Below are 113,438 nucleotides of genomic sequence, written 5' to 3'. Positions count from 1 at the left end.
AGCGGTTCCGTTCGGGAAGCCGCCACGTGCAGGTCGGCGGCGACTGGTACGACGCGTTCGTGCTCCAGGACGGCCGGGTCGCGGCGGTGGTCGGCGACGTCATGGGCAAGGGCGTCAAGGCCGCGGCCGGGATGGGCCGTATCCGCAACGCCATGCGGGCCCTGGCGCTGACCAACCCGCCGCCCGCGGCGGTGCTCACCGGCCTCGACAGGGTCTTCGAGGCCACCGAGGAGGAGGAGCAGGTCACGACCCTCGCCTACATGGTCGTCGAGCCGGGAACCGGAGAGGGCACGCTGGCGCTCGCCGGCCACCCGCCGCCCCTGCTGGTCTCCCCGCAGGGCGTGCCGGCCGTTGCTGTGCGACGGTGAGCCCGGCACCCCGCTGGGCTGGCCCACGAGCCGCCGGCAGTTCAGGTTCTGCGTCCCGCCGGGCCACACCGCTGTCCTGTATTCGGACGGTCTGGTGGAGAACCGGAAGCGTGGGCTCGATGCCGGACTTGCCGATCTTTGCTCTGTTGTGACCGAAGCGCCGGCCGAAGTGGTGGGAAGCCCCCACATGTTGCTAGATTTTCTTGTCGATCGCATGCTGTCCGGGTATGAGCAGGATGACGACGTCACGGTGCTCGCGATCCACGTTCCCCTCGCCACGAAGAGTGACTGAATGAAACAGTCATAACGGTTGCTTTCGGGTATCGGTGCCTCGCTTCCGTACGCACTACTCTCTTGGTCGGCCTAGGGTGGAGGGCAACCGCCAGGAGGCGGCCGTATGGATCACGGTGTCATGCCACAATGCTGGACAGGTACGTCGCGGTTCGCGCGGCCTCGTTAATCACAACTAGAGGTAAAACTGCCCCTAGTTGGGCATCTGGGTCCATTCTCGTCACGCTTTCCTTCGAGAGGTGTTCGTGTCGCCTGCAAGTTCGACTCGCTCGAAGCCATCCGAGCTGAACGAGCCCGTCATTCAGCAGCTGATGGAGCGGGGGCGCTCGCAGGGGTTCCTCGAGTCCGAGGATGTCCGCAAGGCCGTCGAGGAAGCGGACATTCCGATGGCGCAGGTCGCTGGAATCCTGCGAAGCCTCAGCAAAGAGGGCATCACAGTACGGCTGACCGCCGAGGACTCCGCGGCTCCCAAGAAGCCCCGCACTCCCGCCAAGCGCCGCACTGCCCCGGCCGCGCCCGCCGCCGTCAAGAAGACCAAGACCGCCGCGGCGGCCAAGGAGCAGCCGGAGACCGTCACCGCGGTCGTCAGCGGCTCCGAGTCCGCCGCGACCGCGGCCAAGAAGCCGGCGGCCCCTGCCAAGGCGGCCCCGGCCAAGAAGGTCGCCCCGGCCGCCAAGAAGCCGGTTCCCGCCCCGCCGCCGAAGAAGGCCGGGTCCGAGGCCGGAGGCCCTGCTCCGGCGTCCGCGCCGAAGCCGGTCACCGGTGACGACGACGAGGTCATCGACCTCGAGGACGTCGAGATCGAGGACTTCGACCTGGAGACCGTGGCCGAGGTCGAGGTGGAGGTGGAGGTCGAAGCCGAGGTCGAGGTGGAGGCCGAGGCCGAGGAGGAGCCCAAGGTCGAGGCCGTCGAGGTGAACGAGGACGAGGTCCTCATCCTCACCGACGACGACGATGACGCCCCGGTTCCCCAGGTCGCCGCCGCCGGTGCCACCGCGGACCCGGTCAAGGACTACCTCAAGCAGATCGGCAAGGTTCCGCTGCTCAACGCCGAGCAGGAGGTCGAGCTCGCCAAGCGCATCGAGGCCGGCCTGTTCGCCGAGGAGCAGCTCGGCACCGACGGCGAGAAGCTCCCGGTCGACGTCCGCGCCGAGCTGGAGTGGATCGCCGAGGACGGCCGCCGGGCCAAGAACCACCTGCTGGAGGCCAACCTCCGCCTCGTGGTCTCGCTGGCCAAGCGCTACACGGGGCGTGGCATGCTCTTCCTGGACCTGATCCAGGAGGGCAACCTGGGCCTGATCCGCGCGGTCGAGAAGTTCGACTACACCAAGGGCTACAAGTTCTCCACCTACGCCACGTGGTGGATCCGGCAGGCGATCACCCGTGCCATGGCCGACCAGGCGCGGACCATCCGCATCCCGGTCCACATGGTCGAAGTGATCAACAAGCTGGCCCGCGTCCAGCGGCAGATGCTCCAGGACCTGGGCCGCGAGCCCACCCCGGAGGAGCTGGCGCGCGAGCTCGACATGACCCCCGAGAAGGTCGTCGAGGTCCAGAAGTACGGTCGCGAGCCGATCTCCCTGCACACCCCGCTGGGTGAGGAGGGGGACAGCGAGTTCGGTGACCTCATCGAGGACTCCGAGGCCATCGTTCCCGCGGACGCGGTCAGTTTCACGCTTCTGCAGGAGCAGCTCCACTCCGTTCTGGACACGCTGTCCGAGCGCGAGGCGGGCGTGGTCTCGATGCGTTTCGGCCTGACCGACGGTCAGCCGAAGACGCTGGACGAGATCGGCAAGGTCTACGGGGTGACGCGCGAGCGCATCCGGCAGATCGAGTCCAAGACGATGTCCAAGCTCCGCCACCCGTCCCGGTCGCAGGTGCTGCGCGACTATCTCGACTGAGCCTTCCTGGCGACGGGTCCGCACCGTACGGTGCGGACCCGTTGTCGTTAACGCCGGTGTAACGGGTCGGTAGCACGTCGGGTGAAACGGGCTTCTAGGCTGCCGCCTCATGGGTGTGGCCGAGGCTGACAGGATTCGCGCCCGGGGGCTGCGGGTGATCGTCGATCGTCCGTGGGCGGACGCGATGCTCGACGACGCGGTCGCCGCGGTCCGCCGGAAGGCGTTCGAGGCCGGTCCGATCACGATCGGCGCGGCCCGCGGCGATCCGGAGAGGCGCGCGCTCAGGGTCGAGGCGCTGGCCAGGGCGGCCGTCGGCCACAGCCGTGCCATAGAGGCGCTGGCGGCCCGCGACCGGGCCAATCCCGACCTCTGGCTCTGGCTCGGGCGCACCCGCATCGAGGAAGCCTGGACGATCAAGCCGGATGTCAGGGCGCGGGCCGTGCAGGCGCGGCGTGTGCAGGCGTTCCAGGAGGCGATGGAGTCGGCCAGGGGGCCGCTTTTCACCGCGGCGTCGCTCGAGCCGTCCGATCCGGTGCCCTGGGAGTCGATCATGTGGCTCTACCTCGGTCTCGACCGGCCGCGCCAGGAGAAGGACGCGGTCTGGTACGAGGCCGTTCGCCGTTATCCGACGCTGTTCCCGGCCAACGTGGCCCGGCTCATGATGCTGTCCCCCGCCTGGGGCGGCAGTGCCCAGGAGATGCTGGCGTTCGCCAGGCAGGCCGTCTCGCGGGCGCCGGACGGGGATCCGATGGCGTCCCTGATGCCGTTGGCCCACTTCGAGCGGGTGGCCGCCGAGCGGTCGCCGATGTCGCGCGGCGGCTGGTTCTCCGACGAGGCGCTGCGCGAGGTCGTCTCGCACTCGGGTCGCTGGCCGGGCCGGGACGGCCATCCCCGGTCGGTCGAGGCGCACAACCTGTTCGGGGCCGCCTTCTACCTAGCCGACCTGCGGCGGCCCGCGCGCGGGCACCTGATGCGGACGGGAGGCAGGGTCAGCCGGTTGCCGTGGTCCTACCTCGGAGATCCCGCCCAGCAGTTCCAGCGGGCCTGCGGGCGGCTCCACCTCGTCGCGGCGTGAACCCGGCCGGGGTCCTCAGGCGCGGCGGGACACGCCGGATCCCGTCCCCGGCGCGTCCCCGGCGCGCCCGCGGAGGATCACACCATGACGTCGAGTGTCCACGGCCGTTTCCCCGCGGGCGGCGCGCCGAGGGTGACGGAGTGGCCCAGGTGATCCAGAACCTTGGCGAGCTCCTCGGGGCTCCCCGGATCGAGGCCCCCCTCGAGCAGGGAGCGGGCGATCACACCGCGGGTGGCCTTGGCCATGTGGCTGACCACCTTCCCGTCCCTGAGCACCCGTACCGCCACCGCCCGCCCGCCCGGCTGCCACGCCGCCGCGTACGTGCTGGAGCGCAGGTCCACGACCAGGCCCGGCTCGGCGTCGAGCAGCGGCGTGACCGACCGGCGCCAGAAGGCGCCCAGGCCGCCGAGCGGCGGCAGCCGCACCCCCATCGACAGCCGGTACGGCGGCACGCGGTCGCCGATCCGCAGCAGGCCCCAGAGGCCGGAGAAGATCAGCAGGCTCTCCGAGGCCCGCGCCGCCGCCTCGGGGGACAGCGAGGCCAGGCCGAGGTTGTCGTAGAGCACGCCGGTGTACAGGTCGGCCGCGGCCAGCGTCGGCGCGGTCCGCAGGAGCAGGTTCCTGCCGACCTCACCGGCCTGTCCCGGCGACAGGCCGAGGGTGTCCCGCGCGGCAGGGTCCCGGCACAGCTCGGTGAGCGCGTCCAGGACGGTCTCCCTGGGCGAGCCGAGAGCGGGAAAGCTCAGCCCGGGCAGGTCGAGGGCCGGGCCGTCGCCCCGCGCGGCCTTCCCCTCGGACGGAGGCAGCAGAATCAGCACAGTCGCCGAGCGTAGTGGGGCGATCGGGGAGTTAGGATCCTTCAGCATGATCGATGAGGTCTTCGACCGGCTGGTCGACCAGGCCTGGCCGGCGATCCAGCGGGTGGACGCCGGAGGCTGGACGCTGCGCGCCGCGGACGGGGTGACCAAGCGGGCCAACTCCGTGCTGCCGCTGGGCGAGCCGGAGGATCTTCGAACGGGCATCGAGAGAGCCGAGAAGTTCTACGCCGACCGGGGCCTGCCCTGTGTCTTCTCGGTGGGGCGCGGCGCCACGCCCGGCCTGGACGCGTCGCTGCGGGCGCGCGGCTACCGGGTGGTGGACCCCACACTGATCATGACGGCGCGCCTCGCGCCCGGGGACGGGCCGCCTGAGGAGCCCGGAGGCTCGTGGGAGGCCGGAGAGCACGAAGGGACCGGGGAGAGGGTCGAGCTCGCTGAGGCGCCCTCGCAGGCGTGGCTGGACGCCTGGTGGAGCGTGGACGGGAGGTTCGGTGGCGACGGCCTGGTGACGGCCGCGCGGATCCTCACCGGCGTGCCCGCCGTATACGCCTCGCTCGGCCGTGAGGCCGTGGGACGGGGCGTGGTCCAGGGGGAGTGGTTCGGGATCTACTCCATGGCCGTACTGCCGCACGCGCGGCGCCGGGGTCATGGACGGAAGATGTTGCGTGCCCTGCTCTCGCATGCGCGGGCGCAGGGCACACAGCGGGCATATTTAGTCGTGGTGGAGTCGAACACCGCTGCCAGGGCGCTCTACGAGCGGCAGGGCTTCACGGTGGCGGGCCGATATCACTATCGGGTCCGATGATGGCTCCATTCGTCTGGTTATCGTTCGTCGTTGCCTGCCGTTGCCGGGGCGTCGCTGAGACGAGCGGACTCGTCCTGGATGTTGGCGCCCTTGTCTCTCAGCACGGCCACGTGCTGCCGCCCGTGGTGGGCGCAGAACAGCAGCTCCCCACCTACGGGCAGGGTCGCGCGGATGTAAGCCTGGGCGCCGCACCGGTCACAGCGGTCAGCAGCTGTGAGCTGCTTGGCGGGGGCGAGGGTTCCAGTCACGTATCGCCTTTCAGGTCATCCCCTGAGGTGGAGGATCTGGCGTCAGTCACTTGAGAGAACATCTAACCCGATACGAACGTTCCCAACCGACCCCCTGCTACGCCCAGAGCGGAAAGTGTCCGAAAGTAACGATGATCACGCCGGATGTAACACCTGTGCCCACCGGATGGCAAGCTTGTACGCGTCGTGGTGGGAAGAACGGTAAGCTGCGCACACGTGTTCGACAGAGTGGGAGTGGGCGTGACCGCAGTTAGCGCGGAGACGGGTTATACGGCCCGCCACCTGTCGGTGCTGGAGGGTCTGGAAGCCGTCCGCAAGCGTCCAGGCATGTACATCGGGTCGACCGACAGCCGCGGTCTCATGCACTGCCTGTGGGAGATCGTGGACAACGGGGTCGACGAGGCCCTGGCCGGTTACTGCAGCCGCATCGAGGTCGAGCTTCACCCCGACGGCTCCATCGAGGTCCGCGACGACGGCCGGGGCATCCCGGTCGACGTCGAGCCCAAGAGCGGTCTGGCGGGCGTGGAGCTCGTCTACACCAAGCTCCACGCGGGCGGGAAGTTCGGCGGCGGCTCCTACGGCGCCTCGGGCGGCCTGCACGGCGTCGGCGCCTCCGTCGTCAACGCCCTGTCCTCGCGGCTGGACGTCGAGGTCGACCGCGACGGCCGGATCCACGAGATCAGCTTCCGCAGGGGCGTTCCCGGTGTCTTCGACGGCGACGGCCCCAAGGCCAAGTTCAAGAAGAAGTCCGGGCTGCGCGACGGCGGCGCCGTGGCGAAGAACGTCACCGGCACCCGCGTGCGCTTCTGGGTCGACCACCAGATCTTCCTTCCCGAGGCCGAGGTCTCCCTCGACGAGATCCACGTCCGCCTCCGCCAGACCGCGTTCCTGGTCCCCGGCCTGACCCTGGCCGTGCGCGACAGCCGCGGCGAGGAGGCCGTCGAGGAGGAGTTCCACTTCGACGGCGGCATCTCGGAGTTCACCGAGTTCCTCGCCCGCGACGAGGCCGTCTGCGACGTGCTGCGCCTGCAGGGCGTCGGCCACTTCCACGAGACCGTCCCGGTCCTCGACGACCTGGGGCACATGACCCCGACCGAGGTCCAGCGGGAGCTCACCGTCGACGTGGCGGTGCGCTGGGGCAAGGGCTACGACAGCACCGTCCGCTCCTTCGTCAACGTGATCGCCACCCCCAAGGGCGGCACCCACGTCAACGGTTTCGAGCGCGCCCTCGTCCGCACCCTGAACGAGCAGTTGCGCGAGACCCGCCTGCTCAAGAACGGCGACGCCCCGGTGACCCGCGAGGACATCATGGAGGGTCTCACCGCCGTGGTGACCGTCCGGGTGCCCGAGCCGCAGTTCGAGGGCCAGACGAAGGAGGTCCTGGGCACCTCTGCGGCCTCCAGGATCGTCGCCCACGTCGTCTCGCGGGAGCTCAAGGAGCTGCTCGCCAACCCGCCGCGCAACGCCAAGGCGCAGCTCCGCGCGGTCCTGGAGAAGATCGTCGCGGCGGCCAAGGCCCGCATCGCCGCCCGGGAGCACCGCGACAACCAGCGTCGCAAGACCGCCCTGGAGAACTCGGCGCTCCCCGCCAAGCTGGTCGACTGCCGCAGCGACGAGGTCGACCGCAGCGAGCTGTTCATCGTCGAGGGCGACTCGGCGCTGGGCACCGCCCGCGCGGCCCGCAACTCGGAGTTCCAGGCGCTGCTGCCGATCCGGGGCAAGATCCTGAACGTGCAGAAGGCGTCCGTCGCCGACATGCTCAAGAACGCCGAGTGCGCCGCGATCATCCAGGTCATCGGCGCGGGTTCCGGCCGCTCCTTCGACATCGAGGCCGCCCGCTACGGCAAGGTCATCCTGATGGCCGACGCCGACGTCGACGGGGCGCACATCCGCTGCCTCCTGCTGACCCTGTTCCACCGCTACATGAAGCCGATGGTCGAGGCCGGACGGGTCTTCGCCGCCGTGCCGCCGCTGCACCGCATCGAGGTCATCAACCCCACGCGCGGTCACGGAAAGTACGTCTACTGCTACTCCGACGCCGAGCTGCAGCGGGTGCTGCGCGACCTGGAGCGCCGGGGCAAGCGCTGGAAGGACCCGATCCAGCGCTACAAGGGCCTGGGTGAGATGGACGCCGACCAGCTGGCCGAGACGACCATGGAGCCTCGGCACCGCACCCTGCGCCGGGTTCGCATCGAGGACATCGAGGAGGCCGAGCGCATCTTCGCCCTCCTGATGGGCAGCGACGTGGCCCCTCGCCGGGAGTTCATCGTGAGCAGCGCGGCCGAGATCGACCGCGACCACATCGACGCGTGACCGTGACCGTCCCCGCCGGGTGATTCCCCGGCGGGGACGGCTGACGGCGAGCTCCGCGGCACCGATCGGCCGATCGGGCGTGCCCGTGAGTCGTTCGCCCCGCCCGGCGCCTTCGAACGCCGGCGAGCACGGCCGATCGTGAAACCGTGATCCGGCCCCTGCCGGGACCGGATCACGAGGACCGGATCACAAGGTTCAGGTCACGAGGTTCAGATCTCGACCGGCACCAGCTTGCCGGTGCGCACGTCGTAGATGGCCCCGCCGACCGGCATGCCGACGGGCAGGAACGGGCTCGTCCTGATCCGTACGAGATCATGGCGGAGCGCCGCGTCCTGGTCGGGGACGGTGTGGAAGTCCAGGCTGCGGGTGTCGACGCCGCGCCGGGCGGCGATCGCGTGCACCTCGTCGTCGGTGACCTTGGTCATGCCGCAGTCGGTGTGCGGCATGACCAGCACCCGCTCCACGCCCAGCAGGTTGACCGCCAGGACGAGCGTGCGCAGGACGTCGTCGGTGACCCGGGCCCCGGCGTTCCGGAGGATCTTGGCGTCGCCCGGCTTCAGGCCGAAGAGCCCCAGCGGATCGATCCGCGAGTCCATGCAGGTGACCAGGGCGAGGCCGCGGGCGGCCCTGCCGGTCAGTCCGGCGTTGGTGAACGTGGCGGAGAACTCCTCGTTGGCGGTCAGCAGGTCGTCAAAAGCACTCACGTGCGCACCCTTCGGTCGGCGCAATCAACGGACTAATGATGCTTCATGCCCGTTTCCGGAACGTTGCCGGGGGCGCACCTGGTGACGACTTCACCAAGATCCCGTCGTCGCCTCTCACTCTCGGTCATGATGTCGTCACCCAACGTCCGGAAGTGTGGAGAGGCTGATGAGCAGGACCGAATCGCTGGCCGACTATCTTCGTGACCAGGGCAGGCGGAAGCTGGACCGGGTCGAGGTCAGGGACGGGGGCCGCAACGCGCGCTCGGCGCTGGCCCTGCTCGACGCGGCGGTCTACACGCGGTCGCTCAGGGACGACGACCCGTTCGTGGCCGTTCTCGCTGAGGCGGGGTGTTTCGGCCCCCAGGGGACCGGTGAGTTCGAGCCGACGGACCGGGTCGCCCGGGTCGTCCGCTTCTGGGAGTCGGGTGAGCCCTGGCAACTGCTGATGGCGATCCGGTTCGCGCTCCAGGGCGTGCTCACCTGAGAGCCCGGGTTTCAGTCCGTCCGCCGGGGAAAGGCGGACCTGGACCGTGGCCATGGCACCGGGCCGGGGCGCCCCGCGTGCCCCTGGCTGATCGGTACGGCGGCCGTTGAGGCTCCCGGTGACACCGCCATAGGATCTTCGTCGGTGCCGAGTCTGGGAGGAAGCATGGGAATCGCGCAGCTGAGGTCGATCGTTCTCGATTGTCCGGACCCCAAGCAACTGGCCGACTTCTACAGCGCGCTCCTGGGCTGGCAGATCGCCAGCGTCGAGGACGAATGGGTGGTGGTCACCGGGGGCAGGCCCGGACGCCTCTGCTTCCAGCTGGTCCACGACTACCGGCCGCCGGAGTGGCCCACCACCGAGCGGTCCCAGCAGTTCCACCTCGATCTGACGGTCGAGAACCTCGACGAGGCCGAGAAGGAGGCGCTGGCGCTGGGCGCGTCCAAACACCCGTACCAGCCGGGCGAGAACGAGGGTTTCCGGGTCTTTCTCGACCCCGCCGGGCACCCGTTCTGCCTGTGCGTCGACTGACCCTCCTGAGTGATCTCAGGGCCTCCGGGCCGATCCGGGCGTCCGGCGCGCTCCCGGCGTCGCGGCCGACCGGCCGTCCCCGTGCATGTCGCTCCGCGTGCGCGGGGGCCTCAGGGCCGGAAGCCTCACGGAGGCCCTCACGGCCCGCCTGCCGTCTTCCGTGATCTCGGAGCCCGCGAGGGTTCGCCGCGCGAGGCCCCGGGAGTCTCCGCCGTTCTGGCGGGGCTCCCGGGGCCTCGTCGCGGGCGGGTGGTCACTCCTCGGGGGCGGGAGCCGCCGCTGAGCCCTCCTCGCCGCCTCCGGCGCCGAGGGCGCCGCCCACGGCCGCGACGGTGTGGGTGAGCCGTACGCCGGAGCCGTCACGGCGGCCCAGCTCCTCGGGCAGGGGCACGGGCTTGCCGACGGCAGAGACCGCGCGGGCCGGTCCGGGACCCGCCCAGGCGAGCAGCAGGACGTCCTCGCCCTTGAGGAACCGCTGGACGCGGACCCCGCCGGTGCCCCGGCCCTTCGGCGGATATTCGGCGAAGTCGGAGATCTTGGCGCCGCCGATCTGGGTGCCGGGCAGTGCCGTCGAGGAACCGGCGATGGTCACGACCTGCGACTCGCGGGCCGGATCGACCGCGCCGAACCAGATCACCACGGCATCGCCGTCCAGCCGTACACCGGCCATGCCGCCCGCGGGACGGCCCTGCGGGCGGACGACGGAGGCGGAGTAGCGCAGCAGCTGGGCCTCGGAGGTGATGAAGACGAGATCGTGGTCCTCGCTCTCCAGCTCCACCGCGCCCACCACCGTGTCGCCGTCCTTGAGGGTGATCACCTCGAAGTCGTCGCGGTTGGCCGGGTAGTCGGGAACGACCCGCTTGACCACCCCCTGCGCCGTGCCCAGCGCCAGGCCAGGCCCGTCGGGATCGAGCGAGCCGATGCCGACGACCGTCTCGCCCGGGTTGAAGGTGACGTACTCCGCGACCGGGTGGCCCCCGGACAGCGACGGCGGGTTGGCCGAGCGGGGCAGTGTGGGCAGGTCGACCACCTGGACCCGGATCATCCGCCCCTGGTTGGTGACCACGCCCACCTCGCCCCTGACCGTGCTCCGCACGGCGGAGACCAGCACGTCGTGGGACGAGCGGTCACCGTCGCCGGCCAGCGGCGAGGCATCGAAGGTGCGGGCCAGCAGGCCGGTGGAGGAGAACAGCACCAGGCAGGGGTCGTCGGCCACCTCCAGGGGGGCCGAGACGTTCCTCGTGACCCCCGAGGACTCCAGCAGCACCGTGCGGCGCGGGGTGCCGAAGGTCTTGGAGACCTGGGCGAGCTCGTCGGAGACGACCTTGCGGAGCCTGTCGTCGGAGGACAGGATCGCGGTCAGCTCGGCGATCTCGTCGCGCAGGGTCTGGCTCTCGCGGTCGAGCTCCAGCTTGTCGTAGCGGGTCAGGCGGCGCAGCGGGGTGTCGAGGATGTAGTTGGCCTGGGTCTCCGACAGCTCGAAGACCTCCGTCAGGCGCTCGCGGGCCTGGGCGGAGTTGTCGGAGGAGCGGATGACCTGGATGACCTCGTCGATGTTGAGCAGGGCGACGATGAGGCCCTCGACGAGGTGCAGCCGCTCCTCGCGCCTGCGCCGGCGGTACAGGGAGCGGCGGCGGACCACGTCGATGCGGTGGTCGACGTAGACCTGGAGCAGCTCGCGCAGGCCCAGCGTGCGCGGCTCGCCGTCGACCAGGGCGACGTTGTTGATGCCGAAGGTCTCCTCCATCGGCGTGAGCCGGTAGAGCTCCTCCAGCACGGCCTCGGGGATGAAGCCGTTCTTGATCTCGATGACCAGGCTCAGGCCCTTGTGCCGGTCGCTGAGGTCCTTGAGGTCGGAGATGCCCTGGAGCTTCTTGGCGGTGACCAGCTCCCTGATCTTGGTGACCACGCGCTCGGGACCGACGTTGAAGGGCAGCTCGGTGACGACGATGCCCTTGCGGCGGGGGCTGACCTGCTCGACGGCGCACTTGGCGCGCATCCGGAAGGTGCCCCGGCCCTTGGCGTACGCGTCGCGGATGCCGTCGAGGCCGATGATCGTGCCGCCGGTGGGCAGGTCGGGGCCGGGGACGAACCGCATCAGGTCGTCGAGCGTCGCGTCGGGCTTCTTGATCAGATGACGGGCGGCGGCGACGACCTCGACGAGGTTGTGCGGCGCCATGTTGGTGGCCATCCCGACCGCGATGCCGGTGGCACCGTTGACCAGCAGGTTGGGGAAGGCCGACGGCATGACCGTGGGCTCGGTCTCCTGGCCGTCGTAGTTGGGCTTGAAGTCGACCGTGTCCTCGTCGATCGACTGGACCACGGCCATGGCCGCCGAGGCCAGCCGGGCCTCGGTGTAGCGCATCGCGGCGGGCAGGTCGTCGGGGGAGCCGAAGTTGCCGTGCCCGTCGATGAGCGGCAGGCGCATCGAGAACGGCTGGGCCATGCGGACCAGCGCGTCGTAAATAGCGGTGTCGCCGTGCGGGTGGAGCTTGCCCATCACGTCGCCGACGACGCGCGACGACTTGACGTGGCCCCGGTCGGGCCGCAGGCCCATCTCGCTCATCGAGTAGAGGATGCGGCGCTGGACCGGCTTGAGGCCGTCCCTGGCGTCCGGCAGCGCACGCTGGTAGATCACCGAATATGCGTATTCGAGGAAGCTGGTGCGCATCTCGGTGGAAACGTCGATGTCGACGATCCGCTCCTCGAAGCCCTCGTCGGTCGGGGGTGTGGTCGTCCGTCGAGCCATCTGATTTCCTGCGCGCGCGCCCCGGCCGTCAGGCCGAGGGGAGGCGCATCCTCCTTCTGTCTTCGTGGTCCAACCGTTGGTGCCGGCTCCCCGGGGAGCCTTGGCCGGGATGTCCGGTGGGAGGCCGGTGACGGGGGCGACCGGGCATCATACCGAGACTCGATACCATACCCAGCCCATCCGACACTTCCGGGCCTTCCCCGGCCTGCCCGTGGATGCCGCCGCCGCTACGGCGCCGTGCCCGGGGCGGCCGATGTGCCGGGGAGGTCTCGGGTCCTGGGGCCCGCGCCCGGCCAGGGGCCGGGGGTCTCACCCTCGTACTCGTCGCCGGGGACGTTCACCCTGGTGTCGTAGACCCTGAAGCCGCGCGCCTTGTAGTTGGCGAGCGCCACCGGGCTGTCGAGGGAGCAGGTGTGCAGCCACACCCGCCGGGTCGCCTCCCGCTCCGGCTGCCGGTCGGCCAGGTCCCAGGCCCTGGCCGCGCCGATCTCGAGGAGGTGGCCGCCGATACCCTTGCCGATCGCCCACGCCAGGAGACCGAAGGAGGCGATCTCGACGGTCCCGCCGTCCTGGGGGACGAGCTCGACATAGCCCGCGGGGGTGCCGCGGTGGTAGGCCACCCAGGTCTCCACGCCGCCGGCCAGCCAGTCCGCCCACTCGTTCCAGGTCCACGGCAGCTTGTTGGTCCAGTGCCAGTCTCCGCCGACGGCCGTGAGGAGGAACCGGTTGAACTCGGGCGAGGGCAGCTCGGCGCGCACGACGTCGACCTCGACCGACGGCGGCTTGGCGGGCAGCAGGTCCGAGCGTGAGGTCTGTTCGAGGTACCAGGTGGTGACGTCCATAGTGGATGCATCAAATCACGGCTCGGAGCCCGTCAGGTCCCCAGCTCCCGGCGTCGCGGGTGCCGGTGGCGCCGGTGGAACGGGCCGCGGCCCCCCGGCGGCGCCTCACGGAGTCCCGCCGCGCACCCGCCGGGCACTCATCGGGCACCCGTGGGGCACTCATCGGGCGCCCGTCGGGCGCCTGGAGGCCCGCCGACCACTCCTCTCGGCTCCCGTCCGGTACGGCCCGCGCCGGGCGCCGTTCCCCTCCCGGGTACGGCAAGTGCCGCCCGTGTATGCCGTACCGGGGAAAAACAGTCGGCGAGACCTGGTACCAATGACCGGGTGAGCGAAGAGCTGATGCTGCGCGAAGAGGCCGAGGAGCGGCTGCGGGCGCTCGCCGGGGAGCACGCCCGGCTGCGCGAGGACCAGTGGGCGGCGATCAAGGCGCTGGTCATGGACCGGCGCCGGGTGCTCGTGGTGCAGCGCACCGGCTGGGGCAAGTCGGCGGTCTACTTCATCGCCACCGCGCTCCTGCGCGAGCTGGGCGAGGGGCCGACCGTCATCGTGTCGCCGCTGCTGGCCCTGATGCGCAACCAGATCGCCGCCGCCGAGCGCGCCGGGATCACCGCGGTCACGGTCAACTCGGCCAATCCCGAGGAGTGGGAGCGGGTCTACAACCAGGTCGCCGAGGGCGAGGTCGACGTGCTGCTCGTCAGCCCCGAGCGGCTCAACAACCCCGACTTCCGCGACCACGTGCTGCCCGAGCTGGCCGAGAGCGCGGGCCTGATCGTGGTCGACGAGGCACACTGCATCTCCGACTGGGGCCACGACTTCCGCCCCGACTACCGGCGGCTGCGCACGCTGTTCGAGGAGCTCACCGAGGGTGTGCCGATCCTCGCGACCACCGCCACGGCCAACGCCAGGGTGACCCGCGACGTCGCCGAGCAGATGGGCGAGGAGACGCTCGTGCTGCGCGGCGCGCTGGAGCGCGACAGCCTCCATCTCGGGGTCGTGCGCCTGCGCGGCGCCGAGCAGCGCCTGGCCTGGCTCGCCCGCACGCTGCACGAGCTCCCCGGCTCCGGCATCGTCTACACGCTCACCGTGGCCGCCGCCCAGGAGATCGCCGCCTACCTGCGCGAGCAGGGCCACGAGGTGATCGCCTACTCCGGGCAGACCGAGCAGGCCGAGCGGCTCGCCGCCGAGCAGGCACTGCTCGACAACAAGATCAAGGCACTGGTCGCGACCTCCGCCCTCGGCATGGGCTACGACAAGCCCGACCTCGGCTTCGTGGTGCACGTCGGCGCGCCCCAGTCCCCGGTGGCCTACTACCAGCAGGTCGGCCGTGCGGGCCGAGGGGTCGAGCGGGCCGAGGTGATCCTGCTGCCCGGCGCGGAGGACCGCGACATCTGGGCCTACTTCGCCTCGCTCGCCTTCCCTCCCGAGCCCGTCGTGCGCTCCGTGCTGGCCGCGCTGGAGGAGGGCGGCGTGATGTCCACGGCCGCCCTGGAGAACCGGGTGGACCTCAGCCGCAGCCGCCTGGAGACCATGCTGAAGGTCCTCGACGTCGACGGCGCGGTGCGCCGGGTCAAGGGCGGCTGGGAGTCCACCGGCGAGCCCTGGGGCTACGACGCCCCGCGCTACGCCAGGGTCGCCGCCGAGCGCGAGGCCGAGCAGCGGGCCATGCTCGAATACCTCGACACCACCGGCTGCCGGGAGGAGTTCCTGCGCCGCCGCCTCGACGACGACACCGCCTCCCCCTGCGGCCGCTGTGACAACTGCACCGGCCTCCATCGCTCGCCCGAGGTGGACGAGCAGGCCGTACGGTCGGCCGCCGACCGGCTCCAGCGGCCCGGGGTGGACGTCGAGGCGCGTAAGCAGTGGCCGACCGGGCTGGCCGACCTCAAGGGACGGATCAGGCCGGAGCTGGGCGCCGAGCCCGGCCGGGCGCTGGGCAGGCTCACCGACATCGGCTGGGGCAACCGCCTGCGCGGCCTCCTCGCCGACGGCGCCGCCGACGGGCCGGTCCCCGACGACGTCTTCGCCGCCGTGATCAAGGTGCTGTCGTCCTGGGAGTGGGCCCAGCGCCCGGTCGGCGTCGTCGCGGTGCCCTCGGGCAGCCGCCCCCAGCTCGTCCGAAGCCTCGCCGAGCGGCTGGCCCAGGTGGGGCGCCTGTCCTACCTGGGCGATCTCGGTTACCGGTCGGGACCGCCCGGACGGCAGTTCAACAGCGCGCAGCGCGTCCAGGCGATCAGGGGCACCCTGGCCATGCCCGCCGCCCTGGGCCCGGCCGTCGCCGGGGCCGGAGGCCCGGTCCTGCTCGTCGACGACCTGGTCGACACCGGCTGGACGATGACGCTGGGAGCCGCCATGCTCCGCCACGCCGGGGCCCCCGCCGTGCTGCCCCTCGCCCTCGCGGTCACCAGCTAGAAGCCGGTCGGGAGCCCGCCGGGAATCGCCTGGAAGGGGGCGGCGGGCTCCCGGGAAGGCGCGGCCCAACGAAAGGCGCGGCCCTCAAGAAGGCCTCAAGGCCTCAAGAAGGTACGTCCCCCAGGAAAGGCGCGTCCCTCAGGAAAGGCCGAGATCGACGTAGTCGTAGTCGGAGAAGGCGTGGCTGACGTGCACGTTCGTCAGGCGCTTGCCGCGGAGCAGGACGCGGGTGTCCCACTGGACGGGCAGCACGACTGCCTGCTCCATGACCGTGCGGTCGACCCGCGCCCACAGCTCCTCGCGCCGGCCGGTGTCGAGCTCGGCGCCGGCCTGGTCGATGAGGTGGTCGGCCTCGGGCAGGCGCACGCTCACGTTGAACGACAGGCCGTCCTCCAGGATCTCCCGGCTGTCGGTCAGGTACGGCAGGTAGCTGGCGCCCTCCGGCCAGTCGGCGGTCCAGGCCCGGATGGAGAGGCCGATCTTCTCCTTCCGCAGATAGGAGGGGCTGCCGCCGTGCTGGGCGGTGTGCTCGGCCTGGGACATGCCCCTGAGCGTGAGCCGGATCCCGACGCGTCCCAGGGCCGCCTTCAGGGCCTCGGCGGCCTTCCGCTCGGCGGGCTGTCCGGCCCGGAAGACGATCGTGGCCGCGAAGCCGCCGGGCCGCCCGCACGCGGCCAGCTGCCCGCGAGCCGCGGCCACGTCGCCCTTGCCGGTCTGGTACAGGTTCAGCGGGCGGTGCCCGGAGATGGTCGGCGGGAGCAGCCCGGTGGCGATCGTGCCCGCGCGCAGGCCGCGGCCGTAGGCGTCGCGCAGGGCCTCCCGGTCCGCCGCGGCGAACACGGCCCTGCGGCAGGCCACGTTGTCGAAGGGCAGCACCTGCGGGTTGATCGCGACGTACCGCAGCCAGCCGATCGTGGGCGCGTCGGCCCGCGCCCTGAGCGCGGGATCGGCCGCGATCCGCTCCGGCAGCTTCGCGCTCGCGCCCGAGTCGAGGTCCAGGTCGAGGTCGCCGGAGACGAGGCCCTTGTCGACGGCGTCCTGGTCCATGTCGAAGGTGATCTCGTAGCGGTCGGGGAGCGCCCGGCGGTTCGGGTCGGTCGCCGGTGACCAGTGCGGGTTGCGGACCAGGACGAGCCGCTTGCCCCGCTCCGCGCTCTCGAACATGTAGGGGCCCGAGGAGAGCACGTGCTTCTCGTACGCCGCGCCGGTGTCCTTCGCCTCGGGGACCGGCATGGTTTGGGGGACCTGGGCGACGTGGTCGAACGCCCCGTGTGGCTTTCTGAGGTGGAACACGACGGTCCGGTCGTCCGGGGTCCGGATCGCCCCGTCGGTGTCGGCCTTCGGCGACGCGAAGTAGCCCCGGTAGCCCGAGGGCAGGTTCAGCAGCTCCTCGAAGTGGTACGGGCCCCGGCTGAGCGTGTCCTTGCCGATCGCGCGGAGCACGGCGTGCTTGACGTCCGCGGCGACGATCGGCGTGCCGTTCTCGTACTTCAGGCCCTCCCTGAGCCGGTACGTCCACGTCCTGCCCCCGTCGCTGGGCACGCCGGGGCCCTCCGCCAGGTCGCCCACGAGTTCCCGGCTCCCGGCGCCGGGAACGGGCCGGTACATCGTCAGCGAGCGTCCGTAGAGCCGCGCGACGTTCCACAGCGACGGGTAGTAGGTGTTGCCCGGATCGAAGGAGTCGGCGACGAAGCCGGCGCCGAACCGCATCGTCCCGCCCCTGCGTGCCGAGGGGTTGACGACCGAGGCCGAGGCCGCGTCGAAGCCGGTCGGCGCCGGCTTCGGCGTCACCCGCGAGACGGCTTCGGGCTCGCCGGACGGCAGGACCAGCCAGGTGGTGACGCCCAGCACGCAGGCGGTCGCCAGGGCCGAGGCGGCGAGCAGGATCCGCCGGCGCCCCACCGTGCAGGCGAGCCGGGCGAGCCGGCCCGGTGACGGCGAGGAGAACCCGGTGGAAGGCGTCGCGGGAGAAGGCGCCCGAGACAGCGCCCCCGACGGAGCCCCCGACGGTACCGGGGACGGGACGGAGGACCGGGCCGGGACCGGCGCGCGGCCCGGCAGGGGAGCCGGTGCCGGGAACGCGGAGGAGGAGCGGGCCGTTCCCGGCGCGCGGGGTGGCGGGGGAGACGCGGGGGGCGGGAACGTTCCGGAGACCGGCTCGGGACCACCGGCCGCGTTCAGCAGCATGTCCAGCACGTCGGCCGAGCCGGGCCGGGAGCGGGGGTCCTTGGTGAGGGCCGCGCCCAGCAGCGGGCGCAGCGACTCCGGCACGCCGGACAGGTCCGGTTCCGCGATGAGGATGCGGCGCATCACCACGGCCAGGTTGCCCAGCCCGAACGGGGGCTGCCCGGTCGCCGCGAACACCATGGTCCCGGCCCAGGCGAACACGTCGCCCGCCGGTCCGACCTCCTGCTCGTGGAACTGCTCGGGCGCCATGTAGGCGGGCGTGCCGACCAGGTCCGTGGTCAGGCTGTACGCGGCGTCCAGGGCTCTGGCGATGCCGAAGTCGATGACGCGGGGGCCGTCGGGGCCGAGCAGGACGTTGCTGGGCTTGAGGTCGCGGTGCACGATCCCGGCACGGTGGATCGCGGCCAGCGCGGTGGCGGTGGCGACGGCCAGCCTGACCAGCGCGTACTCCTCGCGTGGCCCCTCCCTGGACACCACCTGCTGCAGCGACTCGCCGTCGACGTACTCGCTCAGAATGTACGGCCGGTCGCCGGTGGCGTCGGCCTGCAGCACCCGGGCGGTGCAGAACGGGGCGACCCGCCGGGCGGCGTCGGCCTCCCGCTGGAAGCGCCGCTTGGCATGCGCGTCGTCGGAGAGCCTGGCGTGCAGCACCTTGAGCGCGACGCGCTCTCCCTCGGGGGTGCGCGCCAGGTAGACCACGCCCTGGCCGCCCTCACCGAGGAATCCGACCAGCCGGTGCGGGCCGATCAGCTCCGGGTCACCCGGCCGCAGGGGGCGGGGCTCCGGCATGCGTCACTCCAGGGGGTCGCCGCGAACATGGTCCCACCACATTATTGGATCACCGTGGAGAGCGGGGAAAACCCCGGGACCGCACCCGGCGCGGACCGGTGGCCTGCAGTGGTACGGGCGGCCAGCGGCGCGGGCGGTCAGGCGGGGACGGTCAGAGGCGGGGGCGGGCGCCCAGGTGCGAGATGGCCCGGGAGGCCAGGTGGCAGCCGGAGGCGAGAGCCTCGGCAGGGGGCTTGCCGCCGAGCCAGGCGGGCAGGAAGCCGGCGGTGAAGGCGTCACCGGCACCGGTGCCGTCGACCACGCGCTCCACGGACTCGGCGGGAACCCTGATCGGGTCGGGGCGGTTGTTGGCGTACCAGAGCGCGCCCTCGTCGCGGAGCTTCACGACGACCTGGGGGAACCAGGCGGTGAGGACCTTGGCGGCGGCGGCGGGGTCGTCGCGGCCGGTGAGGACCTTGGCCTGGTCGGCGTTGGCGAACAGCAGCTTGGCGCTCTGCGTCCACTCGAGGAAGGGCTCGGCGCCGGTGCGCTCCAGGGGGGCGGAGGAGGAGCAGTCGACCGAGACGGTCATCCCCGCGCGGCGGGCCATCTCCAGGGCGGCCATGCCGGCGTCGCGGGAACCCTCGTTGATCAGGGTGTAGCCGGACAGGTGCAGGTGCCCGCCCTGGGAGAACAGGTCACGGGGCAGGTCCTCGGGGGACAGGGCCGCGTTCGCGCCCGGGTCGGACAGCATGGTGCGCTCGCCCTTGTGGGTGACGAGCACCACGCAGGTGCCGGTCGGGCGCTCGGGATCCATGACGAGGCGGGCGTCGACGCCGTAGCCCATCAGCTCCATGTCGCGGTTACGGCCCGTGATGTCGGCGCCGCGCCGCCCGATGAAGGCGACCTCGGTGCCCTCGACGGCGAGCCAGGAGGCGATGTTGGCACCCGAACCACCGCCGTGCATGGTGACGATCGCCGGTGTGTCGCTGGCCCTGGCCAGCGGGTAGCGAGCCCGCGCGACCGCGTCGGTCATGAGATCGCCCACCACGACCACCCGCGTCATGATGTCACCACCTTGCTGCCTTCGATGCCGACGTGCCTCTAGACATGCTTCAAGCCATACCTCTGGTCGTGCCTCTAACCGCGAAAAACTTAACAGCTTCCGGCCAGCGTATGGGGTCTTGACCGGACACCGGACCACAGTCGATGCACAAGCGTTGCGTGAATCCGTCCGGGTGGTCTGCCATATGAGATTCGCGTCTACTCTCGGGACTGTGGAGGCTGCTCAGTATCCCGCTCACTGGGAGGCGGACGTCGTTCTCTCGGACGGCGGCACCGCCCACGTACGCCCGATTCGGCCCGCCGACGCCGACCGGTTGCGTTCCTTCTACGGCCGGCTGTCCGACGAGTCGATCTACTTCCGCTTCTTCGGTCCCCGGCCGCGGCTGTCGGAGCGGGAGATCACCTGGTTCACCAACGTCGACTACGAGAGCCGCGTGGCGTTGATCGCCACGATCGGCACCGAGATGGTGGCGGTCATCCGCTACGACCGGATCGAGCCCGGTGAGGCCGAGGTCGCCTTCCTCGTCGAGGACGCCCACCAGGGCCGGGGGGTCGCCTCGGTGCTCCTCGAACACCTGGCCGCCACCGCCAGGGAGCAGGGGATCGCGCGTTTCGTCGCCGACGTCCTGCCCGCCAACCAGAAGATGATGGCGGTGCTCAAGCAGGTCGGCTACACCGCGCAGAGCCGCTTCGCCGACGGCGTGGTCAGGATGACCCTCGACCTCACCCCGACCGAGACCGCCCAGGAGGTGACCACCGCCCGCGAGCACCGCGCCGAGTCCCGCTCCATCGAACGGCTGCTCTCCCCGGGTTCGGTGGCGGTCGTGGGAGCGGGCCGCGAGCCGGGCGGCGTCGGCCAGACCGTGCTGCGCAACCTGCTCGGCGCCGACTTCGCCGGTCCGGTCTACCCCGTGCACCGCGAGGCGCGGGCCGTCGCGGGGGTGCGGGCCTACCCGAGCGTGACGGCCATCGACGGCGAGGTGGACCTCGCCGTGCTCGCCGTACCCGCCGACGGGGTGATCGAGGTGGTCAAGGAGTGCGCGGAGAAGGGCGTACGCGGGCTGATCGTGGTCTCCTCGGGGTTCGGCGAGACCGGACCCGAGGGCCGGGCCAGGCAGGACGAGCTGGCGCGCATCGCCCGCGCGTACGGCCTGCGGGTCGTCGGTCCCAACTGCCTCGGCATCGCCAACACCGACCCCGCGGTACGGCTGAACGCCACCCTCGCCGCGACCCTCCCGGGGCTCGGCCGGGTCGGCTTCTTCAGCCAGTCGGGCGCCCTGGGCACCGCGCTGCTGCAGCGGGTGGCCCAGCGCGGCATGGGCATCTCCTCGTTCGTCTCGGCGGGCAACCGCGCCGACGTGTCGGGCAACGACCTGCTCCAGTACTGGGAGGAGGACCCGCGGACCGACGTGATCCTGCTCTACCTGGAGTCGCTGGGAAACCCCCGCAAGTTCGCCCGCCTCGCGCGGCGCATCTCGCGCCGCAAGCCGATCGTGGTCGTCAAGAGCGGCGGCACCACCCAGGACGTGCCCACCGGCCACGCCGCGCCCGTGCTCGGCCTGCCCGACACCGCGCTCAGCGCGCTGTTCGAGCAGGCGGGGGTGATCAGGGTCGACGACCTGATCCAGCAGTTCGACGTGGCGCAGCTGCTGGCCTACCAGCCGCTGCCGGCCGGGTCCAGGGTCGGGCTGGTCAGCAACTCCGACGCGATGGCGCTCCTCGCGGCCGACGCCTGCGTGCGGGTGGGCCTGGAGCCGAGCCCGCCGGTCAACCTCGGCGCGCGGGCCTGCGCGGAGGAGTTCGGCGCGGCCCTGACCTCGGTGATCCCGGACGTGGACGCCGTGGTCGCGATCTACATGCCGCCCATCCCCGGCGACGGCGCGAAGGTCGCCGCCGAGCTGCTGCGCGCCTCCCGCGACTGCGGCAAGCCGGTGCTGGCCACCTTCGAGGGCAGGATCGGCATGCTCGACGAGCTGCGGGTCGGCGCCGTACCCGGGCGGGGCTCCATCCCCTCGTACGCGGCGCCCGAGGAGGCGGTCCGCGCGCTCGCCCACGTCGTGCGGCACGCGCGCTGGCTGGAGCGGCCCGCGGGACTGCCCGAGGAGATCGAGGGCGTCGACGCCGGCGCCGCGCGCGACCTCGTGCTCGCGACGCTCGGAGACGCCCCGGCCGAGATCGACGCCTCGGAACTGCTCGCCCGCTACGGGGTGGAGGTATGGCCGTCGGAGACGGTGGAGTCGCCGGAGGAGGCCGTCGAGGCGGCGTCGAGGCTCGGCTGGCCGGTCGTGCTGAAGGCGGCGGGCCCCGAGGCGGCCATGCGCGCCGGGACCGTGCGCCTGGGGCTGTCCGGGCCCGACGGGGTGCGCGACGCCTACGCCGACCTGACGCGCCAGCTCGGACCGGAGGCCGTGCTCGCGGTGCAGCGCATGGCCCCGCAGCCCGCGGTGCCGACCGTGGCCGGGGTGATGGACGACCCGGCCTTCGGCGCGGTGGTCTCCTTCGGGCTCGGCGAGATCACCGCGAGGCTGCTGCGCGACGAGGCGTACCGGCTGGCCCCGCTGACCTGTGAGGACGCCGCCGCGCTGGTGAGGTCGCCGCGCGCCGCGCCCCTCCTCCTCGGCGAGTACGGCTACCCGCCGGTCGCCGTCGAGGCCCTGGAGGATCTGCTGATCCGGCTCGGGCGGCTGGCGGACGACCTCCCCGAGGTGGCGCGGCTCACCCTCGACCCGGTGCTGGTGGGGGAGTCGGGGGTGATCGTGCTGGGCGCCCGCGCCGTGCTCCGCAGCCACGAGGGCCCGCGCCCCGACGGCGGCCCCCGGCGCCTCGGCTAGAGGACTTACCCGTTCTGGCCCGTCCGCCGGGCCGCGGGGACGATCTGGACCGTGCTGGCGACGGTGGCCGGCGCGGGACCGGTCTCCATCGCGGCCTCCGTGCCGGTCGTCGTGCCCGTCTCCGCGCTGGGGTCGACCATGTCCTCCATGTCCTCCACGCCGTCCCGGACGGTATGGACGGCCCTGCCGGACGCGGTCAGCGTCCCCGAGGCGTTCCGCGACACGGCCACGCCGACCGTGATCCGGGGAAGCTGGAACCCGGGGGCGACCAGGCCGCGCGTGCCGCAGCCGACGATCCTGGCCGTGATCCGGCACCTCCAGCCCGTGCCCGAGGCGCTCACCGGGGTCAGGCCGGAGGGGAAGTGGTAGGCGACCTCGGTCGGACGGGTGATCCCGGCGGAGCCGGGGGCCGCGGTGACGTCGATGGAGAACGTGCCGGCGCCGCCCGCCTGGAACGGGCCGTCGTGAACCGTGGTGAGGATCAGGTCGCCGGGGAGCTCCGCCCCCGAGGTGGGCGGGCCCACGGCGGTCGCCGCCGCGGCCGTCATGGCGGCCGTGACGACGGTCACCGGGACGGTCGCCGCGAGGCGCGAGAGGCCGGTCCGCCACGCGGGCCGGGCCCGTTGTGACGAATCCGGCTGTGCCCCTCCGGCCATCCCGGCCCGTCCGGCTGAATCCGGACCTTCACCGGCCATATTCCTCGCCCCCGATTCCGGTAGGAATGCACCGCTTCCGATTTCGGCGCGGTGAAAAGCATTCCCAGATATGTAAAGCAAGGCGGAGAATGCGGAGAATCGCCCGTTACCGCTCCTCGGACGTACGCGCACGCCACCGCTATCGCTCCCGATAACCCCGACGGGATCACGCCAAACCGATCGGAGGGTAAAGCCGCGGGCGGGAACGGGCTCCCGGCGGCTCCCGGATCGCCCCGACGACGCCTTTCCGGCCGGAGAAGCCGATGGCGGGCCGCATCACGATTTGCACCGTGGGCCGAAGCTCACGTGCTCCCGGTGAAAGCGCTGCCCCGGACAGGGCAGGATGGACCCATGAGGGAAACCCGACTCTCGTCCGCCGGCCTGCGCGACGCCATCGACCGCAGTGGCTACTATCCCGACCTGGTCGCCGACGCGGTCGAGTCCGCGCTCGGCAAGGAGCAGGTGGACGCCTACGTCGTGCACCACGAGGCCACCTTCGACCCGGCCATGGAGGTGCGCAGGCACGTCACCGTGCTGGTGCTCTCCCCCACCCGGCTGCTCGTCTGCCACACCGACGAGCACCCGCCGGTGGAGGGGGTGTCGGCGTCCCACGCCTCCACGACCACCGAGGCCGTGCGCCTCAGCCGGATCCAGTCGGTCGCGGTCACCCGGGTCGTCCCCGACCCCGCCTCCTACGTGCCGGGAGTGCCGCCCACGGAGGTCACGCTCACCATCGGCTGGGGGGCCATCTCCCACGTCGACCTGGAGCCGGCCACCTGCGGCGACGAGAACTGCGAGGCCGACCACGGATACACCGGCGCCATCACGGCCGACGACCTCTCCCTGCGGGTGAGCGAGGCGGCCGACGGGCCGGAGGCCGTCTCCCACGTGCTGGCCTTCGCCAAGGCACTGTCGGAGGCCACCGCCCGCACCGCCTCATGAACCCCCTGGTCCCCGCGTACGGGACGGCCTCGCTCGCGGACCTGTCCTCCTCGCTGCTCGCCGCGGTCGGGGTGGACGGCGGCAACCCGCTGGATCTCGCCCCGGCGGGGCGGGTCCTGCTGTTCCTCGTCGACGGCATGGGCGCCGAGCTGCTCCGCGCCCACCCCGACGTCGCGCCGTTCCTGTCCTCCCTGTCCGGCGGGGTGTCCGGCGGGGTGCTCACCGCGGGCTTCCCCGCCACGACCGTGACCAGCCTGGGCACCCTCGGCACCGGCATGCCGCCGGGCGGGCACGGCATGCTCGGCTACCAGCTCGCCGTGCCCGGCGCCGGATACATGCTCAACTGCCTGCGCTGGACCGCCCCGGGGCCCCTCGTCGAGCCCGGGGAGTGGCAGCCGGCCCCGACCGTCTACGAGCGCGCGGCGGCGGCCGACGTCACGGTCAGCTACGTCGGCCCTGCCAAGTTCGAGACCACCGGTTTCAACAGGGCCGTCTACCGGGGCGTGCGCTTCGTCGGGGCCGACGAGGTCGACGACCGGATCGCCGGGGTCCGCCACGCGCTGGCCGAGCCCCGGGCCCACGTCTCGGTCTACTACGGCGACCTCGACTCCGCCGGCCACATCAACGGCTGGGGCTCCCCGGCCTGGCTCGACCAGCTCGCCTCGGTCGACCGGATGGCCGAGCGGCTGGCGGAGACGCTCCCGCCGAACTCGGCGATGTACGTCACCGCCGACCACGGCATGATCAACGTCACCGATCGCGTCGACGTCGACGCCCTCCCCGAGCTGCGCGAGGGCGTCACCCTGCTCGGCGGGGAGGCCAGGGCCCGCCACCTCTACACCGCCCCCGGCGCCTCGGCGGCGGTCCTCGACACCTGGCGCGACGTCCTCGCGGGAAAGGCGTGGGTGGTGTCCCGGGAGGAGGCGGTCGAGTCCGGCTGGTTCGGGCCGGAGATCCGCCCGGAATGGCTGCCCAGGATCGGTGACGTCCTCGCGGTGCCGTACACCGACTGCGCCGTCGTCGCCTCGGTCGCCGAGCCGCACGAGGCGGGGTTCCTCGGCTGCCACGGCTCGCTGACACCCGCCGAGCAGTACGTTCCCCTTCTGGAGGTAAGCACCCGATGAGCCCGCTGATCACCCCCGCCGAGCTGGAGGGCATGACCGGGGTGAGCGTCCTCGACGTGCGCTGGAAGCTCGCCGTCCTGCCCACGGGACCGGCCGGGATCGACTCCTACCGCGAGGGGCACATCCCCGGCGCGGTCTTCTGCGACCTGGAGACCGACCTCGCGGCCCACGCCGGGCCGGGGGGCGAGGGCGGCCGCCACCCGCTGCCCTCCGCCGAGGCGTTCCAGGAGGCGATGCGCCGGCTCGGCGTGTCCGGCTCCCGGACCGTCGTCGTCTACGACGGGGCCGACTCCACCGCGGCCGCCGCCCGCGCCTGGTGGCTCCTTCGCTACTTCGGCCACCCCGACGTGCGGGTCCTCGACGGCGGCCTGCGCGCCTGGGTCTCGGAGAACCTGCCGGTCTCCGTCGAGGAGCACCGCCCCGAGCCCGGCGACTTCGAGGCGCGGCCGGGAGGGATGCCGGTGCTCGACGCCGCACGGGCCGGCGAGCTCGCCGCCGACGGGGTGCTGCTCGACGCCCGCGCGGCCGAGCGCTACCGGGGCGAGGTCGAGCCGATCGACCCGGTCGCCGGGCACATCCCGGGCGCGGTCAGCGCCCCCACCGGCGAGAACGTCGACCCCTCCGGCCGCTTCCACCTGCCCGACTTCCTGCGCGAACGCTTCAACACCCTGGGCGTCGTCCCCGGCGTGGAGGTCGGCGCCTACTGCGGATCCGGCGTGACGGCCGCGCACGAGGTGCTGGCCCTGGAGGTGGCCGGCATCCCGGCCGCGCTCTACGTCGGGTCGTGGTCCGACTGGGTGACCGACTCCTCCCGGCCGGTCGCCACCGGCTGACCGCCCCGGACGATCAGCTCCTCCCGGCCGGTCGTCACCGGCCGACCGCCCCGGGTGACCGGCTCCCGCGGGCCGGTCGCCACCGGCCGGTCCCCGCACCCGAAGCAGACGAAGCCCGCCACGCCGGTCTTTCCGCTCGCGATGGCCAGCGCCCGCGCGGGCGGGTCACCGGCGGCCAGCGCCCCGTGGAAGGCGGTCATCAGCGTCAGCGTCTCCTCGTCGCGCACCGGCACCAGGCTGGCCACCACGCATCGCGTCCCCAGCGACAGGAACGTGCCCGCCAGCCCCAGGGGCGCCCCGTCCGCGGGGGCGTGCGCCATCCCCGCGTCGCACGCCGACAGCACCACCAGCGCGGGCGGGGTGCGCAGCCGCAGCAGGTCGTACGCCATCAGCGGGCCGTCGTCGAGATCGATGCTCGACAGCAGCGGGCTGCGCGGGGAGAACATCCCGTGCGCGGCCAGGTGGGCCACGTCGGCCCGCTCCAGCGCCGCCATCACCTCCGCCCGCCGCGCCGCCACCCGCCCGGTCCCCGGATGGCACTCGCCGACCATGCGGGCCTCGGCCTCCGCGTACCGCAGCCCCGGTCCCGCCACCACCACCGGCACCGCCGCCTCCCGCCCGTCCCGTACGGCCGGCACCCGCCACCCGGCCAGCCAGGCGGCGGCGCTGGCCGCCACGGTCACCGGCCGGTCGGCGTTCATCGGCAGCAGCGGCCAGGGCAGGGTGTGCAGCGTCCCCGTCGGCACGATCACCAGCGGCCGGCCGCCCAGCCGGTCACGCAGCGAGCCGAAGAGGAGCCGCTCCAGCTCCGCGGCCTCCGCGCCGGGCTCGGGGGCGCTCCCGTCGAGCAGGTGCGTCCTGCGCAGCCCGTACCGGAGGCGGACGGTGGCCTCGGCGACGGCGGCGAACGGTCCGAGGCGGCGCAGCGTCACGCGGTCCCGGGCGACCACGACGGCCGCCAGATCACCCTCGTGGCGGACGAACTCCACCAGGATCGACTCCCCGAGCGCCGCCCGCAGCGCGGCCAGGCCGGGCGCGAGCGGCCGGCCGGCACCCCCGGTGACCGCCCGCCACCGCTCGGCCCAGGCCAGGACCGCGCGGCCCCGCCCGGTCCGCATCGCCAGGGCCAGCCCGAACCCGGCCAGCGGCTCACCGGCCCTGGCGGCGTGCGCGCGCACCACCGGATCCTCGAACGTCCTCGTCCCGGCGCCCACCTCCGCCAGCCCGGCCAGCACCGCGGCGAACGCCCCTCTCCGGTCTCCCGCCAGGGACCGTCGCAGCGCCGTCGCCTGAAGGGCGACCACCCCTCGGCCCGATCGGGCCAGGAGGGCCAGCTGGTCCTCGGCGGACGGCCGGTCGCCCAGCCCGAGCGAGACCTCGGCGGCGGTGAGCCTGAGCGCCGCCGAGGTGTCCCCGTGCCCGGCGGCGTCGAGGGCGTCGGCGCACGAGAGCATCGCCGCGGGCAGCTCCGCCGAGGGCGGGTCCAGCGCGAGCCGGGCCCGCAGGATGATCTCGTCGGCCACCGGAGCCAGCACCGTCCGCCCCTGCGCGGCCAGCTCGCGGGCGGCCAGTTCGGCGCTCTCCCGGGCGCGGCGCGGATCACCGGTGCGCAGCTCGACCCTGGCGAGCAGGAGGAGGGCCTCGGCCAGCGCCGTCCCGGCGCCCGCCGCCGCCAGCTCGGGAACCGCCATCTCCAGCAGCACCCGCGCCTCGCCGGGCAGATGGGCGCCGACCAGGGCCTCGGCCAGGTCGCAGCGCACCGTCGCCAGCCGTTCCGGGTAGCCGACCAGGATGCTTTCCGCGCGCCGGTAGGCGCTGAACGCGGCGGGCAGGTCACCGCGCCGCGCGGCGAGGAACGGCAGGTTCCCCTCGGCGAGCGCGAGAACGTGTTCCAGGCCCGCGTCCCTCGCCAGCTCCGCGCACCGGTTCAGATCGGCCTCCGCCGCTTCGAACTCCCCCAGGAACACCCGGGCGAGCCCGCGGTTCAGCATCGCCCCGGCGAGGAACCTGACGTCGCCGCCGAGGACGGGCACGGCCCGGTCGCAGTGGTCGACGGCCTCGCGGTAGCGGCCGAGCCGCGCCAGGGCCACGGCCCGGTGCACGCCGAGCTTGCCGACCTCGGCCGGGGTCAGGCCGGGCTCGGCGTCGGCGGCGACGGCCAGCGCCTGCTCGGGGTGCCCCAGCTCCGTGCGGACGTGGACCAGCGACAGCCGCGCCTGGGCCGCCCGGTGCGGCAGCCCCGCCGAGAGCGCGATCCGCACCGCCCGGCCCAGCCGCTCCTCGGCGAACGGCAGGTCGCCCAGCTCGCGCGCCGCCACCGCCAGCGCCCGGTGCGCCACCGCCTCGGCCTCGCAGTGCCCGCACCCCGCGACCCGGCCCGTGACCGCGCCGCCGTCGGGACCGCTCTCCGGATCAGGTTCCGGGGTGCCGCTGTTCGAAGCGCCACCCGGGCCGGGCCGATCGGCCACCTCCCGGCAGGACGCGGGAAGCGCGGCAAGCACGGTACGGGCGAGCGCGAGGGCGCGGGCCGGGTCGCTGCCCGAGAGCTCGACCGCGTGCTCGGCGGCGGCGAGCGCCTCGTCGGAGGTCACCTACGGGCGGATCCGGGTCCAGCTGGTGACCACAGGGCAGCCCTCGGGCCGGTGGCACACCACGCTGAACCAGCCCGGCGGCAGGCCGGTGACGGCGAACTGGCCCGTCGCGGACAGCGCGCGTGACTCGGTGAGATGCAGGGTGCGGACCTCGACCAGCGTGCCCGCCTCGGGGCAGGGGGAGATCTGGCCCGCCAGGTCGACCAGGCCGTCCACGGAGGTGATCTCCAGCTCCACCGTGAGCTCGCCGGCGGTGAACCTCAGCAGCCGGGGCTCCTCTGCGGACCGGACGCCTCGCGGCACGGGCGTGGCCACGGGGCGGGCCGTGGTGGCGTCGGGCAGCCGCAGGCCGAAGGCCGCGCGGGCGGCGGCCGTCACCCGCGCGGGCACCGGGTCGTTCCCCGAGGCCAGGCGCAGCGCGGCTATCAGGGACTCGTCGTCGATCGCCGTCGAATGTCGCGTCACGGTGTCGCCTCCCGGGCGGTGAGCAGGGTGCGGAGCCGGTTCAGGCAGCGGCCCCGGGTGGGGCCGTAACTGCCGCTGGGCATGCCCAGACGCCCGGCCAGCTGGTGGACGCCCGCGTCGGGGGCCGTGGCCATCAGCCGGAACAGCGAGCGGCACGGCTCTTGCATCTCGTCGACGGCCTGCCACAGGCGGCGGCCCTCGTCGGCGCTCAGCACGGCCAGCGCGGGATCGGCGTGGGCGTGCCCGGCGCCGGCCGGGGCGAGGTGCGCGTGCTCGGCGTCCGCCGGGTCGGCGACCAGCCGCTCGCCCCGGTGCCGCCGGCTCAGCAGGGACGCCTCGCGCTTGGCCGTGGTGAACAGCCAGGGACCGATCCTGTCCGGATCGCGGATGGTGTGCAGGCTCTCCAGCAGCCGCAGCCAGGTGCCCTGCACCGCGTCGGCGGCGTCGGCCGGGCTCAGGTCGTAGGCGCGCACGGCCGACCACAGCAACCCTTCGAAACGGGTGACCAGCTCGTCCCAGGCAGCCTGGTCGTCCACCAGGATGGCGTCGATCGTGTGCTGATCGCCCACCGGCACCTCCATGGCCGCGTAGAACACTTTGAGTGTTCACGTGAGTACTTTGGGTGAGACTTTAGCCGGGCATGGGCACGACGACTCCCAAATCGGGGATCCGCCTGGTCCCGGACGGGTCGAGGACGTGCTTCACGGCCTCCGGGGAGGGCCGTTCCGCGCACGCCGCGGCGATCGCCCCGCTCACCAGGGCGGTGGCGAAGGAGGTCCCGCTCCAGCGCGCGTAGCCCTGGAACGCGCCGTGCTCGAGGAAGGTGCTGGACAGCCACTCGCCGGGGGCGCACGCGTCCACCCACGGGCCGTACGCAGAGAACGGGGCCCTCGCCTCCCCCCGGGCGTCCAGCGCTCCGACGGCGATCACTCCGGGTGACGCGGCGGGCCAGAAGGGGCGGTCGGAGGCGGTGTTGCCCGCGCAGGCCACCGTGACCGTACCGGCCAGCCCTTCCAGGGCGGCCTCCACGAGCGGGGAGGGCCGGTCGTCGAAGGTGTGCCCGCCGAAGGACAGGTTGAGCACCCGCGGCGGTTCGGCCCGCAGCCGTCCCAGGACGCGCAGCAGCCCGGCCTCGTCCCCGATCCCGTGGCCGTCCAGCACCCGGATCGGCTGCAGCCGTGCCAGCGGGGCCGCTCGCAGGACCAGTCCGGCGACGAACGTGCCGTGCCCCGCCTGGAGGTCCAGCTCGCCGTCGCCGTCCGAGTCGGGTATCTCGGCGGACTCCCGTCCCCGTTCCAGGAACCACGGCCTCTCCTGCCACCAGGGGTGCTCCGCCAGGCCGGTGTCGGCCAGCGCCACCGTCACGGCGCTCGCCGAGGGCCCGGCCGCGGCGGGCTCGGGCGCCGGGAGGGCCGCGCGGGGGAAGGGGCGGGAGGCCGGGCCCCCGAAGTAGAGCGGCTGGCCCGTCAGGACGTGGTTGGGGGAGGCGCGGACGCCCCGTGCCCGCACCGACGCCACCAGGTCGCAGACGTCCACGCCCGGTGAGAGCCGCACCCGGTAGATTCCCCCGGTCTCGGTGACGGCGTCGGCCCAGCGGGCGGTGGCCGCGAGGCCGGAGGCGTCGGTGAGCATCTGGCCTTTCCTGATCAGGGCGGGCGAACCGGGGATGGGTTCGACCCGTTCGATACCGGTATTCATCTGGTCCTCCGGGGGGGCGATCACCAGTTCGTGGGGTTTCCCTCATTCCCGAGGATGCCCCGGCCAAGTGCCCGCGCCGCAACATCTCGGTATGACCCCCCTCTGGTGCGACGTCACAACCGACGGTAGTCTCTCCTTCAGTCACTTGTGATCATCCTGGTATGAGGCCGTTGGGGAAGGCGCACCTCGTACGAAACGGGAGGTCCGGTGTCTGCTCGTGGCGTGCTTTACGTCCACTCGGCTCAGCCTGCGCTGTGCCCTCATATTGAATGGGCGGTCGCAGGTGTCCTTGGCGTGCCCGTAGACCTGACCTGGACGCCACAGCCCGCCGCGCCCGGTCACGTGCGCGCGCAGGCCGAGTGGGAGGCCCGTGTCGGTACCGCGGCGGCCATCACCTCGTCACTGATGGGCTGGCAGCGGATCCGCTTCGAGATCACCGAGGACGCCTCACCGGGCGCCGACGGCACCCGGCACGCCTACACCCCCTCCCTCGGCGCCTTCACGGCCGTGGTCGGGGCCACCGGCGACATCCTGATCCCGGAGGACCGGCTGCGCTCCGCCATGCTGATGGCCCGCCAGGGCCGCGTGGTGCTCGAGGAGGAGCTCGACCGCCTGCTGGGCAAGCAGTGGGACGCCGAGCTGGAGTCGTTCCGCTACGCGGGCGAGGGCGCTCCGGTCCGCTGGCTGCACGCCGCCGTCTGACCGGGCATGTCCCTGCCGGTGCCTTCCGCCCTCTCGCGGGGGACGGCCGCCGCGGACACGGGTTTGGAACGTGCCCGGCGGCCGTTCCGCCGGGACGGAGGCGGCCCGCGGCGACACCCTCGCGGCCTCGCGGCCCGTTTCGATCCCTCGCGCGGACGGCTCCCGCGGGCCGCCCGGCCACGATCGTCCCGCTCCGGGGAACGGTGTCATCGCGCGAAGGCCTCTCCCGCCGCGGGGGAAGGGCGGCGGGAGAACGGGTGAGCCCCCGCCGGCGGGACCGGCGGGGGCTCGTCGGACGACCGCGAGAAGGGGATCAGAGAGGGATGTTGCCGTGGGCGCCCCTGGCGGGGGTCGCCTGGGCCAGGACCCTGGCGATGGCGCCCCGGGTCTCCTCGGGCTTGACGACCTCGTCGATCACGCCGAGCTCGACGGCCCGGTCGAGGCCGCCGGCGAGGATCTCGTGCTCCTCGGCGAGCCTGGTCTCCAGGGCGGCGCGCTCCTCCTCGGGAGCGGCCGCGAGCTCGCGGCGCTTGAGGACGCGGACCGCGGCGACCGCGCCCATGACCGCGATCTGGGTCGTCGGCCAGCCGAACACCTTGGTCGCGCCCAGCGAGCGGGAGTTCATCGCGATGTAGGCGCCGCCGTACGCCTTCCTGGTCACCAGGGTGATCCGCGGTACGGAGGCCTCGGCGAAGGCGTGCAGGAGCTTGGCGCCGCGGCGGACCACGCCGTCGTGCTCCTGGCCGACACCAGGCAGGTAGCCGGGGACGTCCACCAGGACGACCAACGGCACCCCGAAGGCATCGCACATCCGGACGAACCGCGCGGCCTTCTCCGCCGAGGCGGAGTCGAGGCAGCCGCCCAGCCGCAGCGGGTTGTTGGCCACCACGCCCACGGTCCGGCCCCCGAGGCGGCCCAGGGCGGTGACGATGTTGGGCGCCCACTTGGCGTGCAGCTCCACACCCGGTTCGTCGAGCAGGCCCGTGACGAGCGGCTTCACATCGTAGGCGCGGCGCACGTTGTCGGGCAGCAGGCCGGAGAAGTCGACCTCCTCGACCTCGGTGCGCGCCCGGCCCTGATGACCGAGGAGCACCGCCAGGCGGCGGGCCTGCACGTAGGCGTCCGTCTCGGTCCCGGTGACCACGTGGACGACGCCGCTTCGCCTGCTGTGCGGCTCGGGACCGCCCAGGGCGGCCATGTCGATCTGCTCGCCGGTGACGCTGCGGACCACGTCGGGGCCGGTGACGAAGATGCGCCCCTCGTCGGCCATGATCACGATGTCGGTCAGCGCCGGGCCGTACGCGGCACCGCCGGCGGCGGGGCCCACGACCACGGACAGCTGCGGGACCACGCCGGAGGCGCGGGTCATCGCGGCGAAGACGCGGCCGACCGCGTGCAGCGACTCCACACCCTCGGCGAGGCGGGCGCCGCCGGAGTGCCAGACGCCGATGACGGGAACCCGCTCGCGGACCGCGACGTCGTAGGCGTGCACGATGTGCTCGCAGCCCTCGCCGCCCATCGCACCGCCCTGGACGCGGGCGTCGCTGACGAACGCGACGACCGGCACACCCTCCACGCGGCCCGTCGCGGCGAGGATGCCGCTGCGGTCGACCGGCGAGATCAGGCGCACCGAGCCCTCGTCGAGCAGGGCGGAGAGACGCACCTGGGGGTCACGGGGATCGAGAGGGTCCTGTCCGGACTCCTCGCTCACCACCCTGTTGCCGAGCACGGTCATCAGCTACCTCCAGCGTGGAGACCCCGGAGCTCAGTCCTGGGCGGGGAACGCGGCGCGTCGCCGTACGGTGTTGGCGGACTTCCGGCCGTCCGGCGGCGAGAACCGGGCCGCCGGACCTACCGCCGGGCCGGCGAGACGTGCGGCCGGTGAAGGCCGCCGGACGGTTTCCCGTCCCTCGCCTCGACCGGGACGGCGACCGCCCGCGAAGCGGGGAGGCCCGGCCCGTGAGGGCTGGAGCTCCCCGGCTCGCGTCGCGGGAGGGAGGCCGGCACGGGCTTCCTGTCAGAGGCTGGTGAAGACCACGGCTCAGAGGCTGGTGAAGGCCACGGCGACGTCGTGTCCGCCGAACCCGAAGGAGTTGTTGATCGCGGCGATCTGGCCGTCGGGCAGGGCGCGCGGCTCGTCGCGCACGATGTCGACCTCCACGCCGTCGTCGAGGTCGTCCACGTTGATCGTCGCAGGCGCGCGACGCTCGTGCAGCGCGAGGACGGTGAAGACGGACTCGATGCCGCCGGCGCCGCCGAGCAGGTGACCGGTCATCGACTTGGTGCCGCTGACCAGGGGGTGGTCGCCGATGACCTCCTTGATCGCCATCGTCTCCACCACGTCACCCGCGGGGGTGGAGGTGGCGTGCGCGTTCACGTGCTTGATGTCCTGGCCCGTGAGGCCGGCGTTCTCCAGGACGCGGCGCATGGCCAGCATGATCCCGGCGCCGGTGGGCTCGGGCTGCGCGATGTGGTGGGCGTCGGCCGAGTAGCCGACGCCGGCGGCCACGGCGTAGATCGTGGCGCCGCGCGCGCGGGCGTGCTCCTCGGACTCCAGCACCAGGATGCCCGCGCCCTCGCCGAGGACGAAGCCGTCGCGGCCCTTGTCCCACGGCCTGGAGGCGCGCTGCGGCTCGTCGTTGCGGGTGGACATGGCGCGCATGGCGGCGAAGGAGCCGATGTTCAGCGGGTGGATGGCCGCCTCGGTGCCGCCGGCCACGACCACGTCGGCCCGGCCGGAGCGGATCATCTCGATGGCGTACCCGATCGACTCGGCGCCGGTGGCGCAGGCGCTCACCGTGGCGTGGACGCCGGCGCGCGCGCCGACCTCGATGCCGATCCAGCCCGCCGCGCCGTTCGGCATCAGCATGGGGACGGTGAACGGTGAGAGCCGCTGCCAGCCCTTCTCCTTGAAGGTGTCGTAGGCGGCGAGGATCGTGGTGATGCCCCCGATACCGCTGCCCACGACGACGCCGAGCCGCTCGGGGTCGACCTTGTCGATCGCGGCGTGTGCCCACGCCTCGCGGGCCGCGACCAGGGCGAACTGCTCGGTCCGGTCCAGCCGCCGTGACTCCGGCCGGGGCAGGACCTCGGTCGGGTCCACGGCGGAGAGGCCGGCGAACTTCACCGGGACGGAGTCGACCCAGTCGGCCGTGATGGTGCTTATCCCCGACTGACCGGCGAGGAGCGCCGACCAGGTCGAGGCGACGTCTCCACCGAGGGGCGTGGTCGCGCCGAGCCCGGTGACGACGACACGTACCTGGTCTGTACTCACTGCTGCGCTCCTTGTGAATCGCTGGTCAAATCGGTCGGGGGAGAAAGCCTGGACGTCTCAGTTCTGGATGAAGTTGATGACGTCCTTGACGGTCTTGAGGTGCTTGAGCTGGTCGTCCGGGATCTCGACGCCGAACTCGTCCTGAGCGGCGACGGCGATCTCGACCATGGACAGCGAGTCGATGTCGAGGTCGTCGACGAAGCTCTTCTCCGGGGTGACCTCGGTGGCCGGGATCCCGGTGATCTCATTGATGATCTTGCCGATACCGGCGAGGATCTCCTGCTCGGTCAGAGCCATGTCGCGTGTTCTCCTTGCGATCGGTTTTCTTCTTTGTTTCCCGTGCGGCGGGGCCGCGCGGAAGCTCTAGGGGATCTCGATGACCTGGCCCGCGTAGGTCAGGCCCGCGCCGAAGCCCAGCAGCAGGGCGAGCCCGCCCGACCGCACCTCGCCGCGCTCGATCATCCGGGACAGGGCCAGCGGGATCGAGGCGGCGGAGGTGTTGCCCGCCAGGACGATGTCCTTGGCGACGACGGCGTTGTCCGCGCCGAGCCTGCGGGCGATCGCCTCGATGATGCGGAGGTTGGCCTGGTGGGGCACGAAGGCCGCGAGATCGGCCGGGTCCACCCCGGCGCGGTCGCAGATCTCCTTGGCGATGGGGTGGAGTGCGGTGGTCGCCCAGCGGAACACGGTCTGGCCCTCCTGGTGCAGGAAGGAGTCGCGGTCCTTGATGATGATCGCGTCGAACTTGTCGCCGGCGCTGCCCCACACGACGGGGCCGATGCCCGGGGTGTCGGAGGGACCGACGACCGCGGCGCCCGCGCCGTCGGCGAAGATCACCGCGGTGGCCCGGTCGGTCCAGTCGATCCACTGGGAGAGCTTCTCGGTGCCGACGACGAGCACGTGGGTGGCCGAGCCCGCGCGGATCGCGTCGTTGGCGACCGCGAGCGCGTAGCAGAAGCCCGAGCAGGCGGTGTTGACGTCGAACGCGCCGGGGGCGTCGATGCCGAGCCGCGTGGCCACCCGGCCGGCGGCGTTGGGGATCTGCGTCTCCAGCGTGCAGGTGGCGACGATCACCAGGTCGATGTCGGAGGCCGCCAGGCCGCTCGCGGCGAGGGCCTTGCCGCCCGCCTGTACGGCCAGGTCGATCTCGGACTCGCTGTCCGGGGCGATCCGGCGTTCCTTGATGCCGACGCGGCTCTGGATCCAGGCGTCGTCGGTCTCCATGGTCGCCGACAGGTCGTCGTTGGTGACCACGTTGGAAGGCTGGTAGTGACCGAAGGCCAGGATTCTCGCGCCCGGCGCGCCCTGTGAGATCTTCATTCGTCGATCACCGTTCCTCATGCGACCCGAGGGCGGCTCGCGCGGCCTCCAGGTCGTCGGGGGTCTTCAGGGCGACGGTCGTCACCCCGCGCAGAGCACGCTTGGCCAGGCCGGTGAGCGTGCCGCCGGGGACAAGTTCGATCATCGTGGTGACACCGCGCTCGGCCATCGTGGCCATGCAGGCGTCCCAGCGCACCGGGTTGGCGACCTGGGTGACCAGGCGCTCCATGAACTCGGCGCCGCTCGTGACCGCCGCGCCGTCGCTGTTGGACAGCAGCGTGACGGAGGGGTCGGCCGGCGTGAGACCCGCGGTGGCCTCGCGCAGGTGGCTCGCCGCGGAGGCCATGTGCTCGGTGTGGAACGCGCCGGCGACCGACAGCGCGATCACCCGGGCCCGCGCGGGCGGCTCGGCCTTGAACGCGGCCAGCTGCTCCAGCGTGCCGCCGATCACGATCTGCCCGGCGCCGTTGATGTTGGCGGGGGTGAGCCCCTTGTCGGCGATGGCCGCGAGGACCTCCTCCTCGACGCCGCCGAGAACGGCGGACATGCCGGTCTCGGTGATCGTCGCGGCCTTGGCCATGGCCTGGCCGCGCTCGCGGACGAGGCCGACGGCCTGCTCGGGGGTGATCACTCCGGCCAGGGCGGCGGCGGTGAACTCGCCCACGCTGTGCCCGGCGACGATGTCGGGAGAGGCCCCGAGAACCTCGGCGACCGCCAGGCCGGCGGCCACGAGCAGTGGCTGCGCGACGGCGGTGTCACGGATCTCGTCCGCGTCGGCGGTGGTTCCGTAGGCGATCAGATCGAGGCCGGCCAGCTCCGACCAAGCGGTCAGCCGATCGGCCACGCCCGGGAGTTCGAGCCATGGACTGAGAAAGCCTGGAGTCTGGGCACCCTGGCCCGGAGCGACGATGACGAGCACAAAATCCAGCCTGCCCTGTAGGGGTTCACTACATGGATAGAGATCCAGACGAAGTTTGTCCCTACTTCTTTGTAGGGAAGCTACAGCGAGAGTTTCGCAAAGGTTGAGTAAAGAGCTCTAAGCCAACGGCGTTTCGGACAGACGCCCGAGAATCAGCCCCACCTGGAGGGTGAAGGCGGATCGCCCCTCGGTCGGCTGGTAGCCGGTCAACTCCGTGATCTTACGAAGACGGTAGCGCACCGTGTTCGGATGGACGAACAACAGCCGGGCCGTCGCCTCCAGGGAGGTGCCCTGCTCCAGATAGGTCGCGAGGGTGTCGAGGAGCGGCGTGCCGATCAGCGGCAGGTAGACGTTCTCGATCAGCTGCGCCCTGGCGTCGCCGTCGCCGTCGATGGCCCGCTCGGCCAGCAGGTCCTCGGCGTGGACCGGCCTGGGCGCGTCCGGCCACCCCGCGGCGGCCCGCAGCCCGGCCATCGCCGCCCGCGCCGAGCTGGCGGCCGAGTGCAGGTCGGCCACCTCCGGCCCGATCACGATCGGGCCGGGGCCGAAGCGCGGCACCACGTGCCTGGCCGCCGCGGCGACGCTGTCCGCCCCGCCCACGATCACGATCAGCCGGTCCCCCTGCACCCCGGCCAGCATGTCCAGGCCCGACCTGCGGCCCCGGTCGCGCAGCGCGTCGATCACCGCCTGCGGGTCGTCGTCCGGGGTCTGCCCGGCCAGCACCACGACGGGGGCGGAGGTCCAGCCGAGCGCGGCGGCCCACGAGTGCAGGCCGTCGTCGACCTCGCCCCTGACCAGGGCGTCCACGATCAGCGCCTCCAGCCGCGCGTCCCAGGCCCCGCGGGCCTCGGCCTCCCGGGCGTACACCTGCGCGGCGGCGAACGCGACGTCGCGGGTGTAGCGGAGCATCGCCTGCTGGAGCTGGTCCTCCCCGCCGGGCGCGGCCAGGTCCCCGGTCTGCGCCTCGACCACCTCGACCACGACCCGCACGATGTCGACGGTCTGCTGCAGCGAGATGGACCGCTTCAGCTCCCTGGGCGCGGTGCCGAAGAACTCGATGCTGGGCGTCGGGCGGCCCTCGCCGGCGTGCTGGAACCACTCCACGAACGCGGCGATCCCGGCCTGGGCCACCAGCCCGACCCAGGATCTGTCCTCGGCCGACAGGGCACGGAACCACATGAGCCGGTCGTCCATCCGGGACATGGCGGCCGTGCCCAGCGTGCCCATGGCCCGCTCCAACCGGCGGGTGGTGTCCTCCCGGATCCGGTCGGAGTCGAGATCACTCCCGTCTTCCCCGGTCACGACGTCGCTGTTGCTGAACCCTCGCTCGTTCCGCTCCCTCACGCCACTAAGAGTGCCAGGTCGCGCGAGATGCGCCAGCCGCGGCCACGGACAGCGCGCGCTCCCCGGTCTTGTACGTCCCGCACGAACCGGTCTCGTACGTCCGCCGGGGCGCGGACGTACGGAACGGGGTGGGCGCGGCCGGACGGCCGGTACGGGGGCTCAGATGACCGCGACGGCGGTGATCAGACCGATCGCCAGGTGGGTGACCGCGAGCAGCCGGGCGCCCGGCTGGAGCTCCGGCTCCGTGACCAGCTCGCGCACCGAGATGCCGGCCACCTTGTCGAACGCGAGCATCGCCACGGTCTGCACGGCGATGCCGACCAGGCCGAAGACCAGCGTCGCGAGCAGGCCCTCGTGCAGGGCGCCGCCCGAGGACCAGATGGAGGCCGCCACGATCAGCCCGACGGCCGCCAGCCCCGAGCCGGTGAGCAGGGTCGCGTTGGGGTTGCGCTCCTCCTTGATGAGCTTGCTGAGCTTGCCGGGGGTGACCAGGTCGATCACGTAGAAGCCGACGATCAGCAGGATCACGCCGAGCGCGGCGTACGAGGCGATCGCGAGCGCGCCGCGCCCGAGGGTCTCGGCGAGCGAGATCGTCACGTCGGACAGCGCGGGCGGCGTGGGCGGCGCGGGGGTGGGACTCATGTGTCGTTTCTCTTTCCGGGACTCAGAGCTCGATGCGGTGCGGGACGAATGACGACGTGTCGTCGGTGATGAACCCCGAGGTCTCGCGGATGCCGGCACCCGCCGCCTCGTCGTGGACGACCCAGGCGCCGAGCACGGGGCGCCAGCCCTCGAAGACGGGCAGCGCCTGGAACTCCTGGTAGACGTATCCCTCGGCGCCGTAGCCGCCGGGGGTCTCGACGTGCTCGCCGGGGGTGACGATCCGCATGCCGGCGCCCTCGCGGCCGAGCAGCGGCTTGACGATGTACGAGGACATGTCGCGGGGACCGTCGAGGTAGGCGGGCAGCAGGTTCGGATGCTGCGGGTACAGCTCCCAGAGCACCGCGAGCAGCGCCTTGTTGGACAGCAGCATCTTCCACAGCGGCTCGATCCAGGTCGTCGAGGCCTGCTGGCGCACCGCCCGCGTCCCGAACGGGTCGGCGACGGCCCACTCCCACGGGTACAGCTTGCAGAGCGAGCGGATCACCCTGCGCTCCATGTCGACGAAGCGGAGGTTGAGGTCGTCCCAGCCGATGTCCTCCATGGCCACCGCGACGGTCTTGAGCCCCGCCTGGTCGGCGGTCTCCTGCAGGTAGGCGAGGGTCATCACCTCCTCGCCCGACTCGTCCATGTTGGTCCAGGCGAAGTGCGTGGGCCCGGTGGGCAGGCCGGTCGAGATCTGCTGCCACCTGGCGATCAGCCGCTCGTGGATGGAATTCCACTGGTCGTCGTCCGGGTAGCGGTCGCGCAGCCAGAACCACTGCACCACCGAGCTCTCCAGGAGGCTGGTGGGGGTGTCGGCGTTGTACTCCAGCAACTTGGCGGGGCCGGTCCCGTCGTAGCGCAGGTCGAAACGGCCGAACAGGTGCGGGTCGTTCCGCTCCCAGGAGGCGGCGATCTCCGGGGCCAGCCACTCGGGGATCGCGAAGTCGGCGTAGCGGCCCTTGGCGACGACGTGCTCCACGGCGTGCAGGCACATCCGGTGCAGTTCCTCGACCTGGTTCTCCAGATCGAGGACCTCGTCCATGGAGAAGACGTACTGGACGGTCTCGTCCCAGTACGGGCGGTCGAGGCCTGCCGGATGGGCCGAACGGTGGTAGGCGAGGCCGTGGCCCTCGATGACGCTCTCCCAGTCGTCGCGGGGGAGCGAGGTCTCGCGTCTCATCTCCTGCTCACCTGCTGCTCATCGGGCCGGATCAGCTTCCGCCGCCCGATCCGCCGCGCCCGCCGAAGCCGCCCCGCTGGATCACCGTGCCCTTACGGGTGGTGATGTGGACGTCCGAGGGACGCACGGTGGTGCCCTTCCGGATGTGGGCTCCTGACCTGATGCCACCGTAGTACCAGCCGTAGGCGCCCCGTGACCCGTAGTAGTGCCTGTCGTCGTCGCAGTGGTCCTCGTCCACGACCGCGTAGGTGCCGTCCGGCTGGCGGCTGTTGAGGTCGACGCACTCGGCGCCCACCTCCTCGTAGTCCTCCTGCGCGGAGCAGTAGCCGATCAGGAGCAGGGAGACGACACCGATCCCGGTGATGGTGACCGCCTTGGAGGCCTTGAAACCCGAGGACTTGGGAGGCGTTTTCCCCGAAGGGTTCCGCGGTGCGGCCATTGGGTGTTGTGGTCGTGCGGCCATCGAGCTCCAATGAGATACGTCGCCACAGGTTATCGAGGTGGTTTTGTCTGTTCAACCGTCATCCGGATCTTTCGCGGGAAATCGCCGGGGCCCGGGCTCACAGCCGTACGGTGACCACCAGCCCTCCGCCGGGACGGGGACGGGCCTCGGCGGAGCCGCGGTGGGCCTGGGCGATCGCGCGGACGATGGACAGGCCGAGACCGGCGCCCCCGGCCGAGCCGGTGCGGTCGTGGTCGAGGCGGCGAAACGGCTCGAAGAGGTCCTCGACCCGGCCCGAGGGGACGACGCGGCCGGTGTTCTCCACGGTGACGACGCTTCCCCAGCGGTCGCCGCGGGTGCGCAGGACGACCAGGGCGCGCTCGTCGTTGTACTTCACGGCGTTGTCCAGCAGGTTGCCGATCATCCGCTCCAGGAGCACCGGGTCGCCCTCCGCCGGGGCCGGGCACAGGTCGGCGGTCGTCTCGGGAACCGAGGCCATCGCGCTCGCCGCGAGCTCGGCGAGGTCCACGGGCAGGCGTTCCACCGGCTCGCGCTCGCTCTGCGCCAGCAGGAGCAGACCCTCGATCAGCCGCTCCTGGCGGGCGTTGGCGTTCAGCAGTTCGGTACCGACCGTCCTGACCTGCCGGGGCAGCTCGGGGTCGGTCATGGAGACCTGGAGCAGCGCCCGGTTGATCGCCAGGGGGGTGCGCAGCTCGTGGGAGGCGTTGGCGACGAACCTGCGCTGGCTGTCGAAGGCGCGGCTGAGGCGTTCCAGCATGGAGTCGAAGGTGTCGGCCAGGTCCCGGATCTCGTCGCGGGGGCCTCCCAGGGCGATCCGCTCGTGCAGGGTGCTCTCCGACAGGCGGCGGGCCGCCTCGGTCATCGTCTGCAGCGGGGCCATCGCCCGGCGGGCCACGACCCAGCCGATCCCCAGCCCGGCCACCCCGACGATGGCGACCGCCAGCAGGGACCACTGGAGCATCGATCCCATCACGTCCTCGCGGTACTGGGCCCGCGCGTCGCTGACGGCCCGCAGGAAGAGCGTGTCCTTGGGCACCGACATCATCACGGACGGCTGCGCCGACGGTTTCAGGGCCGCCAGCGCCTCCGGGACCCCCTGGATGGTCATCTTCGCGGGCCGGGAGAGCACGTCCCGCACGAACAGGTAGTTGACCCCGACGAGCACGACCCCCACCCCGAAGAACAGGCTGCCGTAGACCAGGGTCAGGCGCAGCCGCACCGAGACGCGCCGCGAGGTCAAAGCCGGTATCCCGACCCGGTCACCGTCTCCACCACCGGCGGGGCGCCGAGCTTCTTGCGCAGGGTCATCACGGTGACCCTGACCGAGTTGGTGAAGTAGCTGATGTTCTCGTCCCATGCCTTCTCCAGGAGGTCCTCGGCGCTGACCAGGCCGCCGTCGGCGCGCATCAGGATTTCCAGTACCGCGAACTCCTTGGGGCTCAGCGCCACGTACCGGCCGTCGCGGAAGACCTCGCGGCGGCCGGGGTCCAGGGTGATGCCCGCCCTGCTCAGCACCGGCGGCACCGACTGGGGAGACCGGCGGGCCAGCGCGCGCAGCCGGGCGACCAGTTCGGGGAAGTCGAAGGGTTTGGTGAGGTAGTCGTCGGCGCCGATCGACAGGCCCTCGACCTTCGAGCGCAGGTCACCGGCGGCGGTCAGCATGATGATCCTGGCGGGGATCCGGTCGGCCACGAGGCGGCGGCAGACCTCGTCCCCGTGCAGCACCGGCAGGTCCCGGTCCAGCACGATCACGTCGTAGTCGTTGACCGCCGCCCGCTCCAGCGCCGCGTCGCCGTCGTAGACGACGTCCACGGCCATGGTCTCCCGGCGCAGGCCGGTCGCCACGATGTCGGCGAGCACCCGCTCGTCCTCCGCAATGAGCACTCGCATGGGTGTCATCCTGCTTTTCCGTGGCTAAACACCGGATAAAGGGTCCCCGGCCCGCGCCGTTCAGGCGGTGCTGAGGGCGAGGGTCGGCGACATGCGCGCCGCGCGCATCGCGGGGTAGATCCCCGCGACGGTCCCGACCAGCAAGGTCGCCCCGGCACCGCCCGCCAGGGCCCAGAGGGGAACCACGGCGGGCAGGCCGCCCACGGCCGCGTACCCGACCGTCACCAGCGTCCCCAGCACCGCTCCCGCGGCGCCGCCCGCGCCGGACAGCAGCAGCGACTCAGCCAGGAACTGGGCGCGCACCTGGCCCCTGGTGGCGCCGAGCGAACGCCGCAGGCCGATCTCCCCCCGGCGCTCCAGTACCGAGATGACCATGGTGTTGGCCACCCCCACCCCCCCGACCAGCAGCGCCACCCCGCCGAGGCCGAGCAGCAGGCCGGTGAGAGCCCCGTCGGCCGCCGCCTTGGCCACCAGCGCGTCGGACGGCCGGCTGACCTCCACCTCCTCGGGGTTCTCCGGGTTGACGGTCCTGGGCAGCACCTCCCGTACGTCGCCGACGGCCTCGTCGGCCGAGCGGGTGTAGAGCGTGGTCGGGTGGCCGTCGAAGCCCAGGTGGGTACGGGCGGCCTCGAAACCGGTCAGTACGGACCGGTCGATCTCCGGGGCGAGCGGCGAGGGGGCCAGCACGCCGACGACCGTCCACCACTGCCTGCCGATCCAGACCTGGTCGCCCACGTCCCGCAGGCCCAGCCGCGAGGCCGCCACCGCTCCGAGCACCACCGCCCGCTGCTCCGCCGTCGCCCGGTTGAGCCAGGCGCCTCGCTCGACCCGGGTCTGGAGCGTGGCCGGCAGGTCCAGCGAGGCCGCCCGGACGGCGATCCCGCCGGTGTGCTCCCGGGGGATCGCGGCGGTCCGCCGTACGCTCTCGCCGGTGTCGCCCGTGGCGCTCGCGCTCGTCACAGGGCCGATCCCGGCGGCCATGGCGACCGACCTCTCGGGCAGCGTGGCCGTGTCGCCGAAGAGGGTCCGGCCGGGGGTGACGGTGAGCAGGTTCGTACCGAGCCGGTCGAGCTCGTCGAGGAGCCTGGCCTTGCTGGAGGAGGAGATCCCGACGACCGAGACCATGGTGGCGACGCCGAGCGCGATGCCGAGCGCCGACAGCACTACCCGTCCCGGCCGGGTCCGCAGCCCGGACGCCCCCACCCGCAGCAGGTCCGCCCAGCCGAGCCGCCCCGGTACCAGGTCACGCCCGGTCCCGGCGCTCATGCCGTACCCCCCGTGCTCCCGGTGCTCCCCGCGAGGGTCACACCGGGAGACCGCTCGTCGGCGACGATCGAACCGTCGCGCAGCCTGACGCGGCGCGGGGCGGCGGCGGCCACCTCCTCGTCGTGGGTGATGATCGCCACGGTGGTGCCGGAGGCGTTGAGCTCGCGCAGGATCGCCAGCACGTCCTGGCCGGAGGAGGTGTCGAGGTTTCCCGTCGGCTCGTCGGCCAGCAGCAGCGACGGTCCTCCGGCCACCGCCCTGGCCACCGCGACCCGCTGGCACTCGCCACCGGACAGCTCGTGCGGCCGGTGGGCCAGCCGGTGCCCGAGACCGACGCGCCCGAGCGCTTCGGCGGCCCGTTCCCGCCGTTCCCGGCGCGGGGTGCCGCCGTACAGCATCCCGTCGGCGACGTTGTCGAGCGCGCTGACCCCGGCGGCCAGGTGGAACCGCTGGAAGACGAAGCCGATGTGCCGGGCGCGCAGCGCGGACAGCTCCCTGTCGGGAAGCGTTCCGGCGTCGTGCCCGGCGATGCGGACGGTCCCGGCCGAGGGGCGGTCGAGAGTGCCGATCAGGTGGAGCATGGTGGACTTCCCCGATCCCGAGGGGCCGACGATGGCGACGAGCTCGCCCGCGTCCACGCGCAGGTCCACACCCCGCAGGGCGCGCACCCCGCCCGGGTAGCTCTTCTCCGCCCCCGACAGCTCGATCACCGGCCGTCGCCCGGCCCGCGCGGCGGGGTCCTGGGAGATGGGGTCCTGTGCGGCCGGTTCCTGTGCGGCCCGGTCCTTTACGGCGGGGTTCCGGGAGGCCGGGTCCTGCGCGGCGGGGAGAGACGGTCGTTCGAGGTTCCGGCTCATGACCGCGGGACCTCGGCCTTCATGCCCTCGGCGAGACCGCTCCCCGAGACCTCGACGCGGCCCGCCGCGAACAGGCCGGTCTCGACCGGGACGATCCGGCCACCCGCCAGGCGCAGGCCGTACCCGCCCTCGCGCAGGGCGAGCAGGGCCTCGACCGGTACCGACAGCACGTCCGCGCGCCGCTCGCTGCGGAGGTTCACCGTCACGGGGGCCTGGTCGAGGCGGCCGAGGTCGCCGGGGTCGTCCAGGGTGACGTCGAGGTCGACGGTGGACTCGCCGGTCGGCTGCCCGTTCTGTTGCACGGGCTCGGCGACCGTGCCGACCGAGGTGATCCTGCCCCTGCCCTCGCCGCCGCCCGGCAGGTCCACCGTCACCCGGGCGCCGATCCTGGCGAGCCGCTGGTCGTCGGAGTCGAGGTCGACGTGGACGACCCTGCGGGTGCTCGTCGTGGTCACCACGGACCGGCCGGCCGCGGTCCCGGCCTCCGCGACCACCTCGGCGATCCTGACCGGGCCCGAGGCGACCGCGACCTGCGCCGCGCCGACCGTGCCGGTCTCGGCCAGGCCCGCCTCCTCCTGCCACTCCCGTACGGCCTGCTCGGTCCGCCAGGAGAAGTCGCCGTCGACGGTCCCGGGGTCGTGGCCGAGGGCTTTGAGGTTGCGTTCCAACTGCTCGACGTCCTTGCCGCCGGTCCCGGAGGACAAGGTGCGGTATATCGGTATGTCGCCGTACATGAGGATCACCGGTCTGCCGTCCACCCGGTAGAGCCAGCCGCCCCGGCGCACGACGGCGCCCGCCTTCCTGACCCGGGTCACCGTTCCGGGGGCGTGGTTGGGCAGCTCTCTGCGGCCCGCGTAGCCGAGCATGCCGTCCACCGCCTTGGTGTCCACCAGATCCGAGCGGGTGATCTCGGCCACCGGCGCCGGGGCCGCCGAGGCGGCGGCCGGGGCTCCGTCCTGGCCGGTCAGCGCGACCGCGGTCACGCCTCCCGCGCCGAGGAGGACCGCCGCGGCCGTCCCGGCGAGGACCCCGCCCCGCCTCACGGCCGCCTCCCGAGACCGCCGCCGGGCAGGTGCTCCTGGCAGGCGTCGATCGCCTTCCTCGTCCGCGGCGACTGCGGGTCCATCCCCTCGCCCCCCATGCGGACCGGCCCCCCCGAGAAGTCGGGGTCCTTCATGTCGACCCCGTTCTCCCGCATGCACCGGGCGAACCTCAGGAGGGCGTCCTGGGTCTTCGGGTCGTTCAGCATTTTCTTTCCGGAACCGATCGGATTGTATTTCCGGCAGGCATCCGACGCCTTTTTCAGGGTCGCTTCGTCGGTTTTTCCGCGCAGCATCACGTTGCCGCCGCCCGGTTCCGGATCGGGCATGTCGACCCCGTTCTCCCGCATGCACTGGGCGAATTTCAGCCCGTCGGCCTGCGACGACGCGGAAGACGACGCGGAGGGGGCGGCCGAGGCGGCCGTTTCCCCGGCGGAGGCGACCTTCGCGCCCTCCGCCTGCCCGCACCCGGCCAGCGTCGCCAAAGAGATGAGCGCCGCCGCTGTCACGTATTTGTTCATCGCCATTCCCTTCGTATGGGAACAGGTATAGCGAAGACCCTGTTAAACATTCCTTAAGCGAATTCGCTTAACTCGCCTTTACGTCCGCCGTCCGGTGGAGGAGGGTGATCGCCGCCGTCCGGGTGTGTAATGTTCTGGCAAAGCGCAGGGGGCGAGGGGTTCGCGGTGCCGGAGATCAGACCGTTGCGGCCGGGGGACCCGCCGCGACTGGGGAAGTACGAGCTCAGGGGCAGGCTGGGGGAGGGCGGGCAGGGGGTCGTCTACCTCGGGGAGTCCGAGGACGGCGAGCGCGCCGCCGTCAAGCTGCTGCACGTGCGCTTCACCGAGGAGACCCACGCGCGCTCCCGCTTCGCCCGCGAGCTGGCGGCGGCCCGCAGGGTGGCCGCCTTCTGCACCGCCCGGGTGCTCGCCGCCGACCTCGACGGCGAGGCGCCCTACATCGCGAGCGAGCTGATCGAGGGCCCCTCGCTGCGCGAGATCGTCGAACGCGACGGGCCACTGGCCGGGGAGGCGCTCGAACGCCTCGCCGTCGGCACGGCCACCGCCCTGACCGCGATCCACCACGCGGGCATCGCGCACCGCGACTTCAAGCCCGACAACGTCATGCTCGCCACGGACGGCCCCCGCGTCGTCGACTTCGGCATCGCGAAGATCATCGACGAGAGCGGGACGATCACCACCCGCGCGGTCGGCACCCCCGCCTACATGGCGCCCGAGCAGATCGCCGGAGAGCGGGTGGGGTTCCCCGCCGACGTGTTCGCCTGGGGCTCGACCATCCTCTTCACCGCCACCGGCAGGGCTCCCTTCGGGAGCGACACGATCGTGGCGACACTCAACCGGGTCATCAACCACGAGGCCGACCTGAGCGGCCTGCCCGACGGGCTGCGCGAGGTCGTCGCCGCCTGCCTGCACAAGGACCAGAGGCTCCGGCCCACCTCGGACGTGCTGCTGAAACGCCTGCTCGGCCACCCGGTGGACGAGGAGGAGACCCCTCAGGCCTCGCAGGAGGAGCTGGCCGAGGGAGCGAAGGCCGCCACCGGGGACCTGACCCGGCAGGAGGAGCCGGCCGGGTCGGGTCCCCGGTGGCGGCGCCGGTCCGCGGCCGTCGCCGCGATCGCCGGCGGGGTCGTGGTCCTCGGCGTGGCGGGTGTCCTGCTGGCCGTCGAGCTCGGCATCGCGCAGGGCGACCGGATCGAGCCCACCCGCCCACCGGCCGCCCAGCCGTCGGCGTCCCCCTCGCCGACGCCGGCTCCGGAGGTCTCCACCGGCTCGCCGCTCCTCGACCGGATCAGGGACACCGGCAGGCTCCGGGTGGGGTTCAGGAAGGGCCTGCCGGGGATCTCGCTGGGCGAGGACCCGCCCCGGGGGTTCGAGGCCGACGTGGCCGCCCACCTCGCCACGGCCCTGGGGGTGCCCGGCGGCGGGCTCGAATTCCTGCCCGTGGGGTTCGGCGACCGCGAGAGGGACGTGGAGAGGGGCAGGGTCGACCTCGTGATCGCCAACTTCTCGATCGACGGCGCCGACCGCGGCCGCGTCGCCTTCGCCGGGCCGTACTACATCGCCCACCGCGACGTGCTCGCCCGCGCCAGCGAGAGGATCGACACGCTGAAGGACCTGCGCGGCAAGAGGATCTGCCTGTCACCGGGCCAGACCACGGGCACGATGATCCGCGAGAGGGGCGTCGACTTCGTCGACGTACGGGGGCTCGACCCCGCGCAGTGCGCGTCTCAGGTGGCCGACGGCAGCGCCGACGCCATGGTCGGCGACGACCTGCTGATCGCCGGCTTCGGCGCCCGGCTGCGCGACGTCAAGGTCGAGATCGCCGGTCTCAGGCTCACCACCGAGAGGTACGGCGTCGCGCTCAGGTCCGGAGACCCCGTGGCGTGCCGGAAGATCAACGAGGTGATCACCTCGATGTACGCGGACGGGACCGTGGAGCGCCTGCTCGAAGAGCACCTGGGCAGGGTCGGCTTCCGCTTCGAGACCGCGCGGCCGCGCCTGGAGACCTGCTGAGGTACGCCCGCTTCGAGACCGCGTGACCCCGCCTGGAGATCTGCTGAGTCCGCCCGTCTCGAGACCGGGCCGTTCCGCATGGAGACCCGCCGAGGCCCGGCGGGGATCCGCCGGGCGCCTCCCGGGAAGTCGCGTCACGAGCCGGTGCAGACGACCCCCCTGTTCGGGACCTTCCCGTCGATCAGGTAGGCGTCGATCGCCTTCTTGACGCACGTGTCACCGGACAGATAGGCGCCGTGTCCCTCGCCCTTGTAGGTCACCAGCACGCCCGTCCTGAGCTCCGCCGTCAGCTTCGGCGCCCACTCGTACGGCGTGGCGGGGTCGCCGGTGCCGCCCACCACCAGGATCGGCGCCGAGCCCGTGGCGTTGATCCGCCTGGCCTCGTCGCTGCCGGGGACCGGCCACATCGAGCAGATCAGGCCCATTCCCGCGCCGCCGAACAGCGGGGAGACCTTCAGCGTCTCGTCCTCCAGCGCGTTCAGCTGCTCGGGGGTGGGCCGCTCCGCGGTGTCCGCGCAGCTGATCGAGGGGAAGCTGCTCATGAGCGTCGTGTAGCTCCCGTCGGGCTGGCGGCCGCTGTAGCTGTCGGACAGCGCCAGCAGGATCCGCCCGTCGCCCTTCGCCGCCTGGTTCAGCGCCTGGTCCAGCAGCGGCCAGGTCATCTTCGAGTACAACGCGGCGGCGATGCCGGTGCCCGCCAGTCCCTGCGTCAGGAGACGCTTGCCGACCTTGAGCGGCTTGTCGTTCAGCTCGTCCATGAGCTTCATGACGTTCTTGTCGGCGATGGTCGCGTCACTGCCGATCTCGCACTCGCGGGGCTGCTTCACGCAGTCCTTCAGGAAGGCCTCGTAGGCGTGCTGGAACCCCTTCGTCTGGACCATCGTGCGCGTCTCCAGGGTGACGCTCGGGTCCAGCGGGGCGTCCAGCACGAACCGGCCCACGTTCTTCGGGAACCTGGTCGCGTAGACCGCGCCGAGCTGCGTCCCGTACGAGATGCCGAAGTAGTCCAGCTGCTGCTCGCCCAGGGCCGCGCGGAGGCGGTCCATGTCCGCGGCGGCGTTCACGGTGCCGATGTAGGGCAGCAGCCTGCCCGAGGTCTGCCGGCAGGCCGTCACGAACTCCTTGGTGGTCTCCCGGCTCTTGGCGCGCTCGGCCTCGTTGGCGGGCAGGGTGTCCATCGCGGTGAAGCGCTCTATCACCGCGCTGTCCCCGCACCTGACACCGGCGCTGCGGCCGACCCCGCGCGGGTCGAAGCTGACCAGGTCGTAGCGGCTGTTCAGGGTGGTGAAGGCCTTGGCGGCCTGGCTCATGGTGTCGACGCCCGAGGCGCCGGGGCCGCCGAAGTTGAAGACCAGCGAGCCGATCCGCCTGCCGGGGTCCGTGGCCTTGACGCGGATGACGGCGATCTCGATGGACTCGCCGCCCGGTCTGGCGTAGTCGAGCGGGACCTTGAGCTTCCCGCACTGCTGGGCGATGTCCTGCTTCGAGGGGGTCGCACCGCCGGGCCGCTTGATGTCGGTGCACCGGCCCCAGGCGATCGTCTCCGCGGGGGTGGCCGTCGTCGGAGTGGCGACCGGTCCGGAGGTGTCCGAGACGGTCCCGCCCTCGACGGTCCCGCCTCCGCCGGCCCCGTCCCCGCCGGAACCGCCACCGCAGGCGGAGAGCACGGTCGACAGGGCCGTGACCGTCGCGGCCACTCTAAGGATTCTTGCCATGGAACAGCTCTCCCCTGGAATCGTTCGCCGGGGGGAGCGATTAACACTAACCGGGCGGGCCCTCCATGGAAAAGGAGAACCCGCCCGGGGACGATCAAACTCCCATGGACTGGGTGTCGTTGCTCTCGGCGCCCGCGGCCTCGGTCACGCCGTTCTTCAGGTGGTACATGGAGATGGCGTCGCCCAGCACCTCCTGGTCGAGCTCGCCCCGGTTGACCAGCTGGGTGAGCACCGCCAGGGTGATCGAGGCCGCGTCCACGTGGAAGTGGCGGCGCAGCGCCGACCGGGTGTCCGACAGGCCGAAGCCGTCGGTGCCGAGCGAGCTCCAGTCACCGGGAACCCACTGGGCGATCTGGTCCTGGACCGCCCGCATGTAGTCGCTCACGCCCACGAACGGCCCCTGGGCCCCCGACAGCGCCTGCGTGACGTACGGCACGCGCTTCTCGGCGTCGGGGTTGAGCATGTTGTGCTCCTCGGCGGCGAGCGCGTCGCGGCGCAGCTCCGCCCAGGAGGTGGCCGACCACACCTCGGCCGCCACGCCCCAGTCCTCGGCCAGCATCCGCTGGGCCTCCATGGCCCACGGCCCGGCCACGCCGGACGCGAGGATGTTGGCCTTCGGCCCGGACACGGACGGAGCAGGGGCGAACCTGTACAGGCCCTTGAGCAGGCCCGCCACGTCCAGGTCCGCGGGCTCGGCGGGCTGGAGGTAGGGCTCGTTGTAGACGGTCAGGTAGTAGAAGACGTTCTCCGGCTCCTCGCCGTACATCCTCCGCAGGCCGTCCTTGACGATGTGGGCCACCTCGAACCCCCACGACGGGTCGTAGGAGATCGCCGCCGGGTTCGTCGAGGCGATCAGCGGGGTGTGGCCGTCCTCGTGCTGCAGGCCCTCGCCGTTCAGCGTGGTGCGGCCGGCGGTGGCGCCGAGCAGGAAGCCCCGGCCCATCTGGTCGGCGAGCTGCCACATCTGGTCGGCGGTGCGCTGCCAGCCGAACATCGAGTAGAAGATGTAGATCGGGATCATGTGCTCGCCGTGCGTGGCGTACGACGAGCCGACCGCGATCGTGGAGGCCATCGAGCCCGACTCGCTGATGCCCTCGTGCAGGATCTGACCCTCGGTCGACTCCTTGTACGACAGCAGCAGCTCGCGGTCGACCGCCTCGTACGTCTGACCGTGCGGCGAGTAGATCTTCGCCGTCGGGAAGATCGCGTCGAGACCGAAGGTGCGCGCCTCGTCCGGGATGATCGGCACGAACCGGTGGCCGATCTCCTTGTCGCGCATGAGGTCCTTGAGCAGGCGGACGAACGCCATGGTGGTGGCGACGTTCTGCTTGCCGGAGCCCTTCTTCAGCTGCGCGTAGGCGGCGTCGCCGGGAAGCGTGACCGGCTTGGCGCGCATCACGCGCTTGGGCAGGAAACCGCCCAGAGCCGCGCGCCGCTCCTTCATGTACTGGATCTCGGGGTCGTTCTCGCCCGGGTGGAAGTACGGGGGGAGGTCGCCCTCGAGGGCGGAGTCGGGGATCGGCAGGTAGAGCCGGTCGCGGAACTCCTTCAGGTCGGCCTTCGACATCTTCTTCATCTGGTGCGTCGCGTTGCGCGCCTCGAAGTCCTTGCCGAGGGTCCAGCCCTTGATGGTCTGGGCGAGGATGACCGTCGGCTGGCCGACGTGCTCGCGGGCCGCCTTGTAGGCCGCGTACACCTTGCGGTAGTCGTGGCCGCCGCGCGACAGCTTGCGGATGTCCTCGTCCGACAGGTGCTCGACCATCTTGCGCAGGCGCGGGTCGTCACCGAAGAAGTTCTCGCGGATGTATCCGCCGGTCTCGACGGAGTACGTCTGGAACTGGCCGTCGGGGACGGTGTTCATCTTGTTGACCAGCACGCCGTCGACGTCGGCCGCCAGCAGCGGGTCCCAGTCGCGGCCCCAGACGACCTTGATGACGTTCCAGCCGGCGCCCCTGAAGTAGGACTCCAGCTCCTGGATGATCTTGCCGTTGCCGCGCACCGGGCCGTCGAGGCGCTGCAGGTTGCAGTTGATGACGAAGGTGAGGTTGTCGAGCTCCTCACGGGCCGCCAGGCCGATCGCGCCGAGCGACTCGGGCTCGTCCATCTCGCCGTCGCCGAGGTAGCACCAGACGTGGCTGCGGCTGGTGTCCTTGATCTTCCGGTTCAGCAGGTAGCGGTTGAACCGGGCCTGGTAGATCGCCCCGATCGGGCCGAGACCCATGGAGACCGTGGGGAACTCCCAGAAGTCGGGCATCAGGCGCGGGTGGGGGTAGGAGGGCAGGCCCTTGAACCCGTGCGAGAGCTCCTGCCGGAAGGCGTCGAGCTGCCCCTCGTTGAGGCGGCCCTCCAGGAAGGCGCGGGCGTAGATGCCCGGCGCGGCGTGGCCCTGGAAGAAGACCTGGTCGCCGGACTCGCCGTGATCCTTGCCGCGGAAGAAGTGGTTGAAACCCACCTCGTAGAGGGACGCGGCGGAGGCGTAGGTGGCGATGTGCCCACCGACGTTGGTGCGGGCGTTGGCCCGGGTCACCATCACGGCCGCGTTCCAGCGCGTGTAGGCGCGGATCCGGCGTTCGACGTACTCGTCGCCGGGGAACCAGGGCTCGCGCTCCGGCGGGATGGTGTTGATGTAGTCGGTGCTGCGCAGGCCGGGCACCCCGACCTGGTGTTCGCGGGCGCGCTCCAAGAGCCGGAGCATCAGATAACGGGCCCGAGTGCGACCTTCCGTCTTTATGACGTTGTCGAGCGACTCGAGCCACTCCTGGGTCTCGCTGGGGTCGACATCAGGAAGCTGGCTGGGTAGGCCGTCGCTGATGATCGAGAAACGCTGGCGTCCGGAAGCCACTGGGTCTCGCCTTCCGAGGATGGACTTTTGTCTGGTGTAGGTCGTCTTCCATCCTGGTCGCTTACCCCGGAAAGTGCATCTCTACTTACCGGTAACCAGGAGATCCCTGCTGGCAGTGATACGAAAGTGGCCTAGACCACCGATGGTAGGACGAATCACCACCAAAGGTTACATCGAGGTTCCCCCTTTTTTACAGGTTCCCGTACCCCTGGGAATCCGGGACCCGCCGTCTCGTCTGTCCTGCCGCCCGTTCTGTAAGGTCCTCCGGGGTTCCAGAGAGCTCCGTGAGGTCCTCCGGGAAGCATTGCGAGGCCCTCCCGGGAGCCGGGTGAGGTCCTCTCGGAAACTCCGTGAGGCCCTCCGCGGAGCGGAGAGTGCCCTCCCGCCGCGCGATGTGCTCGGACATCGTGGTCGAGACCCTCACTTGTACGCAACGTACGATCCTCTCCTGAAGTGCCCTTCCGGGCGCCTTCCGCACCGGCTTTCGCCCTGTTTCCCGCTACTTTCCCGTTACCTCTTCCGGTCGAAGGCCGGCCGCGGCTCCCGGTGAGGATTCGGCCGCGGCGGGATCGGGCTCGCCGTCCCGTGGCTCTCCCCTTGGTTTTCTCATGGTTTTCCTCGTGGGGGGAGTGCGGAGGAGGCAAGGAGGGGGCGGGGATGAGGGCAGGGGTGGGCACCCGGACCGCGGTGCCGCGTGCCGAACTGGTAACGATTCGTCCACCGGCCGGGAGCGGTCCGCGGCCGGCATCCGGGAGGGGAAGGGCGCGGACCACTCCCCGGGTCGCCCTCGACCGCGGCGAGACCCCTGTCCGGCGAGTCCTCGCCGGCCGGAGCCGACCGGAGCCGACCGGGACCGGATGGGGCCGGTTGGGACCGGATGGGGCCGGTGCCGCGCGATGCGAGACCGGCGGATCGGTGGCGCCGGCCCGCCCGAAGAGGGAGATCCCGATCGAGGCCGCGCCGGGTATCCGCGCGCCGCGACCGCCCTGTTCCCGTAATCGATCCACCTGATCCGCCCCGGTGAACGCCGGGCCGGCGGAGACGGCCGCCACGACCGTCACGGCATCTGCGGCGGCCGGCGCGCGAGGCCGTCGTCGGACCCCGTGGCCCGGACCCGCCACATCCGGCCGGGACATCCCGAAACCGCACCCGGCTTCTCCTGTCGGCTTCTCCTGCCGGGGGAACGGTCCATGCGCGGGCATTCCGGGAACCGGACACGGCGATCTTGCCGCCGTGCCGGCAGGGCATCGGGCGGCGGCGGGGACCACCCGTCGCCCCCGGGACAGGGTGCGGTCGTCATCGCAGCTCACGATGGATCGTAGGATCGGTATGTGAGATCTCAGACGATCGAGGTGGTAACGGGTTCCCGGGAACGGGTGCACGACATCACCTCCGAGTGCGAGAGCTTCGTCCGGTCATGTGGGGGCGACGGCCTGTTGAACGTCTTCGTGCCCCACGCGACCGCGGGGGTCGCGCTGCTGGAGCTGGGCTCAGGCAGCGACGACGATCTGCTCGCGGCCCTGGAGGGTCTGCTTCCGGCCGACGACAGATGGAGGCATGCGCACGGATCACGAGGGCATGGACGGTCGCATGTCATGCCCGCCCTCATTCCGCCGTACGCCACCGTCCCGGTTCTCTCCGGGCGGCTCGCGCTGGGAACCTGGCAGTCCATCGCCGTGGTGGATCTCAACGTCGACAATCTGGAACGCCAGGTCCGTTTGTCATTTTTGTCGGACTAATTCATACGTAGCCCAGTCGTTGCCGTGGCGACCGTTGACGACTGAGGGTCACAGCGTGTGGACTGTGCCGAAGCACTCTGAGCACCGTGTGATTGCGGGGCCATTCAAGCAGGAGGGACAAACGTGAGCGCGACCGCGGGTCAGGCGCAGGGCGAACGCGGCCTGGCCGAACGACTCGGCCTCAAGCCGGGTCAGGTGGTGCAGGAGGTCGGATGGGATGAGGACACCGACGACGATCTGCGCGACTCCATCGAGGAGCTGACCGGTAACGAGCTGGTCGATGAAGACTTCGAGGACGTCGTCGACGTCGTGCTGCTCTGGTGGCGTGACGGTGACGGCGATCTGTTCGACGCCCTGAGCAGCGTGGTGACCAACCTCACCGACGGCGGCCAGATCTGGCTGCTCACTCCCAAAGCCGGCCGGGACGGGCACGTGGAGCCGAGCGACATCGGGGAAGACGCGACCACTGCGGGTCTTTCGCAGACCAGCAGCATCAGTGCCGCTCCCGACTGGTCGGGGACGCGTCTGGCGACGCCCAAGGCGCGCCGCTAAGGGTCCGCCCTGCCGTACGGCTCACGCGGGCCGTACGGCAGGATGATGACGCCTGCCGTCAGCCGAGGAAAGGAGCCCCGATCATGGCGATCGAGGTGGGTGGCCAGGCTCCCGACTTCGAGCTGAGGGACCAGCACGGCACCCCGGTCAAGCTTTCCGAACATCGGGGCAAAAAGATCGTGCTGATCTTCTACCCTCTCGCCTTCAGCGGCGTCTGCGGCAACGAACTTGACGCCGTCCGCGACGAGTTCGGCGCCGACATGCCGGAAGACATTAAAATTCTTACGATTTCAGTTGATTCAATCTTCGCTCACCGCGCGTGGGCGGATCAGCGGGGCTACGCCTTCTCACTGCTCTCCGACTTCTGGCCGCACGGACAGGTCGCGCGGGCATACGGTGTATTCGACGACGAGAAGGGCTGCGCGGGACGCGGGACCTTCATCATCGACGGCGAGGGTGTGGTCCGCTGGCGTGTCGTGAACCCGGTTTCGCGGGCCCGCGACGTCGCCGAGTACCGCAAGGCGCTCGCCGAACTTCCCTAAGCGGTGATCCGGCGGACGCCCGCTCGCGAGGTGCCTGCCGGTCCGACCTCTCGGAGGCGATCATGCCCTGCTTCTCCTGCGGGGCCAGGCAGACCGACCCGATCCGTGGTGCCAGTCCGTGGACGCGCGGGGTGCGCGACGAGACACAGGTGCTGATCTGCCCGGACTGCCGGCGCACCCACGAAGCCGACCTCGACACGTGCTCCTCGTGCGGCTCCGTCGCACTCATCTGCCGGTTGGGCGAGGTGGAGTGCCGCTCCTGCGGCTCGGTGCGTCCGGCGCGAGGCGACGGCAGCCTGGCCGCCTCCTACGCGCCCGGCCTGGCCGACGAGGTGGAGGCCGCCCTGGCCAGGGTCCTGCGCCGGGTCCCCTGAGGACCCACCCGGCCCCGGCCGTTCCCGGAGCCGTCCGGGCGCGCATCGGACGCGGGCGTGTCCCTGCCAGACGGGGGCGGATCCCCGGGCGGCGGGCGGCCCGCCGGTACCGCTCGCCTGCCCGCCCGTACGGGGGAGATCCCTCCGTTCCGACGTGCCGGGCGTGCGCTAGTGTCGGGCTCGGTCCCGCCCCTTCGACCCGCTGGACAGGTGCATGAGCTCCTTCGTTGTTGCCCTTGACGTCGGTGGAACGTCGATGAAGGGCGGCCTCGTCACCCGTTCCGGCGAGATCCTCCGCACCGACCGGCGCGCCACCCCGCGCGACAGGGGGCCGGCGGCCGTCATCGCGACGATCCGGTCCTTCATCGACGACCTCGCCGCCGCGGGGGGCGGCACTCCCGAGGGGGTCGGTCTCGCCGTGCCCGGCCTGGTCACCGCCGAGGCGGCTCTCTACTCCGCCAACATCGGCTGGCGCGACGTCCCGGCGACGGACCTCGTCCCGCTGGACGTCCCCGTCATGCTCGGGCACGACGTCCGCACCGGTGGTCTCGCCGAGAGCGTCCTCGGTGCGGGCCGAGAGCTCTCCGACTTCCTGTTCCTGCCCATCGGCACCGGTATCGCGGGTGCCGCGATCCTGCACGGCGAGCCGTACGGCGGGAGCGCGGGATGGGGTGGCGAGATCGGCCACATCCCGGTCTTCCCGGAGGGCGAACCGTGCGCCTGCGGCCAGATCGGCTGCCTCGAGACCTACGCCTCCGCCTCCGCCGTGGCCCGTCGCTACTCCACCCGCGCCGCCTCTTCCCCCGCCCTTCCCTCCTCCACCGGTACCTCACCCGTCGCCGTTCCGGTAACCGCTGAGCGGGTCGCCGCCCTGACCGCCTCCGGTGACCCGCTCGCCACGGAGATCTGGGGAGACGCGGTCGAGGCGCTCTCCCTGGCCCTGGCCACCTACACGCTTCTCCTCGACCCCTCCGCCATCGTTCTCGGCGGCGGCCTCGCCGAAGCGGGCACCCTCCTCTCCGCCCCCTTGGCCGAACGGCTCCGGCAACGCCTCGCCTTCCGTCAGGCCCCACCCCTGCGCCACGCCGCCCTCGGCGTGTCCGCCGGCATGCTCGGTGCCGCCCTCCTCGGCTGGCGCGCCGCCGGCTTCACCGACGCGGGAACCACGTGGTCTCTCGATGTACTGAAGTCCCCCCGGGTGGCGTAAAGTGTTATCCCGTCTGTCCAACGGGATTCCCCGGGCGCTTAGCTCAGCGGTAGAGCGCTCGCCTTACAAGCGAGATGTCACTGGTTCGAACCCAGTAGTGCCCACCAGCCAAAACGCCCCGTATCCGATCTTCGGAACGGGGCGTGAGTGACTAACTGGGTGACTAACTCCCGAAGATGTCGTCCATGGCCTCCGCCCCCTGCATGAGCACCGGCCGGATCTGCTTCCGATAGACGGTCTCGGTGACCACCGTGTTCCGGTGCCCGACGAGCCGGGAGATGTCCTCGATCGGGACGCCGGAGTCCGACAGCAGCGAGACGAAGCTGTGCCGCATCTCGCGGGGAGTCCAGTCGGTGCCACGGAGTCCCGCCTTCTCAATGATCTTCCGTACGTCGCGCCGCACGTTGCCCGCGCTCATGGCGGTGCCCTTCGAGGTGGAGAAGACGAGATCCGTCTCCGTCCCCGCCTTCTCCTGCTCTTCCCGGAGCGTCCGCAGCGCGTCCACGCACCGCCGGGGGAGCTTGAGGGAACGGCGCGACTTGACGGTCTTGGTGTCTCCCTTCTGCCGCACGGACCGCCACACGTAGATCGCGAACTGCTCGTTCTCCCACCCTGTCTCGGTGACGGGACTGTACGGTTTTCGGTGTAACTCCTGATCAAGGAGATACACCTGATGAGTACTGTGATTCAGGCATCCGCAGACACGGACCTGGAGGAAGCCGCGGTGACGCGGAAAGACGAGACCTCGGACCGAGAGCTGGTCGGCCGACTGGTCGACCAGGCCCGTGCCGAGGGGCTGGAACTGGTGGGCGAGAACGGACTGCTGGGCCGGCTGACCAAACTGGTGCTGGAATCGGCGCTGGAAGGTGAGATCACCGACCATCTCGGCTACGACAAGCATGATCGGGCCGGTCGCGGTGCAGGCAGCTCCCGCAACGGCGCCCGCTCCAAGACGGTGCTGACCGATGTCGGCCCAGTGGAGATCACTGTGCCGCGGGATCGGGACGCCAGCTTCGAGCCGAAGATCGTGCGCAAGCGCCAACGGCGGCTGTCGGGCGTTGATGAGATGGTCATCTCCCTGTCGGCCAAGGGGCTGACCACCGGGGAGATCTCCGCGCACCTGGCCGAGGTCTACGGCGCGGAGGTCTCCAAGCAGACCATTTCCACCATCACCGACAAGGTGCTGGAGAGGATGGCCGAGTGGCAGAACCGGCCGTTGGATCCGGTTTACCCGGTGATCTTCATCGATGCCATCCATGTCAAAATCCGCGATGGTCAGGTCGCCAACCGGCCCATCTACGTGGCGTTGGCGGTCACCGTCGACGGCGAGCGCGACATCCTGGGACTGTGGGCCGGCGATGGCGCAGAGGGCGCGAAGTTCTGGCTGCACGTGCTGACCGAGATCAAGAGCCGAGGCGTGGCCGATGCGCTGATGGTGGTCTGTGACGGGCTCAAGGGCTTGCCGCAGGCGATCGAGACCGTCTGGCCCTTGGCCGTCGTGCAGACCTGCGTGGTGCACCTGCTGCGCGCCTCCTTCCGCTACGCCGCCCGCCAGCACTGGGACGCCATCGCCAAAGCGATGCGGCCGATCTACACCGCGCCAACCGAGGCTGCCGCGCTGGAGCGGTTTTATGAGTTCGCCGAGCTCTGGGGCGGCAAATACCCGGCGATCGTGAAGTTGTGGGAGGACGCCTGGGCTGAGTTCGTGCCCTTCCTCAACTTCGATGCCGAGATCCGCCGGGTGATCTGCTCGACCAACGCGATCGAGTCGGTCAACGCCCGCATCCGTCGGGCGGTCAAGGCTCGTGGCCACTTTCCGAACGAGCAGGCCGCGCTCAAGTGCGTCTACATGGCGATCATGAGCCTGGATCCCACCGGCAAGGGCCGCAAACGCTGGGTCACCCGGTGGAAGACCGCGCTGAACGCCTTCGCGATCACCTTTGAAGGTCGCCTGTCCCCGGCTTCCCGATAGAACCAATCAAAACCGAGATACACCGTTAACTGGACAGACCCTAGCACCGGGTGCTGGCGACCGAACCGGCCAGCGATGCCACCGAGGTCCCTCTGGACTCTCAGATCAAAGTAACGTTCACCGAAGAAGTCAGCGAACCCGTGATCGCGGTGAAGACCGTGCAGGGCGCCGATGTCCAGGGCGCCGTCGCTACCGACAGCACCGGAAAGATCGCGACCTTCACCCCTGCACAGCTGCTCCACCCCGGCATGGGGTACACCGTTGATGTGTCGGAAGCGATCGACGCGTCGGAAAACGTCATGGAACCGTATACGTGGTCGTTCACCACCAGCGGGCCGGACACGACGGCACCGACGGTGACTGCGACGAACCCTGCCACGGGAGCGGCGGACGTTTCGGTCACTACGGCGGTTAGCGCGACCTTTGGGGAGCCGATCTCTGAGGCTCAGATCACTCTGGAGGATCCGGCGGGAGCAGCGATCCCGGGGACATCGGCGATGGACGGCACCGCCAGGATCCTGACCTTCATTCCCAGCCAGCCGCTGGCTCCGAACACCGCGTACTCCGTTGAAGTAAGCGGTGCCAAGGACGCCGCTGGTAACGTGATGGCGGCCCCGTATAGCTGGTCGTTCACGACGGCACCGCCGGACACGACGGCGCCGACGGTGACCGAGACCGTTCCGGGTCTGGACGCCTCTGGGGTGGCGGTCACGACCGCCGTGAAGGTCACGTTCAGCGAACCAGTGTCGGCGGCGCAGGCTGCGGTGAAGGACCCGGCGGATGCGCCGGTTGCGGGTAACGCCGTGATGGACGCCGAGAACAAGGTGCTGACCTTCACCCCCGCGCAGGCATGGACCCCGGCCACCAAGTACACGGTGGCCGTGAGCGCGGCCAAGGACGCCGCAGGCAACACTATGGCCCCGCACAGCTGGTCGTTCACCACCGTCGGCAATCCCACCGGCACCAATGGGACCGACTATTCCATCACCGACAATGCCACGGTGGAATCCCCCATCACAATGTCGGGCTACTCCGGTAACGCCTCGACCACCTCCACTGTGGAGGTGCATATCGCCCACACCTACATCGGTGACCTCCAAGTCGACCTGGTCGCACCCGACGGCAGCACCTACCCCCTGCACAGCCACACCGGCGGCGACACGGACAACATCGATCAGACCTACACCGTCAACCTGTCCAGTGAGCCGATCAACGGCACCTGGAAACTCCGCGTCAACGACAACGCCAGCGGCGACACCGGAAAAATCGACTCCTGGAAACTCACCCTGGGCGGTCCTGCACCGGCCGGGCTACAGGCCCAGACGGAACCGGAGCAAAGGGCAGCTGCGTCGACATTGTCCCGGGCACCGGCCGAAAACTCCCAGCCCTCCCAGGTCGGAGCGGCCGCGGATCGGACTGCGGCCGCGACTACCAGCGGCACCTTTGACTATGAGCACTCCAGCTTAGAGGACTGCAGGGTCAGCCCGCGCGGAACTGACTATGCCGAATATGACGCTCGCATCGAGGAGCTACCCTACAGCTCATGCTGGTCCGCCTACCTCTATCTCCAGGACTACGAATACGACCCTGAGACAGGCAAGATGAGGAAAGCGAACACGAGGAGCAACGTCTTTAAGATATTTGCTGATCATGTAAAGGAGGACGTTACGGAGCTATTCGATGACGACGACGCTTTTCGCTTCCGCGCCACATGGGTTATTCATAGCTACCTAGGCGACAAGACCGGCACCAGCGTAGTCAACGGCGCGGGAAGCGGACTGAAGCCAACCAACATAAAAATGTTCCTCCGTCTCGATGACTTCGCAGTTGTCGATGATAGTGACGGCGGAGAGGTTAAGTTCTCAGGGAATAGAATGGGCGGCCTGCCCATCACTGCAGGGCTGCTGGCCGGCGCCCGGAGTGGTAGTAATGGCGAGTGTGCCCCTGATGACGAAACAAAGCACAAGGATGTTTCGGAATGGTATTCCAGGCCTGACGAGACGTTCCTCATCAGCGCATCAGTTCCCTCCGCCAGCACAATGATCTGTTCATTCACGCCAAGCCTTCTGCTTCATACAGATGACGGAATAACGGTCCTCAATCTCTGGAGCCAAGAGGTCAAGGACGAGCACGGCCTGACGATTGGCGTGCGGCGCCACGGCAGCGAAGAACCCCATAATTTCAAATGGGTGCCAAATTTCCGGTGCGATAGGAAGACTTTCGGTGCCGGTAATGATGATGTCCCGGACCACACCGGCGGCTGTGTCAACACTCGATCCAAGCGTGTGTTCATTATGTCCAAGTCCAGGGACAAGAGATTCATCGAGGTCATCGAGCATATTGAGGAAGCGCTGAACTCTAGCAACTCTCAGACTTTTCCGCCGCTTCGGCCGGGCCATAATTGGGGTAATGCAAGTTATCCGCCCAGCCGATATCTCCCAGTAGGCGGGCAGAACAAGGCGATCCCCGGCAACTGGGGGGCTCCTGGTGCCAACAACCCGGCAGGGAAGCCGCTGACCCGTGGCATAACCAAGACCGAGGCCGACGCTGAAGGCACAATCCCGACCTATGACCACAACAGAAATTATTTCTCTAAGAGAGAGCTGCATATGGATGTGGGGACGGAAAGGGAAATGCACTGGCTTCTCCCGCCGTCCCTATCGGTCCCGCCGGCGACCGAGGCTGAATACGAGAGTCGCGAGAAAGAGCGTGCTCGCCACGCCTGGACCATAAACTACTGCAAATACTACATGCCGGAAAAGTATCGTGCGCCGAACACGCCAGATAAACTACCCAGGGGAATGGGCAACTCCTGCGACGAGTACCCGTTCGCGTCAACCCTCCAAGGAGCCGCTTATGCTCAAGGGAATTTTTCCTTGAAAGCTGTAAATGCCGTGCAAAACGGCTTGCACGGGACGGAGCTCGAAAAGTTCTATACACAATTTCGAGTAGGACGAGGCACTAAATTCTGGGTTCTCATCGAATCTTAAGATTCGCCAGATGAACCTGTCCTAGGAGGCGGGCGAGGAGTGGCGTTGCTAAACTTCTCGCCCGCCTTCCTCTCGCCGTCGTCGTACAGAATCTGGATATCTTCTATGAATGCCCTTCCTACCGAAAATCAACATAGTCTCCTGCGTGAACATGGACTCCATGACTTCTTTATGGCCCAATGGGTCAGCATCGAAGACATCGGCGAGGTGGCCCGGCGGCTGCACATCGAAGCGGAGACGACAGTCGTGTGCGACTTTCAGGATGCTATGGAATTCTACGGTTCTACGTCCGAGGGGTCGCATCGGGCTTGGATTACCCGCCTTGCTCCCGGCTGGTCCCTAGTTCTTTATCTCAATGGATTTAGGTCATCTCCGGAGGCCCTCAGCCTAGGCGGCCAGCGCGTTTTCGATGTCTCATGCATCTACGGTATTGGAGAAATCGATGAACTCTCCTACATCCACGATGGTGTATGGGATGGAACCATCTATGATGAGGAAGAATATCGCATTTACTGGGAGGATCTGAGATATGACATTAATTCACTAGAAGGGCAGCTAGAGGAGTATCTATGTGTTTTGGGAAGAGTCAGTGGGCGGTTTCTCGACCGCGATTGGTTTTCATCGCAGGGGCTGCTGGGCATCATTCCCGAGTAAATGCGCATGTCTCATTTGCGAGCAAAGGATGTGTAAATCTCTTTGTGAGGGATGTGAGACTCTCTGGCCTTGATAGCCCGTGTCGCATCGAACTGTTCAGGCGACGCAGCCGTGGCGTGAATCAATCTTGTGGATTTCGGAAACAACCTGGCCGTAATGCCAGGTCAGAGTAAGCGTTGGTAGGGATCAACAGCGGTCTTGAAAGCCGCTAGAAGATCAATGAAGATCTTGGGTTCTGGCTCCGCTACGTGATCGGCGGGGCCAGACTCATGTCTCGTGGTGATGGGGCAATGGGCCGGGGAGACAATTGGGCCGGATGTGTGGCAGACCTGCCGGGAGCTGATCCCGCCCGGGAGCGTGTTCGCGTTCCTGGCCGAGCACCGTGATCGGCTGTTTCCCGCGTCGATGTTCGCCGACATGTACCCCTCGGCCAACGGTCGCCCCAGCATGCCGCCTCAGGTCTTGGCGGCCGCGATCACGTTACAGGCCCTGCATGGCTTATCGGACTTCGAGACCGTCCAGGAACTGCGTTGTGACCTGCGATGGAAGGCCGCTTGCGGGCTCGGGTTGCACGACACCGCCTTCGACCCCTCGCTCCTGGCCTACTTCCGCCGCCGGCTGGCCCGCACCACGCGCCCGGACCGCTTCAATGCGTCGGTCTACCCGCCTCGGAGAATTATCGGCAATAAGTAAAGATCAGTAGACATGAGCACGTCCATAAGTTCACGCCCTACCTGTGCTGTAGAACGCGGTCGGCCATGCCGGAAGTGAGCTGGACGGATCCACGCTAAGAGGTTTCCTGGGTGACCAACTGAGTGACAACGACCATGGACGAGGCTGGACGTCGGTAGACCACCGTGGACTGTATCCGCAGGTGAGGGCGGGTATCAGGCATGGTCTCGCCCCCTCCTGGGTTGCCTTACAAGCGAGATGTCACTGGTTCGAACCCAATAGTGCCCACCACAAGCCCTTGACCTGCGTTAATAGGTCAAGGGCTTATCTTTCGATCCAGCCTTCTCTGCCGCATCGTTCAGTCACACCTCGCTTAGGTGATCGAGCCGTGTGAGCGCGCACCTGTGCCATTCCGCTGTCATCCGGCTCATCCGGCGTGCAGGAATCTCACCCAGGTAGTGCCGGGTCTCGTACGACGGCCGTCGTGCCGCAGGCGGGGCTTCTGTCGTGGAGAGATGGCCCGGCGACGCCGGGAGGGAGGGGGCGGTGGCATCTGACGGCTGGTGGCCACGGCGTGCCGGACGGGTGTCACGGGCGGCTGCTGCAGGTGAGGGAGGGGGTCGACGGAGTACCGCCGGCCAGGAAGCCGAAGGTGGTCGTGCCGGACGCCGGGATCGAGCCGTTGTAAGAGGCGTTCGTCACCGTTACCGCGAGGCCGTCGGCGGCCAGCGTGCCGTTCCACACCTGGCTGACCGTCTGGCCGTTGCCCGGCGTCCATCTGACGGTCCATCCGCTGACCGCCGAGCCGCCTGCCCGCACCGTGACCTCGCCCTGATAGCCGCCCGGCCACGAGTTCGTGGTGCGGTAGCTCGCGGTGCAGGCGCCCGCAGACGGGGAGGGCGAGGGGGTGACCGAAGGCGAAGGTGACGGGGTGACCGAAGGCGAGGGCGACGGGTCGCCTGGCGGCACGTATGGGCACTTGCTGCGGTACATCGAGATGCCGGTGGAGTCCATCAACGGGCACAGGAACTGGGTGTACCGGGTGTCGTTGTCAACGAAGATCTTCAGCCACGGGATCAGCGTCCGCATCTCGGTCGTGTTCGCCCTCGTCGCGAACAGGTGGTCCACGCCGGTTATCTCCACCCAGGCGCTCTGTGCCGTGGCCGGGAGAGTGCTGTACAACCCGTTGAGGTAGGACGGCGTGACCACCGTGTCCCTCTGCCCGGAGATGAACATCGTGGGCACCTGGTCACCGGCCAGGTTCAAGTTCCCCGTGGGCGAGCCGGGTGCGAGCCCGACCGCGGCCTTCAGCGAGGGGCGCCGGAGCGCCGCGATGAGGGCGCCGGCGCCACCCGCGGAGTGGCCGACCACCGACAACCGGCTGGAGTCGACGCGGTCGCGTACCGGACTCCGCTGGGTGAGATAGTCCAGCGCGGCGAGCAACTGGGTCGCTCGGGGGTCGGCGCCGTCGGTGCGGCTGTTGGTCTCGATTCCGATGACGACGAAGCCGAAGGAGGCGAGCCAGGGGCCCATCCAGGCCTCTTCGTCGGCGAACAGGGCGGAATAGCCGGGCACGATCGCGACCGCGCCGAAAGTCCCCTGGCCGGTGTCCGTCGGATAATAGATCACCCCGCCGCCGAAGCCGTTCCCGGGCGGCACGCTGATCTGCGCGGTGGCGAAGCTCCCCCTGGTGGCGGCCACACTGGCCAAAGTAGGGTCGGGACCTCGCTGATAGGGATTGTCGGCGGCCGATGCCGGCCGAGTCGCGACGGTCACCGCGAGCAGCCCAAGGACGACGAGCGCCGCGGCCATCGCACGCTTCACCCACCCGTCCCGCGGCCCGGGCACTGATCGGACTCTCCTGGCGGCACGAGGCGCCGGAGTCTCACTCACACGTCGTCGCACTGTGGTGTTCCTTCTCTTCGGGTGAGCCCCTCATCGGGATCAGCACGTGACGGCCATCTCCGAGTGGTCTTCGGTACGGCGGCTCCGCACCGCACCGCTCGCCTCCTCGTCCCGGCACCGGAACGCGTACCACGAGGGCGTCGTGATCGGCGGCCCCTGCATCACCACCCGGCAGTGGAAACCGCTCCGGGGACTTAGTGTGGAAACATCTCCGAAACGTGTCAAGATCCGTGTAAAACTTTCGGCGACTCGCTCCGGGCATATACGCGTCCTATGGTGTGTCGGCGCAGAATGCCGACGATAAAAGCACCTGAAACTTTCATCACGATCTTGGAGCCGGCCGAATGTGGATCGCTGCCTGCCAAGGGCGCGCATGGTGACCGGAGTTCCGTGAACCACGGACCGACACTGCCACTTCACCCTCACCGGAGCTGACGTGATGTTCCCGGGCCGCGTGAAAAGGGGGCCGAGCCTGGCGGGCCATGGTCGGATCACCTGGAAGGGCCGGTCTGGTCACGCGCGTGCTTCCGCGGCTCTCGGTAGTGTGGACATCAGGATCTTTGAGCGGCGATGTCGCTTGTGATCCGGATATTTCTGGTGCGAAGTCGGAGGTGATCACGGTGCATCCGGTCTTGTGACAGCCCCAGCCCGGGGCGTCACGGAGCCGAAAGGTGACCGTATGAGCAAGACCGACAAGACCCGGCCCTGGTGGGTGCGAATCGCCGACGCGCCGATGGTGACCTGTCGTGCCGTGCATGATCATCGGTTCGGGCCGTGCACCCTGCCCGACGAGATCACCGCCGACAGCGTGGATTTGGATCACCGTACGGGCGGCTGTCACTGGCGCGCCAGTATCTACTTCTGGTGCTGTTACGGCGGCAGTGACGGGAGCCGGGAGTGGAACTACTTCCGCCGCGAGGAGCGCCGCCGCAGCCGTCGCCAGGCACGCCGCGAGCTGCGCGCCTATTACGGCGAAGACTGAGCGAACGCGGGGGGCCGGGGTCCGCGATCTCCTCCGAGGGCTTCGTCCAACGCCTCCGTGCCTGTAGGTGCGCTGGGCGGATCCTGAAGCCAGACGCAAGATCGGTCTACGGCAGGAGGATGTCGCTCAGGAGATGGGCGTGTCACAGGCCCGCGTCTCACAGATCGAGAGCGGAGTGATCAGCGAAGTGGCCACCCTGGCCGCTTACGTGACGGCGCTCGGGGAGCAGCTCAAGATCGTGGCTGACTTCGGCGACTCGGCCATGGTGCTCGATACGCCTCGCGGTCGACGTACGGGGTGATCGTGCCCACGATGGATGCCGCAGGTCCGGTGTTCTTCTCTCCCTTGCGGGCTTTCGCGTTGCCGCCGCGCCGTCTGGCCGCGTTTCATATCTGAGTGACCAACTGGGTGACAACGACCCCGGACGGGGGCGGACGCCGGTGGACGGTCGTGGATTGTACGCCCAGGCCAGGGTCGGTATCCGCCCTGGTCACGCCCCTGCTCGGATCGCCTTGAAGGCGAGATGTCACTGGTTCGAACCCAGTAGTGCCCACCGGCCGGAACGCCCCGTATCCGATCTTCGGAATGGGGCGTGAGTGATTAACCCCCGAAGATGACATTCACGGCCTCCGCCTCAAGCCACCACTGACGCGGTGGAGGTGCCGTCTCAGGCCGGAGGAGCGAGGGAAGCGGTACGGCGGAGGGAAGAAAGGCGCTCTGCGCCGGACGATGACGATGAAGCAGGACGGGGTTCGCAGCAGGGAAGCGGGAATACCTGCCGGGCGGAGGGAGGGGGTGGCGGAGACGGCGAAGGGCGAGAAAAAGGGGAAGGGAGGCTATCAACCGGGCCGGAAACCGAGTTCTCTCTGCTCAGAGCAGATCTGCCCCAGGCGGATCGTGTCGACGCTGATCCGGATCGCCCCACATGATGGACGCATGGGCGAAGAATCGAAACTTCCACTGTTCAACGCGCGGGTGAGACATCAGCTTTACGAGCGGCGTGTTCTCGTTCTCGACGGCCCTCTCGATGATGACAACGGGACGTTGCTCGCCACGCAATTGATAGCACTCGCCACGCAGGATGCGTCGACCGATATCGCATTGTGGATTCACTCCCCGGGCGGCTCGGTTCCATCGATGCTTGCGATCCGTGACATCATTCGACTCATTCCCTGTGACGTATCGACCCTCGTGCTGGGCATCGCCTACAGCGCCGGGCAGTTCTTGCTGTCATCGGGTGCCCGAGGGAAGCGCCGCGCCCTGCCGCACGCACGTGTCCTGATGCACCAAGGCTCCGCCGGAATCGGCGGCACCGCGGTCGACATCGAACTGCAGGCCGACGATCTTCGGCATACTCGCGACACGGTGCTCGGTCTTATCGCCGAGGACACGGGTCAGTCCGTAGAGCGCATATTCGAGGACTCTCTGCATGACCGCTGGTACACGGCGCAAGAGGCACTGGACTACGGCTTCATAGACGCAATCGTCCAGAGCTTCACCGAAATCGCGCCACACGATCGCCCGCGGCCCGGATTCGGCGTCACCGAAGGAGTCGGCCAGTGACCACATACACGATCCCCAATGTCATCGCCCGGAATCCTCGTGGCGAGCGGATCATGGATGTCTACTCGCACCTGCTCACCGAGCGAATCGTCTATCTGGGAACCGCAATTGATGCGGGCGTCGCGAACGCGCTCGTCGCACAGCTTATTTTCCTGGAGTCAGACAACCCCGATGGTGCCATACAGTTCTATATCAACTGTGAAGGCGGGGATCCGAGCGCAATGCTCGCGATATACGACACCATGCGCTATATCCGCCCGCGGGTTGAGACAACCTGCGTTGGACAGGCCATCGCGGTGGGTGCCGTCCTTCTCGCCGCGGGCGCCGAAGGAAAACGTGCCGCTCTCCCGCACGCACGAGTGATCCTGCACCAACCGGCTGCTCAGGGGCGCGGAACGATCCCCGATCTCATCTTGCAAGCCGACGAGGTCGTACGTGTCCGAGCGGACATCGAGCGCATACTGTCACGGCACACGGGCCAGACCATCGAGACCCTACGCGCCGACACCGATCACGATCGCGTGTTCACCGCGACCGCGGCCTTGGAGTACGGGCTCCTCGACGAGATCATCGAGGAGCGTTCATAGGCTCGCGGATGATCCCGGCAGGCCACGCTACGCGGCCAGAGCATATGCCGCCGAGCAGGTGGCCCCTCTGGACGTGCTGCTCTGAGCAGGCCGCAAGCTCTCGGCAACGGCAAGGGTCAGATCGACCAGGGTGACATCCAGCGCGCCGGCGACCGCAGCGATCATTTCGCTCGACGGCTCTTTGAGGCCTCGTTCCATCTCGGAGAGATACTGCGGCGAGACGCCGGCGCGCCGCGCCGTCTCACTCAACTTCTCGCCCCGCTCGTGACGAAGACCTCTGAGACACTCACCGAGCGCGTGCCGCCACAGCGGCTCGCGAGCCGAGGACGGCTTGGGATCGGTCCGATCGATCGCCGGACGCAGCGGCGGGACAGAGGAGGCCATGCCTCACCATAGGTAGACGGCGCGTTCGAGTTCTGCCGGCTTCGCGCAGAGCAGAACCCTCCCCGGCTCCTCCGTCCCGCCCCGCGGGGTCGGTGAGGATCGCACATCGAACTCTGGTGTGCGATCCGAACCGATATCGCCGGAGGGCGAGCAGCACGTCTCGGGTGGCGTACCGATGTGCTCCGGATAGGACGATCGTGTTGCTCACGGTTTTCCGTAAGACGAAGCAGCATGATCAGCGACAGATCGGCAGGGCGGGGTCACCGAGGCCGGTTGCCCTTCCTCTTACGGCCGGCCGGCACGGCCCGGCGGCCGGAGCCGTTCTGCGCGGGTTTTTGCGCTTGCCGCTGTGCCGGTTTCCGCACAGGGATCGCAGGGGTCGCAGGGGTCGCGGGGGCGGCGGGGGTACGACCCCGCGAGCTGTTCACCGTCCGGCCGCGGACGATGCCGATGAAATCTTCCACCAGGTCAGTGGTCGCGTCCGTGGGCCAGGTCAGCGCGATCTGAGACTGCGGCGCGTCCGGCACCGGCCGGTAGGTGAGGTCCCTGCGGTGGTGGAGGCGCGCCAGCGACAGCGGGACCAGGAGAATCCCGGTGCCGGCCGCCACCAGCTCGACCGCGTCCTCCGTCGTGGCCGGGCGGGTGAACGCGGGCAGTCCGGGCCGGACCGTCCACTCGATGCTGTCGTCCAGAGGATGGAACACCTCTTCGTCGGCAAGGTCGGCGACGGACACCTCGTCGGCGGCGGTCACCGCGTGGTCCTTGGGAACCACGACCACCGTGGTCTCCAGGTAGAGAGGAATCACGCTGAGCCCGTCCCGGTCGACCGGCAGCCTGACGAATCCGGCGTCGGCGCCGCCGTTCCGCAGGAGCCCCACCGCCTCGGCGGCGGGAACCGCGACCAGGGTAACCGGCACGCCGGGCATTCTCTCGGTCCAGACGTTGACCCATTTCGCGGGTGTCACCCCGGGCACGTAAGCCAGTCGGAACGTCCTGCCGGTCTCTGCATCAGTCACTTCCTCAGGGTACCGATGACGAGGGAACCTGTTCCGGCTGACTATTCTTGACGCCATGACCTCGTCCAAACCGAAGACCATCCAGACGATGAAGCCCGCGACCGCGGCCAAGAAGCTGGGTGTCCCCCTCTCGGCCACTCCCGCCGAGTTCCAGGCGGGTGTCGTCTCCAGGGACGAGCTGAACGAGTTGCAGTCGACGCCACCCGCCTGGCTCGTCGACCTGCGCCGCAACGGCCCGCACTCCAAGCAGGTCATCGCCGCGAAGCTCAGGGTCTCCGTTGCGGGCCTGCTCAGAGGTGGGATCACCGGACCGCTCACCACCGCTGAGATCGATGCGCTGAAAGCGGAGAACCCGGCGTGGCTGGAGCGTGAGCAGGCCCTCCAGGTCGAGGTCCGCAAAGAGGCACTCCGCCTCAAGCAACGCTAGACAGCTGAGACCCGCACGTCTCCGATCCCGGACGCGTCTTTGAGCACTGGCCGGATCGGCTTCCCGCGGACGGTCTCGGTGGCCACCGTGTTCCGGTGGCCGACCAGGCGTGAGACGTCCTCTTGGACCCTGCCGGTGAACGACCTCCCTCATGAAGATCCGGAACATACACGGAACGATCCCTGCTCGCCATGTCCGGTGAGGCGGAAGAGCCCAGATCACCGCACCACGCGACGCACGAGACGCCTTTGACCTTTAAACCGCCGGCTCAGCCCCGACCGCCGGGGCTGTTTGCGCGCCCGGTCAGGGTCGCCGGGAGGCGCGCCGCCCGGTGAGGAACCGGCCCCGTTCCCTACGGGATGATGATCTCCAGGTTGGTCTGCCAGTTCAGGGGGAGTCGCCTGATGGACAGCGCCTGCTCGCCGGGCCTCCAGGTGGCGATCATGCTGGTGTGGTCGCTCTCCTGCGGATAGGCGGCCGTGGTCGTGACGAAGGCGCCCGCGAGCACCAGCCGCCCGTTCGGTGTCCAGCGCATCCTGCGGGTCTTGACGTCGACGGGCACGGGCGTCGACGGCAGGTGCGCCCATCGCAGGGTCTTCGTGTCCAGCACCCAGACGTCGAGATGTTCGTGGGCCCCCGTGGTGGGGGAGAGGAACGGGACGGCGATGTACCTGCCGTCGGGGCTGACCTCGCCGTCCTTGATCTCGCCCGCTCCGGTCGGCCTGCCGACCGGCCGCTCCTCCTCGGTGCCGGGGGTCACCAGGGCGAGGTTCCCGTCTCGCTGCTTCACCAGCAATTCCTGGGACGTCGCCGCGATGATCTGGGGGTATCTGCCGGTCTTCCGCAGGCTGTCATGGGTCAGGAGGATCGACTCGTCCCTGTGTTTGGCGTGCAGGCCGTACGGGGTGTCAAGGAAAGGTAACGCACCGCAGTGGCTCCAGCGGGGACGGCGTAGGACCTTCCCGTCCTCGGCCTGCTTCCGCACGGTGCACGGACCGTCGTGGACCGGCCGGTCCGTGATCCAGAAGCCGGAGTCGTCGAAGGTGGGGAACGCGTACCAGCCGGTGGCCAGCTTGCGCGCCTCGGCGCCCTTGAGCAGGTACAGCCGTCCTTGGTCGACCGCCGGTCCGCTCACCACGATCACGGTGTGCCTGCCGTGGACGAAGGTCGAGAGGGTGAGGCGCGGGTCCGGATCCGGCAGGCCCGTGACGGGCGTCGAGGCGCCGGTGTCGACGCTCAGTATCGCCGGGACCAGGCCGGCCGGGCCGTCGCCGCCGACGAGCAGACGAATCCCGCTACCGGGGCCGAGCGGCTGTCCGGAGAAGGGGCCATAGCGGCTTTGTGCGGCGCTCGCCGTGACCTGCGGGGTCGCCGCGGTGGGCCACACGGCTCGAGGTGTGGAGGTGCAGCCCACCAAGCACGCCAGGACCAACACCGGAAATTTCCTGATCCCGGACAAGCTCCGCGTCATGGGCAGAAACTACATCCTCCTTCCAGGAGGCCAGGGAAGACCACGTACGGCCGGCGAGCCGTCACCGCCGGACGCGTTTCATGGATATCGCGTTGACCCGATGCCTGCGCAGGGCGATCGGTTGGATCCGCCCTGCTCATGGAGGCGTGCCGGCCCGCACTCGCAGCTGTGAGAGCCAGGCGTGAGGGAGCGCGTCCCCGGCGGGCCGGCTGAACCGCGCCGTGTTCGTGGCCGGGCACACCGGGGCCCCCATCGGTCCCGGCGCGGTTCAGTGTGTTCCACGGCGCCATCTGGACTGGTCACGACCCTTGGCGGCGTTGGAGGGCCGGCGTGGTGTCAGCGGCCGGGGGCCCGCTTCTTGACCTCCTGGAGCACCCAGCCATTGCCGTCCGGGTCGCTGAAGGTGGCGTAGGAACCGTAGTCGGCATGGTCGGGGTGCGGGCCGGCCATCGGCCCCTGGCCCTCGATCTGGTGGGCGACCTCTCCGCCGTCGTGGCCGTGGTAGAAGAGCCCTCCGGCATCGTGGAAGATCTCGCTCACCTCGATGCCGCGGCCGACGAGCTCGGTGCGGGCCTCCTGGATGTCGGAGACGACGAGGTAGAGGCCCTGGACCGAGCCGGGCGCGGCGGAGGTGATCCCCTCGCCGAATATGATCGAGCACTCGGAGCCCGGCGGTGTGAAGTGCACCGCGCGCCAGTTCTCACTGACGGCCTTGTCGAGATCCAGACGGAATCCCGCCGCCTCGTAGAAGGCCTTGGCCCGGTCGACGTCGGATACGGGCAGCACGATGAGTTCGAGTTTCAGGTCCATCTGGGGTCCATCTTTCTTGACGTCGGTGAATCGCACGCCGTGCGTCACCGGTTCGACAGGTGATTGCGATCGGCGGCGCGGCACATGCCGCCGCCGTGCGGTTTCTCTCTTGATTCACAGCCGTGTCCTGTGCGCGGCTGTGGTGCTGATTGCCGGACAGGGCCCGGCCCGATGCGCCGTCCCCTGCTGCGAGCGACGGTTCTTGCCGGTCATCTGCGTCACGGCGGCCACTTCGGCCTCCGCTCCGCCGGCTGATCACGGCTCTGGCGCGCGCCGCCGGCAGTCAGGGATGTCGTTGAGGGATATGTCACCGGTGTCGGACGGCGATATCTTCAAAGGCTGGACGGTTTTTCCAGAGAGGCGGCGATCGGCCGGAGTCCTCGACGTAAGTGCTGACCCGCGCCCTTCTGCTCGCCCAGGGTCGGCGACATGTTCCTTGATGGCGTCGCACGCCGGCGAATCCACCGTCAACAATCTAGATATATTTTATCCAGATCAACCTCCGAAAAGATCGCGCGATCACGTCGCGTGGGAAAAGGGTCAGTCGTGCCCGAGCGCCTGGCGAACATGTGCCCCCACGGTGGGAGCGTGTTCTTCGGCCGCGGCCTGCACGTCGGCGAGACTCTGCTCGGCCAGTGTCTGCCGCCAGGCTGCTTCGGCTCGCCCCATGGCGGTCTTCACCGCACACGGCTGGGCAAATCCGGCCTCGGGGCATCGCTCACCGATGGTGCCGCACCGGCGGATCTCGGTGCAGCGGAAGAGCGGCGCATCCCCCTCAACGGCGAGGACCACATCCAGCACCGACACCGCCGCCAGGGGGCGGGCCAGGCGAAAGCCGCCCCGCGCACCTGGAACGGACTCCAGCAGGCCCCCCTTGACCAGTTGCTGAAGCTGCTTGTTCAGGTAGGACGCCGACAGGTTGTGACCGGCGGCCAGCTGCGCGGTCGCCACCGGCTCGCCGTCCCCCAGCCATGCCAGATTGAGCAGCGTATGCATCGCCCACTCGACACCCTTGCCCGTTCGCACAACCTGGACATTAGACATCCAGTTTCAATCTGTCAAAAAATGCCTGCTCATCGGCCACGGCATGCCGCCCGGGCGTTGTGGATGGCCTCGAGGTGCTTGTCGGTCCAGCGCGCGACCCGGCCGATGATGGCCGGCAGCTTCCCGCCCGGCGTCGGTGAGGTCGTACTCGACCTGGGGCGGGACGGTGGGGTGGCCCACCCCGAGCAGGAGGAGACCTTCTACATGCTCGACGGCGAGCTGGAGTTCCTGGACGGCGACCACCGGTTCACCGCCGTCGCGGGCGACTGCGTCCACGTTCCGCGGGGCCTCCGCCACAGCTTCCAGAACAAGCGCATGCACGCCGTGAGGATGCTCTTCATGTTCACTCCGCCCGGGCCCGAGCAGGTCTTCGTCGACCATGCGACGCCTGCCAGGGACGGCGAGACGCCGCCGCCCCTGGACGATGAGCAGCTCGCCCGGCTCGAGACGATGGCCAGGTTGATCAAGCCGATCAGGCTGTGGATTCCGGGGCGATCCGGTAGCCGAGAGCCTCGAGCCGGCGGACGTGGTTGCGTTTCCCGCGTCCGGGGCCAAGGCGATTGTCGCAACGGCCGGGGCCGAGGTCGATGGGGCGGGCGCCGGGGTGGAGAGAAGCCACCCGCCGAGGGAGCGGGTGGCGGAGTGGAGAGAGGCCGCCAGCCGATGGAGCGGCCGCCGGCGGCGACGGCTCGTTGCTCGCGGCGTCGGCGGGTGACGCGTCGACACCGATCAGCTGATCAGGCGCGGAGCCCACAAGAGCGTCGAAGCCCTGGAAAAGGACGTCCGCGCCTGGATCAGCCAGTGGAATGACAACCCTCGGCCGTTCGCGTGGGAGACCGCCGAAGGGATCCTCGAATCACTGGCCCGACATCGCCGGTGAGTTTCCGGCGCAGGACACTAGGCGTCGACGCAGACCCGGTCCACCTTGTTGTTGCTGGCCGAGCCCAGGTTTCTTGTCGAGCCCCTGGGGACCGACTCCAGATAGTCCCAGTAGCCCAGCCAGTTGTAGAGATGGACCGCTCCGTTGCCCCTGTTGTAAACGGAGGAGACCCGGTCGTTGAGGCCCATCGTCCCCAGGTCGAAGCACTTGCCGCCGCTGGGCGCGATCCAGATCCTGTTCACTCCGTTGGCGCTGTCGTAGTAGCAGGAATATCCCGACGCGCATTCCCACGCGAGGGCGTTGGCTTGGGCCGGGGTGGCAATGCTCATCGCCGCGGCCGCGGCCGTCGCCAGCAGCACGCTGATCGTACGTCGTTTCGTCACCAAGATCGCTTCCCTTTGGGGTTCGGTGATGGGTGGTGAATGGCCATTCCGCACCGGCGGGCTTCGGTTCGTCATTCCTTCGGCCCGTTCGTTTCTTCCGGGTGCAGGGACATCCTGTGACGAGGGTCCGTATTCCGTAACCTGTAAGGTTATAGGGCGGGGACGAAGCGTTTTCACATCGTGAGACCGAGTGGTGGCGGCCGGTGAGTCGCCTGCGGGCTCGCCGGCGCGGGCCGGGTGCCGAGTCGGCGTACCTGCTGTCGTCTCCCGCGACCGCGGCGGTCCTGGCGTTCCATATGGTCGCGGCACCGGGGGCGGGAGGACTCTGCCTCTCACGTCGCGAGGCGTGATTCACCCCTTCCCGGACGGGATATGCGGATGCCGGAAACCCGGTCGCCTCCGTGGAGTGCGGGCGTCGCCCAGGTGAGGCTCGGCAGGTCGGCTTCTCGGACTCGTGCCCGGCCAGGCGCGCAGAACATTCGTGAGAGACGGCTGAGGGGGATCTGCACCGTATCCTCACATTCCCTGCGCTCAACGAGCATGGGCGTCTGTTTTGATTGCGCCGTGACTGAGCGAGACGCCCCGGGGGCGAGTGATGTGCTCTGGGCCACGGGCTGTGGGATATCGGCGTTTATCGCGTTGGCGTGCGCGACATCGGGAACCTGTCTGGACATCGCGCTGGTGGCCAGGACGCAAGGTTACTGTCTTGGTGATTCAAGTGCCGGAGAGAGTTTGGCCGGCTTGATGTGGGCGGCGAGCCGGTTCGTTGTCTTTCCCGTCCTTTCCGGTGTCTTCCTGCTCGCCTCGCTGCCGGTCATTCTGCTCGCCCGCCTGCCCTGGTTCGCGAAACACGACCGGCTGAAGGCGACTCTGATGCTTCTGGCCGCCATGGTCTCGATCGTCGGGCCAACGGTTATGATCGTTTACGACGTGGCCACCGAAGGGATCACAGGTGACTGCGAACCGCCCTGGTGGCCGTCCTGGCTCCCTTCTTAATATGACTTCCTTCTTGATGCGACTTCGGCGATTTCGCACCCTGAGGGTTTTCTTCACGCTTTCTGGATCCTGTGACAACCCCGGGTCTTCGCGCTTATCGCGATCCGTGCGTGCATGAGCCCGCGCCCGCGCGGTTCCGCCCTCGGCGACTCGGACAGGACGGGACGGGTTTCACAGCCGTCACCGGGCAGTCGTCGGGTCCCGTAGATCAAGATCTTTCAAAGCGTCTTCGTCATGAACACGCTGTACGGGTCGGGCCGGTAATCCGCGAACGGTTCGCAGTAATCGAACCCGAACTTCTCGTACAGCTTCCGGGCGGGCAGGAAGAACTCGGTCGCGCCGGTCTCGAGGCTCAGCCGGGTGAACCCCATGCGTCTCGCCTCGATGATGATGTGCTCCAGCAGCAGGGACGCGGTCCCGCTCCGCTTGCGCGCCGGCGCGGTGCGCATCGACTTCACCTCGGCGTGGTCCGTGTCCAGCCTCTTGATCGCACCGCAGCCCACCAGGCTGTCACCGTCCATGACCGACCAGAACGTGATCTCGGGCCTGCGAAGCCCGTCCAGGTCAAGGGCGTGCTTGCTCTCCAGGGGCGTGGTGGATCGCATCTCCTGGACGTGCTCGTCGAGAAACCCGGCGATCTCCGGACCGGAGAGGTCGTCGAGGACGATTTTCATGTGCCGGCCTTTCCTCGGGCTGTGGAACCGATGGACATGTCGTCACGGGCCGACACGGGAAGGAGGGCCTTCCGGGTACCTGTCAGATCACCGAGCGGACCGTACCACCGTCCACGCGGAGCGTGGCACCGCTGACGTAGTCGGCGTACGGGCCGGCCAGGTACGCGACGGCGTTGTTGACCAGGATGTCGACCTCGCCGGCGGTGGCGGCCACCGCGTCGGCGCCCTCGTCCGTGGCGAGGTCGCCGATCGTCACGGCGATGCTGGTCAACCGCTACTTCGGTTCCAAGGAAGGGCTCTTCGCCGAGGTGGTGGAGGCGTCCATGGCCGACCGCACCGTCCTCACCGACGATCCGGCCACCCTCGCCCGCGACGTGGCCGCCGCCCTGGTCCGCCGCACCGCCCCGCACGCCGAGGGCCTCGACCCGTTCCTGCTCATGCTGCGCTCGGCGCCCAACCCCCGCGCCGCGAAGATCCTGCGGGCCGGCATCGAGAACCACGTCGAGGCCCACCTGCTCGACCTCGCCCCGGAACTGCGCGGCACGGACCGCGCGGCCATGGTCCTCTCGGTCGTCGCGGGCTTCTGGCTGATGCGTACGGTGATCGGCAGCACCGCTCTGGACGGCGCCGACGAGAGAACGCTGGCTCGGACGCTGGAGCAGCTGTTCGCGCTGCTCATGCGTCCCGGATAGCCGCTCGTGCGTCTTGTGCCGCTTCTCGCCGCCGGCCGCCGGGACCCGGACGGCCGGACCGGAGGTCAGCCGGGGATCACCCCGGTGGTGACGAGATCGCGGTACCAGAGGGCGCTGTCCTTCGGCAGGCGCCGTTGGGTGGTGAAGTCGACGTGGACGATGCCGAAGCGCTTGTGGTAGCCCTCGGCCCATTCGAAGTTGTCGAGGATGGACCAGACGAGATAGCCGCGCAGGTCCACGCCCTCGGCCAGCGCGGCGTGGGCCGCCCTGAGGTGGGAGTCGAGGTAGGCGACGCGGTCCGGGTCGGCGACCCGGTCACCCGAGGGGGCGTCGTCGTCGAAGGCCGCGCCGTTCTCGGTGATGAGCAGGCCCACGGAGGGGTGGTCGCGGGACAGGCGGGTCAGCAGGGTGGTGAGGCCCGCCGGGTCGATGGGCCAGCCCATCGCGGTGCTGGGGCCGCCGGGGTGGACGAAGGAGACGTCCTCGCTGCCCGGCCAGGCGGGGTCGGCGGGGGTGCCGGGGGCGTCGGCGACGTACTGGGGGCAGTAGTAGTTGATGCCGAGCAGGTCGATCGGCTGGTGGATCAGTGTGAGATCGCCGTCGCGCAGGTGGTCGAGGCCCGCGTGCCGATCGATGATCTTCAGGAGGTCCTCGGGCATCTCCCCGCACAGGGCCGGGTCGAGGAACTGGCGGTTGAGCAGCAGGTCGACGCGTTCGGCCGCGGCCGGATCGCCGATGACGGGCGAGAGATTGAGCGTCAGGGCCAGCTCGCCGGCACCGGCCTCGCGCAGCGCCCGGGCGCCGAGGCCGTGCGCGAGCAGCAGGTGGTGGGCGGCGCGGAAGGCGTCGCCCGCGTCGGTCCTGCCGGGGGCGTGGACGCCGCTGCCGTACCCGAGGAAGGCCGCGACCCAGGGTTCGTTGAGCGTCGTCCAGGTGCGGACGCGGTCGCCGAGCCGGGCGTGCACGGCCGTGGCGTAGTCGGCGAAGCGGTACGCGGTGTCGCGGGCCGCCCAGCCGCCCCGGTCCTCCAGCGCCTGGGGCAGGTCCCAGTGGTAGAGCGTCACGTACGGGTCGATGCCCGCGGCGAGCAGGGAGTCGACGAGGCGGTCGTAGAAGTCGAGACCGCGCGGGTTGACCGGGCCCGAGCCGTCCGGCTGGATCCGCGGCCAGGCGACGGAGAACCGGTAGGCGGCCAGGCCGAGCGACTTCATGAGCTCGACGTCGTCCACGTGACGGTGGTAGTGGTCGCAGGCGACGTCGCCGGTGTGCCCGGAGACCACCCGTCCCGGCGTCCGGGAGAAGGTGTCCCAGATCGACGGCCCGCGCCCGTCCTCACGGGCGGCGCCCTCGATCTGGTAGGCGGCGGAGGCGGCGCCCCAGACGAACCCGGCGGGAAAGGCCGGGCCGGTCGCTGCGGTCATGTCAGTCCTCCACGAGCTGGGGTACGGCGGGCTGGCGGCCGCACGGGGTGGTCCTGATCTCCTGCGACCAGGCGAGGGTGACGCCGAGGGTGCCGGTGAGCGTCCGCTGGAAGTCGGCGAGCCGGGCCGGATCGGCGCGGATCTTGCGCGGCGGCAGGTCGGCGGCGAGGGCCTGGACGGCGAGCGCGCCCACGGCCTCGCCGATGCTCCACTCGACGGGGTGGAGCCGGTAGCAGCCGTTGGTGACGTGGGTGGTGCCGATGTTCTTGTTGGCGGGCAGCAGGTTGTCGACGCGCTGGGGCAGCAGCGCGCCGAGCGGGATCTGGAAGGGGTAGCAGTCGACGTCCACGTAGGTGCGGCCGGACGTGCTGGGGTGCAGGTCGATCCGGTAGGAGCCGATACCGACCGAGTCGGCGAACACCTCGGACCCGGTGAGCGGGCCGCGCGCCTCCACCCCGACGTGCTGCTCCAGCACGGTGAACTCGGCCTTGATCCGCCGCGACTCCCGGACGTACACCGCCTTGGCCAGGCCGTCCTCGGTCCCGACGAGGTCGGGACGTAGTCGCAGGCCCGGGTATCCGGCCTCGGTCTGCATCCAGTACAGGAACGACAGTGACAGGTCGCGGGCACCCGCCAGCGCGCCCTCCCGGTCCGCCCCGGGACCGATCAGCGGCTGGTCCCAGTAGTCGATCTGCGGCCAGTTGACCAGGGTGACGTCGTGCGAGATGGTGCCGGGCTCGTACTGCTCCGCGGCCACGATCCGGCGGAAGTGCCACAGGTCATGCTTTCCAGGGATGTGCCCGTTGTCGTGGAACAGGCCGCGCGAACGCACCGACAGGTCGATCGGCTCCACGTCCGTCCACGACAGCTGGGGTCCCGGCCAGAACGGGGCCCGGTGGGTGCTCCAGTGGTCGTAGCCCGCCGGGCGGTCGATCGTGTGGTCCTCGCCCGGCCGGTACTCCAGCGGGAAGCACCAGCTGACGGCCTGCTGGTCGAGGGGGTTCGCCACGGGAGCGGCGTGCGGCTCCCCGGTGTCGGCGACGCCCTCCGCGCCCACCACGTGCTCGACCCCGGCCATGGGGAACAGGTCGCCGAGCTCGGTGGCGTCCACGACGTAGTCGGCCGCCACGACCAGCTCGGTCCCGTCGGGCCGGGTGAAGGTGACCGCCTCGACCCGGTCGCCCGTCACCTCGACCGCCACGGGCGTGTGCCGCAGCAGGACGGTGACCAGCCCGGCGGTCCGGTACGGCGCGAGCATCTCGTCGATCACGGCCAGCGCCGCCCGCGGCTCGTGGCACAGCCCGCTGACCACGCCGAGCCCCGGATTGAGCAGGCGCTGCGCGGCCACCGAGGCGCGGAGCGGGTAGTTGCGGCGGTAGTGATCGCGGATGCCCTGTCGCAGCCTGCGGTAGCTCGACGAGGCGTACCGCGACTCGATCCACGGGTTCTCGTCCGGCGGGACCGCCTGGCTGGTCAGCTGGCCGCCCAGCCAGTCGGTCTCCTCGGTGAGCACCACCCGCCGGCCGAGCCTCGCGGCGGTCAGCGTCGCGGCGACACCGCCGAGGCCCCCTCCGACCACCAGCACCGGCGTGTGCGTCTCCTGCATGATCATCCCTTCACGCCGCCCTCGGACAGGCCGGCGACGAAACTGCGTTGGTTGAGGACGAAGACGGCCAGGATCGGCAGCAGCACCAGCACCGAGCCGGCCATGGCGGGCCCGTAGGCGACGTTTCCGCCGGTCAGGAACTTGCTCAGCGCCAGCTGGACGGTCTGCGTCCCGGGCGAGCTCGTCACGACGAGCGGCCAGAGGAAGTCGTCCCAGACGGCGGTGAAGGCGAACACCGCGACGGTCGCGACCAGGGGCCTCGCCAGCGGCAGATAGATCTTCCAGAAGAGCCTGAACTCGCTCGCGCCGTCGACCCGGGCGGCCTCGCCCAGCTCGTCGGGGAGCCCGAGGAAGTACTGCCGGGCGAGGAAGACGTTGAGCGGCCCGATCAGGTGCGGCAGGGTCAGCCCGGCCAGCGAGTCGAGCAGCCCGGAACCGCCCTGCCCGGTGATGTCGTTCCCGCCCGCCAGCGGGATCCCCTTCGCGATCAGGAACAGCGGGATGAGGGTCACCGCCACCGGCACCATCGTGGTCGCGACGATCGTCATGAAGATCGCGTTGCTTCCCCGGTAGGGGAGTTTGGCGAAGGCGTACCCGGCCGACAGCGCGAACACGCAGTTGGCGAGGACGACCAGCAGGGCGACGATCAGCGAGTTCGTCATCGCCGTGCCGAGGTTGCCCGCGTCCAGGGCGGTCGAGAAGTTGTCGAGGACCGGGTTCTGCGGCAGCAGCCGCGGCTCGGCCGAGAACACCTCGGACTCGGGCTTGAAGGCGATCGAGACCATCCACCAGAACGGCACGAGCACCAGCAGCGTGGCGATGACCAGCGCGAGGACGGATCCTGGTCTCCGCATCACTTCCGCCCGTTCCCGCGCATCGCGACGAGCGCGAAGGCGAAGATCGCCGCGAACAGCACGAAGGCCATGGCGCTGGCGGAGCCGAACCGGTTGTTCTGGAACGCCTCCTGGTAGATCAGGTAGTTGGTGGTCGTCGTCGAGCCGAGCGGCCCGCCGCCGGTGAGGATGAAGATCTCGGCGAACGACTGCGACAGGTAGACGATGTTGATCGTGATCACGTAGACCATGACCGGCCGCAGGCCGGGCAGCGTCACGTGCCGGAACCTGGCCCAGGCGCCCGCGCCGTCCATCTTCGCGGCCTCGTACAGGGTGGCCGGGATCGCCTGGAGCCCGGCAAGGAACAGCACCATGTTGCCGCCGAGGGCCTTCCACACCCGCATGGCCGCGACCGAGTGCAGGGCGGTGTCCTCGTCGAGGAGCCAGTCGCGCGGATCGAGGCCGAGCGAGCCCGCGAGGTCGTTGAACCAGCCGTCGGGGGAGTACATCCACAGCCACACCAGGCTGACGGCCGTCAGCGGGACGATGCGGGGCAGGAACAGCCCGGCCCGGAACAGCCCGATGCCGGGCATCTTCCGGTTGGCCAGCAACGCCAGACCGAGCGCGATGCCGACCGCGAACGGCAGCACCTCCGCGACGAACTGGGCGGTCACCCGCAGGGACTTCAGGAAGTCCGCCGAGCCGAGCAGCGCCGTGTAGTTGTCGGTGCCGACCAGGCGGGGCGCGCCCCGGTCGAGCGGGCTGTAGCCGGTGAAGCTCAGGTAGAACCCGTACAGCACGGGGAACAGCTGGAAGACCGCCATGTAGGCGAGGACCGGGGCGGTGAAGGCGAGTCCGACGAGCTTGCGGCGGCCGGTCGGGCCTCTCCCGCGGGACCCGGCCCGCGGCGGCGGCGCCGCGGGCCGGGTCTTGCCGTGTTTGGTGAGGAGCGCCATCACTGGGTCACCGTCACTGGGCCGCGAGCAGCGGCCCGGCCTCGGCCGCCGCGTCGTCCAGCGCCTGCTTCGCGGTCGCCTTCCCGGCGAGCGCCTCCTCCAGGTGCTTGTCGAGCACGTCACGGACCTGCACCCAGGCCGGGACGTTGGGGCTGCCCACGTAGGCGGGGGCGGCGTCGATGAACGGCTTCAGCAGCGGCTGCCCGGTGACGTAGGCGCCCTGGGCGGCCGAGGCGCGCACCGGCAGCCCGCCGACGGCCTCGGCGTAGCGCTCGTTCACGCCCTTGGAGACCATGAACTCGACGAACTTCCAGGCGAGGTCCTTCTTCGCCGAGTCGGCGTTGACGAACAGGCCGGTGGTCGCCCCGCCGAAGGTCTTGGCGTCGACGGCCTTCAGCGGGGGCAGCACCCCGATCTTCGAGGCGAGGTCGGGCACGGCCTTGACCATCTGGAGTATCTGCCCGGTGGTCGCGGTGACCATCGCCGCCTTGCCGGTGGCGAGCGGGTTCTGCCCGGCGGGCTGGTTGGCGAAGTCGAGGCCGAGCTGGTCGCTGACCTTGCCGTCGCCGCCGTAGAGCCCGGCGAAGTACTCCAGCGCCTTCACTCCCTCGGGCGAGTTCCAGGTGACCTCCTTGCCGTCGGCCGACAGCAGCTCGCCGCCCTCCGACCCGATCAGCCCCTGGAAGCTCTGCACCCGCTGGATCTTGGCGGACTGAAGCATCAGGCCCGCCTGCTGGATCGCTCCACCGTCGCGTACGGTCAGCTTCCTCGCCGCCTCGGCGGCCTCCGTCCAGGTGGCCGGCTCGGTGACACCGGCCTTGCCGAGCAGGTCCTTGCGGTAGGCGACGAGGACGCCGCTGCCGCCCAGCGGGATCAGGTACTGCCCGCCGGCCACCTGGCCGCTCGCCAGATAGGGCGCGAGGTCGGTCCTGTCCGCCTCGGGCAGGGCGGCGATCCGGGCGTCGAGCGGCTCGATCCGCTTGGCCGCGGCGAAGCCCGCGGCGGCGGCCGGACCGTGGCCGAACACGTCGGGGGCGTTGTTGCCGGCGAAACCGGCGTTGAGCTTGGGCGACATCTGGGCCCAGTCGACGAAGGTCACCTGGACCCTCGTCTTGTTGGCGGACTCGAACTCGGGCACCAGCTTCTTGGTGACGAGCTCGATCTCCGGGGCGGAGTTGCCGGGGAACCAGACGGTCAGCGTGCCGGCCGTGTCCCCGCCGCCGCCGCTCCCGCTGCCGCCGCCCGTCCCGCAGGCCGTCGCGGCGAGAAGAACGCCCGCGCCGACCGCGACGGCGAGGAATCCGCGTCTGCCGACGGCTGTCCACCGGTTGGTGATCATGATTTTCTCCTGTTTCGGAGTATGGGGGGTTTCGAGGTGTGGGAGGCCGGCTCCCGGCGCTGGATCGCCGGGAGCTGGGAATGTTCGATTGTGGTCAGGCTCCGGGGGGAATGATCATGTGATCTGTGGTCAGGCTCTGGGCGGGCCGATCATGTGATCGTCGGGGAGGCCGCAGGGCAGCAACCGCTGGTGGTCGCCGGGGGCGTCGGAACCGGCCAGGATCCGGGTGAGCATCTTCACCGCGCCCCGGCCCATCTCGTTGCGGGGGATCCGCAGGCTGCTCCAGCCGCTCTCGGTCATCGTCACCAGGACGACCACCGACATGTCCGCGGGAGCGGCCAGGCCGCGCTCGCCCAGCGCGGCGACGAGCTGCCTGGCCAGGGGCTCGTTCTCGGCCAGGACGGCGGTGACGCCGCCGGCGTGCGCGGCGTCGACCCAGGCGGGGTCGAGCTGCGACGTGACGTACATCAGCTCGGGCAGCCCCGCGTCGGCGCAGCCGGCCCGGTAGCCGGCCTCCTTGTCGAGGAAGACCTCCATCCGGTCCGGTCCCGTGACGTAGGCGATGCGCCGGTGGCCCAGCGCGGCGAGCCTGCCGACGGTGTCCCTGGTGGCGCTGGCGTAGTCGGCGCCGACCCAGGCTATCTCGGTGCCGGGCACGGTCCTGCGCCCTATGTGAACGAAGGGGTATCCCTCGGCGGCGAGTCTGGCCAGCTCGGTGGAGCCGGGCTCGACGCCGAGCAGCACGCTGCCGTCGGCGAGCGCGAGCCGGTTCACCCCGTCGCTGTAGACCCGGCGGCGGCCGTCGAGATCCTCGGTGGAGGCGAACAGCACCAGGTCGTAGCCGTCCGCGACGGCCTGCTGCTCGATGCCGACCAGGAACTCGTGGTAGAAGTCCAGCTGGTCGAGCGGGAAGATCGACTCGAAGGTGTAGACCCCGAGCAGCCGGTTGCGCTTCCCGCGCAGGCTGCGGGCCGCCGGGTTGGCGACGTAGCCGAGCTGGCGCACCGCCTCCAGGACGCGCTGGACGGTCTGCTCCGGGATCCCGGTCTCCGGACCCCGGCCGTTGATGACCGCGGAGACCGTCGCCTGGGAGACGCCCGCGAGCTTGGCCACGTCGGCCTGACGGGCCCGGCGCCGCACTCCGTCCATCGCGATCTCCTGATTCGTATCAGTTGAGGGGGAACAGCCAGGAGAGGGTGGCTGGCTGATTCGTATTGGCGAAACCGTTGCAAGTCGGACGGGGCGCTGTCAACACTCTCGGCGAAAGAATCTTGAAATGTGCCGGAAATCTGCTCTTGACGATCGTGAAGGCTGCGGATTATCTTCCCGTTACGAATCGGGGGAGCTCATGTTTCTGCAGGTCAAGTATTACTAATACGAATCAGAGGTATCAGCGTGGGGCTCCCCGAAGCCGCAGTCGTCCTGGCGCTCGCCGCCGCCCTGCTCCTGCCCCGGCCCGCCCACGCGGCCGGGACCGTCCACCACGCCGGCGCCGGCACGGCCGGGACCGTCCACGGCGCCGTCGTCGACGTGACCGGGAACGTCCACGGCACCGGCACCGGCACCGGCACCGGCACCGGCACCGGCACCGGCACCGGCACCGGCACCGGCACCGGCACCGGGACCACCTACTACGTCGACGCGACCGGCGGCTCCGACGGCGCGGCCGGGACCTCGCCCTCGGCCGCCTGGAAGACGCTCGGCAAGGTCAACGCCCAGACCTTCGGTCCGGGCGACAGCGTCCTGCTCAGGTCCGGCGGCGTCTGGACCGGCCAGTACCTCGACCTGCACGGCTCGGGTGCGGCCGGGGCGCCGATCGTCCTCGGCCAGTACGGCACCGGCGCGAAGCCCCGCATCGACTTCGCCGACACGGCCGTCGACGGAGAGGGCTTCGGGGTGCGGCTGAAGAACGTCTCGCACTGGGAGATCGGCGGGCTCGAGATCACCAGCGGACAGCAGCCCACCGACCGGCGGCGCAGCGGGGTCCTCGTCGTCGGCGAGGGCGCCGGCGCGGGGGACTTCACCCACATCCACGTCAAGAACACCTACATCCACGACGTGTTCGGCACCGACCGGCGGACCGGCGGGATCAACTTCCACGCCCGCGGGACCTCCACCGGGCCCGAGAGCACCTGGACGGACGTGCTCATCGAGGGCAACACCGTCGACAACGTCGCCGACACCGGCATCCAGACCATGACCGACGCGCTGCTCAACACCACGTGGGCGCACGACCTCGACGCCTTCCGCGACCTGGTGATCCGCGGCAACACCGTCACCCGGATCCACCGCGACGGGATCCTCGTCCGGTCCGGGCTGGCCCCGCTCGTCGAGCGCAACACCACCGACCGGATCGGCGAGTCCACCACCTCGACCCTGCCCTACCTCGACGACATCGCGGTCGTCGCCGCGCAGTGGATGTACGCCACGACCGACGCGGTCTTCCAGTTCAACCAGGCCTTCCGCACCCGCAGGCTCGACGGCGACGGCCAGCCCTGGGACTTCGACCAGCGGGTCTACCGCAGCGTCTACCAGTACAACTACAGCCAGGACAACGAGGGCGGCACGCTGCTCGTCATGGACCAGACCGACGACAACGTGTTCCGCTACAACATCTCCCAGAACGACCTGGACCGCAGCGTCGGAGTGTTCCACCTGGTCAGCGGGTCGGGCGACCTGAAGGTCCACAACAACGTCTTCTACCGCTCGGCCGGGCAGACGGGCCAGATGACCGGGACGTCGACCGGCAAGGTGGCCTACACGAACAACATCTTCGTCAACCAGGGGAGCGGGGCCTACAGCATCAGCGGCAACGTCACCTACGACCACAACCTCTACTCGGGCACCAACGCCGCCCAGCCCAACGACCCATACAAGATCATCGCCAGCCCGCGGTTCGTCGCGGCGGGCGGCGCGTCGGGACTGGCCTCCGCGGGCGCCTACAAACTCCAGCCGGGCTCGCCCGGGATCGACAGCGGTGTCGCGGTCTCCTCACCCGGCGCTCAGGACTTCTTCGGAACCGCGCTCTACCAGGGCTCTCCCGACCGGGGCGCGCACGAGTCGGCCGCGGCGCCCGCCACCACCCTGCTGTCGGACGACTTCGGCGACGGCGACGCGGCGGGCTGGACGAGCACCGGCGGTTCGTGGTCGGTCGCGAACGGCGCGTACTCCCAGACCTCCACCGCCGCCGCGGAGAGCCTCTCCGTCACCGGCTCCGCCGGCTGGACCGACTACACCGTCCAGGGACGGGTCCGGCTGGACAACGCGAGCGCCAACGCGGGCCTGGTCCTCCGGTACGCCGACGCCGCCAACTTCTACCTGTTCCGCCTCAACGACGGAACCGACACCGCCGACCTGTACAGGAAGGTCGGCGGTACCCTGACACAGGTCGCCGGCGCCTCCGTCCCGATCACTCCCGGCGTGTTCCGCACGCTCAAGGCGACCGTGTCCGGCTCGACCGTCACCGGCTTCGTCGACGGGAACCAGGTGCTCACCTGGACCGCCCCCGCCACCGAGCTGACGACCGGCAAGGTCGGTCTCCGCATGCACTCGAGCACCGCGACCCTCGACGACCTGCGGGTCACGGCGCCCTAGGACTCCCGGCGAAGCGCGTGCGTGACCATCCGGACGTACGTCGCCGGGAGTTCCCGGGGCGCCGCGGCGATCGGCCGGGCGCGCGGGCAGATGCTCGCCTTGAAACGCCACTGGACGATCGGTTCCAGGGGTTGGTGGTCGTAGGCGGTCGGCGAGCGCAGCACGGGCTGTCCGTTCTGGTCGTCGTGCGGGAAACGGCGGGAACCACCTCTCCGGTGAGATCGCCCGCGCTTTCGGCGACCACCGATCGTCCGCGCGCCCGTACCGGAGTTCCGCGCCCGTACCGGAGTCTCACCTCTCCGATCGGCCTGACAACTTGCCGTGCCTATCGAATATCGATACATTCCCATCGTTAGTCGATTGAAGGGGAGACGATGGGAAAGTTGACAGTGCTCGCGCTGCGCGCCGTGCTCGTGGTGCTGCTCGCCGGCTCGGTGTTCGTACAGGCGGTGATGGTGCCGTTGCTGGCCATCGACATGGAGCAGCTCAACCCGGACTACGCGTACCTGCGCACCCCGTTTCTCGTGATCACGGTCCTGGGTGTCGTGACGGTCCAGGTCGTCCTGGTCTGCGTGTGGCGGCTCGTGACGATGGTGCGACGCGGAACCGTGTTCTCCCACGCCGCCTTCCGGTACGTGCACATCGTGATCGGCGCGCTCGTGGCGGCCGCCCTCGTGGTGTTCGCGTACGCGGTCCTCCTGGCGCCCGGCGAACCCGTCGCCCCGGGGGTGGTCCTCCTGATATGCGGGGTCGTCGTGGCGATCCTGGGGGTCGCGCTCATCGTGCTCGTGCTGCGGATGCTGCTCGCCCAGGCCGTCGCGCGCGACGTCGAGGCGGCGCGGATGCGGGCCGAGCTGGAAGAGGTGATCTGATGCCGATCACCGTCGACATCGACGTGATGCTGGCCAAGCGGAAGATGTCCGTGGGCGAGCTCGCGGACCGCGTCGGTATCACGCCCGCCAACCTGGCGGTGCTCAAGAACGGCCGTGCCAAGGCGGTGCGCTTCACGACGCTCGCCGCGCTCTGCGAGGTGCTGGAGTGCCAGCCGGGCGACCTGCTGCGCTGGGAGGTCAGGGAGGACGGTGACGCGGCGGACGGGTGACGCCGGCCGTCGGCGACGGTGGTCATGACCGGTGCGTCGTCACCGCTTCGGGCGAGACCTGTTCGAAGACGGACCCTGATAAAGGCTCTGACCTGTGTCGACAGGTCAGGGCCTCTTGCGTTTCCGGGAACGGTGTCGGGTGGCTCCGGGCCCGGGCGCCGGGTCCGCGGTGCCTCGCCGAGCCGGCCGGCGGGCGGCGCGTGCCGTCGGTGGTCATTCCCCGCTCGATCCCTCCTGCCAGGCCGAGGGCGCCGCTGAGCCCGGCGAGGAGGAGCGGCGGGCTCGCGATGGAACGACCGGTGGAACCGGATGGAACACCTTAGGGGTGTCCGGCTCGTCAGCCCTTCTCCCGAGGGGAGATCGGCGCGTTCCACGGGCGCCGAGGTGATCCGGGCCGAGACGCGAGCCGGGGAACACCTCGCAGGCTGCCCGGTCCGGGGCCTTCGCCGGCCTCTCTCCGCACGGAGAGCGGGCCGTACGGCAGGTGATCCACACAAGACCATCGAAAGGAACACAAGTGAGTGAGCACATTCCCACCGCACGCCAGATGGCGGGCGGCACCGCGTACGAACCCCGCAGGCCGGGGACGCTGCTGGCCGCGACCCTGGCCACCGCGGTGGCCGCGGCGTCCATGCTGTCGTCGGCGGCGGTCTCCCTGATCGCGGGCAGAAGCCTGCTGCGGAGCTACGTGCACGACGAACTCGGCGTCGAGGTCGGCTCGGATGCCGTGGGCTCCGTCGTGGACGCCGCGGTGGAGGCCGCCTTCGGCTCCCTCCAGGCTCGGGCGTACGTCTGGCTCTTCTTCGCGGTGATCTTCGTCCTGCTCCTGCTGCCCGTCCGCGACGGCAGGACGTGGGCCCGGGTCGCGCTGAGCGTCCTCACCCCCGTCGCCGTCCTTCTCGGACTGCGGGACCTCACGGACATGGTGTCCCCGATCACCGGATTCCTGGCCGCCCTGGCCACCCTGGGCGCGCTGCTGGCCGTCGTGGCGTGCTGGCTTCCCGCGACCAACCGCTACGTCAGGACGCGCAAGCAGTCGCGTCGGTCCCAGCCCCGATGAACAACGGAGGAACGATGATGTCCGCAGTCAAGAGAGTCGCCCGCCTGGCCGCCGCGCTGGGCGCCGCCACGGCGCTGACCGTGGGTCTCGCGGCCGCGCCCGCCCAGGCCGCCGACGTACCCGGCGCCCTGACCGCCCGGCTGACGATCACCAAGGAGGCGGCCGGCTGCAGGGTCCTCACCTTCGGCAAGGTCGGCATGACGCAGGCCCAGGCGCAGTACCTGGTCGACAACGGCGCGACGGCTCAGGTCGAGATCTGGGGCGAGGACGCCGTCTACGACAACCGGCTGTACAAGGCGGGCAACGCGCAGTTGAGCGCGGGATCGGATCGGAACGGGGGAGGGCTGATCATCATCTCCGCCCCCACGATCCGGTGCTCTCTCCTCGACGAGGACGATTCCTCGCTGGAGGGAGCCGGTGACGAGATCTACGCCAAGGTCGTCTTCAACGCCCCCGGATACTCCCGCATGACGAAGAGGACGAACACGGTGCACGGCCGTTACTGATCCCGGATCCCGGGCCGGGGGCGCGGGGCCACCCTCTGGTGAGCGGCCGGAAGGCCACGGGGGCGGGGCCGGTGGTGGCCGCCCCGCGGGCCCGGGCGGCCGGAGCCCGTGAGGCGGTCGCGGCGGGGCGTCGCCGAGACCGCGAAACCGGGCCGGGGGTGGGTGCCACGGGGGGTCGGACCCCGGTGAGGTCATGCGGCGGGTACGGCGATTCGCACGCAAGGATGTTGCAAGACGAGTGCAACCGCCCGGCGGCAGCCTGATCGCACACCGATCCGAGGAGTCCCGACATGCCCGCCGCTGTGGAGATCGCCACGGACGCCGTCGACCGTGCGGCCCCCGCCTCGCCCGCCGGCCCGGCGGGGCATGCGTCCTGCCTCACCGAGAGCTGACGCCCGTCGTGGATCGCCGGCCACCGGTCCTGGTCCATGACCCGGCCCACGACAAAACGGACAGGGGGTGGCGAGGCCCCGTGTCCCGCCGGTCCCGTACCGGCGGCTGCCTGCCGTACCACGGGATGACGCCGGCGCCGGCGGAGGGCGACAGCGGGTCGCTGCTTCTCGCCGGGGCACACGCCCGGTGCGTCGAGGGTGACCTGAGGTCCAGCCGGGAGTGCTTCGACGCGGCGTACCGCGCGGCCGAGAGCGAGGGCGACGGTCAGGCGATGGCCCTCGCGGCGTTGGGACTGTCCGGCCTGTGGGTGCACGAACACCGTGGTGTCATGGCCGCCGCGTCGATCGAGGCGCGTCTGCGGCATGCGTTGTCGGTGGTGGACCCGCGGTCGTTACCGGCGCTTCGGCTCAGGGTACGGCTGGCCGCCGAGGCCGACTACCGGTCGGGCGGGCACACCGCCGTCCTCGCCGCGCTGGAGGAGGCCAGGCGGACGGGCGATCCGACGGCGTGGACCGAGGCGGTCAGCCTGGCCCACCACTGCCTGCTGGGTCCCGGTCAGAGCGAGATGCGGCACGAGCTCGCCCGGGAACTGATCGCCGCGGGCTTCCGGACCTCGTGCCGTGGCGATCTGCTGATGGGATTGCTGTGGCGCACCGTCGACCACGTTCTCGACGCGGACCCGCACGCGGAACGCCACCTGGCGGAACTGCGCGGCCTGCTGGCCCAGCAGGACCACCTGGCGATCGGGTTCGTGGTGCGCGCGATCGATGTGATGCTCGGCATCCGCGCGGGGCGGCTGGAACAGGCCGAGGCCGAGGCGGCCGCCTGCGCCGAACGGGGAAGGCGGGCCGGCGACGCGGACGCCGCCGGCTGGTACGGCGCGCAGATGGTGGCCATCCGCTGGTACCAGGGCCGCATCGCCGAGCTGGTTCCGATGCTGGCCGAGGAGGTGAACTCGCCGACGCTCAGCGCCGTGGACAACTCCTACCTGGCCGCGCTGGCGGTCGCCGCGGCCAACGCCGGAGACCACCGGCAGGCGGCCGGCGCGCTGGCGCGGCTGCGGGGCGGCGATCTGGCCCTGCTGCCCCGATCCAGCAGCTGGCTGGTGACCATGCACGGCGTCGTGGAGGCCGCGCACCTGCTGGGGGACACCGAGGCCTCGGCGGCGGCCTACGAGCTGCTCGGCCCGTTCGCCAGGCTTCCGATGGTGGCCAGTCTCGGCGTCGCGTGCTTCGGCTCCGCCCGGCACGCGCTGGGCGTGGCCGCGCTGACCATGGGCGACGCCCAGCGGGCGGCCGAGCATCTGCAGATGGCCGTACGGGGCAATCTGGCCATGGGGCACTGGCCGGCGGCGGTCCTGTCGCGCGTGCGGTGGGCGCAGGCGCTGGTGCTCCGGGCCGGGACCGGGGACGCCGCCGAGGCGGGCCGGCAACTGGAGGTCGCCACGAGCGAGGCGGCCGAGCTGGGCATGGTCCTGCCCGGTGGAAGGGGACCGCACGCCGCCGTCACCGCCGCCACCGCCGCCGGGCACGGCGGGCGGCGACCCCTCATGGAGTGCCGGCGCGAAGGCCGCCGGTGGAGGATCGGGCTGGGCTCGCGAAGCGCGCACGTCGAGCACAGCCTGGGGATGGCCTACCTCGCGATCCTGCTCGCCAACCCCCGATACGAGATTCCGGCCATCGAGCTGGCCGCGGGCCCGGTACCGCGCGACGGGGCGGCCGTGGACGCCGGCACCGCCCAGCCGGCCCTGGACGAGGAGGCCATCAGGGCCTACCGCAAGCGGCTGTCACTGTTGCAGGAGGAGATCGACGGATACGAGTCGGCCAACGACGTCGTCCGGGCCGAGCGGCTGCGGGACGAGCGCGACTGGCTGATCGACGAGCTGGCGTCCGCGACCGGTCTGGCCGGACGGACCCGGAACTTCACCGGCAACGAGGAACGCGCCCGCGTCTCGGTCGGCAAGGCCCTCCGGCGCGCCGTCAACCGCATCGCCGCCGCCGACCCGGTCCTCGGCGAGGAACTGCGCATGACACTGCGAACCGGACGGCTCTGCTGCTACCAGCCGGCATAGCCTCTGCGGGCACCGGCCGGTACGGTTCTGCGGGACGCCCGGCCGGGAGTGCGTCAGCCGTCGTCCCCATCCTCGACCAGCGAGGTGGTGAAGCATTCCGGGGACCAAGAATTCAAGGGCTACGCTCCCGGCGCGAATCCCGTGCCACTCTGATCAGGCATAGGAGCCGAAGGGAATTCCGGCCGGCCGCGGGAATGGCTGGAATGACATGGCGACCAGAACGGCGAAGCTGCGCGTCGTTCGGTGAGGAGCCCGGGGTCAGAGATCGCCGAGATCGCCGAGCGGTTTCGTCCAGTAATCCCGATCGCGGGACTCGTCCCCGAAGCGGGCGAGCGCGTCGGGGGCGGAATGGCCGGGGCCGATGACGATGTGCATGATCTCGTTGAAGGTCTTGAACGCGTCGTCGTCACCTGCCCGCATCTCCATGTGGTTCATGAGCCGATACCAGTGCTTCTGCTCGTGCTCGATCAGGGGCAGGAGCTGTTCGCGGCTGAGGGTGCGGGCTTCCTCGACGGTGAGCCGTTTGAAGCGTGCCATGCATTGATTGTTCCATCCGGAAATCTGGCATTCGCGGTCTCGCCCGTCTTCGTTCCGTCCCTGTCCGGTTCGCGTCTCATGTTCCGCCGACACAGCGGCGTCTCACGCAGCCTGCCGTCCGAACGCGACCCTGCGAGGCCGTGTGAGGCGAACCGGTCCGGTGACGCCGTCGTGAGCAGCTCGCTACGCCGGTGTCCGGACGCGCAGGGCCTGGATGAACCAGTCGAGCACCGGCGTCAGGCTTTCCGGGGCCGGCCAGCCGTTGATCACCGCGAGCAGCCGGAGGTACGACTCCCTGCGGGGGTCGTTCGCGCTCTCCAGCCGGACCAGCAACCGGCGCCTGAGGCCGGCGTCGTCGGGGAGGCCGACGACGTGCGCGTACCGTGCCGTGACCGCCGCGACGACCGGATCGCTCAGGGGCGAGGCCGGGGCGATACCGGCCGCCAGGGCGGGGCCCGCCTGGTCGCGGACCAGCGCGACGGGATCGCGGCGCGGGCCGGCGGCGTCGTCCCGGGCGCGCTCGGCCGCGTGCTGCTCGGCCAGGCGCCGCATGACACCGCGAAACCCCGGGTCCCGGGACAGCTCGGCCAGTTCCACCCAGGCCTCGACCTGCGCGGGTTCGGGGTCGTCGGGCAGTTCGGGGGTCATCGTGCGCCTGATCCCCGCGAATCCGGGGTCGGCGTCCAGGCCGCCGAAGGCGGCGTCGAGGAAGTCGCCGATCAGGCGCCGGCGTTCGTCCTCGGAGAGCTTTGCCAGTTTGTGCATGAGATCCATCTCCTCGGGGGTGGACCCGCGCCTGGTCACCGCCGTCAGCACCGCGCGCCGCAGGCGCAGAGTCCGGATCTGCACCGCCAGCGCCTCGGCGTGCGCCGCGGCCACCTCGGGAAGCGAGATCTCCCGGTCCACGACCCTGCGGATCGTGGGAAGGTCCACTCCCAGGTCGCGCAGCGTCCGTACGAGGTCCAGGCGTGCGACGGCGTCGATGCCGTAGAGGCGGTGACCGGCCGGGCTGCGGCCGGTCGGCGGCACGATCCCGCGGTCGGAGTAGAACCGAACGGTCTTGACCGTCAGCCCGGTCCGCCGGGCCAGGTCACCGATCGAGTAGAGCGTGTCGCCGTCCATGCCCCCACCCTGGCGCCTCCCTCCAGGGGAGGTGCAAGCAGGAGGTACGAGCCCGCGCGGCGTCAGCGGGTCGCGGCGGCCATACGCAGGCCCAGGACGATGAGAACGGTGCCGCTGACGGCCTCCAGCCGGCGACGGATCACGGGCCTGCGGAACCACGCGCCCGCGCGCCCCACCACCGCCGCCAGGGTGAGGTACAGGGCGATCTCGACGGCCACCTGCAGGAGCGCGAGGAGCGCGGTGGTGGAGAACAGCGGCCGGTCGGCCGGTACGAACTGGGGGTAGAAAGCGATCATGAAGGCCGCGGCCTTCGGGTTGGCGAGCATCACGAGGGCGCCCTCGCCGAAGGCTCTCCACCAGCCGCCCCGCCTCGGGCCGGGCGGCGTGTCTTCGGCGGACTCCCGCGCGGGCCCGGCCGCCCGGATCCGCCACGCGGTACGCCACGCCTTCAGCCCGAGGTAGAGCAGGAAGCCCGCACCGACCACGCGGAGAACGACGAAGGCCACTTCCGAAGCGGCCACCAGGGCGGCCAGGCCGGCGGCGGCGAACAGCGCCCAGGCGTACAGACCGGCCTCCAGGCCCAGCACCGTCGGCACCGCTCCCCGGAAACCGTGCAGCGCGGCACGGCGCAGGATCAACGCCATCGCGGGACCCGGTGACGCCGAGATCAGCACGACGGCGACGACGAAGGCGGGCAGGGACGCGACGAGATCCATGAGCCGATCATGCTCGTGGCCGTCGCTCCCGCTCAACCCCTTTTCCGGCGGGAGAATCCTCTTTCCGGCGGGAGAATCCTCGCCCCCGGCCGGTCGCGGGCTGGTGCGCCGCGACCGGCCGGGGGCGAGGTCACATGGCGGAGCGGTGTCACCCGCGTCCGGTCAGGGGCGGTTCACGGTCCGTCAGTGGCCCGCCACCACGAACCGGCCGGTGAGCGGGCCCAGTTCCACGGTGTACGTACCCGCGTCGCTCCGGCGCGCGTCGAACGAGAGCCGCACAGCCCTGTCGGCGCGGACCTGCACGGTCTGCCGCCGTTCGACCTCGCCGTCGACCCGCAGGACGGCGTCGTACCCGCCCGCCCTCTCTCCCACGTTCTTCACCCACGCGGTGATCCGCACCGGGCGGCCGGGGCGGGTGTGGTCCGGGCTGACGTCGAGGCCGGCCAGGGCGAAGCGCGGCTCGGGTCCCGGAGTCCGGTCGTGGACGAAGATGTCGGACTTCCGGTTGGTGTCGTCACCGACGAGGTTGGCGGAGTTGCTCTCGAAGGCGACGTACCGCCCGTCCCCGCTGATCGACGGTATGCCGGCCGAGCCGTCACCCTCGACGTCCTTGGGACCCGCGGAGACCCGCGTGGTGGTGCCCGCCTTGAGGTCGCGCACGTACACGTCCGTCCGCCCGTTGGTGTCACCGCCGGCGAGGTTGGTGGCGTAGGTGTAGAACGCCACGGTCTGCCCGTCGTCACTCAGTGACGGGGCGAAGGACCAGTCGTTGGCCATGCTCCCGTCGGACGCCGCCGACGCGAGCCTCCTCGTGCCGGTCTGCCGGTCGTGGACGTAGATCTGGTACCCCTCGAGCCCGCCGCTCGCGGTGAAGACCACCATCCGCCCGTCGGCACTGATCGACGGGCTGCTCGCCTCCCTCGCGTCCGGCGCGGGGATCAGCTCGGTCTTCCCGGTCTGCCGGTCGCGGACGAAGACGTCGCCGTGCCCGTTGGTGTCTCCCGGCACGAGGTCGGTGGCCTGGCTCTCGAAGGCGACGAAGCGGCCGTCGGCGCTGATCGACTGCTCGCGCGAGTTCCCGTCACCCGTGGCGCCGCCGGTCCCGACCGAGACGGCCTCGGTCTTCCCGGTGCTCCGGTCGCGGACGAAGACGTCGGTCCGGCCGTTGACGTCCCCGGGCACGAGGTTGGTGGCGTCGCTGTTGAAGACGGCGAACCGGCCGTCGGCGCTGAACGAGGGGGACGAGGACAGCCCGTCGCTCTGGCCGCCGTCGGAGGCCACCGAGACCCGCTCGGTCTTCCCCGTCTCCCGGTCGTGCGCGAAGGCGTCGGTCTGCCCGTTGGTGTCCCCGGCCACGAGGTTGGTGGCCCCGCTGCCGAACCCGACGAGGCGCCCGTCCGCGCCGATGGTGGGACTCAGCGAGAAGCCGTCGCTCTGGGCGCCGTCCGAGGCCACCGAGACCCGCTCGACCGCCCGGGTACGCAGATCGGTCACGAAGATGTCGAGGTCGTTGTTGGTGTCGTCGGCGACGAAGCCGGACCCCGGGCTGGCGAACGTCACCACCTCGCCGTCGGCGCTCATCTTCGGCCACCACGCCTCGCCGTTGCCCTGGCGGCCGTCCGAGGTCACCGAGACGCGCTCGGTGGCCAGGGGCCGGGGGAGGGCGAAGTCGGCCCGCGCGGGCTTCGTCCCGCGTACGGTGACCTTCGCGGGCTCCGACCTCGACACGTCGGGAGCCGCCGCGGCGACCTGGTGGTCGCCCTCGGGCACGTCGTCGATCGTGTACCGGCCGTTGAGGTCCGTCGTCGCCACGAGGCTGTCGGGCACGCCGAGCACCGTGACCTTCGCGCCCGGCACCGTCGAGCCGGTCGGGCCGTAGCTCACCTGCCCCGAGATCCTCCCCCAGCGGGTCCGGTCAAGCGCGACGCGGACGTCGGAGAAGCGGTTCGCCGTGACGCTGACCCTGGCCGTCTCCTGCCGGTAGCCGAACCTGGACAGCGTCAGGTCGTACGACCCGGCGGCCAGCCGCACCTCGAACCGTCCGCGCTCGTCGGTCTCGACGGTCCGGCCGGTGTCCGTCCGGGTGACCGTCACGCCGGCGAGCGGCTCGCGCGTCCTCTCGTCGGTGACGACGCCCCGGACGCCGCTCGCGAGAGCCGCCTCCGCGACGGCGGCGTACGCGTCGATCCGTCCCGCGCCGAAGCGCGGGTTCGGGCGCTCGCCGTAGCGCTCGTCGAAGAAGGACGTACCGGCCAGGATGCCCAGCGCCTCGTCGACGCCGAGGTCACGGCGGGCCTCGACCATCAGCGCGACCGTGCCCGAGACGTGCGGGGTCGCCATCGAGGTGCCGCTCAGCGATCCGTACTCGCCGCCCGGCAGGGCCGAGAGCACGTCCACGCCGGGTGCCGAGACGTCGGGGACGACGTACGACTCGGGCCACTCGGCGGGCGCGTCGATCCAGTCGGTCCTGCGGACCACCCCGCCGCAGGAGAACTCCGGTACGTCGTCACCCGCGTCGGTGGCGCCGACGGACACGGCCTCGTAGACGTTGCCGGGACTGCCCGACCCTCCTTCGAGGCACTCGTTGCCGATGGCGAAGGACGGGAAGGCGCCGGCCAGGTAGATGTTCCTGGCCGGTTCGATCATCTCGTCGGAGTAGCCCTCCGCGCCCAGCGACATGCTGACGACGTCGGCGGGCTTCCCCGCGGGGGTGCCGTCGGCGGCGTACGGCGCGATCGCCCACTGCATGCCGGCGATCACCTGGGCGAGCGTTCCGTTGCCGCCGGGAATGACCAGGCCCGCCATCAGCTCGGCGCCGGGCGCGACACCGATCTGCGTGCCCGACGCGTTCCCGCCGGCGATCGTGCCCGCCACGTGCGTGCCGTGGTAGCTGCTGTCGTGGGGTGAGGAGGGCACCGGCTTCCCGTCCGGGCCGAACTCGATCCAGCCTCCCGGGTAGGACGGGTCCGAGGCGTTGTCGGTGACGAGCTTGCCGGTGAGGTCGGGGTGGGCGATGTCGACACCGGTGTCGAGGACCGCCACGCGCACGCCGTCACCGGTGAGCCCGCGCTCCTTTCGCACCCGGTCGGCGCCGATCTTCTCGATGCCCCAGGCCGATTCCCCTTCCTTGGCTTTCGCGGCGCTGCGCGGCGCGGGCGGGGCCTTGAGCTCGAAGTTGGGGATGATCCGGTCCACCAGGGCGAGCGCGGCCAGCGCCTCCAGGGTGGCGGGTTTAGCCCGGACGAGGACCATGTTCTTGATCCAGAACGTGTTGAGCACCTGGTCCCCGTGGGACTCGACCAGCCGGACGACGGGGGCCTGCACGGCATCGGCCGTCTCGGCCAGGGCCTTCCGCGCCTCGCCCGGCGAGGGGGCCGTCGACCGGAGGCCGGAGGCCGCGCCGAGCACGACGACGGCCTCGACGCGGTCGTCGGCACGCGCGCCGGCGGTCCTCGTCCGGTCGATCAGCTCAGGGGCGATCTTTCCTCGCCGGCCCGGCTCCGCGGGGGGCTTCTCAGCCGTGGCCGGGCTCGCTGCCGTGGCCGGGCTCGACGGCAGGACCGCGGCGAGTGATCCCAGGACGAGGAGTGCGGCGAGTGACAGGCGTTGCCCGCGAGATCGTAGGGCGGACAGCGACATGGGGGACTCCTTCGTTCAGGTGCGCGCTGTGGTGCCCCTGAACGCTGGCATCAGCTGTCATCCCCTGACAAGCTGGGTCAGAGGCGAGTTCCTGTCAGGTGACGTAAACACGACAGGCGAAGTGGCGGGCTGCTCCCGGTGCCGGAGCTCACCGTACAGGCAAGGAGAGTGTGATGCTTGAGGCGATCGGGTTGAGCCGGCAGGACGAGGCGGTGTACGACGCACTCGTCCGCAGAACGCAGGCGACGGTCTCCGAACTCGTCCATGACTGTCATCTCCCGGTGTCAGCCGCGAGGCGGACGTTGCGCTCGCTCGTCGACCTCGGCCTGGCCACCCGTTCCACGGGGCGCCCCGTTCGCTATGTCGTCGTCTCACCGGACAGCGGGCTGGAGGCCGTGCTGCGCGAGCGCGAGGCCGGGCTGCGCGACGTCCGCCTGCACATCGGGACGCTGGTCAAGATGTACCGCGCGGGCACCCGGTTCGCCCATCCGGGCGACCTGATCGAGATCGTCTCGGGACGCGACGAGGTCAACCACCACTGGGTGCAGATGCAGCAGAACACCCGGACCCAGATGCGGGGGTTCGACCGCCCGCCCTACGCCGCCCCGCAGGCGCACACGGAGCCGAACCACGTGGAACTCGCCCTGCTGAAGCGGGGGGTGAAGTACCGGGTCATCTACGACAGGAGCGCGCTCGCGCTTCCCGGCTGGCTGGACGACGTCACGGCCGGGATGCGGCACGGGGAACAGGCCAGGATCGCCGCGGACCTGCCGATGAAACTGGCCATCTCCGACGACCGGCTCGCCATCATCCCGCTGCTCCGGCCGGTGGACGACATGATCGCGGCGTCCTACGTGATCCACCCCTCCCCGCTCCTGGACGCGCTGGTGGCCCTCTTCGAGACGACGTGGACACGCAGCGTCCCGGTCCAGCTGAACTCACCCGACGCGGAGGTGCTGTCCGAGGAGGAGGCGAGACTGCTGACCCTGCTGGCGTCGGGGGCGACCGACAAGGCCGCCAGCCGGGCCCTGGGATGGAGCGAGCGCACCGTGCAGCGGCACGTCACCAAGCTGATGCAGCGCGTCGGGGCGCAGACCCGGTTCCAGGTCGCGATGGAGGCCACCCGGCGCGGCTGGATCTAGAACCTGCTCGAAGTGGCTCACCGACACTCGAAGTGGCTCACCGACACTCGAAGTGGCTCACCGACACGACCCACTCCGGCACGGAGGCCCAGATTCAGGCCCTACGCCTTCGGGAACTCCGGGGCTTTCAGAGCCGCCGGGGCTTTCGCGGCCTCCGGGGCCTCCGGGGCTTTCGCGACCTCCGCGCCGAAGTGGGCGGCGTGCTCGGCGGCCCACTCCGCGAACGAACGCGGCTCGCGACCGGTGATCTCACGCACCGCGGGCGAGACGGAGGCGGACTCGGGAGGCGGGTCGCGCTGCCAGGAGACGAGAAGCTCGATGAGCTCCTCACCGTGTCCCGCCTGCCGCCAGCGCCGGCGCGCCTGCTCCTCGGTGAGCTCGACGAGGCGAAGCGGACGGCCTGTCGCCTCCGCGATCGCGGCCAGGCGCTGACGCCGGCTGAGCGGCTGAGGCCCCGTGAGCACATATGTCCTCCCCGTGTGGCCGCCGCGCACGAGCACCGCCGCCGAAACGGCGCCGACGTCCGCCTCGTCCACGACCCCGCCCGGAACGTCGGCGAACGGCTCACGCACCTCGCCCTCCGCCCTGATGGCCGACGCCCAGGCCAGCGTGTTGCCCATGAAGTCGACCGGCTGCAGCCTGGTCCACTCGACGCCACTCGCCGCGAAGGCCTCCTCCACCGGACCCACCTGACCGTTCCACAGCAGCGCGACCCGCCGCACTCCGGCCCTCTCCGCCAGCCTGGCCAACTCCGGTCCGGTCCGCAGCGTGGCGTAGTCGTCGCCGCCCACGGTCAGCAGGTGCACGCCCTCGACGCCGTCGAAGGCCGGCCCCAGCGTGCCGGGATCGGTGAGATCGCCCCGCACCACCTCCACGGACTCCGGCAGGCCGGCCCCGGCCGGATCCCTGGTGAGCGCACGCACCCTTTGACCCGCGCGGAGCAGGTGGCCGACCACGTGCCGACCGACCTTGCCCGTCGCTCCGGTCACCAGAAACGTCATTGGCTTACCTCTCTGTGGACGAGAGGCCGACGTTATGTCCCATCCCGCTCCTGCCGCATCGGACCATGGACCTAGGACCGGCCTGGAGGCGTGTCGGTCGACGGTCGAAGGGATGAAAGGTCAGGTCAGAGTGTCGAACTCGCCGGTCTTGACGCCACCGATGAACGACTTCCACTCGGCGGGGGCGAAGAGCAGCTTGGGGCCACCGGGGTTCTTACTGTCGCGAACGGCGACCACCCCGGACAGATTGGAGGCCACCTCGACACACTGGCCGCCGCTGTCTCCGGAACGAGACGACTTCCGCCACACGGCGCCGCTCAGGTCCATCCCCGCCTCGCCTTCTCGATCATTTTGAGGGATACATGCTCAGGATAGGCCCAGAGTCGTATCGCCTCATAACGCTTCCAAATCGATGTCACGGAATCAAGATCTGTCATGATCTGTCCTTCCGCCGAAGATTCCGCATGAAGGGCACCTGGTTGTCCGTCTGGAAGTTCGGCGATCGTGAAAGCGCCCATCAGACCCGTGAGGCACTCCGGGCTGACAATCTGGATGGAAACGGTTGGCCTCTGAGTGATTTCCAGCAGGTGGCCGAGTTGTTCGTGCATCACCTCGATTCCACCGACCTTGCGGCGCAGAACACCTGCGTCGACGAGTACAAGGAGGAGAGGGGGATTTTCCCGGCTGAGAATCCACTGCCGGTGCATGCGAGCTCTAACTCGTTCTTCCACCTCATCGAGGGTGATCTGAGGAGCCTGAGCGAACAGGTGACGGGCGTAGGACTCCGTTTGGAGAAGACCGGGGATGAGGAGGGGGTCCCAGGAGCGCAGGACGAGGGCGGTCGGCTCGATCTCCTCGACCCAGCTCTGGAACCAGATCGGGCCACCGGGTTGGGCCAGGATGCGCTGACGGAGGCGAGTGAAGGCGCTGCCGTCAGCGGTCCCGAAGAGCTGGTCCAGCTTTTCCGCGTCGGACTTCGATGGTGTGCGGCTGGCGCTCTCCAGGCGGCTGACCTGAGTCTGGGTGCAGCCGAGCCGCCTGGCCACGGCGGACTGCGAGAGCTGGGCTGCCTCCCGCAGCCGACGCATCTCGGCGCCGAACCGCACGCGAGGAGATCCAGGATCGAGAGACGGCACCTCATCCATTGCATTTCCTCCCGAATTAGAAAAAACGGACTTGATGGTCGGCCGGTGATATCAAATCCAGTCCAGGTAAACCAACGGCTGTCATCATCCGCTCTAGCCTGGATTGCCGATCTAGTAGTCGGTTGACTACCGATAAGGCATTCTAGGCACAGGAATCCTCCTCATGAAAGTGCTGATAAGAAAGCGGTAAACCAATTTCCTGGCCGGAGGTGAATCGGGCCGGATATGAATGATATAGCCCTCTTTTGGCCTCCCGTCGCGAGCGTCGAAAAGCATTCGAAAGGCGAAACCATGACGACGATCGAGCCGCCGGCCGAGCGGATCACGGCTTCAACCCGCGAGGACATGCTCCTGCCCTGGCTGACGACAGCGGTCGGCGTGACCTGGCAACTTCCCTTGGCCAACGAACGAGTATGGAAAGGGTGTGGCGAACGCGTGCCGAGTGGGTAAAGATTGATACGTCCTGGCGTCCACTACCCCCGGAGGTCCCAAATGCGCTCCACCCGGTTACTTGCCGTCGGTCTGGTGCTGGTGATAGTGGCCTCAGGATGTGCTTCCGATCCTTCCCTGAAGGACGCGGTGGCGGAGCTACAGAAAGACACGCGGCGCCTGGAAACCGACGATGTCTTCAAGAATCCGCTGAACAAGCTTCGTATCCTACAGCGTCCAGACAAGGATATTCCTTGCGACAAGGACAAGTTCAAACGAGTGCTGCGGGCCACTGCTGATGATGAACGTAATGCCCGAGATGTGGACAGTCATCTGGACCAGGCCGAAGGAATAATGGCTGGCACCCTCGTCAATGAACTTGGTTATAAGCTGAAAAACCCCTTTAGTGAGGTGGATGCCGAGGAAGGAAGATTCATCCACGCGTCAAAAAAGGGTGTAGGAATCATAGCTGCGGTGTATGTGGCTCCGGAGTCTCCCACATGGCGGCTACATGCGGAAACTCTCTGTCTGCCTCGGTGAGAAAAGAATTAATCTATTCCCATATGCGTATTTGCTCTCGGGCGGTTTCGTTGACTTGAACTCTGGATGAGTTCTCAAGTTTGAGATCGAGATCCTTGTTGCTATCCATCCACCGCTCATAGGCGATTAGCTTCTTACTGAGTGCTTGTTCCCATTTCGTATCGCTGCCATTGGTCTCGTGTTTGGCTTCGACAACGAACTCGTCATAGGTCTTGAGGCTGCCGGTAGTTTTGCTTATTAGCTCTGCGGGGGGCTCACTTGCTGGATAGTCAGCGCTATGGAGAAGATGCGCCATATCGTATTTCAGGCGCAGAGCGAATTCTGCCCGAGCTCCGGTCGCCTGCTCTACCTGTGTTTCAATTCGGTCGGCTGCGCCATCGAGTAAGTTGCTGACACCGTGTGCCTTGAATAATTCCCACCCTGCCACGACACCCCTACTCGCGGGGGAAATTCCGTCGATCCCGAAGGAGACGGTGTTCTTGACGACATTAAGGACCATTTCGTTGATGGCGTCCTGCTCTCCGCGCACGTCCAGCGTCGCTTTGAATTCCAGACCGCCCAGGTCTCCCAACATGGTCGAAGCGAGTTCGAAGTCACCGTTGTTTGTCTGCGCGTCCGAACGAGCCGCTGCCATCAACGTGTCATGACGGAACTGGGCTGCCGTCGCGTCGAAGTCGTCAGTGAGCTGTTTGTCTCCGACAAAGGTCTTCAGGAAGCGAAAGGTGTCGCCCGGACTGAGGTAGAACGCCGGGGTCACGGGAGGAAGATGGATCCAGTTCTCTGGAACTCCCATGCCGGAGTCGCGGTAGACGGCTTTGTCGAAGCGGGCACCCGAGGCCAGTTCGTGGATGTAGGACTTCGCGATCACGCTCATGGAATCCCAGCCGACCTTGGGCAGGTCGCTGCCCAAGGAGCCCGCGACCTTTATCGCGTCCAGGGCGAAGGCGGCGGCCTCCGGGCTGTGCCGGCCGGCCTTTTCGGTCTTGGCCTCGGTGCCCGCCTCCATCGCCCGGCCGAAGGCGTCGGCCACCTCGTCCCCGGTGCCCGCCGTCTTGGCGCGGTCGAGGAACAGCTTCATCTTGTCGACCTGGCTGAGCTTGACGTCGGCCCCGCCCATCTTGGCGAAGGTGTCCCGTACCGCCGCGCCGTCTCCGTCGAGCACCTCCAGCCCCATGGCGACCAGGTCTTCGGGCAGGCCGTACTCCTTCGTCTCGGTGGGTCCGCCGGCCCGCCAGTCCTGCTTGGGCTTCTTCGCGAACTCGTCCAGAACCAGTGCGCGGGCCGCCGCGCTGCGGACGGAGGAGGGGGCGTTGGCGCCGCTGAGCAGTGCGAGCCGGTTCCACGCGGCGACCTTGCTTCCGGCCGGTTTGACCAGGTCGTCTCTGACCTTGGCGAAGGCCGGGACGAGGGTGGGGGCGTTCAAAGCCGCGCCGAGGGCCTTGCTGAAGACGGCCAGGTCCTTCTTGGCGGTCTTGCTGCCGGTGACCGCGATGAGATTGGGCAGCGCGTCGCGGACCTTGGGGGAGAGCAGGGCGAAGAAGGCGGCGGCGGCCTGGGGGTTGTCGGCGAGTTTGGCGACGTCGTCGATGTGCTCGTGGATGAGCTTGGCCTGCAGGTCGCTGTGGAAGTTCACCAGGATGTCCTCGCCGTACATCCTGGCCAGGCCCTGGGCGAGGTCGAAGTCCTTCAGCTCGTCGGGGAGCCGGACGAGCCCCTGCCCGCCCGCCGCCATCGAGGCCGCGCCCCCCGCCCCGCCCAGCTCGGGGGCGCCGTCGCCCAGGGCGTTGATCAGGTCGATCCGGCCGTGGAGCATGGAGACCTGCCTCCCGCCCCAGTCCGCGATGTCGGTGATCTCCCGGAGCGCGGGGGTGTCGACCCCGTGCTGGCGGAGCTTGCCCTCGAACTCCCGGCTGAAAGCGGTCAACCGGTCCGCGGCGCCGCGCAGGGAGGTGGCGAGCTGCCCCATCTGTTCGGGGTCGATGCCGCAGAACTCGGAGGTGGGTGCCATGGAACGTTCCCCTTCACGGTCACGTGCGTCCGGCCATCTCCCGGCGCATGGCGTTCGCCTCGGCCTCGGTCACCAGCGGAGGAGAGCGGCGCAGTTCCTCCTCGACCGCGTCCACCACGCGCTGGGCAAGCGTTCCCAGCCGTTGGTGCCGGTCTTCCAGCTCGGTGGTCCAGGTGGCGGCCGTCGGCCCCGTCCACACCTGTCCCGACCGCATCGCCGAGGAGGCGCGCTGGTATGCCTGCCGCACCTCATCGGCCCTGTATTCGGCTTCGGCGAGCAATTGCCTCAGCCTTTCGTGCCGGGGACTGGGCACCATCCGCTCGGCCACGCCACCCCCGTCCTTTTCATGACCCCGTGATGAAGGAGAAAGTCGCATACCAGAGTAGGTATTGATCGTCTAAGTCGGCAAGTCCCGTACCCGCTCGGCATCGCGCTTCCGCCGGTGAAGCGATGACCCCGCGAGCGGACGGAACTGGTATTTCGGTCATTCCCTCTCATGCCGGAGCGGCTACTCCACCCAACACCGTCGGAGTAACGCATGACGCTGTTCGAAAAGCACATAGACACGATAGAAATCGCCGTCAAGACCGCGTACCGGGTGTATTTCGTCGCTGGTTTCGTGCTGTTTCTCGCCGGTCACGTGACCATCCTCATGGCCATCGTGATCGGCATCATCTGGCTGTCCCGCGTCGCCCTGTACGAGATCCGGCGGACCCGGGCGCGCTGGGACCGCGAGAGCGCCGAGGAATCGGAACTACGCCGTGAGCAACGGCGCGAGCACCGCGAACGAGAGCTGCGCCTCCAGATCCGGCGCCTCCAGCAACCAGACCGCTGACCACACCCTGCTGCCTCGATCATCCATGCCGACAAGGCCCATCGCGTTCCCGCCACTGCGGCGGTGAGAGCGGACGGGACGGTCTCGCGGCCGAACAGCGGGTTCCGCTGCGAGGCCGCCGACACCTCGGCCACCTCTGTTACATCTATTTCGTTTGTTTCGGATAATGCGATGAGGAGAGGGAGGTGGACATGACCGGCATCCACGTCCAGCACTCGATCGAGCCAGGAGCGATAGACGTTCAGGTCGCGGTACGTGCCGTCAGACGGATCAAGGACCATCTCGTGCGGTGTCCCGGCAAGGAGGTCATCCCGGTCACCGGCGAACTCGGTGACGAAGACGCCCTGATCCTCCCGCGCGAGGCGGTGAGCCTGCTCGCCTGCATTTTGACCCAGGCCGCGGAGAGGCGTGGTGTCTCGGTCATTCCTTCCCGTGCCGAACTGACCACCCAGCAGGCGGCGGACATGCTGAACGTGTCCCGCCCCTACCTGATCGGATTGCTGGAGTCCGGGGCGATCCCCTACCGGATGGTGAAAAAGCACCGTCGCATCACCGCTGAAGATCTCATGGACTACAAGCGGCGCGATGATCTTAAGCGGCGGACCGCCGCCGACGATCTCGCCGTGCTCGGCCAAGAACTGGGGCTTTGACCGTGGCCTTCGTCGCGGTCTACGACGCCAACGTCCTCTACGGCAACACGCTTTGAGACCTGCTCATCCGCATCGCCCAGGCAGGCATGGTGCAGGCGAGATGGACGAACGAGATCCTGAACGAGACGCTCGCAAACCTCGCGGCCGACCGTCCCGACATCCCGGCGGACAGGCTGTCACGACTGCGCGATCTCATGAACGCCGCTGTGCGGGACTGTCTGGTCGAGGGATACGAGCCCCTGGTGGAAGGTCTGAAACTTCCCCATCCAGATGACCGGCACGTGCTCGCAGCCGCGATCAAGGTGGGTGCGCGGGTCATCGTCACATCCAACCTCAAGGACTTCCCTGCGGAGGAACTGGCCGTATGGAACCTGGAAGCCAAATCACCGGATGACTTCGTGCTCGACCAGATCGACGCATTCGGTGGCCGTCGGCTTCGCCAGCGGCCACCTCGCCCATCCGATCCCCCGCAATCGGAGCATCGTGACGAGTCGCAACAAATTAGACCAGTGGTCGTATTTCGAGGAGCGAGGCCTGGCGGAGAGGTTCGAGTGCTCGTGGGTCGAGGCGCCCGACTACCGCACGGTGGTCGCCGCGCTGCGGGCGGAGGAGGAGACACTCGCCTGCGACCTGGACCAGGCGCGGCGATGGTATCGCACCTACTCGGAAGAGGACCTCGTCTGGGTGGCCGAGCAGAGCCCCGGCTGGGTCAAGATATTCGCCGTGTCCGGACTATCCCCGTGGCGCGCCCTCGATTCGCTCCCGCAGCCGGGGGGGCGGGCCTACCATCTGTCCTACTACGCGGGCGAAATCACCGAACCGATCTATTTCAACGGGGACGAGTGGGAGGACACCATCCCCGCAGATCACTGGGACCTTCCCAGACAGGAGGGAGCAGATCTCGTCGGCTCCCCTGTCATCGCCCAGGAGATGAACTTCTACCTCGCCGCGATGGCGTACACGACCGGCCGGTTCATCGACGACACCTGGTTCACCACGCCGGGACTGCTCTGCCGCATCCCGAAAGGGACCTGGCCCCGGTGACTGACCAGTGGGGGTACCTGCTCGGCGCGGGACTGGGCCGCGGATTCACCGGCACCTGGGTCGAGTCGGGCGACGCCGAGGCGGTGGCCGCCCTGCTCGGCGCCGATCTCACCTCCCGCCAGGACTGCGACCTCGCGAGCGCCATGGCCCACTACCGGCCGATGGCCTTCACCGAACGCATCTGGACCGGCCCCCACGCCGACGGCTGGACCCACGCCCTCACCATCAGCGGCCCACCCCCGGTCACCACCGGCCTGACGGAAGCGGGCCTGCGTTTCCTTCAGATCCGCACCTTGGACGCCCTTGTCTACGACCTCCTCTACGGCGATGGCGTCACGACCGCCTGGGCGACTCAACGCTGGTACGGCGAGGTCATCGCCGACCCCGGCTCCATGGTCGAACCGTACCTCCGGGAAGCCGGGCCGCCCACGAACATCCCGGAGGCCGTGCACTCCGGATCCTGGGTCACCGAACCCGAGGACCACGGACGGGTCTGCCTGGAGACCTATCTTTTCCTCGCCGGGCGCATGAGCGGCCGCTTCATCGACAGCGAATGGCTGGCCGAGAAGAGGGCCCTTTACACGATCCCGTTGTCAACGGTGATGTAGCGGAGCACGTCGCCTCGGAAGTGCTCCGCCCGTCGATCACGTTCTGAGCCTGGGCGGGCAGGGCGAAGGCCGGCGGCTCGGTTTCCGTGCTGCACGCGAAGGTCGTCGCCGCGGACGAGAATGTGCGGCAGGGTGACGGTCCGCTGCGTCCTGTCGGGGGCTACGAGGCCGGATCCCGGGTGTGGGAAGGACCGGCCCGGGTTGTTAGGTTGAGGCTTGCCCGAAATGCCGTTAAAGGGATGCGTCAATGTCGGCAAGGTCCGCACTTCCCCCTTCTCTCGTGCGCCTGCTGGCGCGGCCCGCACCGCCCGGAACCCTCTCCGACCTCAAGCACGTCGTCTTCGTCATGCAGGAGAACCGGTCGTTCGACCACTACTTCGGCCGGATGCGCGGGGTGCGCGGCTACGGGGACCGCAACGCGGTGTCCACCCGTGCCCTCCGTCCGGTCTTCGAACAGGACGGGATCCTGCCCTTTTCGGTACGGGAGGCCGCCGGGCGCGCGGGAGCCGACCCGATGCTGCTCGACACCCACGACCACAGCTGGCTCGGCACCCAGAACGCCTGGGCGATGGGCTGGAACGACGCCTGGGTGCCCAACAAGGGCCCGTCCACCATGGCGTACTACGACCGCGAGGACCTCCCGTTCCACTACGGGCTGGCGGACGCGTTCACGATCTGCGACGCGTACCACTGCTCGGTGCTGAGCTCCACGACGCCGAACCGCAACTACCACGTCTCCGGCCACACGGGTCACGAGCCCGGTACCGAACAGCGGGCCGTCGACAACGGTGCCTGCGAGGAGGACGGACACCCCGGCTACTCCTGGACCACGGTGCCCGAGCTGCTGACCCGGGCCGGGCACTCCTGGCAGATCTACCAGGAGTGGGACAACTACCAGTGCAACAACCTGGAGTTCTTCACCGCGTTCAAGGCGGTCATGGCGAAACTGGGGCAGAGCAGCATGCACTCCTTCTACGAGAAGGTGCGCGCGTCCGAGGACCCCGCGCCGATGCTCGCCGAGCTGGAGGAGAGGGTGGCTCGCCTCGACCCGGCCGACCGGCTGCTCTACGACCGGGCGCTGCGCCGCACCCGGACGGGCGGGCTGGGGGACTGGTTCGCCGCCGACGTGGCGGCCGGACGCCTCCCCGCGGTCTCGTACGTCGTGACCTCGCTCGCCGACTCCGAGCACCCCGAGGGATCCTCGGCGATGGAGAGCGGGAAGGTCGTCTACCGGATCCTCGACGCGCTGGGCTCGAGTCCGGAGGTGTGGGCGAGTACCGCGGTCTTCGTCACCTACGACGAGAACGACGGCTTCTTCGACCACGTCCCCCCGCCCGTCCCGCCGGACGGAACCCCGGGGGAGTTCGTCGGCGGGCGGCCCATCGGGCTGGGCATGCGCGTTCCGATGATCGTCGTGTCGCCGTGGAGCGTGGGGGGCCACGTCTGTTCCCAGACGTTCGACCACAGCTCGACGGTCCGGTTCCTGGAGACCTGGCTCGGCATCAGGGCCCCCGACATCAGCGACTGGCGGCGGACCGTCGCCGGGGATCTCACCTCCGCCTTCGACTTCGCCCGCCCGGAGGCGTGGCCCACGCCGGAAACACCAGAAAAACCGGAAACCTCGGGAGCGCTGGAAGTGCCGAAAACGCCGGCGGTACCGGCAGCCGCCCAGGGAGTCCCGACCGGCCGCTGGTACCCCGACGCCCCCGCCGAGCAGCGGATGCCCGGCGGGGAACCGGGCGTCAGGCCCGCCCGCGCGCTGCCGTACCGGCCCGACGCCTCGGCGCGGACCAGCGGTCGCGCCGTCGAGATCGCGATGAGCAACACCGGTACGGAGAGCGCGCACCTGGCGCTGTACGGCTACATGGGGGAGCTCGTCCGGCCGCTGCACTTCGACGTGCTCGGCCACGCCCGCGAGGTGGTCTACTTCCCGTGTCCCACGTACGCCCTCGTCCTCACCGGGCCGAACGGCTTCCGCAGGGAGTTCCGGGGCGGGACGGACGACCCGGTGGAGACGTCCAGCGTGATCGACGCGGCCACGCGGACGATCGAGATCGTCGTCGTCAACACCGGTGACGAACCGGCCGACGTGACGATCTCCCCCCTGGCCTACGGCGGGGCGGCGCGGACGCTGCGGCTCGCGGCCGGGGAGACCGCGCGGGTGCCGTGGCGGGCCGCGACCGGATGGTACGACCTGTGGATCACCGTCGCAGGGGACACCGGCTTCGCCCGCCGCCTGATGGGACACATCGAGAACGGCGAGCCGGGCGTCACGGGCTGACGGCCGCCGGTGGCGACAGGGGATAAATGTCGGTGCGCTCTGGTAGACCGTGGGCCATGGGTGTGAGCGTGGATGAATTCCTGGACATGGTGAAGCAACTGCCCGAGACCAAGCAGGGCGACGGCGGCGAGTGGGTCTCGCTGAAGGTGCGGGGCAAGGGCTTCGGCTACCTGTGGGAGAAGACGGAGACCGTGGGGCTCAAGTCGACGATCGACGAGCAGCTCGCGCTGGTGGCGGAGCGGCCGGAGGTGTTCGAGATCCAGTTCACCGCGGGCCGGTTCGGCTGGGTCGTGGTGCACCTCGCGAAGATCGACGCGGATGAGCTGTTCGAGCTGGTCACCGAGGCGTGGTGCCTGACGGCTCCCAAACAGCTCGTCGACGCTCACGAAGCCGCCGCGCCCGTGCACACGTACGAGCGCTGACCCCGTACACGCACGAGGGGCGCGGGGCATTCCACGGCCTGGACGTACGAGCCGGGGATTCCGCGATGATCGGTTTCGTTTCGCGTTGGGCGCACGCGGGCGAGCTCGCCGGGCACGGGGCGACGAGCGGCCCGCCCCCGAACGCTCGGTGGGTCGGGCCGCCCGTCGCGGGACGGTCTTTCATGAGCCTGGCCGAGCCTGCCTCACGAGGAGGTGAGCGTGCGGTTCGCGGTCACGGCGGCCTTTCTGCCTCCTGGCCGCCGGTGACCGCGTCAGCCGCCCGCCGGCCGCCTGTCAGTTGTCGATCCCGCGGCCGGTGCCCCGGCCGCTGTCGCTGATGCCGCCGCCGATACCGGCGCCCCTGCCGGTGCCGACGCGCTCGCGCCTACGCTCGCTCATGCCCTCGCGCCGACGTTCGCCCCTGTACTCGCTCATGCCCTCGCGCCGACGTTCGCCCCTGTACTCGCTCATGCCCTCGCGGCGACGTTCGCCCCTGTACTCGCGCCGGTCCTCACGTCCGCGCTCGCGCCGGTAGTCCCGCCCGCTCTCGCGCCGGTACTCGCGCCGGGCGCGACACCTGTCGGGGTTCTTGTGCTCGCGGCAGGGCTTCAGGACGGAGGTGGCGCTGGCCGGGGTGGTCACGGCCACGGTGCCCGCGGTGGCGGACGAGGCCGGCATCGCCATGGGGACGATGAGAGCGGAGGCCATCATGGCTCCGGCTGCGAGGGCGTTCCTGATCATGGTCATGGCAGATCACTCCACGTCGAATCGGTGTCGAATCGGTCGAGCCCTGGGCGATGCCCGGGCTGGCGGAGCGCCGTGCCGCGTCAAGGAGGACGCCGACACGATGCGTAACCTACTCTCACGGTAAGTGGGGGAGCCGCGGGAGTCTGCTAGCGGAACCCCAAGCCTTGGGGCGGTCGGATTACCCGGAGGTAGCAGAAAGGCACAGAAAGGGAGCAATCGGTAACGCTCGGCTACCGGCTCCCGCCGAAGGGTCGTGCCCCGAAAGGATGTCATCCGCGGCGGAACCGCCAGAGTTCAGTAGATCGTCCCCGTCCGAACACCTGTTTTCGCGGGAAGAATCCCACCGATCCGGAGCCGCCACGGTGTCCGGGCGCCGGTTTCCCGGCTTCGCGCGTCCGTCGCCCCGCCGGTTTTTCCGGCTTCGCGGGTTCGTCATCGTGCTGGTTTCCCTTGCCTTGCCCGTTCGCCGCCCTGCCGGCTTTCCCGCCTCACTCGTTTGCCGCCGTGCCGGTTTCTTCGCCTCGGCCGTACGGTGCCGTGCAGGTCTCTCCGCCGCCCGCTTTCCGCCGTGCCGGTCTCTTCGCCTGGCCGTACGGCCTCCGGCGGCCGCGCCCGTCAGCGCGGAACACCCGGCCCGAAGGAGGTGCGCAGGACGGACGAGGCCACGACCCGGCCCGCGACGACGACGTGCCGGGGCGGCGCGTGCCGGGTCAGGGCCTCGCGGACGGTCCGCCCCTCCAGGATCACCAGATCGGCGGGGGCACCGGGCTCCAGGCGGTGGGCGGGCAGGCCGATGACCCGCGCGGCGTCGACGGTCACCATGTCGTACAACCGTTCCAGGGCGGCGTCGGTGCGGGCGTCGAGCAGGTGTGCCGCAAGGAAGGCCACCTCCAGGAGGTTGTGCCGCCCGAACGGGTAGTAGGCGTCCTCGATGTCGTCCTGGCCGAGCGCGACCGGGACACCGGCGCCGGCCAGCCGGAAGACCGGCAGGTGGAGCGGCCCGGTGTGCGGATCGCTGACGAAACCGAGTCCCGCGGCGCGGCACAGCCCGGCCAGGCGGCGCAGGTACGGCTCGGGGTAGAGCGCCATCGCCCTGGCGTGCTGGGCGCTGCCGCGTCCGATCATGTTCCGCGCCAGCAGTTCCCGCGCCAGCATCTCGGCCGTGCGCAGCCCCGGGTCTCCCGCGTCGTCGACCAGCATGGCGACGCGCAGGCCGTGCCGCCGGGCGAGGTCGACCATACGCCTCACGTGCTCGGCGGCGTCGGCGTCGGTCCACTCGATCCAGGGGATGCCGCCCACCACGTCCGCGCCGCGCCGTACGGCCTCGGCGACGAGTTCCCCGGTTCCGGGTTCGCGGAGCAGGCCGTCCTGCGGGAACGCCACCACCCGCACGTCGACCACGCCGCGGAACTCCTCGCGCAGCGCCAGCAGCGCCTCCAGTCCGGTGAGTCCCGCCCGCGGGTCGATGTCGGCGAAGGCCTGTACCGCCCGGACGCCGTGCCGTACGGATTCCAGGAGCACCGGACGGGCGCGTTCGAGGACGGATCGCGCGGTCTGGCCGGCCTTGACGGCGGCGGCCGTCTCGATGGCGCCCATCGCGGCTCCCATCGCACCCCCGGTGTACTCCGAGAGCGCGGCGGGCCCGGCCCTGTCGAGGGTGTGGACCTTGCACAGGTGCAGGTGGGCGTCCACGAACGGCTCGGTGACCAGGGCGCCGTCGGCGTCGAGGGTCACTCCGGTCGCCGGGCCGAGATCGGGGTCGTCCTCGGCGACGAGGCTGATGAGCCCGCCCGTGGCGGCCAGCGACCACCTGCCGGGACGGCCGCGCAGGGTGGCGTTCCTGATGAGGAGGTCCGGAGTGTCCATGACAGCACGGTAGAAGCACGCCGCGAGGATCGTGATGGCCAGACCTGCCAAGCCGCCGTCCGGCGAGCGGCCGTCCATGTGAAAGTCTCCGGGTTCATTGACAGTTGGAAAGCGCTTTCCTATGGTGTTGCTTGTCCGCTGACACGGACGTGTTCACTCATGTGAGCGGTGCGCACTCGCTGGGGGGATCCGGAACGCAGGCCGCACGGGCCTGCCGGACCAGCAAGGAGTTCGGCTGTGAAGAGCAGATTCGTCAGGAGGGTCGCGGCCGTCGTCATCGTCGGCGCGGTCGCCGCGTCCGGATGGGCGTTCGGCACCTCCGCCGCCGCGGCCGATCCGGCACCCGGCGCCTACACCCTCGTCAACGCGGGCAGCGGCCTGTGCCTGACCGTCCCCGGCGCCAGTGGCTCCGACGGCGTGCAGCTCACGCAGTCCGGCTGCGGCGCCACCGGCCAGACCTGGAACCTGACCGCCGCCGGCGGCGGGTTCCAGGTCAGGGCCGCGCACAGCGGCCTGTGCGCGGGCGTCAAGGACGCGAGCACCTCCGCGGGCAAGGCCGTCCAGCAGGAGAACTGCACCGG

At 70.1% G+C, this 113,438-nt stretch carries 105 protein-coding genes and 1 tRNA gene (1 of these 106 running past the window's edge); 49 read left to right on the top strand and 57 right to left on the bottom strand.

All coding sequences use genetic code 11. The annotated features are described in order from the left end of the window. The 4 genes from ACTOQ3_RS21530 to ACTOQ3_RS21515 form a co-directional block, all read left to right on the top strand. Positions 1-368 carry the 3' end of a SpoIIE family protein phosphatase gene (locus tag ACTOQ3_RS21530; RefSeq protein ID WP_440085138.1) on the top strand. Its footprint begins 1,438 nt before the window's first position, so 368 of the gene's 1,806 nt are visible here — the last part of the coding sequence; the start codon falls outside the window, past its left edge; the stop codon is at positions 366-368. Then, positions 352-660: a SpoIIE family protein phosphatase gene (locus ACTOQ3_RS21525; protein WP_440085137.1), complete on the top strand. Its 309-nt coding sequence runs from the start codon at positions 352-354 to the stop codon at positions 658-660. The genes ACTOQ3_RS21530 and ACTOQ3_RS21525 overlap by 17 nt, the downstream gene beginning before the upstream one ends. A gap of 244 nt (positions 661-904) precedes the next feature. After that, the gene (locus ACTOQ3_RS21520; protein WP_440085136.1) at positions 905-2,560 is read left to right on the top strand and encodes an RNA polymerase sigma factor; all 1,656 of its coding nucleotides are present in this window, start codon (positions 905-907) and stop codon (positions 2,558-2,560) included. Positions 2,561-2,669: 109 nt separating this feature from the next. Beyond that, positions 2,670-3,635, top strand: coding sequence for a hypothetical protein (locus ACTOQ3_RS21515; RefSeq protein ID WP_440085135.1), 966 nt, complete (start codon positions 2,670-2,672; stop codon positions 3,633-3,635). A gap of 77 nt (positions 3,636-3,712) precedes the next feature. On the opposite strand, the gene ACTOQ3_RS21510 is transcribed toward ACTOQ3_RS21515, so the two are convergent. Continuing rightward, entirely contained in the window at positions 3,713-4,453 is a 741-nt protein-coding gene (locus ACTOQ3_RS21510) for a YaaA family protein (protein WP_440085134.1), read from the bottom strand. A 46-nt stretch (positions 4,454-4,499) separates the two neighbouring features. Here ACTOQ3_RS21510 and ACTOQ3_RS21505 point away from each other — a divergent pair, with 46 nt between their 5' ends. After that, positions 4,500-5,258: a GNAT family N-acetyltransferase gene (locus ACTOQ3_RS21505; RefSeq protein ID WP_440085133.1), complete on the top strand. Its 759-nt coding sequence runs from the start codon at positions 4,500-4,502 to the stop codon at positions 5,256-5,258. A 17-nt stretch (positions 5,259-5,275) separates the two neighbouring features. Here ACTOQ3_RS21505 and ACTOQ3_RS21500 read toward each other — a convergent pair whose 3' ends face one another. Further along, a complete protein-coding gene (locus ACTOQ3_RS21500; RefSeq protein ID WP_030920243.1) occupies positions 5,276-5,506 on the bottom strand; it encodes a DUF7455 domain-containing protein in 231 nt (76 codons plus the stop codon). 240 nt (positions 5,507-5,746) lie between these two features. Between ACTOQ3_RS21500 and ACTOQ3_RS21495 the strand changes: the two genes are divergently transcribed. Next, positions 5,747-7,819, top strand: coding sequence for a DNA gyrase/topoisomerase IV subunit B (locus tag ACTOQ3_RS21495; RefSeq protein ID WP_440085132.1), 2,073 nt, complete (start codon positions 5,747-5,749; stop codon positions 7,817-7,819). Between the two features lie 209 nt (positions 7,820-8,028). Here the strand turns inward: ACTOQ3_RS21495 and ACTOQ3_RS21490 are convergent, their stop codons facing one another. Further along, entirely contained in the window at positions 8,029-8,523 is a 495-nt protein-coding gene (locus tag ACTOQ3_RS21490) for a beta-class carbonic anhydrase (RefSeq protein ID WP_440085131.1), read from the bottom strand. 166 nt (positions 8,524-8,689) lie between these two features. On the opposite strand from ACTOQ3_RS21490, the gene ACTOQ3_RS21485 reads away from it, so the two are divergent. Continuing rightward, positions 8,690-9,007, top strand: coding sequence for a hypothetical protein (locus tag ACTOQ3_RS21485; RefSeq protein WP_440085130.1), 318 nt, complete (start codon positions 8,690-8,692; stop codon positions 9,005-9,007). A 165-nt stretch (positions 9,008-9,172) separates the two neighbouring features. Continuing rightward, positions 9,173-9,538: a VOC family protein gene (locus ACTOQ3_RS21480; RefSeq protein WP_440085129.1), complete on the top strand. Its 366-nt coding sequence runs from the start codon at positions 9,173-9,175 to the stop codon at positions 9,536-9,538. A 253-nt stretch (positions 9,539-9,791) separates the two neighbouring features. On the opposite strand, the gene ACTOQ3_RS21475 is transcribed toward ACTOQ3_RS21480, so the two are convergent. Both ACTOQ3_RS21475 and ACTOQ3_RS21470 read right to left on the bottom strand, forming a co-directional pair. Next, positions 9,792-12,287, bottom strand: a complete 2,496-nt coding sequence (locus ACTOQ3_RS21475; protein ID WP_440085128.1) for a DNA gyrase/topoisomerase IV subunit A — start codon at positions 12,285-12,287, stop codon at positions 9,792-9,794. 227 nt (positions 12,288-12,514) lie between these two features. After that, positions 12,515-13,129 (bottom strand): GNAT family N-acetyltransferase, encoded by a 615-nt coding sequence (locus tag ACTOQ3_RS21470; RefSeq protein WP_440085127.1) that lies wholly within the window; start codon positions 13,127-13,129, stop codon positions 12,515-12,517. Positions 13,130-13,468: 339 nt separating this feature from the next. Here ACTOQ3_RS21470 and ACTOQ3_RS21465 point away from each other — a divergent pair, with 339 nt between their 5' ends. Continuing rightward, on the top strand, positions 13,469-15,538 hold the full coding sequence (locus ACTOQ3_RS21465; protein ID WP_440085234.1) for a RecQ family ATP-dependent DNA helicase: 2,070 nt from the start codon (positions 13,469-13,471) through the stop codon (positions 15,536-15,538). 138 nt (positions 15,539-15,676) lie between these two features. Here ACTOQ3_RS21465 and ACTOQ3_RS21460 read toward each other — a convergent pair whose 3' ends face one another. Both ACTOQ3_RS21460 and ACTOQ3_RS21455 read right to left on the bottom strand, forming a co-directional pair. Next, positions 15,677-18,514 carry an ABC transporter substrate-binding protein gene (locus ACTOQ3_RS21460; protein ID WP_440085126.1) on the bottom strand — a complete coding sequence of 946 codons (2,838 nt, stop codon included), beginning with the start codon at positions 18,512-18,514 and terminating at the stop codon, positions 15,677-15,679. Positions 18,515-18,665: 151 nt separating this feature from the next. Continuing rightward, positions 18,666-19,559: a carbohydrate kinase family protein gene (locus tag ACTOQ3_RS21455; RefSeq protein ID WP_440085125.1), complete on the bottom strand. Its 894-nt coding sequence runs from the start codon at positions 19,557-19,559 to the stop codon at positions 18,666-18,668. 184 nt (positions 19,560-19,743) lie between these two features. Between ACTOQ3_RS21455 and ACTOQ3_RS21450 the strand changes: the two genes are divergently transcribed. Then, positions 19,744-22,389: a bifunctional acetate--CoA ligase family protein/GNAT family N-acetyltransferase gene (locus tag ACTOQ3_RS21450; RefSeq protein ID WP_440085124.1), complete on the top strand. Its 2,646-nt coding sequence runs from the start codon at positions 19,744-19,746 to the stop codon at positions 22,387-22,389. Between the two features lie 5 nt (positions 22,390-22,394). Here the strand turns inward: ACTOQ3_RS21450 and ACTOQ3_RS21445 are convergent, their stop codons facing one another. Then, the gene (locus ACTOQ3_RS21445) at positions 22,395-22,958 is read right to left on the bottom strand and encodes a hypothetical protein (RefSeq protein ID WP_440085123.1); all 564 of its coding nucleotides are present in this window, start codon (positions 22,956-22,958) and stop codon (positions 22,395-22,397) included. A gap of 477 nt (positions 22,959-23,435) precedes the next feature. Here ACTOQ3_RS21445 and ACTOQ3_RS21440 point away from each other — a divergent pair, with 477 nt between their 5' ends. From ACTOQ3_RS21440 to ACTOQ3_RS21430, 3 genes are read left to right on the top strand one after another with little or no spacing between them, the layout of a single operon-like run. Continuing rightward, positions 23,436-24,026: a DUF5998 family protein gene (locus ACTOQ3_RS21440; RefSeq protein ID WP_344918415.1), complete on the top strand. Its 591-nt coding sequence runs from the start codon at positions 23,436-23,438 to the stop codon at positions 24,024-24,026. Continuing rightward, on the top strand, positions 24,023-25,150 hold the full coding sequence (locus ACTOQ3_RS21435; protein ID WP_440085122.1) for an alkaline phosphatase family protein: 1,128 nt from the start codon (positions 24,023-24,025) through the stop codon (positions 25,148-25,150). The genes ACTOQ3_RS21440 and ACTOQ3_RS21435 overlap by 4 nt, the downstream gene beginning before the upstream one ends. Then, the gene (locus tag ACTOQ3_RS21430) at positions 25,147-25,983 is read left to right on the top strand and encodes a sulfurtransferase (protein ID WP_440085121.1); all 837 of its coding nucleotides are present in this window, start codon (positions 25,147-25,149) and stop codon (positions 25,981-25,983) included. Before ACTOQ3_RS21435 ends, ACTOQ3_RS21430 begins: the two co-directional genes overlap by 4 nt. Here ACTOQ3_RS21430 and ACTOQ3_RS21425 read toward each other — a convergent pair. The 4 genes from ACTOQ3_RS21425 to ACTOQ3_RS21410 form a co-directional block, all read right to left on the bottom strand. Next, on the bottom strand, positions 25,923-28,574 hold the full coding sequence (locus ACTOQ3_RS21425) for a CHAT domain-containing protein (RefSeq protein WP_440085120.1): 2,652 nt from the start codon (positions 28,572-28,574) through the stop codon (positions 25,923-25,925). The genes ACTOQ3_RS21430 and ACTOQ3_RS21425 overlap by 61 nt on opposite strands. After that, complete coding sequence (locus ACTOQ3_RS21420; protein ID WP_440085119.1) at positions 28,575-29,039, bottom strand: hypothetical protein; 465 nt, start codon at positions 29,037-29,039, stop codon at positions 28,575-28,577. Next, positions 29,036-29,608, bottom strand: coding sequence for an RNA polymerase sigma factor (locus ACTOQ3_RS21415; protein ID WP_440085118.1), 573 nt, complete (start codon positions 29,606-29,608; stop codon positions 29,036-29,038). Before ACTOQ3_RS21415 ends, ACTOQ3_RS21420 begins: the two co-directional genes overlap by 4 nt. A gap of 61 nt (positions 29,609-29,669) precedes the next feature. Next, on the bottom strand, positions 29,670-30,737 hold the full coding sequence (locus ACTOQ3_RS21410) for a S8 family peptidase (RefSeq protein ID WP_440085117.1): 1,068 nt from the start codon (positions 30,735-30,737) through the stop codon (positions 29,670-29,672). A gap of 207 nt (positions 30,738-30,944) precedes the next feature. Here ACTOQ3_RS21410 and ACTOQ3_RS21405 point away from each other — a divergent pair, with 207 nt between their 5' ends. Further along, positions 30,945-31,439: a DUF3145 domain-containing protein gene (locus tag ACTOQ3_RS21405; RefSeq protein WP_344747901.1), complete on the top strand. Its 495-nt coding sequence runs from the start codon at positions 30,945-30,947 to the stop codon at positions 31,437-31,439. 313 nt (positions 31,440-31,752) lie between these two features. Here the strand turns inward: ACTOQ3_RS21405 and ACTOQ3_RS21400 are convergent, their stop codons facing one another. The 15 genes from ACTOQ3_RS21400 to ACTOQ3_RS21330 all read right to left on the bottom strand — a co-directional run bounded on the left by ACTOQ3_RS21400 (position 31,753) and on the right by ACTOQ3_RS21330 (position 46,164). Next, on the bottom strand, positions 31,753-33,174 hold the full coding sequence (locus ACTOQ3_RS21400; RefSeq protein WP_440085116.1) for an acyl-CoA carboxylase subunit beta: 1,422 nt from the start codon (positions 33,172-33,174) through the stop codon (positions 31,753-31,755). A gap of 306 nt (positions 33,175-33,480) precedes the next feature. Continuing rightward, positions 33,481-34,713, bottom strand: coding sequence for a beta-ketoacyl-ACP synthase II (gene fabF / locus ACTOQ3_RS21395; RefSeq protein ID WP_440085115.1), 1,233 nt, complete (start codon positions 34,711-34,713; stop codon positions 33,481-33,483). Between the two features lie 57 nt (positions 34,714-34,770). Then, positions 34,771-35,010, bottom strand: a complete 240-nt coding sequence (locus ACTOQ3_RS21390) for an acyl carrier protein (RefSeq protein ID WP_350945978.1) — start codon at positions 35,008-35,010, stop codon at positions 34,771-34,773. Positions 35,011-35,076: 66 nt separating this feature from the next. Then, positions 35,077-36,033, bottom strand: coding sequence for a beta-ketoacyl-ACP synthase III (locus ACTOQ3_RS21385; protein WP_440085114.1), 957 nt, complete (start codon positions 36,031-36,033; stop codon positions 35,077-35,079). A 7-nt stretch (positions 36,034-36,040) separates the two neighbouring features. Further along, positions 36,041-36,952 carry an ACP S-malonyltransferase gene (locus tag ACTOQ3_RS21380; protein ID WP_440085113.1) on the bottom strand — a complete coding sequence of 304 codons (912 nt, stop codon included), beginning with the start codon at positions 36,950-36,952 and terminating at the stop codon, positions 36,041-36,043. Between the two features lie 117 nt (positions 36,953-37,069). Further along, entirely contained in the window at positions 37,070-38,179 is a 1,110-nt protein-coding gene (locus tag ACTOQ3_RS21375; protein WP_440085233.1) for a PucR family transcriptional regulator, read from the bottom strand. A 276-nt stretch (positions 38,180-38,455) separates the two neighbouring features. Continuing rightward, positions 38,456-38,938, bottom strand: a complete 483-nt coding sequence (locus ACTOQ3_RS21370) for a DUF350 domain-containing protein (protein ID WP_440085112.1) — start codon at positions 38,936-38,938, stop codon at positions 38,456-38,458. A 22-nt stretch (positions 38,939-38,960) separates the two neighbouring features. After that, the gene (locus ACTOQ3_RS21365) at positions 38,961-40,121 is read right to left on the bottom strand and encodes a glutathionylspermidine synthase family protein (protein ID WP_440085111.1); all 1,161 of its coding nucleotides are present in this window, start codon (positions 40,119-40,121) and stop codon (positions 38,961-38,963) included. Between the two features lie 31 nt (positions 40,122-40,152). Next, positions 40,153-40,560 carry a hypothetical protein gene (locus tag ACTOQ3_RS21360; protein WP_440085110.1) on the bottom strand — a complete coding sequence of 136 codons (408 nt, stop codon included), beginning with the start codon at positions 40,558-40,560 and terminating at the stop codon, positions 40,153-40,155. A 121-nt stretch (positions 40,561-40,681) separates the two neighbouring features. Continuing rightward, entirely contained in the window at positions 40,682-41,824 is a 1,143-nt protein-coding gene (locus tag ACTOQ3_RS21355) for a sensor histidine kinase (protein WP_440085109.1), read from the bottom strand. Next, the gene (locus ACTOQ3_RS21350) at positions 41,821-42,474 is read right to left on the bottom strand and encodes a response regulator transcription factor (RefSeq protein ID WP_440085108.1); all 654 of its coding nucleotides are present in this window, start codon (positions 42,472-42,474) and stop codon (positions 41,821-41,823) included. The genes ACTOQ3_RS21355 and ACTOQ3_RS21350 overlap by 4 nt, the downstream gene beginning before the upstream one ends. 60 nt (positions 42,475-42,534) lie before the next feature. Next, a complete protein-coding gene (locus tag ACTOQ3_RS21345) occupies positions 42,535-43,740 on the bottom strand; it encodes an ABC transporter permease (RefSeq protein ID WP_440085107.1) in 1,206 nt (401 codons plus the stop codon). Then, positions 43,737-44,597, bottom strand: a complete 861-nt coding sequence (locus tag ACTOQ3_RS21340) for an ABC transporter ATP-binding protein (protein ID WP_440085106.1) — start codon at positions 44,595-44,597, stop codon at positions 43,737-43,739. The genes ACTOQ3_RS21345 and ACTOQ3_RS21340 overlap by 4 nt, the downstream gene beginning before the upstream one ends. Next, a complete protein-coding gene (locus tag ACTOQ3_RS21335; protein ID WP_440085105.1) occupies positions 44,594-45,640 on the bottom strand; it encodes a peptidoglycan-binding protein in 1,047 nt (348 codons plus the stop codon). Before ACTOQ3_RS21335 ends, ACTOQ3_RS21340 begins: the two co-directional genes overlap by 4 nt. Then, positions 45,637-46,164 (bottom strand): hypothetical protein, encoded by a 528-nt coding sequence (locus ACTOQ3_RS21330; protein WP_440085104.1) that lies wholly within the window; start codon positions 46,162-46,164, stop codon positions 45,637-45,639. The genes ACTOQ3_RS21335 and ACTOQ3_RS21330 overlap by 4 nt, the downstream gene beginning before the upstream one ends. Positions 46,165-46,323: 159 nt before the next feature. Between ACTOQ3_RS21330 and ACTOQ3_RS21325 the strand changes: the two genes are divergently transcribed. Then, a complete protein-coding gene (locus ACTOQ3_RS21325) occupies positions 46,324-48,171 on the top strand; it encodes a serine/threonine-protein kinase (protein ID WP_440085103.1) in 1,848 nt (615 codons plus the stop codon). A 134-nt stretch (positions 48,172-48,305) separates the two neighbouring features. On the opposite strand, the gene ACTOQ3_RS21320 is transcribed toward ACTOQ3_RS21325, so the two are convergent. Both ACTOQ3_RS21320 and aceE read right to left on the bottom strand, forming a co-directional pair. Continuing rightward, entirely contained in the window at positions 48,306-49,886 is a 1,581-nt protein-coding gene (locus tag ACTOQ3_RS21320; protein ID WP_440085102.1) for an alpha/beta hydrolase, read from the bottom strand. 94 nt (positions 49,887-49,980) lie between these two features. Then, positions 49,981-52,728 carry a pyruvate dehydrogenase (acetyl-transferring), homodimeric type gene (gene aceE / locus ACTOQ3_RS21315; RefSeq protein WP_440085101.1) on the bottom strand — a complete coding sequence of 916 codons (2,748 nt, stop codon included), beginning with the start codon at positions 52,726-52,728 and terminating at the stop codon, positions 49,981-49,983. Positions 52,729-54,059: 1,331 nt separating this feature from the next. On the opposite strand from aceE, the gene ACTOQ3_RS21310 reads away from it, so the two are divergent. The 6 genes from ACTOQ3_RS21310 to ACTOQ3_RS21285 all read left to right on the top strand — a co-directional run bounded on the left by ACTOQ3_RS21310 (position 54,060) and on the right by ACTOQ3_RS21285 (position 57,249). Beyond that, positions 54,060-54,467 (top strand): secondary thiamine-phosphate synthase enzyme YjbQ, encoded by a 408-nt coding sequence (locus ACTOQ3_RS21310; protein WP_329084204.1) that lies wholly within the window; start codon positions 54,060-54,062, stop codon positions 54,465-54,467. Positions 54,468-54,590: 123 nt separating this feature from the next. Further along, the gene (locus ACTOQ3_RS21305; RefSeq protein WP_329084203.1) at positions 54,591-55,019 is read left to right on the top strand and encodes a DUF3052 domain-containing protein; all 429 of its coding nucleotides are present in this window, start codon (positions 54,591-54,593) and stop codon (positions 55,017-55,019) included. An 83-nt stretch (positions 55,020-55,102) separates the two neighbouring features. Continuing rightward, positions 55,103-55,561, top strand: coding sequence for a peroxiredoxin (locus ACTOQ3_RS21300; protein WP_440085100.1), 459 nt, complete (start codon positions 55,103-55,105; stop codon positions 55,559-55,561). A gap of 62 nt (positions 55,562-55,623) precedes the next feature. Next, on the top strand, positions 55,624-55,935 hold the full coding sequence (locus ACTOQ3_RS21295) for a hypothetical protein (protein ID WP_440085099.1): 312 nt from the start codon (positions 55,624-55,626) through the stop codon (positions 55,933-55,935). Between the two features lie 214 nt (positions 55,936-56,149). Then, entirely contained in the window at positions 56,150-57,142 is a 993-nt protein-coding gene (locus tag ACTOQ3_RS21290; protein ID WP_440085098.1) for an ROK family protein, read from the top strand. A 32-nt stretch (positions 57,143-57,174) separates the two neighbouring features. Beyond that, a tRNA-Val gene (locus ACTOQ3_RS21285) sits at positions 57,175-57,249 on the top strand. A 56-nt stretch (positions 57,250-57,305) separates the two neighbouring features. On the opposite strand, the gene ACTOQ3_RS21280 is transcribed toward ACTOQ3_RS21285, so the two are convergent. After that, positions 57,306-57,812 (bottom strand): site-specific integrase, encoded by a 507-nt coding sequence (locus ACTOQ3_RS21280; protein WP_440085097.1) that lies wholly within the window; start codon positions 57,810-57,812, stop codon positions 57,306-57,308. Positions 57,813-57,815: 3 nt separating this feature from the next. On the opposite strand from ACTOQ3_RS21280, the gene ACTOQ3_RS21275 reads away from it, so the two are divergent. The 4 genes from ACTOQ3_RS21275 (at position 57,816) to ACTOQ3_RS21260 (ending at position 63,451) form a co-directional block, all read left to right on the top strand. Beyond that, on the top strand, positions 57,816-59,114 hold the full coding sequence (locus ACTOQ3_RS21275; RefSeq protein WP_440085096.1) for an IS256 family transposase: 1,299 nt from the start codon (positions 57,816-57,818) through the stop codon (positions 59,112-59,114). Positions 59,115-59,164: 50 nt separating this feature from the next. After that, a complete protein-coding gene (locus ACTOQ3_RS21270) occupies positions 59,165-62,104 on the top strand; it encodes an Ig-like domain-containing protein (RefSeq protein WP_440085095.1) in 2,940 nt (979 codons plus the stop codon). A gap of 39 nt (positions 62,105-62,143) precedes the next feature. Continuing rightward, entirely contained in the window at positions 62,144-62,758 is a 615-nt protein-coding gene (locus ACTOQ3_RS21265; RefSeq protein ID WP_440085094.1) for a hypothetical protein, read from the top strand. Positions 62,759-63,040: 282 nt separating this feature from the next. Continuing rightward, positions 63,041-63,451, top strand: a complete 411-nt coding sequence (locus ACTOQ3_RS21260) for a transposase (RefSeq protein ID WP_440085232.1) — start codon at positions 63,041-63,043, stop codon at positions 63,449-63,451. Between the two features lie 567 nt (positions 63,452-64,018). On the opposite strand, the gene ACTOQ3_RS21255 is transcribed toward ACTOQ3_RS21260, so the two are convergent. Beyond that, positions 64,019-65,254: a poly(ethylene terephthalate) hydrolase family protein gene (locus ACTOQ3_RS21255; RefSeq protein WP_440085093.1), complete on the bottom strand. Its 1,236-nt coding sequence runs from the start codon at positions 65,252-65,254 to the stop codon at positions 64,019-64,021. Positions 65,255-66,014: 760 nt separating this feature from the next. Here ACTOQ3_RS21255 and ACTOQ3_RS21250 point away from each other — a divergent pair. The 4 genes from ACTOQ3_RS21250 (at position 66,015) to ACTOQ3_RS21235 (ending at position 68,467) form a co-directional block, all read left to right on the top strand. After that, positions 66,015-66,317 (top strand): hypothetical protein, encoded by a 303-nt coding sequence (locus ACTOQ3_RS21250; RefSeq protein WP_440085092.1) that lies wholly within the window; start codon positions 66,015-66,017, stop codon positions 66,315-66,317. A 67-nt stretch (positions 66,318-66,384) separates the two neighbouring features. Next, positions 66,385-66,618 carry a helix-turn-helix domain-containing protein gene (locus ACTOQ3_RS21245; protein ID WP_440085091.1) on the top strand — a complete coding sequence of 78 codons (234 nt, stop codon included), beginning with the start codon at positions 66,385-66,387 and terminating at the stop codon, positions 66,616-66,618. Positions 66,619-67,214: 596 nt separating this feature from the next. Then, on the top strand, positions 67,215-67,880 hold the full coding sequence (locus ACTOQ3_RS21240) for a ClpP family protease (RefSeq protein ID WP_440085090.1): 666 nt from the start codon (positions 67,215-67,217) through the stop codon (positions 67,878-67,880). Further along, positions 67,877-68,467 (top strand): ClpP family protease, encoded by a 591-nt coding sequence (locus ACTOQ3_RS21235; protein WP_440085089.1) that lies wholly within the window; start codon positions 67,877-67,879, stop codon positions 68,465-68,467. Before ACTOQ3_RS21240 ends, ACTOQ3_RS21235 begins: the two co-directional genes overlap by 4 nt. Positions 68,468-68,494: 27 nt before the next feature. On the opposite strand, the gene ACTOQ3_RS21230 is transcribed toward ACTOQ3_RS21235, so the two are convergent. Further along, positions 68,495-68,851, bottom strand: coding sequence for a helix-turn-helix domain-containing protein (locus tag ACTOQ3_RS21230; protein WP_440085088.1), 357 nt, complete (start codon positions 68,849-68,851; stop codon positions 68,495-68,497). Positions 68,852-69,111: 260 nt separating this feature from the next. Then, complete coding sequence (locus tag ACTOQ3_RS21225) at positions 69,112-69,867, bottom strand: LysR family substrate-binding domain-containing protein (protein WP_440085087.1); 756 nt, start codon at positions 69,865-69,867, stop codon at positions 69,112-69,114. Between the two features lie 55 nt (positions 69,868-69,922). Here ACTOQ3_RS21225 and ACTOQ3_RS21220 point away from each other — a divergent pair, with 55 nt between their 5' ends. After that, entirely contained in the window at positions 69,923-70,294 is a 372-nt protein-coding gene (locus ACTOQ3_RS21220; protein ID WP_440085086.1) for a DUF5997 family protein, read from the top strand. A 352-nt stretch (positions 70,295-70,646) separates the two neighbouring features. Here ACTOQ3_RS21220 and ACTOQ3_RS21215 read toward each other — a convergent pair whose 3' ends face one another. From ACTOQ3_RS21215 to ACTOQ3_RS21205, 3 genes are all read right to left on the bottom strand, one after another. Continuing rightward, a complete protein-coding gene (locus ACTOQ3_RS21215; RefSeq protein ID WP_440085085.1) occupies positions 70,647-71,681 on the bottom strand; it encodes a hypothetical protein in 1,035 nt (344 codons plus the stop codon). A 420-nt stretch (positions 71,682-72,101) separates the two neighbouring features. Next, complete coding sequence (locus ACTOQ3_RS21210) at positions 72,102-72,575, bottom strand: VOC family protein (RefSeq protein WP_440085084.1); 474 nt, start codon at positions 72,573-72,575, stop codon at positions 72,102-72,104. 540 nt (positions 72,576-73,115) lie between these two features. Then, on the bottom strand, positions 73,116-73,601 hold the full coding sequence (locus ACTOQ3_RS21205) for an RrF2 family transcriptional regulator (protein WP_440085083.1): 486 nt from the start codon (positions 73,599-73,601) through the stop codon (positions 73,116-73,118). Between ACTOQ3_RS21205 and ACTOQ3_RS21200 the strand changes: the two genes are divergently transcribed. Beyond that, a complete protein-coding gene (locus ACTOQ3_RS21200; protein ID WP_440085082.1) occupies positions 73,566-74,429 on the top strand; it encodes a cupin domain-containing protein in 864 nt (287 codons plus the stop codon). The two genes, ACTOQ3_RS21205 and ACTOQ3_RS21200, sit on opposite strands and share 36 nt — an antisense overlap. Before the next feature lie 87 nt (positions 74,430-74,516). Here ACTOQ3_RS21200 and ACTOQ3_RS21195 read toward each other — a convergent pair whose 3' ends face one another. Next, positions 74,517-74,882, bottom strand: coding sequence for a peptidase inhibitor family I36 protein (locus ACTOQ3_RS21195; protein WP_440085081.1), 366 nt, complete (start codon positions 74,880-74,882; stop codon positions 74,517-74,519). 564 nt (positions 74,883-75,446) lie between these two features. Between ACTOQ3_RS21195 and ACTOQ3_RS21190 the strand changes: the two genes are divergently transcribed. Next, positions 75,447-75,878 (top strand): hypothetical protein, encoded by a 432-nt coding sequence (locus ACTOQ3_RS21190; protein ID WP_440085080.1) that lies wholly within the window; start codon positions 75,447-75,449, stop codon positions 75,876-75,878. 218 nt (positions 75,879-76,096) lie between these two features. Here ACTOQ3_RS21190 and ACTOQ3_RS21185 read toward each other — a convergent pair whose 3' ends face one another. Together ACTOQ3_RS21185 and ACTOQ3_RS21180 are read right to left on the bottom strand one after the other, a co-directional pair. Continuing rightward, the gene (locus tag ACTOQ3_RS21185) at positions 76,097-76,552 is read right to left on the bottom strand and encodes a GNAT family N-acetyltransferase (RefSeq protein ID WP_440085079.1); all 456 of its coding nucleotides are present in this window, start codon (positions 76,550-76,552) and stop codon (positions 76,097-76,099) included. Positions 76,553-76,634: 82 nt separating this feature from the next. Beyond that, positions 76,635-76,823, bottom strand: a complete 189-nt coding sequence (locus ACTOQ3_RS21180) for a hypothetical protein (RefSeq protein ID WP_440085078.1) — start codon at positions 76,821-76,823, stop codon at positions 76,635-76,637. On the opposite strand from ACTOQ3_RS21180, the gene ACTOQ3_RS21175 reads away from it, so the two are divergent. Beyond that, the gene (locus tag ACTOQ3_RS21175; protein ID WP_440085077.1) at positions 76,813-77,244 is read left to right on the top strand and encodes a TetR/AcrR family transcriptional regulator; all 432 of its coding nucleotides are present in this window, start codon (positions 76,813-76,815) and stop codon (positions 77,242-77,244) included. The two genes, ACTOQ3_RS21180 and ACTOQ3_RS21175, sit on opposite strands and share 11 nt — an antisense overlap. A gap of 65 nt (positions 77,245-77,309) precedes the next feature. Here ACTOQ3_RS21175 and ACTOQ3_RS21170 read toward each other — a convergent pair whose 3' ends face one another. From ACTOQ3_RS21170 to ACTOQ3_RS21145, 6 genes are all read right to left on the bottom strand, one after another. Then, positions 77,310-78,665: a GH1 family beta-glucosidase gene (locus tag ACTOQ3_RS21170; RefSeq protein ID WP_440085076.1), complete on the bottom strand. Its 1,356-nt coding sequence runs from the start codon at positions 78,663-78,665 to the stop codon at positions 77,310-77,312. Position 78,666: 1 nt separating this feature from the next. Beyond that, positions 78,667-80,271, bottom strand: a complete 1,605-nt coding sequence (locus tag ACTOQ3_RS21165; RefSeq protein WP_440085075.1) for an FAD-dependent oxidoreductase — start codon at positions 80,269-80,271, stop codon at positions 78,667-78,669. A gap of 2 nt (positions 80,272-80,273) precedes the next feature. Beyond that, on the bottom strand, positions 80,274-81,125 hold the full coding sequence (locus ACTOQ3_RS21160) for a carbohydrate ABC transporter permease (protein ID WP_440085074.1): 852 nt from the start codon (positions 81,123-81,125) through the stop codon (positions 80,274-80,276). Further along, positions 81,125-82,060 carry a carbohydrate ABC transporter permease gene (locus tag ACTOQ3_RS21155; protein WP_440085073.1) on the bottom strand — a complete coding sequence of 312 codons (936 nt, stop codon included), beginning with the start codon at positions 82,058-82,060 and terminating at the stop codon, positions 81,125-81,127. The genes ACTOQ3_RS21160 and ACTOQ3_RS21155 overlap by 1 nt, the downstream gene beginning before the upstream one ends. A gap of 13 nt (positions 82,061-82,073) precedes the next feature. Beyond that, positions 82,074-83,399: an extracellular solute-binding protein gene (locus tag ACTOQ3_RS21150; protein WP_440085072.1), complete on the bottom strand. Its 1,326-nt coding sequence runs from the start codon at positions 83,397-83,399 to the stop codon at positions 82,074-82,076. Positions 83,400-83,528: 129 nt separating this feature from the next. Continuing rightward, positions 83,529-84,548, bottom strand: coding sequence for a LacI family DNA-binding transcriptional regulator (locus ACTOQ3_RS21145; RefSeq protein ID WP_440085071.1), 1,020 nt, complete (start codon positions 84,546-84,548; stop codon positions 83,529-83,531). A gap of 246 nt (positions 84,549-84,794) precedes the next feature. Between ACTOQ3_RS21145 and ACTOQ3_RS21140 the strand changes: the two genes are divergently transcribed. Continuing rightward, the gene (locus tag ACTOQ3_RS21140; protein ID WP_440085070.1) at positions 84,795-86,993 is read left to right on the top strand and encodes a family 16 glycoside hydrolase; all 2,199 of its coding nucleotides are present in this window, start codon (positions 84,795-84,797) and stop codon (positions 86,991-86,993) included. On the opposite strand, the gene ACTOQ3_RS21135 is transcribed toward ACTOQ3_RS21140, so the two are convergent. Then, a complete protein-coding gene (locus tag ACTOQ3_RS21135; RefSeq protein WP_440085069.1) occupies positions 86,990-87,157 on the bottom strand; it encodes a hypothetical protein in 168 nt (55 codons plus the stop codon). The genes ACTOQ3_RS21140 and ACTOQ3_RS21135 overlap by 4 nt on opposite strands. Positions 87,158-87,367: 210 nt before the next feature. Between ACTOQ3_RS21135 and ACTOQ3_RS21130 the strand changes: the two genes are divergently transcribed. The 5 genes from ACTOQ3_RS21130 (at position 87,368) to ACTOQ3_RS21110 (ending at position 92,125) form a co-directional block, all read left to right on the top strand. Next, the gene (locus ACTOQ3_RS21130) at positions 87,368-87,865 is read left to right on the top strand and encodes a DUF2975 domain-containing protein (RefSeq protein WP_440085068.1); all 498 of its coding nucleotides are present in this window, start codon (positions 87,368-87,370) and stop codon (positions 87,863-87,865) included. Further along, the gene (locus tag ACTOQ3_RS21125; RefSeq protein ID WP_440085067.1) at positions 87,865-88,095 is read left to right on the top strand and encodes a helix-turn-helix domain-containing protein; all 231 of its coding nucleotides are present in this window, start codon (positions 87,865-87,867) and stop codon (positions 88,093-88,095) included. Before ACTOQ3_RS21130 ends, ACTOQ3_RS21125 begins: the two co-directional genes overlap by 1 nt. Before the next feature lie 517 nt (positions 88,096-88,612). Beyond that, entirely contained in the window at positions 88,613-89,155 is a 543-nt protein-coding gene (locus ACTOQ3_RS21120) for a hypothetical protein (RefSeq protein ID WP_440085066.1), read from the top strand. Between the two features lie 17 nt (positions 89,156-89,172). Then, on the top strand, positions 89,173-89,661 hold the full coding sequence (locus tag ACTOQ3_RS21115) for a hypothetical protein (protein WP_440085065.1): 489 nt from the start codon (positions 89,173-89,175) through the stop codon (positions 89,659-89,661). Positions 89,662-90,133: 472 nt separating this feature from the next. Then, on the top strand, positions 90,134-92,125 hold the full coding sequence (locus ACTOQ3_RS21110) for a hypothetical protein (RefSeq protein ID WP_440085064.1): 1,992 nt from the start codon (positions 90,134-90,136) through the stop codon (positions 92,123-92,125). A 258-nt stretch (positions 92,126-92,383) separates the two neighbouring features. Here ACTOQ3_RS21110 and ACTOQ3_RS21105 read toward each other — a convergent pair whose 3' ends face one another. The 4 genes from ACTOQ3_RS21105 to ACTOQ3_RS21090 all read right to left on the bottom strand — a co-directional run bounded on the left by ACTOQ3_RS21105 (position 92,384) and on the right by ACTOQ3_RS21090 (position 98,139). Beyond that, complete coding sequence (locus ACTOQ3_RS21105) at positions 92,384-92,662, bottom strand: hypothetical protein (RefSeq protein ID WP_440085063.1); 279 nt, start codon at positions 92,660-92,662, stop codon at positions 92,384-92,386. A gap of 183 nt (positions 92,663-92,845) precedes the next feature. Continuing rightward, a complete protein-coding gene (locus ACTOQ3_RS21100) occupies positions 92,846-93,784 on the bottom strand; it encodes a MerR family transcriptional regulator (RefSeq protein WP_440085062.1) in 939 nt (312 codons plus the stop codon). Between the two features lie 62 nt (positions 93,785-93,846). Further along, a complete protein-coding gene (locus tag ACTOQ3_RS21095) occupies positions 93,847-94,500 on the bottom strand; it encodes a LysE family translocator (RefSeq protein WP_440085061.1) in 654 nt (217 codons plus the stop codon). 183 nt (positions 94,501-94,683) lie between these two features. Further along, the gene (locus ACTOQ3_RS21090) at positions 94,684-98,139 is read right to left on the bottom strand and encodes a S8 family serine peptidase (protein ID WP_440085060.1); all 3,456 of its coding nucleotides are present in this window, start codon (positions 98,137-98,139) and stop codon (positions 94,684-94,686) included. A gap of 173 nt (positions 98,140-98,312) precedes the next feature. Between ACTOQ3_RS21090 and ACTOQ3_RS21085 the strand changes: the two genes are divergently transcribed. After that, entirely contained in the window at positions 98,313-99,281 is a 969-nt protein-coding gene (locus ACTOQ3_RS21085; protein WP_440085059.1) for a helix-turn-helix transcriptional regulator, read from the top strand. A 101-nt stretch (positions 99,282-99,382) separates the two neighbouring features. Here ACTOQ3_RS21085 and ACTOQ3_RS21080 read toward each other — a convergent pair whose 3' ends face one another. The 3 genes from ACTOQ3_RS21080 to ACTOQ3_RS21070 form a co-directional block, all read right to left on the bottom strand. Next, entirely contained in the window at positions 99,383-100,282 is a 900-nt protein-coding gene (locus tag ACTOQ3_RS21080; RefSeq protein ID WP_440085058.1) for an NmrA family NAD(P)-binding protein, read from the bottom strand. Positions 100,283-100,402: 120 nt separating this feature from the next. Next, positions 100,403-100,609 (bottom strand): DUF397 domain-containing protein, encoded by a 207-nt coding sequence (locus ACTOQ3_RS21075; protein ID WP_440085057.1) that lies wholly within the window; start codon positions 100,607-100,609, stop codon positions 100,403-100,405. After that, positions 100,600-101,427, bottom strand: coding sequence for a helix-turn-helix domain-containing protein (locus ACTOQ3_RS21070; RefSeq protein ID WP_440085056.1), 828 nt, complete (start codon positions 101,425-101,427; stop codon positions 100,600-100,602). Before ACTOQ3_RS21070 ends, ACTOQ3_RS21075 begins: the two co-directional genes overlap by 10 nt. Before the next feature lie 291 nt (positions 101,428-101,718). Here ACTOQ3_RS21070 and ACTOQ3_RS21065 point away from each other — a divergent pair, with 291 nt between their 5' ends. Both ACTOQ3_RS21065 and ACTOQ3_RS21060 read left to right on the top strand, forming a co-directional pair. Next, positions 101,719-101,877, top strand: a complete 159-nt coding sequence (locus tag ACTOQ3_RS21065; RefSeq protein ID WP_440085055.1) for a hypothetical protein — start codon at positions 101,719-101,721, stop codon at positions 101,875-101,877. Positions 101,878-101,919: 42 nt separating this feature from the next. Then, positions 101,920-102,396 carry a hypothetical protein gene (locus tag ACTOQ3_RS21060; protein ID WP_440085054.1) on the top strand — a complete coding sequence of 159 codons (477 nt, stop codon included), beginning with the start codon at positions 101,920-101,922 and terminating at the stop codon, positions 102,394-102,396. 13 nt (positions 102,397-102,409) lie between these two features. Here ACTOQ3_RS21060 and ACTOQ3_RS21055 read toward each other — a convergent pair whose 3' ends face one another. Further along, complete coding sequence (locus ACTOQ3_RS21055) at positions 102,410-104,404, bottom strand: hypothetical protein (protein WP_440085053.1); 1,995 nt, start codon at positions 104,402-104,404, stop codon at positions 102,410-102,412. A gap of 19 nt (positions 104,405-104,423) precedes the next feature. Next, the gene (locus tag ACTOQ3_RS21050) at positions 104,424-104,732 is read right to left on the bottom strand and encodes a hypothetical protein (protein WP_440085052.1); all 309 of its coding nucleotides are present in this window, start codon (positions 104,730-104,732) and stop codon (positions 104,424-104,426) included. A gap of 210 nt (positions 104,733-104,942) precedes the next feature. On the opposite strand from ACTOQ3_RS21050, the gene ACTOQ3_RS21045 reads away from it, so the two are divergent. The 6 genes from ACTOQ3_RS21045 to ACTOQ3_RS21020 all read left to right on the top strand — a co-directional run bounded on the left by ACTOQ3_RS21045 (position 104,943) and on the right by ACTOQ3_RS21020 (position 110,244). Continuing rightward, on the top strand, positions 104,943-105,239 hold the full coding sequence (locus ACTOQ3_RS21045) for a hypothetical protein (RefSeq protein ID WP_440085051.1): 297 nt from the start codon (positions 104,943-104,945) through the stop codon (positions 105,237-105,239). A 191-nt stretch (positions 105,240-105,430) separates the two neighbouring features. Beyond that, positions 105,431-105,889: a helix-turn-helix domain-containing protein gene (locus ACTOQ3_RS21040; protein WP_440085050.1), complete on the top strand. Its 459-nt coding sequence runs from the start codon at positions 105,431-105,433 to the stop codon at positions 105,887-105,889. Positions 105,890-106,372: 483 nt separating this feature from the next. Beyond that, positions 106,373-106,933: a hypothetical protein gene (locus ACTOQ3_RS21035; RefSeq protein WP_440085049.1), complete on the top strand. Its 561-nt coding sequence runs from the start codon at positions 106,373-106,375 to the stop codon at positions 106,931-106,933. After that, positions 106,930-107,541: a hypothetical protein gene (locus tag ACTOQ3_RS21030; RefSeq protein ID WP_440085048.1), complete on the top strand. Its 612-nt coding sequence runs from the start codon at positions 106,930-106,932 to the stop codon at positions 107,539-107,541. Before ACTOQ3_RS21035 ends, ACTOQ3_RS21030 begins: the two co-directional genes overlap by 4 nt. 247 nt (positions 107,542-107,788) lie before the next feature. Next, positions 107,789-109,822 carry a phosphocholine-specific phospholipase C gene (locus tag ACTOQ3_RS21025; RefSeq protein WP_440085047.1) on the top strand — a complete coding sequence of 678 codons (2,034 nt, stop codon included), beginning with the start codon at positions 107,789-107,791 and terminating at the stop codon, positions 109,820-109,822. Between the two features lie 56 nt (positions 109,823-109,878). Continuing rightward, positions 109,879-110,244 carry an MmcQ/YjbR family DNA-binding protein gene (locus ACTOQ3_RS21020; RefSeq protein ID WP_440085046.1) on the top strand — a complete coding sequence of 122 codons (366 nt, stop codon included), beginning with the start codon at positions 109,879-109,881 and terminating at the stop codon, positions 110,242-110,244. Between the two features lie 294 nt (positions 110,245-110,538). On the opposite strand, the gene ACTOQ3_RS21015 is transcribed toward ACTOQ3_RS21020, so the two are convergent. Then, on the bottom strand, positions 110,539-110,991 hold the full coding sequence (locus ACTOQ3_RS21015; RefSeq protein WP_440085045.1) for a hypothetical protein: 453 nt from the start codon (positions 110,989-110,991) through the stop codon (positions 110,539-110,541). A 615-nt stretch (positions 110,992-111,606) separates the two neighbouring features. After that, complete coding sequence (locus ACTOQ3_RS21010; protein ID WP_440085044.1) at positions 111,607-112,857, bottom strand: amidohydrolase family protein; 1,251 nt, start codon at positions 112,855-112,857, stop codon at positions 111,607-111,609. A gap of 237 nt (positions 112,858-113,094) precedes the next feature. On the opposite strand from ACTOQ3_RS21010, the gene ACTOQ3_RS21005 reads away from it, so the two are divergent. Beyond that, positions 113,095-113,438 (top strand): RICIN domain-containing protein (locus ACTOQ3_RS21005; protein WP_440085043.1); only part of this gene is annotated, 344 nt, incomplete at its 3' end.

The sequence above is a fragment of the Streptosporangium sp. LJ11 genome (genome assembly GCF_051918945.1).
Taxonomy (GTDB): domain Bacteria; phylum Actinomycetota; class Actinomycetes; order Streptosporangiales; family Streptosporangiaceae; genus Streptosporangium.
Note: the sequence above shows the minus strand (reverse complement) of the source record. Positions and strands in the feature narration are given on the sequence as shown.

Bases quoted from the DNA above. Each gene is read 5' to 3' on its own strand.
- ACTOQ3_RS21485 (WP_440085130.1), top strand. From the start codon at position 8,690: ATGAGCAGGACCGAATCGCTGGCCGACTATCTTCGTGACCAGGGCAGG.
- ACTOQ3_RS21300 (WP_440085100.1), top strand. From the start codon at position 55,103: ATGGCGATCGAGGTGGGTGGCCAGGCTCCCGACTTCGAGCTGAGGGAC.
- ACTOQ3_RS21400 (WP_440085116.1), bottom strand. From the start codon at position 33,174: ATGACCGTGCTCGGCAACAGGGTGGTGAGCGAGGAGTCCGGACAGGAC.
- ACTOQ3_RS21130 (WP_440085068.1), top strand. From the start codon at position 87,368: ATGGGAAAGTTGACAGTGCTCGCGCTGCGCGCCGTGCTCGTGGTGCTG.
- ACTOQ3_RS21095 (WP_440085061.1), bottom strand. From the start codon at position 94,500: ATGGATCTCGTCGCGTCCCTGCCCGCCTTCGTCGTCGCCGTCGTGCTG.
- ACTOQ3_RS21040 (WP_440085050.1), top strand. From the start codon at position 105,431: ATGACCGGCATCCACGTCCAGCACTCGATCGAGCCAGGAGCGATAGAC.
- ACTOQ3_RS21070 (WP_440085056.1), bottom strand. From the start codon at position 101,427: ATGGATGAGGTGCCGTCTCTCGATCCTGGATCTCCTCGCGTGCGGTTC.
- ACTOQ3_RS21025 (WP_440085047.1), top strand. From the start codon at position 107,789: ATGTCGGCAAGGTCCGCACTTCCCCCTTCTCTCGTGCGCCTGCTGGCG.
- ACTOQ3_RS21210 (WP_440085084.1), bottom strand. From the start codon at position 72,575: ATGGACCTGAAACTCGAACTCATCGTGCTGCCCGTATCCGACGTCGAC.
- ACTOQ3_RS21340 (WP_440085106.1), bottom strand. From the start codon at position 44,597: ATGAGCCGGAACCTCGAACGACCGTCTCTCCCCGCCGCGCAGGACCCG.
- ACTOQ3_RS21295 (WP_440085099.1), top strand. From the start codon at position 55,624: ATGCCCTGCTTCTCCTGCGGGGCCAGGCAGACCGACCCGATCCGTGGT.
- ACTOQ3_RS21185 (WP_440085079.1), bottom strand. From the start codon at position 76,552: ATGAAAATCGTCCTCGACGACCTCTCCGGTCCGGAGATCGCCGGGTTT.
- ACTOQ3_RS21220 (WP_440085086.1), top strand. From the start codon at position 69,923: ATGACCTCGTCCAAACCGAAGACCATCCAGACGATGAAGCCCGCGACC.
- ACTOQ3_RS21100 (WP_440085062.1), bottom strand. From the start codon at position 93,784: ATGGACGGCGACACGCTCTACTCGATCGGTGACCTGGCCCGGCGGACC.
- ACTOQ3_RS21430 (WP_440085121.1), top strand. From the start codon at position 25,147: ATGAGCCCGCTGATCACCCCCGCCGAGCTGGAGGGCATGACCGGGGTG.
- ACTOQ3_RS21360 (WP_440085110.1), bottom strand. From the start codon at position 40,560: ATGGCCGCACCGCGGAACCCTTCGGGGAAAACGCCTCCCAAGTCCTCG.
- ACTOQ3_RS21370 (WP_440085112.1), bottom strand. From the start codon at position 38,938: ATGAGTCCCACCCCCGCGCCGCCCACGCCGCCCGCGCTGTCCGACGTG.
- ACTOQ3_RS21275 (WP_440085096.1), top strand. From the start codon at position 57,816: ATGAGTACTGTGATTCAGGCATCCGCAGACACGGACCTGGAGGAAGCC.
- ACTOQ3_RS21465 (WP_440085234.1), top strand. From the start codon at position 13,469: ATGCTGCGCGAAGAGGCCGAGGAGCGGCTGCGGGCGCTCGCCGGGGAG.
- ACTOQ3_RS21290 (WP_440085098.1), top strand. From the start codon at position 56,150: ATGAGCTCCTTCGTTGTTGCCCTTGACGTCGGTGGAACGTCGATGAAG.
- ACTOQ3_RS21115 (WP_440085065.1), top strand. From the start codon at position 89,173: ATGTCCGCAGTCAAGAGAGTCGCCCGCCTGGCCGCCGCGCTGGGCGCC.
- ACTOQ3_RS21065 (WP_440085055.1), top strand. From the start codon at position 101,719: ATGACGACGATCGAGCCGCCGGCCGAGCGGATCACGGCTTCAACCCGC.
- ACTOQ3_RS21475 (WP_440085128.1), bottom strand. From the start codon at position 12,287: ATGGCTCGACGGACGACCACACCCCCGACCGACGAGGGCTTCGAGGAG.
- ACTOQ3_RS21435 (WP_440085122.1), top strand. From the start codon at position 24,023: ATGAACCCCCTGGTCCCCGCGTACGGGACGGCCTCGCTCGCGGACCTG.
- ACTOQ3_RS21470 (WP_440085127.1), bottom strand. From the start codon at position 13,129: ATGGACGTCACCACCTGGTACCTCGAACAGACCTCACGCTCGGACCTG.
- ACTOQ3_RS21455 (WP_440085125.1), bottom strand. From the start codon at position 19,559: ATGACGCGGGTGGTCGTGGTGGGCGATCTCATGACCGACGCGGTCGCG.
- ACTOQ3_RS21090 (WP_440085060.1), bottom strand. From the start codon at position 98,139: ATGTCGCTGTCCGCCCTACGATCTCGCGGGCAACGCCTGTCACTCGCC.
- ACTOQ3_RS21080 (WP_440085058.1), bottom strand. From the start codon at position 100,282: ATGACGTTTCTGGTGACCGGAGCGACGGGCAAGGTCGGTCGGCACGTG.
- ACTOQ3_RS21055 (WP_440085053.1), bottom strand. From the start codon at position 104,404: ATGGCACCCACCTCCGAGTTCTGCGGCATCGACCCCGAACAGATGGGG.
- ACTOQ3_RS21375 (WP_440085233.1), bottom strand. From the start codon at position 38,179: ATGGGCACGCTGGGCACGGCCGCCATGTCCCGGATGGACGACCGGCTC.
- ACTOQ3_RS21160 (WP_440085074.1), bottom strand. From the start codon at position 81,125: ATGCGGAGACCAGGATCCGTCCTCGCGCTGGTCATCGCCACGCTGCTG.
- ACTOQ3_RS21015 (WP_440085045.1), bottom strand. From the start codon at position 110,991: ATGACCATGATCAGGAACGCCCTCGCAGCCGGAGCCATGATGGCCTCC.
- ACTOQ3_RS21505 (WP_440085133.1), top strand. From the start codon at position 4,500: ATGATCGATGAGGTCTTCGACCGGCTGGTCGACCAGGCCTGGCCGGCG.
- ACTOQ3_RS21390 (WP_350945978.1), bottom strand. From the start codon at position 35,010: ATGGCTCTGACCGAGCAGGAGATCCTCGCCGGTATCGGCAAGATCATC.
- ACTOQ3_RS21170 (WP_440085076.1), bottom strand. From the start codon at position 78,665: ATGACCGCAGCGACCGGCCCGGCCTTTCCCGCCGGGTTCGTCTGGGGC.
- ACTOQ3_RS21250 (WP_440085092.1), top strand. From the start codon at position 66,015: ATGAGCAAGACCGACAAGACCCGGCCCTGGTGGGTGCGAATCGCCGAC.
- ACTOQ3_RS21460 (WP_440085126.1), bottom strand. From the start codon at position 18,514: ATGCCGGAGCCCCGCCCCCTGCGGCCGGGTGACCCGGAGCTGATCGGC.
- ACTOQ3_RS21145 (WP_440085071.1), bottom strand. From the start codon at position 84,548: ATGGACGGAGTGCGGCGCCGGGCCCGTCAGGCCGACGTGGCCAAGCTC.
- ACTOQ3_RS21200 (WP_440085082.1), top strand. From the start codon at position 73,566: ATGCATCGCCCACTCGACACCCTTGCCCGTTCGCACAACCTGGACATT.
- ACTOQ3_RS21060 (WP_440085054.1), top strand. From the start codon at position 101,920: ATGCGCTCCACCCGGTTACTTGCCGTCGGTCTGGTGCTGGTGATAGTG.
- ACTOQ3_RS21085 (WP_440085059.1), top strand. From the start codon at position 98,313: ATGCTTGAGGCGATCGGGTTGAGCCGGCAGGACGAGGCGGTGTACGAC.
- ACTOQ3_RS21410 (WP_440085117.1), bottom strand. From the start codon at position 30,737: ATGAATACCGGTATCGAACGGGTCGAACCCATCCCCGGTTCGCCCGCC.
- ACTOQ3_RS21105 (WP_440085063.1), bottom strand. From the start codon at position 92,662: ATGGCACGCTTCAAACGGCTCACCGTCGAGGAAGCCCGCACCCTCAGC.
- ACTOQ3_RS21515 (WP_440085135.1), top strand. From the start codon at position 2,670: ATGGGTGTGGCCGAGGCTGACAGGATTCGCGCCCGGGGGCTGCGGGTG.
- ACTOQ3_RS21010 (WP_440085044.1), bottom strand. From the start codon at position 112,857: ATGGACACTCCGGACCTCCTCATCAGGAACGCCACCCTGCGCGGCCGT.
- ACTOQ3_RS21165 (WP_440085075.1), bottom strand. From the start codon at position 80,271: ATGCAGGAGACGCACACGCCGGTGCTGGTGGTCGGAGGGGGCCTCGGC.
- ACTOQ3_RS21075 (WP_440085057.1), bottom strand. From the start codon at position 100,609: ATGGACCTGAGCGGCGCCGTGTGGCGGAAGTCGTCTCGTTCCGGAGAC.
- ACTOQ3_RS21020 (WP_440085046.1), top strand. From the start codon at position 109,879: ATGGGTGTGAGCGTGGATGAATTCCTGGACATGGTGAAGCAACTGCCC.
- ACTOQ3_RS21230 (WP_440085088.1), bottom strand. From the start codon at position 68,851: ATGGCCTCCTCTGTCCCGCCGCTGCGTCCGGCGATCGATCGGACCGAT.
- ACTOQ3_RS21045 (WP_440085051.1), top strand. From the start codon at position 104,943: ATGACGCTGTTCGAAAAGCACATAGACACGATAGAAATCGCCGTCAAG.
- ACTOQ3_RS21330 (WP_440085104.1), bottom strand. From the start codon at position 46,164: ATGGCGATGAACAAATACGTGACAGCGGCGGCGCTCATCTCTTTGGCG.
- ACTOQ3_RS21260 (WP_440085232.1), top strand. From the start codon at position 63,041: ATGGGGCAATGGGCCGGGGAGACAATTGGGCCGGATGTGTGGCAGACC.
- ACTOQ3_RS21125 (WP_440085067.1), top strand. From the start codon at position 87,865: ATGCCGATCACCGTCGACATCGACGTGATGCTGGCCAAGCGGAAGATG.
- ACTOQ3_RS21385 (WP_440085114.1), bottom strand. From the start codon at position 36,033: ATGAAGATCTCACAGGGCGCGCCGGGCGCGAGAATCCTGGCCTTCGGT.
- ACTOQ3_RS21450 (WP_440085124.1), top strand. From the start codon at position 19,744: ATGAGATTCGCGTCTACTCTCGGGACTGTGGAGGCTGCTCAGTATCCC.
- ACTOQ3_RS21150 (WP_440085072.1), bottom strand. From the start codon at position 83,399: ATGATCACCAACCGGTGGACAGCCGTCGGCAGACGCGGATTCCTCGCC.
- ACTOQ3_RS21350 (WP_440085108.1), bottom strand. From the start codon at position 42,474: ATGCGAGTGCTCATTGCGGAGGACGAGCGGGTGCTCGCCGACATCGTG.
- ACTOQ3_RS21345 (WP_440085107.1), bottom strand. From the start codon at position 43,740: ATGAGCGCCGGGACCGGGCGTGACCTGGTACCGGGGCGGCTCGGCTGG.
- ACTOQ3_RS21155 (WP_440085073.1), bottom strand. From the start codon at position 82,060: ATGGCGCTCCTCACCAAACACGGCAAGACCCGGCCCGCGGCGCCGCCG.
- ACTOQ3_RS21440 (WP_344918415.1), top strand. From the start codon at position 23,436: ATGAGGGAAACCCGACTCTCGTCCGCCGGCCTGCGCGACGCCATCGAC.
- ACTOQ3_RS21320 (WP_440085102.1), bottom strand. From the start codon at position 49,886: ATGGCAAGAATCCTTAGAGTGGCCGCGACGGTCACGGCCCTGTCGACC.
- ACTOQ3_RS21480 (WP_440085129.1), top strand. From the start codon at position 9,173: ATGGGAATCGCGCAGCTGAGGTCGATCGTTCTCGATTGTCCGGACCCC.
- ACTOQ3_RS21175 (WP_440085077.1), top strand. From the start codon at position 76,813: ATGCTGGTCAACCGCTACTTCGGTTCCAAGGAAGGGCTCTTCGCCGAG.
- ACTOQ3_RS21365 (WP_440085111.1), bottom strand. From the start codon at position 40,121: ATGAGACGCGAGACCTCGCTCCCCCGCGACGACTGGGAGAGCGTCATC.